This window comes from Planococcus sp. NCCP-2050, from assembly GCF_023708025.1.
GTDB lineage: Bacteria > Bacillota > Bacilli > Bacillales_A > Planococcaceae > Planococcus.
The window spans coordinates 687476-802818 of record NZ_BRCX01000001.1 but is presented as its reverse complement, the minus strand read 5'-3'; the positions used below and the strand labels follow the sequence as shown (position 1 = coordinate 802818).

Annotated in this window: 105 protein-coding genes, 1 tRNA gene and 1 other annotated feature (2 of these 107 running past the window's edge); of the genes, 81 read left to right on the top strand and 25 right to left on the bottom strand. The window is 43.7% G+C overall.

Annotation, left to right across the window (positions count from 1 at the left end; genetic code table 11):
* The 7 genes from ftsE to NFU07_RS04015 all read left to right on the top strand — a co-directional run.
* Positions 1 to 51 carry the end of a cell division ATP-binding protein FtsE gene (gene ftsE, locus NFU07_RS04045; RefSeq protein WP_251475090.1) on the top strand. Its footprint begins 636 nt before the window's first position, so the window shows 51 of its 687 coding nt (coding positions 637–687); the start codon falls outside the window, past its left edge; the stop codon is at positions 49 to 51.
* The gene (ftsX, locus tag NFU07_RS04040) at positions 41 to 925 is read left to right on the top strand and encodes a permease-like cell division protein FtsX (RefSeq protein ID WP_251475089.1); all 885 of its coding nucleotides are present in this window, start codon (positions 41 to 43) and stop codon (positions 923 to 925) included. The genes ftsE and ftsX overlap by 11 nt, the downstream gene beginning before the upstream one ends.
* A 42-nt stretch (positions 926 to 967) precedes the next feature.
* Positions 968 to 2344, top strand: a complete 1377-nt coding sequence (locus tag NFU07_RS04035; RefSeq protein ID WP_251475077.1) for a murein hydrolase activator EnvC family protein — start codon at positions 968 to 970, stop codon at positions 2342 to 2344.
* 128 nt (positions 2345 to 2472) lie between these two features.
* Positions 2473 to 3051: a peroxiredoxin family protein gene (locus tag NFU07_RS04030; protein ID WP_251475074.1), complete on the top strand. Its 579-nt coding sequence runs from the start codon at positions 2473 to 2475 to the stop codon at positions 3049 to 3051.
* A 13-nt stretch (positions 3052 to 3064) separates the two neighbouring features.
* Positions 3065 to 4171: a trans-sulfuration enzyme family protein gene (locus tag NFU07_RS04025; RefSeq protein ID WP_251475072.1), complete on the top strand. Its 1107-nt coding sequence runs from the start codon at positions 3065 to 3067 to the stop codon at positions 4169 to 4171.
* A gap of 195 nt (positions 4172 to 4366) precedes the next feature.
* Positions 4367 to 5410 (top strand): PDZ domain-containing protein, encoded by a 1044-nt coding sequence (locus NFU07_RS04020; protein ID WP_251475070.1) that lies wholly within the window; start codon positions 4367 to 4369, stop codon positions 5408 to 5410.
* Between the two features lie 11 nt (positions 5411 to 5421).
* Entirely contained in the window at positions 5422 to 5679 is a 258-nt protein-coding gene (locus NFU07_RS04015) for a CsbA family protein (RefSeq protein WP_235196782.1), read from the top strand.
* Positions 5680 to 5717: 38 nt separating this feature from the next.
* On the opposite strand, the gene NFU07_RS04010 is transcribed toward NFU07_RS04015, so the two are convergent.
* Both NFU07_RS04010 and NFU07_RS04005 read right to left on the bottom strand, forming a co-directional pair.
* A complete protein-coding gene (locus NFU07_RS04010) occupies positions 5718 to 6026 on the bottom strand; it encodes an AzlD domain-containing protein (RefSeq protein WP_251475067.1) in 309 nt (102 codons plus the stop codon).
* On the bottom strand, positions 6026 to 6718 hold the full coding sequence (locus NFU07_RS04005; RefSeq protein WP_251475065.1) for an AzlC family ABC transporter permease: 693 nt from the start codon (positions 6716 to 6718) through the stop codon (positions 6026 to 6028). Before NFU07_RS04005 ends, NFU07_RS04010 begins: the two co-directional genes overlap by 1 nt.
* Positions 6719 to 6866: 148 nt before the next feature.
* On the opposite strand from NFU07_RS04005, the gene NFU07_RS04000 reads away from it, so the two are divergent.
* From NFU07_RS04000 to NFU07_RS03970, 7 genes are all read left to right on the top strand, one after another.
* Positions 6867 to 7499: a TVP38/TMEM64 family protein gene (locus NFU07_RS04000; RefSeq protein ID WP_251475062.1), complete on the top strand. Its 633-nt coding sequence runs from the start codon at positions 6867 to 6869 to the stop codon at positions 7497 to 7499.
* Between the two features lie 70 nt (positions 7500 to 7569).
* Positions 7570 to 11046 (top strand): helicase-exonuclease AddAB subunit AddB, encoded by a 3477-nt coding sequence (addB, locus tag NFU07_RS03995; protein ID WP_251475060.1) that lies wholly within the window; start codon positions 7570 to 7572, stop codon positions 11044 to 11046.
* On the top strand, positions 11024 to 14629 hold the full coding sequence (addA, locus tag NFU07_RS03990) for a helicase-exonuclease AddAB subunit AddA (RefSeq protein ID WP_251475057.1): 3606 nt from the start codon (positions 11024 to 11026) through the stop codon (positions 14627 to 14629). Before addB ends, addA begins: the two co-directional genes overlap by 23 nt.
* A gap of 10 nt (positions 14630 to 14639) precedes the next feature.
* Positions 14640 to 15818 (top strand): DUF418 domain-containing protein, encoded by a 1179-nt coding sequence (locus tag NFU07_RS03985; RefSeq protein WP_251475055.1) that lies wholly within the window; start codon positions 14640 to 14642, stop codon positions 15816 to 15818.
* Between the two features lie 43 nt (positions 15819 to 15861).
* The gene (locus NFU07_RS03980) at positions 15862 to 16761 is read left to right on the top strand and encodes a fumarylacetoacetate hydrolase family protein (protein ID WP_235196777.1); all 900 of its coding nucleotides are present in this window, start codon (positions 15862 to 15864) and stop codon (positions 16759 to 16761) included.
* Positions 16762 to 16830: 69 nt separating this feature from the next.
* On the top strand, positions 16831 to 17205 hold the full coding sequence (locus NFU07_RS03975; protein WP_251475053.1) for a YisL family protein: 375 nt from the start codon (positions 16831 to 16833) through the stop codon (positions 17203 to 17205).
* A gap of 236 nt (positions 17206 to 17441) precedes the next feature.
* Positions 17442 to 18890 (top strand): alpha-amylase family glycosyl hydrolase, encoded by a 1449-nt coding sequence (locus tag NFU07_RS03970; protein WP_251475052.1) that lies wholly within the window; start codon positions 17442 to 17444, stop codon positions 18888 to 18890.
* 46 nt (positions 18891 to 18936) lie between these two features.
* Here NFU07_RS03970 and NFU07_RS03965 read toward each other — a convergent pair whose 3' ends face one another.
* Genes NFU07_RS03965 through NFU07_RS03955 form a run of 3 tightly spaced genes read right to left on the bottom strand, consistent with a single transcriptional unit; the run spans position 18937 to position 21961 of the window.
* Positions 18937 to 20271 carry a CoA-disulfide reductase gene (locus NFU07_RS03965; protein ID WP_251475048.1) on the bottom strand — a complete coding sequence of 445 codons (1335 nt, stop codon included), beginning with the start codon at positions 20269 to 20271 and terminating at the stop codon, positions 18937 to 18939.
* Positions 20272 to 20282: 11 nt separating this feature from the next.
* Positions 20283 to 21137 (bottom strand): DegV family protein, encoded by an 855-nt coding sequence (locus tag NFU07_RS03960; protein ID WP_251475047.1) that lies wholly within the window; start codon positions 21135 to 21137, stop codon positions 20283 to 20285.
* Between the two features lie 14 nt (positions 21138 to 21151).
* Positions 21152 to 21961 carry a Cof-type HAD-IIB family hydrolase gene (locus NFU07_RS03955; RefSeq protein WP_251475046.1) on the bottom strand — a complete coding sequence of 270 codons (810 nt, stop codon included), beginning with the start codon at positions 21959 to 21961 and terminating at the stop codon, positions 21152 to 21154.
* 180 nt (positions 21962 to 22141) lie between these two features.
* Between NFU07_RS03955 and NFU07_RS03950 the strand changes: the two genes are divergently transcribed.
* The 3 genes from NFU07_RS03950 to NFU07_RS03940 all read left to right on the top strand — a co-directional run bounded on the left by NFU07_RS03950 (position 22142) and on the right by NFU07_RS03940 (position 25544).
* Complete coding sequence (locus NFU07_RS03950) at positions 22142 to 22909, top strand: prolyl oligopeptidase family serine peptidase (protein WP_251475044.1); 768 nt, start codon at positions 22142 to 22144, stop codon at positions 22907 to 22909.
* A 66-nt stretch (positions 22910 to 22975) separates the two neighbouring features.
* Positions 22976 to 23284, top strand: coding sequence for a metal-sulfur cluster assembly factor (locus tag NFU07_RS03945; RefSeq protein ID WP_235196769.1), 309 nt, complete (start codon positions 22976 to 22978; stop codon positions 23282 to 23284).
* 130 nt (positions 23285 to 23414) lie between these two features.
* Positions 23415 to 25544, top strand: coding sequence for an ATP-dependent Clp protease ATP-binding subunit (locus NFU07_RS03940; RefSeq protein WP_251475041.1), 2130 nt, complete (start codon positions 23415 to 23417; stop codon positions 25542 to 25544).
* Positions 25545 to 25585: 41 nt separating this feature from the next.
* On the opposite strand, the gene NFU07_RS03935 is transcribed toward NFU07_RS03940, so the two are convergent.
* Complete coding sequence (locus NFU07_RS03935) at positions 25586 to 25771, bottom strand: YjzD family protein (RefSeq protein WP_235196767.1); 186 nt, start codon at positions 25769 to 25771, stop codon at positions 25586 to 25588.
* A gap of 188 nt (positions 25772 to 25959) precedes the next feature.
* Between NFU07_RS03935 and NFU07_RS03930 the strand changes: the two genes are divergently transcribed.
* The 8 genes from NFU07_RS03930 (at position 25960) to NFU07_RS03895 (ending at position 36100) form a co-directional block, all read left to right on the top strand.
* A complete protein-coding gene (locus NFU07_RS03930; protein ID WP_251475032.1) occupies positions 25960 to 26895 on the top strand; it encodes a beta-ketoacyl-ACP synthase III in 936 nt (311 codons plus the stop codon).
* A gap of 27 nt (positions 26896 to 26922) precedes the next feature.
* Positions 26923 to 28164, top strand: coding sequence for a beta-ketoacyl-ACP synthase II (gene fabF / locus NFU07_RS03925; protein ID WP_251475029.1), 1242 nt, complete (start codon positions 26923 to 26925; stop codon positions 28162 to 28164).
* A gap of 218 nt (positions 28165 to 28382) precedes the next feature.
* A complete protein-coding gene (locus tag NFU07_RS03920) occupies positions 28383 to 29429 on the top strand; it encodes an ABC transporter ATP-binding protein (protein WP_251475020.1) in 1047 nt (348 codons plus the stop codon).
* The gene (locus NFU07_RS03915; protein WP_251475012.1) at positions 29426 to 30436 is read left to right on the top strand and encodes an ABC transporter ATP-binding protein; all 1011 of its coding nucleotides are present in this window, start codon (positions 29426 to 29428) and stop codon (positions 30434 to 30436) included. The genes NFU07_RS03920 and NFU07_RS03915 overlap by 4 nt, the downstream gene beginning before the upstream one ends.
* 27 nt (positions 30437 to 30463) lie before the next feature.
* Positions 30464 to 32206: an oligopeptide ABC transporter substrate-binding protein gene (opp4A, locus tag NFU07_RS03910; RefSeq protein ID WP_251475009.1), complete on the top strand. Its 1743-nt coding sequence runs from the start codon at positions 30464 to 30466 to the stop codon at positions 32204 to 32206.
* A 149-nt stretch (positions 32207 to 32355) separates the two neighbouring features.
* Positions 32356 to 33321: an oligopeptide ABC transporter permease gene (opp4B, locus tag NFU07_RS03905; RefSeq protein WP_251475006.1), complete on the top strand. Its 966-nt coding sequence runs from the start codon at positions 32356 to 32358 to the stop codon at positions 33319 to 33321.
* 12 nt (positions 33322 to 33333) lie between these two features.
* Positions 33334 to 34251 carry an oligopeptide ABC transporter permease gene (opp4C, locus tag NFU07_RS03900; RefSeq protein WP_251475003.1) on the top strand — a complete coding sequence of 306 codons (918 nt, stop codon included), beginning with the start codon at positions 33334 to 33336 and terminating at the stop codon, positions 34249 to 34251.
* 187 nt (positions 34252 to 34438) lie between these two features.
* A complete protein-coding gene (locus NFU07_RS03895) occupies positions 34439 to 36100 on the top strand; it encodes a peptide ABC transporter substrate-binding protein (RefSeq protein WP_251477089.1) in 1662 nt (553 codons plus the stop codon).
* Positions 36101 to 36299: 199 nt separating this feature from the next.
* Here the strand turns inward: NFU07_RS03895 and trpS are convergent, their stop codons facing one another.
* Positions 36300 to 37292 carry a tryptophan--tRNA ligase gene (gene trpS / locus NFU07_RS03890; RefSeq protein ID WP_251475000.1) on the bottom strand — a complete coding sequence of 331 codons (993 nt, stop codon included), beginning with the start codon at positions 37290 to 37292 and terminating at the stop codon, positions 36300 to 36302.
* Between the two features lie 46 nt (positions 37293 to 37338).
* Positions 37339 to 37551: a binding site (T-box leader), on the bottom strand.
* Between the two features lie 44 nt (positions 37552 to 37595).
* Positions 37596 to 37937, bottom strand: coding sequence for a DUF3899 domain-containing protein (locus NFU07_RS03885; RefSeq protein WP_251474997.1), 342 nt, complete (start codon positions 37935 to 37937; stop codon positions 37596 to 37598).
* A gap of 242 nt (positions 37938 to 38179) precedes the next feature.
* Between NFU07_RS03885 and NFU07_RS03880 the strand changes: the two genes are divergently transcribed.
* The 10 genes from NFU07_RS03880 to pepF all read left to right on the top strand — a co-directional run bounded on the left by NFU07_RS03880 (position 38180) and on the right by pepF (position 50112).
* On the top strand, positions 38180 to 39892 hold the full coding sequence (locus tag NFU07_RS03880; protein ID WP_251474994.1) for a peptide ABC transporter substrate-binding protein: 1713 nt from the start codon (positions 38180 to 38182) through the stop codon (positions 39890 to 39892).
* 190 nt (positions 39893 to 40082) lie between these two features.
* On the top strand, positions 40083 to 41018 hold the full coding sequence (gene opp3b, locus NFU07_RS03875; protein ID WP_251474990.1) for an oligopeptide ABC transporter permease: 936 nt from the start codon (positions 40083 to 40085) through the stop codon (positions 41016 to 41018).
* A complete protein-coding gene (gene opp3C / locus NFU07_RS03870) occupies positions 41018 to 42037 on the top strand; it encodes an oligopeptide ABC transporter permease (protein ID WP_251474986.1) in 1020 nt (339 codons plus the stop codon). The genes opp3b and opp3C overlap by 1 nt, the downstream gene beginning before the upstream one ends.
* A gap of 13 nt (positions 42038 to 42050) precedes the next feature.
* Complete coding sequence (locus tag NFU07_RS03865) at positions 42051 to 43106, top strand: ABC transporter ATP-binding protein (protein WP_235196753.1); 1056 nt, start codon at positions 42051 to 42053, stop codon at positions 43104 to 43106.
* A complete protein-coding gene (locus NFU07_RS03860; protein ID WP_251474983.1) occupies positions 43106 to 44044 on the top strand; it encodes an ABC transporter ATP-binding protein in 939 nt (312 codons plus the stop codon). Before NFU07_RS03865 ends, NFU07_RS03860 begins: the two co-directional genes overlap by 1 nt.
* 155 nt (positions 44045 to 44199) lie before the next feature.
* Positions 44200 to 45363 (top strand): putative glycoside hydrolase, encoded by a 1164-nt coding sequence (locus NFU07_RS03855; RefSeq protein WP_397443715.1) that lies wholly within the window; start codon positions 44200 to 44202, stop codon positions 45361 to 45363.
* A gap of 425 nt (positions 45364 to 45788) precedes the next feature.
* Positions 45789 to 46184, top strand: a complete 396-nt coding sequence (spxA, locus tag NFU07_RS03850; protein WP_006829729.1) for a transcriptional regulator SpxA — start codon at positions 45789 to 45791, stop codon at positions 46182 to 46184.
* Between the two features lie 244 nt (positions 46185 to 46428).
* Positions 46429 to 47085 (top strand): adaptor protein MecA, encoded by a 657-nt coding sequence (gene mecA, locus NFU07_RS03845; protein WP_235196750.1) that lies wholly within the window; start codon positions 46429 to 46431, stop codon positions 47083 to 47085.
* A gap of 73 nt (positions 47086 to 47158) precedes the next feature.
* Positions 47159 to 48244, top strand: coding sequence for a competence protein CoiA (locus NFU07_RS03840; protein ID WP_251474980.1), 1086 nt, complete (start codon positions 47159 to 47161; stop codon positions 48242 to 48244).
* Between the two features lie 59 nt (positions 48245 to 48303).
* Positions 48304 to 50112 carry an oligoendopeptidase F gene (gene pepF, locus NFU07_RS03835; protein ID WP_251474977.1) on the top strand — a complete coding sequence of 603 codons (1809 nt, stop codon included), beginning with the start codon at positions 48304 to 48306 and terminating at the stop codon, positions 50110 to 50112.
* 324 nt (positions 50113 to 50436) lie between these two features.
* Here the strand turns inward: pepF and NFU07_RS03830 are convergent, their stop codons facing one another.
* The 3 genes from NFU07_RS03830 to NFU07_RS03820 form a co-directional block, all read right to left on the bottom strand.
* Positions 50437 to 51234, bottom strand: coding sequence for a ClpXP adapter SpxH family protein (locus NFU07_RS03830; RefSeq protein ID WP_251474966.1), 798 nt, complete (start codon positions 51232 to 51234; stop codon positions 50437 to 50439).
* On the bottom strand, positions 51231 to 51629 hold the full coding sequence (locus tag NFU07_RS03825) for a globin domain-containing protein (protein WP_235196746.1): 399 nt from the start codon (positions 51627 to 51629) through the stop codon (positions 51231 to 51233). The genes NFU07_RS03830 and NFU07_RS03825 overlap by 4 nt, the downstream gene beginning before the upstream one ends.
* 109 nt (positions 51630 to 51738) lie before the next feature.
* Positions 51739 to 52320: a CYTH domain-containing protein gene (locus NFU07_RS03820; protein WP_251474963.1), complete on the bottom strand. Its 582-nt coding sequence runs from the start codon at positions 52318 to 52320 to the stop codon at positions 51739 to 51741.
* A 116-nt stretch (positions 52321 to 52436) separates the two neighbouring features.
* Between NFU07_RS03820 and NFU07_RS03815 the strand changes: the two genes are divergently transcribed.
* Genes NFU07_RS03815 through NFU07_RS03800 form a run of 4 tightly spaced genes read left to right on the top strand, consistent with a single transcriptional unit; the run spans position 52437 to position 55219 of the window.
* Positions 52437 to 52829 (top strand): UPF0738 family protein, encoded by a 393-nt coding sequence (locus NFU07_RS03815; protein ID WP_251474940.1) that lies wholly within the window; start codon positions 52437 to 52439, stop codon positions 52827 to 52829.
* A gap of 22 nt (positions 52830 to 52851) precedes the next feature.
* Positions 52852 to 53529 (top strand): GTP diphosphokinase, encoded by a 678-nt coding sequence (yjbM, locus tag NFU07_RS03810; RefSeq protein ID WP_285835933.1) that lies wholly within the window; start codon positions 52852 to 52854, stop codon positions 53527 to 53529.
* Positions 53526 to 54326 (top strand): NAD kinase, encoded by an 801-nt coding sequence (locus NFU07_RS03805; RefSeq protein WP_251474934.1) that lies wholly within the window; start codon positions 53526 to 53528, stop codon positions 54324 to 54326. Before yjbM ends, NFU07_RS03805 begins: the two co-directional genes overlap by 4 nt.
* An 11-nt stretch (positions 54327 to 54337) precedes the next feature.
* Entirely contained in the window at positions 54338 to 55219 is an 882-nt protein-coding gene (locus tag NFU07_RS03800) for an RluA family pseudouridine synthase (RefSeq protein ID WP_251477082.1), read from the top strand.
* Here the strand turns inward: NFU07_RS03800 and prpE are convergent.
* The gene (prpE, locus tag NFU07_RS03795) at positions 55210 to 55947 is read right to left on the bottom strand and encodes a bis(5'-nucleosyl)-tetraphosphatase PrpE (RefSeq protein WP_251474931.1); all 738 of its coding nucleotides are present in this window, start codon (positions 55945 to 55947) and stop codon (positions 55210 to 55212) included. The genes NFU07_RS03800 and prpE overlap by 10 nt on opposite strands.
* A gap of 99 nt (positions 55948 to 56046) precedes the next feature.
* On the opposite strand from prpE, the gene mgtE reads away from it, so the two are divergent.
* Together mgtE and fabI are read left to right on the top strand one after the other, a co-directional pair.
* Entirely contained in the window at positions 56047 to 57414 is a 1368-nt protein-coding gene (gene mgtE, locus NFU07_RS03790) for a magnesium transporter (RefSeq protein ID WP_251474929.1), read from the top strand.
* A gap of 126 nt (positions 57415 to 57540) precedes the next feature.
* Positions 57541 to 58311: an enoyl-ACP reductase FabI gene (gene fabI / locus NFU07_RS03785; RefSeq protein WP_251474917.1), complete on the top strand. Its 771-nt coding sequence runs from the start codon at positions 57541 to 57543 to the stop codon at positions 58309 to 58311.
* A 41-nt stretch (positions 58312 to 58352) separates the two neighbouring features.
* Here fabI and NFU07_RS03780 read toward each other — a convergent pair whose 3' ends face one another.
* The 3 genes from NFU07_RS03780 to NFU07_RS03770 form a co-directional block, all read right to left on the bottom strand.
* Positions 58353 to 58784: a GNAT family N-acetyltransferase gene (locus NFU07_RS03780; RefSeq protein ID WP_251474914.1), complete on the bottom strand. Its 432-nt coding sequence runs from the start codon at positions 58782 to 58784 to the stop codon at positions 58353 to 58355.
* On the bottom strand, positions 58785 to 59303 hold the full coding sequence (locus tag NFU07_RS03775; protein WP_251474911.1) for a YjcG family protein: 519 nt from the start codon (positions 59301 to 59303) through the stop codon (positions 58785 to 58787).
* Between the two features lie 77 nt (positions 59304 to 59380).
* Entirely contained in the window at positions 59381 to 60103 is a 723-nt protein-coding gene (locus NFU07_RS03770; protein WP_251474907.1) for an alpha/beta hydrolase, read from the bottom strand.
* Between the two features lie 98 nt (positions 60104 to 60201).
* Here NFU07_RS03770 and NFU07_RS03765 point away from each other — a divergent pair, with 98 nt between their 5' ends.
* The 4 genes from NFU07_RS03765 to NFU07_RS03750 all read left to right on the top strand — a co-directional run bounded on the left by NFU07_RS03765 (position 60202) and on the right by NFU07_RS03750 (position 64534).
* A complete protein-coding gene (locus NFU07_RS03765) occupies positions 60202 to 60786 on the top strand; it encodes a phosphatidylglycerophosphatase A family protein (protein ID WP_251474892.1) in 585 nt (194 codons plus the stop codon).
* Between the two features lie 126 nt (positions 60787 to 60912).
* A complete protein-coding gene (locus NFU07_RS03760; protein WP_251474889.1) occupies positions 60913 to 61902 on the top strand; it encodes a TAXI family TRAP transporter solute-binding subunit in 990 nt (329 codons plus the stop codon).
* Positions 61903 to 61986: 84 nt separating this feature from the next.
* Positions 61987 to 62511 carry a DUF1850 domain-containing protein gene (locus tag NFU07_RS03755; RefSeq protein WP_251474886.1) on the top strand — a complete coding sequence of 175 codons (525 nt, stop codon included), beginning with the start codon at positions 61987 to 61989 and terminating at the stop codon, positions 62509 to 62511.
* Positions 62501 to 64534 carry a TRAP transporter permease gene (locus NFU07_RS03750; protein ID WP_251474883.1) on the top strand — a complete coding sequence of 678 codons (2034 nt, stop codon included), beginning with the start codon at positions 62501 to 62503 and terminating at the stop codon, positions 64532 to 64534. The genes NFU07_RS03755 and NFU07_RS03750 overlap by 11 nt, the downstream gene beginning before the upstream one ends.
* A gap of 126 nt (positions 64535 to 64660) precedes the next feature.
* Here the strand turns inward: NFU07_RS03750 and NFU07_RS03745 are convergent.
* The 3 genes from NFU07_RS03745 to NFU07_RS03735 form a co-directional block, all read right to left on the bottom strand.
* Positions 64661 to 64733: transfer RNA gene (locus NFU07_RS03745), tRNA-Val, on the bottom strand.
* 53 nt (positions 64734 to 64786) lie between these two features.
* Positions 64787 to 65308: a 2'-5' RNA ligase family protein gene (locus tag NFU07_RS03740; RefSeq protein ID WP_251474879.1), complete on the bottom strand. Its 522-nt coding sequence runs from the start codon at positions 65306 to 65308 to the stop codon at positions 64787 to 64789.
* A gap of 15 nt (positions 65309 to 65323) precedes the next feature.
* Entirely contained in the window at positions 65324 to 66046 is a 723-nt protein-coding gene (locus NFU07_RS03735) for a thermonuclease family protein (RefSeq protein ID WP_251474877.1), read from the bottom strand.
* 95 nt (positions 66047 to 66141) lie between these two features.
* On the opposite strand from NFU07_RS03735, the gene NFU07_RS03730 reads away from it, so the two are divergent.
* Positions 66142 to 66978: a DNA-3-methyladenine glycosylase family protein gene (locus tag NFU07_RS03730; protein ID WP_251474874.1), complete on the top strand. Its 837-nt coding sequence runs from the start codon at positions 66142 to 66144 to the stop codon at positions 66976 to 66978.
* Between the two features lie 91 nt (positions 66979 to 67069).
* On the opposite strand, the gene NFU07_RS03725 is transcribed toward NFU07_RS03730, so the two are convergent.
* A complete protein-coding gene (locus NFU07_RS03725; RefSeq protein WP_251474860.1) occupies positions 67070 to 67216 on the bottom strand; it encodes a hypothetical protein in 147 nt (48 codons plus the stop codon).
* Positions 67217 to 67337: 121 nt separating this feature from the next.
* Here NFU07_RS03725 and NFU07_RS03720 point away from each other — a divergent pair, with 121 nt between their 5' ends.
* The 6 genes from NFU07_RS03720 (at position 67338) to NFU07_RS03695 (ending at position 73234) form a co-directional block, all read left to right on the top strand.
* Entirely contained in the window at positions 67338 to 68264 is a 927-nt protein-coding gene (locus NFU07_RS03720) for a Gfo/Idh/MocA family protein (protein WP_251474858.1), read from the top strand.
* A 65-nt stretch (positions 68265 to 68329) separates the two neighbouring features.
* A complete protein-coding gene (locus NFU07_RS03715; protein WP_251474857.1) occupies positions 68330 to 69718 on the top strand; it encodes an aldehyde dehydrogenase in 1389 nt (462 codons plus the stop codon).
* 62 nt (positions 69719 to 69780) lie between these two features.
* The gene (locus NFU07_RS03710; RefSeq protein ID WP_251474855.1) at positions 69781 to 70473 is read left to right on the top strand and encodes a response regulator transcription factor; all 693 of its coding nucleotides are present in this window, start codon (positions 69781 to 69783) and stop codon (positions 70471 to 70473) included.
* Positions 70463 to 71836, top strand: coding sequence for a sensor histidine kinase (locus tag NFU07_RS03705; protein WP_251474853.1), 1374 nt, complete (start codon positions 70463 to 70465; stop codon positions 71834 to 71836). Before NFU07_RS03710 ends, NFU07_RS03705 begins: the two co-directional genes overlap by 11 nt.
* Entirely contained in the window at positions 71833 to 72522 is a 690-nt protein-coding gene (locus NFU07_RS03700) for a PepSY domain-containing protein (RefSeq protein WP_251474851.1), read from the top strand. Before NFU07_RS03705 ends, NFU07_RS03700 begins: the two co-directional genes overlap by 4 nt.
* A gap of 103 nt (positions 72523 to 72625) precedes the next feature.
* Entirely contained in the window at positions 72626 to 73234 is a 609-nt protein-coding gene (locus tag NFU07_RS03695) for a PepSY domain-containing protein (RefSeq protein ID WP_251474839.1), read from the top strand.
* A 28-nt stretch (positions 73235 to 73262) separates the two neighbouring features.
* Here the strand turns inward: NFU07_RS03695 and NFU07_RS03690 are convergent, their stop codons facing one another.
* Positions 73263 to 74834: an ATP-binding protein gene (locus tag NFU07_RS03690; RefSeq protein WP_251474836.1), complete on the bottom strand. Its 1572-nt coding sequence runs from the start codon at positions 74832 to 74834 to the stop codon at positions 73263 to 73265.
* A gap of 100 nt (positions 74835 to 74934) precedes the next feature.
* On the opposite strand from NFU07_RS03690, the gene NFU07_RS03685 reads away from it, so the two are divergent.
* The 10 genes from NFU07_RS03685 to NFU07_RS03640 all read left to right on the top strand — a co-directional run bounded on the left by NFU07_RS03685 (position 74935) and on the right by NFU07_RS03640 (position 88826).
* Positions 74935 to 75990: a M42 family metallopeptidase gene (locus NFU07_RS03685; protein ID WP_235196720.1), complete on the top strand. Its 1056-nt coding sequence runs from the start codon at positions 74935 to 74937 to the stop codon at positions 75988 to 75990.
* A gap of 10 nt (positions 75991 to 76000) precedes the next feature.
* Entirely contained in the window at positions 76001 to 77461 is a 1461-nt protein-coding gene (locus tag NFU07_RS03680; protein ID WP_251474832.1) for a UDP-N-acetylmuramoyl-L-alanyl-D-glutamate--2,6-diaminopimelate ligase, read from the top strand.
* Between the two features lie 109 nt (positions 77462 to 77570).
* Positions 77571 to 79139: a peptide chain release factor 3 gene (locus tag NFU07_RS03675; RefSeq protein WP_251474829.1), complete on the top strand. Its 1569-nt coding sequence runs from the start codon at positions 77571 to 77573 to the stop codon at positions 79137 to 79139.
* A gap of 119 nt (positions 79140 to 79258) precedes the next feature.
* Positions 79259 to 82324, top strand: a complete 3066-nt coding sequence (locus tag NFU07_RS03670; protein WP_235196717.1) for an efflux RND transporter permease subunit — start codon at positions 79259 to 79261, stop codon at positions 82322 to 82324.
* A 105-nt stretch (positions 82325 to 82429) separates the two neighbouring features.
* Entirely contained in the window at positions 82430 to 83509 is a 1080-nt protein-coding gene (locus tag NFU07_RS03665; protein ID WP_251474826.1) for an SDR family oxidoreductase, read from the top strand.
* 219 nt (positions 83510 to 83728) lie between these two features.
* Complete coding sequence (locus NFU07_RS03660) at positions 83729 to 84511, top strand: TerC family protein (protein WP_235196715.1); 783 nt, start codon at positions 83729 to 83731, stop codon at positions 84509 to 84511.
* 173 nt (positions 84512 to 84684) lie between these two features.
* On the top strand, positions 84685 to 85434 hold the full coding sequence (gene sigI, locus NFU07_RS03655; protein ID WP_251474823.1) for an RNA polymerase sigma-I factor: 750 nt from the start codon (positions 84685 to 84687) through the stop codon (positions 85432 to 85434).
* Positions 85434 to 86798 (top strand): anti-sigma-I factor RsgI family protein, encoded by a 1365-nt coding sequence (locus NFU07_RS03650; RefSeq protein WP_251474820.1) that lies wholly within the window; start codon positions 85434 to 85436, stop codon positions 86796 to 86798. The genes sigI and NFU07_RS03650 overlap by 1 nt, the downstream gene beginning before the upstream one ends.
* A 118-nt stretch (positions 86799 to 86916) precedes the next feature.
* Positions 86917 to 88266 carry a TrkH family potassium uptake protein gene (locus tag NFU07_RS03645; protein WP_251474817.1) on the top strand — a complete coding sequence of 450 codons (1350 nt, stop codon included), beginning with the start codon at positions 86917 to 86919 and terminating at the stop codon, positions 88264 to 88266.
* Positions 88267 to 88382: 116 nt separating this feature from the next.
* Positions 88383 to 88826: a MarR family winged helix-turn-helix transcriptional regulator gene (locus tag NFU07_RS03640; protein ID WP_235196712.1), complete on the top strand. Its 444-nt coding sequence runs from the start codon at positions 88383 to 88385 to the stop codon at positions 88824 to 88826.
* Positions 88827 to 88913: 87 nt separating this feature from the next.
* Here the strand turns inward: NFU07_RS03640 and NFU07_RS03635 are convergent, their stop codons facing one another.
* Both NFU07_RS03635 and NFU07_RS03630 read right to left on the bottom strand, forming a co-directional pair.
* Positions 88914 to 89633: a hypothetical protein gene (locus tag NFU07_RS03635; RefSeq protein ID WP_251474813.1), complete on the bottom strand. Its 720-nt coding sequence runs from the start codon at positions 89631 to 89633 to the stop codon at positions 88914 to 88916.
* 54 nt (positions 89634 to 89687) lie between these two features.
* A complete protein-coding gene (locus NFU07_RS03630) occupies positions 89688 to 90302 on the bottom strand; it encodes a CPBP family intramembrane glutamic endopeptidase (protein WP_251474810.1) in 615 nt (204 codons plus the stop codon).
* Positions 90303 to 90514: 212 nt separating this feature from the next.
* On the opposite strand from NFU07_RS03630, the gene NFU07_RS03625 reads away from it, so the two are divergent.
* The 5 genes from NFU07_RS03625 (at position 90515) to NFU07_RS03605 (ending at position 95134) form a co-directional block, all read left to right on the top strand.
* Positions 90515 to 90703 (top strand): hypothetical protein, encoded by a 189-nt coding sequence (locus NFU07_RS03625; RefSeq protein ID WP_251474806.1) that lies wholly within the window; start codon positions 90515 to 90517, stop codon positions 90701 to 90703.
* A 27-nt stretch (positions 90704 to 90730) separates the two neighbouring features.
* Positions 90731 to 91666 carry an AAA family ATPase gene (locus NFU07_RS03620; protein ID WP_251474804.1) on the top strand — a complete coding sequence of 312 codons (936 nt, stop codon included), beginning with the start codon at positions 90731 to 90733 and terminating at the stop codon, positions 91664 to 91666.
* A gap of 2 nt (positions 91667 to 91668) precedes the next feature.
* Positions 91669 to 92823 carry a DUF58 domain-containing protein gene (locus tag NFU07_RS03615; RefSeq protein ID WP_251474801.1) on the top strand — a complete coding sequence of 385 codons (1155 nt, stop codon included), beginning with the start codon at positions 91669 to 91671 and terminating at the stop codon, positions 92821 to 92823.
* The gene (locus NFU07_RS03610; RefSeq protein WP_251474798.1) at positions 92820 to 94043 is read left to right on the top strand and encodes a DUF4129 domain-containing protein; all 1224 of its coding nucleotides are present in this window, start codon (positions 92820 to 92822) and stop codon (positions 94041 to 94043) included. The genes NFU07_RS03615 and NFU07_RS03610 overlap by 4 nt, the downstream gene beginning before the upstream one ends.
* A 218-nt stretch (positions 94044 to 94261) precedes the next feature.
* The gene (locus tag NFU07_RS03605) at positions 94262 to 95134 is read left to right on the top strand and encodes an NAD(P)-dependent oxidoreductase (protein ID WP_285835932.1); all 873 of its coding nucleotides are present in this window, start codon (positions 94262 to 94264) and stop codon (positions 95132 to 95134) included.
* 52 nt (positions 95135 to 95186) lie between these two features.
* Here the strand turns inward: NFU07_RS03605 and NFU07_RS03600 are convergent, their stop codons facing one another.
* Entirely contained in the window at positions 95187 to 95648 is a 462-nt protein-coding gene (locus NFU07_RS03600; protein WP_235196703.1) for a YkyB family protein, read from the bottom strand.
* A gap of 154 nt (positions 95649 to 95802) precedes the next feature.
* Here NFU07_RS03600 and fadH point away from each other — a divergent pair, with 154 nt between their 5' ends.
* The 14 genes from fadH to NFU07_RS03530 all read left to right on the top strand — a co-directional run bounded on the left by fadH (position 95803) and on the right by NFU07_RS03530 (position 113330).
* Positions 95803 to 96570 (top strand): 2,4-dienoyl-CoA reductase, encoded by a 768-nt coding sequence (fadH, locus tag NFU07_RS03595; RefSeq protein ID WP_235196702.1) that lies wholly within the window; start codon positions 95803 to 95805, stop codon positions 96568 to 96570.
* Positions 96571 to 96673: 103 nt separating this feature from the next.
* On the top strand, positions 96674 to 97117 hold the full coding sequence (cbpB, locus tag NFU07_RS03590; protein ID WP_052651020.1) for a cyclic-di-AMP-binding protein CbpB: 444 nt from the start codon (positions 96674 to 96676) through the stop codon (positions 97115 to 97117).
* A gap of 66 nt (positions 97118 to 97183) precedes the next feature.
* Entirely contained in the window at positions 97184 to 98662 is a 1479-nt protein-coding gene (locus NFU07_RS03585) for an MDR family MFS transporter (RefSeq protein ID WP_251474793.1), read from the top strand.
* Positions 98652 to 99527 carry a transcriptional regulator CcpC gene (locus tag NFU07_RS03580; protein ID WP_251474789.1) on the top strand — a complete coding sequence of 292 codons (876 nt, stop codon included), beginning with the start codon at positions 98652 to 98654 and terminating at the stop codon, positions 99525 to 99527. The genes NFU07_RS03585 and NFU07_RS03580 overlap by 11 nt, the downstream gene beginning before the upstream one ends.
* Positions 99528 to 99591: 64 nt before the next feature.
* A complete protein-coding gene (gene dapD, locus NFU07_RS03575; RefSeq protein WP_251474787.1) occupies positions 99592 to 100305 on the top strand; it encodes a 2,3,4,5-tetrahydropyridine-2,6-dicarboxylate N-acetyltransferase in 714 nt (237 codons plus the stop codon).
* A gap of 13 nt (positions 100306 to 100318) precedes the next feature.
* Positions 100319 to 101434: an N-acetyldiaminopimelate deacetylase gene (locus tag NFU07_RS03570; RefSeq protein WP_251474784.1), complete on the top strand. Its 1116-nt coding sequence runs from the start codon at positions 100319 to 100321 to the stop codon at positions 101432 to 101434.
* A 99-nt stretch (positions 101435 to 101533) separates the two neighbouring features.
* Positions 101534 to 103888 (top strand): hypothetical protein, encoded by a 2355-nt coding sequence (locus tag NFU07_RS03565; RefSeq protein ID WP_251474781.1) that lies wholly within the window; start codon positions 101534 to 101536, stop codon positions 103886 to 103888.
* The gene (locus NFU07_RS03560) at positions 103885 to 104820 is read left to right on the top strand and encodes an ABC transporter ATP-binding protein (RefSeq protein ID WP_251474779.1); all 936 of its coding nucleotides are present in this window, start codon (positions 103885 to 103887) and stop codon (positions 104818 to 104820) included. The genes NFU07_RS03565 and NFU07_RS03560 overlap by 4 nt, the downstream gene beginning before the upstream one ends.
* Entirely contained in the window at positions 104817 to 105659 is an 843-nt protein-coding gene (locus NFU07_RS03555) for an ABC transporter permease (RefSeq protein ID WP_251474776.1), read from the top strand. The genes NFU07_RS03560 and NFU07_RS03555 overlap by 4 nt, the downstream gene beginning before the upstream one ends.
* A gap of 12 nt (positions 105660 to 105671) precedes the next feature.
* Positions 105672 to 107153, top strand: a complete 1482-nt coding sequence (locus tag NFU07_RS03550; RefSeq protein ID WP_251474774.1) for a hypothetical protein — start codon at positions 105672 to 105674, stop codon at positions 107151 to 107153.
* An 18-nt stretch (positions 107154 to 107171) separates the two neighbouring features.
* Positions 107172 to 108164, top strand: coding sequence for an AAA family ATPase (locus NFU07_RS03545; RefSeq protein ID WP_251474771.1), 993 nt, complete (start codon positions 107172 to 107174; stop codon positions 108162 to 108164).
* A complete protein-coding gene (locus NFU07_RS03540) occupies positions 108161 to 109021 on the top strand; it encodes a DUF58 domain-containing protein (RefSeq protein WP_251474768.1) in 861 nt (286 codons plus the stop codon). Before NFU07_RS03545 ends, NFU07_RS03540 begins: the two co-directional genes overlap by 4 nt.
* 12 nt (positions 109022 to 109033) lie before the next feature.
* On the top strand, positions 109034 to 110767 hold the full coding sequence (locus NFU07_RS03535; RefSeq protein WP_251474764.1) for a vWA domain-containing protein: 1734 nt from the start codon (positions 109034 to 109036) through the stop codon (positions 110765 to 110767).
* Positions 110748 to 113330 (top strand): VWA domain-containing protein, encoded by a 2583-nt coding sequence (locus NFU07_RS03530; protein WP_251474760.1) that lies wholly within the window; start codon positions 110748 to 110750, stop codon positions 113328 to 113330. The genes NFU07_RS03535 and NFU07_RS03530 overlap by 20 nt, the downstream gene beginning before the upstream one ends.
* Before the next feature lie 535 nt (positions 113331 to 113865).
* On the opposite strand, the gene NFU07_RS03525 is transcribed toward NFU07_RS03530, so the two are convergent.
* A complete protein-coding gene (locus NFU07_RS03525) occupies positions 113866 to 115056 on the bottom strand; it encodes an MFS transporter (RefSeq protein WP_251474757.1) in 1191 nt (396 codons plus the stop codon).
* Between the two features lie 108 nt (positions 115057 to 115164).
* Positions 115165 to 115343, bottom strand: the 3' portion of a protein-coding gene (locus tag NFU07_RS03520) for an ABC transporter substrate-binding protein (RefSeq protein WP_251474754.1). 898 nt of this gene lie beyond the right edge of the window; the window shows 179 of its 1077 coding nt (coding positions 899–1077); its start codon lies beyond the right edge, outside the window — the gene reads right to left on this strand; it ends in the stop codon at positions 115165 to 115167.

The following is a 115343-nucleotide window of genomic DNA, read 5'->3' as shown; positions in this document are numbered from 1 at the left end:
GGATTGATCGTCAGAGACGTAGCCGGAGGTGATTACGGCTATGAAGGCTAGAACATTAGGACGCCATTTTCGTGAAAGCTTAAAAAGCCTTGGTCGGAATGGCTGGATGACCTTTGCATCAGTAAGTGCTGTAACAGTTACGTTACTGCTTGTCGGTGTTTTTGTTTTGATCATGATGAACTTGAACAAAATAGCGGATGATGTAGAAAACGACGTAGAAATGAAAGTATTTATCGCATTAGAGACCGGTCAAGAAGATATTGATCGGCTAGAAAATGAAATCAGTGTTTTGCCAGGGGTTGAATCGGTAGAATTCTCTCCTAAAGAAGAAGAATTGACAGACCTCATCCTTAACTTTGGAGATGATTTTAGCCTTTACGAACAAAACAATCCTCTATTTGATGTTTTTTATGTGAAGTCAATTGATCCACAGCAGACTGAAAAAGTCGCAGGTGAAATTTCTAAGATTGAACTAATCGAAAAAGTGGAATTTGGAGCAGGTAAGATTGAGAAACTATTCAATGTCTTGAATACTGGCCGCAATGTTGGTCTAGTATTAATTCTTGCATTGTTGTTCACAGCAATGTTCTTGATCTCCAATACAATCCGAATCACGATCGTTGCAAGACGCCATGAAATCGAAATTATGAAATTAGTGGGTGCGACTAACTGGTTTGTACGAATCCCATTCATTTTAGAAGGTATGTGGCTAGGGTTATTAGGATCGATTATTCCGATTGGCCTGGTTGCTGCGTTGTACTATAACGTTACTGTTTATGCAGAACCAAGATTGAAAAACGAAATATTCCAGCTATTGGAATTCTCTCCATTCATCTATCAAGTGAGCGCATTAATCTTATTGATGGGCATATTTATAGGAATCTGGGGAAGCTTTATGTCAATACGTAAATTCTTGCGTGTTTAAGACAGAGAGAAAAGAACGTAAATCCGAAAGGGGAACACGAACTTGAAGTCGAAGTCGAAATGGATGTTGACTGGGTTATCTTCTATACTTGCTGTATCGCTAATCATGCCTACAGCCAGTGCAGATAAACTAAGTGAATTAGAACAAAAACAGCAAGAAGCACAACAAAAACAAAGCGAATTGAATTCAGGGATCAACAAAAAGTCTGAAGCGATCTCAGTGAATCAATCCGAATTAGAAAAAATTATGGCGCAGATTCAAGAATTGAATGGAAAAATTCAAGAAACTGAAGCGAAGATTGCAAGCGTCGAAGGCGAAATCAATGTTACTAAAGAAGAAATCGAAGAATTAAAAGCTTCTATTGAAGAACTTGAGCGCAAAATTGCAGAAAGAACCGAGTTGCTGCAAGAACGTGCACGTGCGATTCAATTAAGCGGAGGATCAGTAGATTACATAGATGTACTGCTAGGTGCTAACAGCTTTATCGATTTCATTGACCGTTTTTCTGCCGTGAATACATTGATCGACGCTGACCGCAAAATCATGCGGGAACAAGCGGAAGACAAACAACTTCTAGCTGAACAGAAAGCGGAAGTTGAAACAAAACTTGCTCAACAAGAAGAGCGCCGAGCTGAACTGGTTTCTTTGAAATCATCTTTGGATGAACAAAAGGCGAAGCAAAAAGGATTAGTTAAAAAGCTTGAAGCTGAACAAAAACGTTTGGCTAACGAGAAAGCGAAACTAGAAAAGCAGCGCGAAGAAACTATTGATGTCAGCGCAGATTTGGAAAAGCAAATTGCAGCTGAACAAGCACGACTTGCTGAATTAGCGCGCAAAGCTGAAGAAGAGCGCCAACGCAAACTAGCTGCTGAACGAGCAGCACAAGAAAAAGCAGCTGCTGAAGCTAGAGCGGCGGCAGCACGCAAAGCGGCTGCGAGTGCGAAGTCATCTAATGCGGCTGCACCAGCAGCGCCTGCATATTCGCCGCCAGCAGCACAGCCCGCAAGAAGTTCAGGGTTCATCAATCCGACTTCGGGCCGTTATACATCTAAGTTTGGCTGGAGAGATATCGGTTCAGGACCTGAGTTCCACCAAGGCGTAGATATTGCAAATAGTGTTGGAACGAATATTAAGGCTTCTGCTAATGGATTTGTTTCATATGCCGGTTCAATGGGCGGGTATGGGAATGTAATTATCATTACCCATTCTCTGAATGGACAAACCCACGCTACTGTTTATGCACACTTGAGTTCAATTGGCGTATCAGTCGGCCAATCTGTTTCACAAGGTCAGAGCATCGGTGCAATGGGTAATACAGGCCGTTCATTCGGATCGCATCTGCATTTTGAAATCCATGTAGGTCCATGGAATGGCGCACGCACGAATGCAGTCAATCCTGCAAATTACATCTCACTTTAATACCAAAGCCGGCATCGTCAACTGATGCCGGCTTTTTACTATGCCCGAATAATTTAAATTATAGAGACAGAAGTGGAATAACGGGGTCAATTTATCGTATGATGAAAGATGAATGAGGTGACTTGTAAATGTCTAAAAAAATGATTGGATTACTGCTCATTGCTTGCATGATTGGAATTGCAGTTGCAGGAATCGTAAAATCGAATCTTGAAAATAAAGATGAATTTGATAATTTGGCTCTAGGCAGCGATGTCGATTTTCTTCCGACGGATGAAGGATTGGCCAAAGGAGAATTGTCTCCGGATTTTGAACTTACAACTTTAGAAGGCGAAAAAGTAAAACTTTCTGATTATCAAGGGAAAAAAGTTATCTTGAATTTTTGGGCAACTTGGTGCCCTCCGTGCAGAGCGGAAATGCCGCACATGCAAAACTATTTTGAAGAGCATGCAGCTGGCAATAATGTCGAAATTTTAGCAGTGAATTTAACGACTGAAGATCGAGGTATTGATAAAGTCCAAAATTTTGTGAAGGAATATGAACTCACATTTCCGATCCCGATGGATAAGAAAGGGGATATAGGCACGCTATATCAAGCGGTGACCATCCCTACTTCATACATGATTGACACGGAAGGAAGAGTCCAAAATAAAATCGTAGGGCCGATGAATGAAACAATGATGAAAGAAATGATCGCCAATATGGATTAGAGGGGATGCTAAAATGCGCTCAATTGAAACAAAAGCCGTTCACACTTCGACAATGAAAGAACGTTCCATTCAACCAAAAGTGATGCCCGTGTATCAAACTTCCGCTTTCTCTTTTTCTTCATTGGAAGAGTTGGAAGGCTATTATGAAGGAAACGATACGTATCTATATTCCCGCACAGCAAATCCAAACACAGATGCTTTAGGGCAATCTGTTGCAGAAATGGAAGGCGCTCCAAAAGGAATAGCAGCTTCTTCTGGAATGTCTGCCATACTCGCAGGAATGCTTGCCGTAGTAAAGACGGGTGAACATATACTGGCTGCAGAAGATGTCTACGGAGGAACTTTTCATCTTTTAAGAGAAGAATTGGTGCGGATGGGAATCCAAGTGCATTTCGCCGATTTTACAAAAACCGATGAAATGGAACAGGTCCTGATTGATTTTCCGGAAGTTAAATTGATTTTCAGCGAGTCGATTACCAACCCATTCCTGCGTGTAGAAAATCTTCAAGCGTTGGAGCAATTGAAACAGCGCTACGGGGTGAAAGTGATGATTGACAATACTTTTGCAACGCCTTATACGATCACTCCGTACGGCCAAGGGGCAAACCTTATTGCGCATAGTGCAACGAAATATATAGGCGGGCATAGTGATGTCACGGCAGGTGTCCTTGTAGGGGACGCAGATTTAATCGATGAAGCAGAAAAACGAGTGGTTAATTTAGGATTGAACTTGAGCCCTTTTGAAGCTTGGCTGACTCTTCGGGGCCTCAAAACGCTCGCGGTGCGAATGAAAGCACAAACGGAAAATGCCCAAGCCATTGCAGAATTCCTGCAAGGAAAAGCGAGAGTTTGGTATCCCGGGAAAGGCGCAATCGTCACGTTCGAGTTGAAGGAAGATATGGATATCTCTAAATTTTTTTCTTCTTTAGGGTGGATTAAAATTGTTCCTACACTGGCTGGAGTGGAAACGACTGTTTCTTACCCAGATGGCACCTCACACAGAGCTTTAACGGAGGAAGAAAAACAGAAGATCGGTATTACTCCGCAAGTCGTTCGCCTGTCCGCAGGAATTGAAGGGAAAGAAGATCTTTTAAAGCAATTAGAGGAAGCTTTCCGTTAACCGAAAAAATCTACAGAAACATCGTGTTCTTTGGTACAATGGAAAGAAACGACAGTGCACGTGATAGGATGGTGTGAAGAAGTGATAATGGATGCGTTACTGGACATAGGAAGATTTTTTATCAACCCTGCTTTTTACATAGCACTGTTGACAGCAGTTCTGTTAGGATATTTCCGTGTCAAAAGAGAACGGAAGATGTTTCGGACACGCATCGTTTGGGGATGGACTGAATTTTCAGGGCTGTTAAAAGATGGTGCGGTCTTTATCTTAATTTATTCCTTGGTTTTTTGTGCGCTTGGATTGGTCGTTCCGCTCGAATGGCTAGTAGCACTTAGCCTCGTCAGCATCCTAATGATGGTTACAGGGTTTTTCTACCTCGGTTCATTTGTTTATATAGCATTAGCGGCTGTTGTTTTTGGCTGGCTGTTTAAACGCAATGGCTGGACCATCGATTTTGGGATTTTTGAATATGGAGGCTATTACCTCGATTGGGGCTGGCTGGTGCCTGTGGGATTGATCGCTGGGGCATTTGTTATAGCCGAAGGGATTCTTATCTCGAAAAAAGGGGCAAGTTCGGCTTCTCCTCGCCGCGAGAATACCTCGCGCGGGTTGATGGCAGCTGTCTATGACGTTAAACGCTTATGGCTGATCCCGGTGCTGGTTGTTGTGCCAGGCAGCTTACTGGATGCTTATGCACCTTATTGGCCGCAGTTTACAATCGGGCAAAGCTCTTTTTCGTTTATGTTAGTCCCTTTTATTTTAGCGTTCCAGAACCGCTCAAGAAGAACGATGCCGATTTATCTATTGCCGAAAATCGGGGGACTTACTTGGAAATTAGGAATCGCCATCATCGTACTGGCACTCGGTTCATTTTTATGGGAACCGATGGCATTCGTGGCATTGGTGGCAGGTGCAGCAGGACGTTTGGCAATTACGCTATTCTTTGAAATCAAAGAGCGCCAAGGAAACCATGCAGTGACGCCGCAGCCGATGGGGGTCATGATAGTGGATGTCCTGCCGGATTCTCCAGCGGATAAAATGGGTCTGTTAAAAGGAGAAGTCATCCGAAAAGTAAATGGCTTGTCCGTTTCAAATGAAACCGAACTCTATGAAGCGATCCAAGTGAATGCGGCACATTGCCGGTTGGAAGTTTTAGACCATAACCGGGAAGTCCGATTGCGCCAGCATGTCATTTTCCGTCACGATCACCACCGTTTAGGATTAATTGTGGTCAACTAAGGAGAATTCAAATGGACTCAATGATAACAAAATTTTTCTTATCGTTATTGGTGCCTGGTTTGCTCGTTGTGTTATTTACCCGTGTGACCTTCAATCATATTGTCGCATTGATTTTGACAGTGGCGCTTATTGCAGCTGCTGTCTACGCGGGATACACCCATACTTGGCTCTTATTTGTCGTAAATGCCGCCTCCCTAACCATCGGGTTTTGGTATGCTTCAACGATGTACCAACGCAGAAAAAACGCCGAAACTCATGAAGATGAGTAACGGCGTTTTTTTATAGGCAAGAAAGGACCAAATTGTTATTAAAGGAACCAAACGCTGTAAACGGCGAGTACGGCAATAGAACCTAACACCACCGTCATGACATTTGCTCCTGTAAAAGCAATTCCAAAAGCAGCAGCGGCTCCAATAATGCCGAACCATACATTTTCTTGAACAAAAAAGATGGCCGGGAAGATGAGTGCACCTAATACCGCATAGGGAATATTGCGCAATACGTTTTGGATGGCCGGCGGCAATTCGCGCCCTTCCAAAAAAGTCAAAGGGATTGCGCGTGGAAGGTAAGTCACAATCGCCATACCGATAATCATCCACCAATACCAAGCGCCCATTATGTCCGCCTGCCTTTCGAAGAAATGATTTCAATAAAAATAGCTGATGCCAGCGTTGACACAAGAATCGCCCACCCGGTTGTCAGCCAACCGGTGAAATAAAAGAAAGAATTAATCAAAGCTGCGATTAACGCTAAGCTGACTACTTTCCGGTTCCCGCGCATGGAAGGGACCAATAGCCCGACAAACATGGCATATAAAGCGATGGACATGGCCGCTTGCAGGAATTGGGGAAGATTGGCTCCGATCAAATGTCCAACTGCAGTAAAGACGACCCAGCTGCCATAAGCGATCACTATGACGCCAATTCCGAAAGAAGTCCGCAGCTTGCCGCCTTGTTGTGTCGCAAGCACCGAGAAAGATTCATCGGTTACCCCAAAAGCGTAGAGGGCTTTTATCCATTTTTTCTCAGGCTGCATCTTTTCGTTGAGCGAAGCCGTCATAAGAAAGTGGCGAATGTTGACAACGAACGTGTTCAAGACAATGAGAAGCGGAGAAACCCCCGCTGCAATTAAAGAAAGAGATATGTATTGGGCTGCACCTGCATAGACGAAAATACTCATTGCAGTAGCTTCAAGCAATGATAAGCCCGTGGTCTTAGCCAGCAATCCAAATGTCAGAGCAATTGGGAAGTAACCAACTGCAATACTTGTTCCTGCTTTGATCCCGGAAACAAATCCACGATCATCCATTCAAATCGCTCCCTGCACAAAGTATTTCTCTTTTCCAAATGAAGAGAAAGAGTGTAAAGTAAATAATATACGAATATAAGCATAGCATAAAATTATTTGAAAATAGAAACGGTTTTTGAAAATTAAAGCAATTAAAAGGATTGAGTTCATGGCTGATTTTTTTACGATGGAAAATATTATTGAATTGACCCAATCTTATCGGGCTTTTGGTCCGCTAATCGGATTTTTGCTTCCTTTCTTTGAAGCCTTTCTTCCATTTCTTCCTTTGTTTGTTTTTGTCTTCGCAAATGCGACAGCTTACGGATTATGGATTGGATTTTTAATCTCTTGGGGCGGGGCAGTAGCAGGGTCTTATGTGGTTTTTCTAATTATCCGGAAATATGGCCGTGCGCGCTTCATGAATTTCATGACAAAACATGAGCGTGTACAGCGGCTGATTCATTGGGTTGAACGGAATGGCTTTGGCCCGCTTTTTTTATTACTCTGTTTTCCTTTTACACCATCCGCGCTAGTAAATTTAGTGGCAGGGCTTTCTAATATCAGCCGCCATTATTATTTGCTGACGTTAATGGCCGGAAAATTCGTGATGGTCTTTATGATTTCTTATGTTGGCTATGATATCCGCGCATTATTCACTCAACCGATACGGACAGCTGTCGTTATAGTAGTGATTATTTTGCTCTACGTTATCGGAAAAGTGCTGGAGAAAAGATTGAACAAGCGTGTGGAAGCAGACTTCCGGCAAGCCAAAAAAGACCGGGAAAACAGCGAAGTGGAATAGCAGTCAGGAATGGCAAAAATGGCCAAGTTCTTATATAATTAGAACAAACGTTCTTATTGGGGGTTAAATAATGGCATTACGAATTGTTTACGGACGAGCGGGTTCCGGAAAAACACGATACATCCAAGAAGAAATAGCCGATGAATTAAAACGGCAAGCTGACGGCGATCCGATTTTCTTCATTGTTCCGGATCAAATGTCATTTTCTACCGAGTATAGGCTTTCATCAGCATACGGCATGCAAGGCATGATCCGTGCACAAGCCGTGACTTTTAAACGCCTAGCTTGGCGAGTGCTCCAGGAAGTAGGGGGCATCAGCAGAAGAGAAGTGGATACATTCGGCTATCGCATGCTGATCCGCAGTTTATTGGAAGAACATAAAGAAGAGTTTCAGTTATTCCGGAGAGCTGCCGGAAAAAGAGGCTTTACCGATCAGATTGAACAGTTGGTGAAAGAATTCTCGAGATACTGCGTGGATTGCGGCGAATTGACTGGAATCCGCAATACATTGGCTGAAGCGGGGGCTCCGCGCACCTTGCTTGATAAAGCTTCTGATTTAGAACTGATCCTTTCAGAAATTGAAAGCCGGCTTGGTACGGTTTTTGTAGATTCTGAAGGGCATTTAGCTATGCTTTCAGAACGCATTAAGCATTCGGAAATGATTAAAACTTCAACCATCTATATCGATGGTTTTGTTAATTTTACAGCACGTGAATACGAAATACTGACAGAACTCATGAAATACGCTAAGAATATGACCATTGCACTTCCAATGGATGACCATTCAAATCCAGAGGACGAACAGGATCTCTTTTATCAGTCGGCGAATACTGCACGCCGGTTGACCGAATTGGCAAAAGCTGAAGCGGTAGATATCGATATGCCCGTTTATATGACAGAACAGCGGCGATATAATAACCGTGAATTGGCGCATTTGGAAAAGCATTTCGATGATTTTCCTTTGCGCACAACCGTCTCTGAAGGGAACATCGAATTGATCGAAGCTTCGAATCGACGTGCTGAAATGCATGCCGTCGCACGCAAAATCCGTGATCAGGTTCGGAACGGGCTGCGCTACCAGGACATTGCTTTGCTGTACCGGCAGCCGGAAGTCTATGATGAATTGATCAATACGGTCTTTCCTCAATATGAGATCCCTTATTTTATCAGCAGAAAAAAGTCCATGCTGCATCATCCGCTCATCGAATTCAATCGGTCGATTCTAGAAGCGGTACTTTCGAATTTCTCCTACGAACCGGTATTTAGAGCAGTAAAGACCGATTTGTTCTTTCCGGAAGGCAGTGTCTCTAAATGGCGAGAACGAAGCGACATTCTTGAAAACTTCGTCATTGCCAATGGCATATATGGAGAGCGCTGGTTTGAAGAGAAGCGCTGGTTCTATAAAAAATATCGCGGACTTGAATTTCACACAGGTATTCAAACGGATGAGGAATTAGCTGCTCAAATGGAACTGCATGCAGTCCGGGATTTGATAAGGGAACCGTTGCTTCAGTTGAAAGACGATTTGGAACGGTGCCGTACGGGCAGAGACATTGCTGAAACTTTATATGTCTTTATCGAGCAAATGCATGTCTATGAAAAACTGCAAGCCCTGAAAAACAGAGAAGAGACGGAACACCGCTTGCTGTCGGCAACTGAACATGAACAGGCGTGGACACAATGGACCACTGTTTTAGACCAGTTCGTCTTAATGTTCGGCGATAAAGAAGTCGAATTAGGGGCCGCATTGAAAATTTTAGATGAAGGATTTGAAACATTGGAATTCTCGCGCATTCCTCCTTCATTAGACCAAGTGACCGTGTCCAAGATGGATTTAGCCCGTCTAATGGATATTAAATCAGTCTTTGTGATTGGTGCCAATGATGGCATCTTGCCTCAGCGCGTCGAACAAGAAGGGCTGCTTACCGATACAGAGCGGGAATGGTTTGCCCAAATCGGCTTTGAATTGGCTCCGACTTCGAAAATGCGGCTAATGGATGAAACGTATATGGCTTATCGGACATTCACATCTTCTTCCGATTATTTGACGGTATCCTATCCAATTGCCGACGAAGAAGGGAAGGCGCTCTTGCCTTCACTTTATATTCAGAAGCTCCGCGATATGCTTTCTATCGAATTGACTCCGGCCGTCATCGATCCGGAAGAATTGAAAGAAGTGTCCCATCTCTCTTATATTTCTCACCCACGGGCGACGTTGTCTTATTTGACTTCCCAACTGCGGAACGGCGAAATATCGCCTGAATGGCGGGCCGTCCTCCATTATTATCAGCAGGATCCTTTGTGGGCATCGGTTATTGAACGGATTTTGGAACCCTTGAAGCCGAATATTGCTGAACAATTAAGAGAAGATATCGCTGAACCTTTATATGGCACGCCAATTGCATCGAGTGTTTCGAGAGTCGAGACGTATTATGGCTGTGCTTTTGCGCATTATGTAACGTACGGGCTCCGTTTAGAAGAACGCAGCCAGTATAAATTAGCGGCGCCGGCAATGGGCGATCTTTTCCATGCAGCGATCAAATGGATTTCTGATGAAGTAAACCGCTTGAATGTCTCGTGGTCTTCACTGACAGAAAAACAATGCCGGGAAATGGCTAAAAATGCACTAGATCAACTTTCACCTTATTTTGTCAATCATATATTAATCAGTTCCCATAGATATCGCTACATTCAGCACAAATTGGAAGGGATTATCCGCCAAACGGCATTTATGTTGAGCCGCCATGCAAAAGTCACAGGCTTTTCACCGGTAGCGCTTGAAGTCGGCTTTGGCCCGAAAGAGCAAATTCCTCCACTCGCTATCGACTTGAAACTCGGACGGAAAATGAATGTCCGTGGACGCATTGACCGGATTGACTCAACAGATATTAACGGTAAACCTTATATCCGCGTTGTCGATTACAAATCTTCTAAGCAAGGATTGGATTTAGGGGATGTTTACTACGGATTGTCGCTTCAAACGTTCACTTACTTAGATGTAGCTCTGACCCATTCAGAGCGCTGGCTCGGTGCGGAAGCTGAACCGGCGGGCGTGCTTTATTTCCATATGCACAACCCGATGTTGAAGTTGACGAAATTGATGACAGCAGAAGAATTGGAAGAAGAATTGGCGCGGTCCTTTAAAATGAACGGGTTGGTAGTGGAGGACCCGGAAGTGATCCATGCGATGGACAATGAAATAGATGGGTTCTCCAATATTATTCCGGTGCGCATGAATACGAAAGGCGTCATTTCAAAATCCCAATCAAAAACTGTTTTGAAAGAGGACATGAATTTAATCCGGAAGTTTGTCCGCAATAAGCACCAAGCAGCGGGTAATGGCATCCTTGATGGAGATACACAAATTACCCCTTATAAAGTAAAAGAAGATACCCCTTGCCAATTTTGTTCCTACCGGTCGATTTGCCAATTCGATCCGACCGATCCGGAACAGAATTTCCGGAAATTACCGGCTTTATCACCTGATAAGGCTGTTGAATTGATTCGAAAGGAGACGATTGCAGATGATACCGATCAAACCGAGTGATGCGACTTGGACAGATGAACAATGGCAGGCCATCTGGGCAAAAGGGCAGGATATGCTGGTTTCAGCAGCGGCTGGATCCGGTAAAACAGCTGTCTTGATCAATCGGATGATTGAGCGGGTCTTATCAGAAGAAAATCCGGTCTCCGTTGATGAATTGCTGGTCGTGACTTTTACAAACGCGTCTGCTGCAGAAATGCGCCACCGGATGTCGGCAGCTTTGGAAAAAGCGGTTGCTGAAAATCCGGAATCGAAGCATTTGCGGAAACAATTGCGTTTGATCAATAAAGCACAGATCTCCACGCTGCATTCATTTTGCCTTCAAGTGGTGAAGCAATATGCGTACCTATTGGAAATCGATCCCGGATTCCGTATTGCCAATGAGACCGAAGCGGCTTTGCTGCGCGATGATGTATTGGAAGCGGTGCTTGAACGGGCTTATGAAGGCGACCAGGAAGATGCTGTTTACCGGTTGGCTGACAGCTTCACTTCTGACAGAAGCGACCAGGCGATGGAAGTGCTGCTAAGCAAATTATACGATTACTCGCGTGTGCATCCGTCCCCTGAGCAATGGCTTGATAAGGTCCCAGAATTATACGATGTGCCAAGTGGATCTACTATCGACGAACTGCCGTTTATCGATGACTTGAAAATGACCATCCATCATGCCTTAGAAGAAGCGCTTCAGTTGATCCACGAAGGAAAGCAGCTGACGCTTGAACAGGATGGCCCCCATTTGCTTGCAGAGACATTTGATATGGACGGTGAGCTTGTCAGACAGGCCATTTTTGCGTTGGAGGAATCTTGGGAGAGCCTCTACCATTTCAGCAAAAAATTCACTTGGGGAAAAGCGGCTACCATCCGCAAAGATAGCTGCGACCCCGCCCTTGCAGAGGAAGCGAAAAAGCGCCGGAATGACGTAAAGAAAATCGTCAATGGCGTTTTCGATTCCTATTTCACGCGCACCCCGAACCGCTTGCTCGATGAAATGCGGGAAATGGCACCTTTGATGCGGACATTAGTCGATTTGACGAAACAATTCGCAGCGCAGTATAAGGCGTTGAAAATTGAACGTGCCATCGTTGATTTTTCCGATTTGGAGCATTATGCGCTTCAAATCCTGATAGAAGACGGCAAACCTTCACCCATTGCAGAAGATTACCGCAAGCGGTTTGCAGAAGTTTTGGTGGATGAATACCAAGATACCAATATGCTGCAGGAAACCATTCTTTCATTGGTCAAATCAGGCAGTGAAAAAGATGGCAACTTGTTCATGGTGGGAGATGTAAAACAGTCCATCTACCGTTTCCGGCTGGCTGAACCGATGCTGTTTCTTGGCAAGTATAACCGTTTTGCGAAAGAAGGCGGCGAGAATGGCATGCGAATCGATTTGAATGCCAATTTCCGCAGCCGCAAGGAAGTGCTTGATGGTACGAATTATATCTTTTCACAAATCATGGGTGAACGCGTGGGTGAAATCAATTATGACGAAGCAGCTGCGCTAAAACATCAGGCACCTTATCCCGAACAGGAAGTTCCTGTAGAACTGACGCTGATCCATGAACCGGAAACGGAAGAAGAGCCGGAAGATGAGCTGTTGAAATCACAATGGGAAGCCCGTTATATTGCGGGCAAAATCCGGGAGTTGATGGAAAAAGAAACTCAGATTTACGATCCATGGAAAAAGACGCAGCGGACATTGGAATACAGCGATATTGTCGTGCTCATGCGTTCGATGACTTGGTCTGGAGATTTTGTGGACGAATTCAAGATGGCAGGCATCCCTTTATATGCGGAACTGTCCGGCGGCTATTTTGATGCGTTGGAAGTGATGATCATGCTGAATACGCTGAGGGTCATCGATAACCCGTATCAAGATGTACCTGTCGTTTCAGTTCTGCGTTCGCCGTTTATCGGCCTTAAGGAAAATGAACTTGCTGCCATCCGTCTAGCAGCTCCGCAAGCATCTTTCTATGAAGCGTTGAAAGTTTTTATCCGCGGAGGATCCGGCATTCATCCAGCAACTGCAGAAAAATTAAGAAGATTCATGTACCAATTGGAAGATTGGCGCAATCTGGCGCGGCGCGGGTCACTCGCCGAATTGATTTGGCAAGTGTATCTCGATACGAACTATTACGAAATGGTTGGCGCCATGACGAACGGCAAACAGCGGCAAGCGAATTTGCGGGCACTGCATGACCGGGCGCTTGAATATGAAAAAACATCTTTCCGTGGCTTATTCCGCTTCCTGCGTTTTATCGACCGGATGCGGGAAAGAGGCGACGATCTCGGCACTGCAAAGTCATTAAGTGAAAAAGAGAACGTCGTACGCCTTATGACCGTCCATAAGTCGAAAGGTCTGGAGTTTCCCGTTGTGTTTTTTGCAGGGACCGGCCGCCAATTTAATGAAATGGATTTCCATAAATCCTATTTATTTGACCAGGACTATGGGTTGGCGGTTAAAGCCGTAAACCCGGATACGCGTATTGAATATACTTCGCTGCCGTTTCTGGCTGTAAAGGAAATGAAGCAGCTTCAGATGAAAGCGGAAGAAATGCGCGTATTGTATGTAGCCATGACGCGGGCAAAAGAACGCCTTTACTTAACCGCTTCTGTTAAAGATATTGAGAAGACGATCGAAAAATGGAAAGTATCCTCTTCTGATTTAAAACTGCCTGACTTTATGCGTTCCCGGGCAAAGGGTTATCTCGATTGGATCGGACCGGCACTTTCCCGGCACCCGGATATCACAGAAGAGATTGGCAGTTCAGGAAGTAAGCTGCCCCATCATTCGCGTTTTCAGCTAAACATAATCGAGTCACAATCGCTCGTGCCTGCAATATTGGATTTGGACGAACTCCTGCAGATTACTGCAGATGAGAAAGATTATACGGAAGTGATCAAAGCGCGTTTTGATTATCGTTATCCCTATATGCACGCTGTAGAAAAACGTTCAAAACAATCGGTTTCCGAAATGAAGCGGCTGCAGATGCTTCAACGATCCGATGAACCGGAATCGTTCATCCAGTCAAATGCCCCTGCTCAAAAAACAATTATGCACCGGCCGGATTTCATGCAAGATAAACGGCTATCCGCTACAGATATTGGAACAGCAGTACATGCGGTTATGCAGCATATCTCATTTGAAGAGAAGATGGGGTCTGCTGAAATCAGATCGTTTATTAACACTTTGGTAGGCAGAGAAATTTTATCTCCTGACGAGGCAAAAGCGATTAGGGTCAAAGATGTTGAAGCATTTTATGTAAGTGAGATCGCCGAACGCCTTTCTAACGCTTTGAATATCAAAAGAGAAGTTCCTTTCACATATGCCAAAAAAGACGAAGAAGGCGATTCCCAAATTGTCCAAGGGATTATCGATTGCTTGTTTGAAGAAGAGGATGGATGGGTTTTGCTCGATTACAAAACAGATAGGGTAAGCCAAATTTCAGATGTACCGAAAGAAATGTCGGCACGTTATGAGATTCAATTATCGGTCTATCAAGAAGCAGTTGAAGCGATATTGAAGATTCCGATTAAAGAACGCCTGCTGTACTTGTTTTCATCAGGCGAAGAAGTGAAAATTTAGGAGGATTTAGGTGAAAGTACAACCTGTTGCATCAACTGAACGAATTGCAGCGCTAGATTTAATGCGTGGGTTTTCTCTCCTTGGAATCCTGCTGATTAATATGCTGGCGTTCCATTCGCCATTTTCGTATATCGATCCTTATAGCTGGTTCGATGGAGCTTGGGATGATGAAGTTTTCGTTTTTTTGGATATCTTCGTCCAAGCTAGTTTTTATCCGTTATTTTCTATCCTTTTCGGGTATGGTTTAACTATGCAGTTTATGAAAGCCGAGGAGCGGCGCCAGCCATTTGCACCTTTTGCGGTCAAACGACTGGCGATTTTGCTGATAATCGGCATCATTCACGCATTTTTAATTTGGTATGGTGATATTTTAATCACCTATGCCATTACTGGATTTTTGTTGATTGGCATGATGCGGATTCCTGCATCTTGGCTATTTGGCATAGGGGCTGTGATTTATGCAGTTCCCCAATTTTTCTTTTTAGCTCTTATGTTTGTGGCAGTTGCGATCGATCCGAACTTTTATACAGGCATGCAGGAAGTCCAAAATTCTTTAGCTGCCTATCCGACCGGAACTTTCGCAGAAATTTTCAGCCAACGGTTTGATGATTGGATGTACAGCAATAATCCTGTTTTTTATCTGGAATTGATTGTCCGTATATTGCCATTCTTCATGGTTGGTGCAGCGGCAGCCAAATGGCGATTAATCGAACGTGCTAAAAGTTTAACGAAGTTTTGGTGGATTCTCGGAATCAGCACGCTCATGGTCGGCTTGTTGTTGAAAGCCACGCCATATTTCATTGAAAATAATTATGCCTATAGTTATTTGCAGGATACGTTTGGCGGACCGATCGTAGCTGTCGGATACGCCTCCATGATTGTACTACTAGCGCAAAATGCAAGTGCCAGAAAACTGCTCAATCCGTTAGCTAAGGTAGGGCGGATGTCGATGACGACTTATTTAATGCAGTCGATCATTGCCACGTTGATTTTCTACTCATACGGCTTAGGTTTGTATGGCCAAGTGGATTTATTGACCGGCACATGGATTGCGCTTGGAATTTTTGCTATTCAGCTTATTTTTGCAGAAGTTTGGTTTTCCAAGTTTAAGCAAGGCCCGATTGAATTCTTATGGCGCAAAGCGAGCTATGGAAGAAATTTCGAAAAAAGCAACAATTCAAAAGAATGAATGTGTATAATGAATGGAATCAAAGAAAAGGAGTGTTTGACGAATGAAGCTGTTATCTTTTCGATATCAAGAAGAAGAACGTTTTGGACCAAAAGTGAAAAAAGAGGAAGCTGTTTGGGATGTGTTAGCGATTCAACAGGAATTAGAAGTTTTGCCTTCGTTTCCTGCTACACTGATTGAAGGAATTCCCCAAGGGATGGAATTCGTAGAACAAATGCGTAAATTGAGCGAAGCAGCTAAAGCATCTGAAAACCCAGATCAATTTAAACTCTCTTTTTCGGATATCGAATGGTTAGCTCCAATATCAAAAACACCGAAAAATGTCATTTGCGTAGGAAAAAACTATGCAGAGCATATCAAAGAAATGGGCGGCGATGGCCCAGTCGATTTAGTAGTCTTTACAAAAGCGCCGCATACGATTGTTGCTGATGAACAGACCGTTTCTGTCCATTCGGATTTGACGGATGCTTACGATTACGAAGGTGAATTAGCGGTTGTCATCGGCAAATCAGGAAAATCCATTCCGAAGCAGATGGCATACGACTATGTCTTCGGCTATACGATAGCAAATGATTTAACTGCACGTGACTTGCAGGAAAAACATCAACAATTCTTCTTGGGCAAAAGCTTGGAAGGGTCTTGCCCGATGGGTCCCTACCTTGTCACAAAAGATGAAATTCCGCAATCCCAAAATTTATCGATTGTCACAAAAGTGAATGATGAAGTTCGTCAAAATGGCAACACTGGAGATATGATCCGCCGTGTGGATGATCTTGTTTCAGAGATTTCCAAATACGTGCCGCTTGAAGCAGGAGACGTGATTTTAACAGGCACGCCTTCAGGTGTAGGAAAAGGATATAATCCACCTAAGTTTCTTAAAGCAGGAGATACCATCAAAGTCTCAATCGAGTCAATTGGTACGCTCGTCACACATTTGTCATAACAGAAGGCATGTCTTTTAGCACCTTAACTATGCTAAACTGTTAAGGACACTATTAAATGAGGTGAGCTTTTGGACTTTTTAACTGAAACTACACATGTACACATTACAACATGGGTTATTGGAATCGTACTGGTTCTAGTAGCTGCATTCATGAACCGCGACAGCAAGGGCCGCAAAATTGTCCACATGATCTTGCGTTTGTTCTATATCCTGATCATCATTACAGGATTGGCCTTGTTTATCGAATGGTCATCATCTGATGCAATGCAATATGGCTTGAAATTCTTATTCGGTTTATTGACGATTGGCATGATGGAAATGGTATTGGTCCGTTCGAAAAAACAAAAACCGGTTACATTATTCTGGGTTTTGTTTGCGGTCTTCCTTTTCGTAACCATGTTCTTCGGATTTAAACTGCCAGTCGGCATCAATTTCTTAGCTTAAGGTTTAAGTGAATGCCGAATTGAACTGCACTTCCATTGTTAGTTGCAACTGACGATGGATGTGCAGTTTTTCTATGGGCTGATTTAAGCTATAATCTTTAGTCCATTCACAGTTTAGACGAAAGTGGGAAGGCGTCTCGGCGTTTTCGGGAATTATCCATAGCGGCAAGGCCAAGGGTTTGATAAAATTAATCGGGTGGACTGGAATAGAGTAGCCTCATTAAGGGAGGATTTAGATTGAAAGCAAAATGGTTAACAGGCATCTTGAGCGGAGTGTTGGCAGTTGGATTGATCCAACCCGCAGCTTTTGCAGAAGAAGAACAGACGATTGAAGATGAAATTATATATGACGTGTTGATTGACCGCTTTTTCAATAAGCAAATCGAAAACGATTTTGAAGTGGATGCGCAAAATCCAGCAGCCTTCAATGGCGGTGATTTTGGCGGCGTAATCGAACAGCTGCAGCATGTGAAAGACATGGGCTTTACGCTTTTATCAATCGGCTCGGTTTTTGCAACAGATACTTATGATGGCAAAAAAGTACTTGATTACCGGCAATTGGAGCGGCATTTTGGAACGGAAGAAGAGTTGAAGGAAGTCGTTGAAAAGACGCATGAATTCGATTTGAAATTGATGGTGGATGTGCCGACTCAGCAAGTCAGCAGCAACCATATTTGGGCAGCTGAAAATCCTCAGTGGTTTTCTGAAAATGAAGATGGGACACTGGCTTTGGATACATCTAACCCTGAAGTGCAAGATGAATTGATTGCCGCAATGAGTGAATTCATCGATACATATCAAGTGGATGGACTGCGTTTATCCGATGCAGATCAATTGGATCCCCAGTTTATCGAGAAGTTTTCCGAAGCGATAAAGGAAATCCGCGACGTATATTTGATTAACGATGTAGAAATGGAAGCTACTCCAGGATTCGATGCGATGTTGTTGCCAGGCGCTGAAGAGACATTGCGCACTAGCTATAAAAACTTTGGGGCAGACAGCACAGGTTTAGGGGAATTGGTTGAATCGAGTGAAGGTCAGCTCATCCAGATTGATTCGTTGCTAGGTTCGCGTTTTGTATCGGATGTAGTAGCTGAAAGAGGGTTCCCGCCGACTCGGATGCGGGTTATTTTCTCTCAATTATTGACCATGCCCGGCATTCCGGTCGTCCAATACGGATCGGAAACGGCGATGAATGGCGTAACGCCTCAAGAATCGCATCAGATTTTGGATTTGTCCGTAGATGAGGAATTAATCGAGCACATTTCCGATTTGAACTCGCTGCGCAATTCTTCCGAAGCGCTTCGCACAGGGGATACGGAAATCATTTTAGAAGAACCGAATTGGCTAGTCTACAAACGGTCTAATGATGAAGAAACATGGATTGTAGCGATCAATAACTCTGCTGAAACGAAAGCTATCAATCTTCCTGCGGACGTGATCGGCAGTGATAAAGAACTTCGTGGATTATTCGAAAGCGATATTATCCGCCAGGAAGCTAACGGAGAATACCGAATCACATTAGATCGTGAAATAGGAGAAACTTTCCACGTAATTGACGAAACTGGATTCAATAAAGCTTATCTTGCAGCTTTAGCTGTGCTTTATCTCGTGTTTATGGCATTCTTATGGGTTGTCTGGAGAAAAGGCAAACAGCGAAAAGCGAACAGAAACGCAGCTAAATAATGAGTGTAAAAAAGGAACCAACGCCGATCGAGGCATTGGTTCCTTTTTATTTTCTTATCGCTTTATAGCCCACCATATTAATCGGGTCTTTCGGTGACGAGTAGGGAGGTGCATAGCACAATTCGAGTGCTTGCAGATCTTCAATAGTAAGGCCAGCGAACATCGCTGTTGCTAGGACATCGATTCGTTTATCAACGCCTTTGCTGCCGATGCACTGGGCGCCTAATATCTTTCTTGTTTCTGGACTGTAATGAACTTTCAAGGTGATTTCGCTATGGTCCGGATAATAGCCGGCGTTTGAATTGCCTTTATGGAGCACAGTTTCATAAAGCACACCTTTTTCGAATAGGGAACGTTCATTTAAGCCGGTCATCGCAACGTCTAGCGTGAAGACTTTAACAACCGATGTGCCAAGCAAGCCGGTCTTTGGAATGGGATTTCCTGTTAGATGCTTGGCAGCTATGAAGGCTTGACGGTGTGCGGGCGATGCAAGCGGTACCCGTTTTGCGCCGCCAGTCACGAAATCGGTGTTTTCTGAAGCATCTCCCAGCGCATAAATGGATGAGTCAGCAGTCTGCATGAATTCATTTGTGATGATTCCGCCAGTTTCTCCAATCGGGAGGCCGGCTTTTTCAGCCAGTTCTGTATTCGGTTTTATCCCGACGCTCATGATAATAAAATCAGCCTGCAGTTTATGTCCTGTGGATAAATGAAGTTCCTTCTTATCTGTTTTGGTGATCACACTGTCTGTATATACAATCACGCCGTTGTTTTTCAACTCTGTTAACACTCGTTCAGAGAATTCAGGATCCAATATCGACATCACATGTGAGGATTTATGTACCATTTGGACTTTCAGTCCAAGGTTCTTTAAATTCTCCGCCATTTCAATCCCGATAAACCCGGCTCCTGAAACTACACAACTTGAAGGCTGCGCTTGTTCAATATAAGAAATGATCCCTTCCATATCGCCGAAGCTTCTAAGAACAAAATAATCCGTAGAGCCAAGGCCATCTATGGCAGGGACAATAGCGGAACCGCCGGGGGAGAGGACGAGAAAATCGTAAGCCTCTTGAAAAGTTTCTCCGGTTTTAAGGTTTTTCACCAAAACGAATTTTTCCGTCCGGTTAATTTCCATCACTTCATGCTCTAAATGCACGTCGATATTTCGTTTTTCTTTAAACTGCTGCGGGTCAGCCATCAGCAAGGATTGAGTCTCCTCAATAACGCCGCCGATTGCATAAGGAGTTCCGCAAGCGGCATAAGACATCGTTGAATCGCGGTCGAATACCGTGATTTTAGCATCCTGATCGTAAAAACGGATTTGGCCGGCAACCGTAGCTCCACCGCCGACGGCTCCGACAATCACAATTTTCTTCATGGCTGCCACCATTAAGCTTTCCATTCGTTAAAGAAGAAGACACCGAGAGTGCCAGGGCCGGTATGGGCGCCAATTACAGAGCCAATCATATCAATTTCAATCGCTTTTGGATGAAAGTGTTCTTCAAGTTCGTTCTTTAATAACAATGCAAATTCTAAATCATCGCCGTGGCAAATCGCAATGGTCTGTTCACTCAACCCGTTGCCGCGCTCTTCGATTAGCTCCACCATTCGTTTGAGTACTTTTTTGCGTCCGCGCAATTTTTCAATTGGCACCAGTTTGCCGTCTTCCACGTGTAGCAACGGTTTAATGTTCAATAAGCCCCCGACAAATGCGCTGCCTTTTGAAATTCTTCCGCCTTTTGCCATGTAATCCAAGTCTTCTACCGTAAACAGGCTTTCAAGATGTTTGGCCAAGTGGCGAACCTTCTCGATGATGGCTTCAAGGGGTTCACCTGCTCTCCGCATCTTAACCGCTTCTTTGACAAGAAGCCCGTAACCGGAGGAAGCCGCTTTTGAATCCAAAATCGTTAATTTCAACTCTGGGTAATCTTCACGGACCTGTTCTGCTACCATAACAGCAGTATTATGCGTCCCGGATAGTTCAGAAGAAAAAGCGATGTAGAACCCTTCTTCTCCGTCTTTGGCTAATTGTTCAAAAGCATTCAGCATTTCGTCCGGCGATACTTGGGAAGTTTTTGGATGGATGTCTGCCCGGATGGCATCAAACACTTTCTTCGAGTGAACGGTCCGAATATCTTCAAACTCTTCATCTCCGATATGGACCCGCAATGGAAATAAAACCACATTTTCATCTTGGAAAAAAGATTTAGGTAAATCTGATGCACTGTCAGCGAATAATCGCATAAAAATCCTCCTTTTTATTTTAAATTTAATCGGTCAATCAATAATTCAGCGATTCCATCTTCATTATTCGTCAAGGTGATTTCGTTGGCAATATTTTTCAACGGGTCGATTGCATTGCCCATCGCAACACCGACGCCGGCAAAATCGATCATTTCAAGATCATTGTCCTCGTCTCCGAACGCAATGATATTTTCACGCGGAATGCCAAGCGACTTGGAAACCCGATCGAGTCCGACCGCTTTGCTTAAACCGCTTTTGACAATTTCGATCACATGCCAAGGAGCTCCCCATCTGCGGTGGTCGATTACTTCGGCATGAACCGAAGATAGGTGGTCATGGATCAATTGCACTTTTTCAACCGGTGCATGGATCAACATCGAAGTAGGATCTACTTTTAAGAAGTTTCTCAAGTCACCAGTCGTGATAGCCGGATCTCCGAAACTGAAGATATTCATCAGTTTTTCATCATGATGGTGTACATACACATCGTCTAATACTTCTGCGACGATATTATAAAAATCGAACTGGTGCATCGATTCGACCACTTCATGTACCACGTCCAAAGAAATTGGGGTATGGTGAGTGCCCCAAGATGAGTCGACTGGATGGTGGACAAAAGCGCCATTGAAATTGACGATTGGCGTGCTCAACCTAAGTTCTTTATAATAGACTTCGCTTGAACGAAAAGGGCGGCCTGTGGCGATCATTACTTGATGGCCCTGCTCTTGAGCCTTAGTTAAAGTGGATTTTGTTTTATCGGAAATGACTTTCTGATCGGTCAATAAGGTGCCATCTAAATCTAAGACTATTAAATGTTGCTTCATTAATAACCGTCTCCTTTCTCTCTCTATGTATAGTTTAGCGATAAATGAAGCGGTTCGTCAAAAAAACTTCAATCGGAATGCGGCATTTCGAAAAATTTCTTTTGGCTTTGGCAGATTGTTTGCTGGAGAAGAAGAACATTGGTACGATTGGATAGAAAAAGAAAAAAGGATGTGGGTTAGGTGAAAGTAGTACACGAAATTTGGGAAGGCATCCCGCTCCTGAACGTTGCAGCTGAAAACCGGTTTACAGATGCATTGCCGACGGTTGTTTTCTTTCACGGCCATATGAGTGCAAAAGAGCATAATCTGCATTACGCTTATCAATTGGCAAACCAGGGAATGCGTGTCATTTTGCCGGATGCCCATTTGCATGGCGACCGGGACGAAGGTTTGGATGAAATCCAAATGAGCTTGCGTTTTTGGGAAATTGTTCTTACTTCAATAGAAGAATTAGCTACGATACATACAGTTATTCACCAAAAGAAATTAGCTGAAGGCGAGATTGGCATCGGCGGAACTTCGATGGGCGGCATCACAACTTTAGGTGCTTTGACTGTTTATCCATGGATCAAAGCGGCTTCGGTCATGATGGGGGCTGCCAATTACGTCCAATTGGCAAAGGCACAAATGGCCCAATTTGAATCGAAAGGATTTAAATTGCCGATTACGGATGACGAACGGAAGAAAATGCTGGATACACTGGCCCGTTTCGACGGAACAAAAAACCGAGCCGTCTTCAAACAGCGCCCCTTGTTTTTCTGGCACGGGGAACAAGATACGACAGTTCCTTTTGAACCGACTTTCAATTTCTATCATGCGTTAAAGGAAGATTACGCCGAAGTGCCGGAACGGATCCATTTTATGCGGGAAAAAGAGTCTGGGCATGCGGTCAGTCGGCCTGGTATGCTTGCAGCTACTGCTTGGTTGGTTGAGCACGTGGCTAAATAAGCGGTTAAATTTCTTTTTCCAGGAAAATTTGTTAAGATGAAAAGAGCAGAATAGGGAGGGATTATGATGGATCAAGATATGAGAGACAGCATGATGGGTGCCTTAGAGCAAGTAGTGGACCCGGAACTTGGAGTCGATATCGTCAACTTAGGGCTTGTTTACGACCTTGACCTTTCAGAAGATGGGTTTGCAGTCGTAACGATGACTTTGACATCGATGGGATGCCCAATGGGGCCGCAAATCGTAGATATGGTTAAACGTGCGTTATACGAACTTCCAGAAATAGAAGAAGTAGACGTGAAAATCGTTTGGCAGCCAGCATGGAGCAAAGACCATATGTCTCGCTATGCGAAAATGGCGCTTGGCGTTAGATAATGAGAACATCAAACACCGTAAAATCATTTGATTTTACGGTGTTTTTTTGTGGTTATTATTTGCCAAACAAGATGCGATTACCTATAATTAAATTAGTCAAAGAAGGTCAAACTTAATGAGGAGTGATTTTATGGTTCAATTTACGAATGAAGAACAAAAATCCCCATTGGAACAATATGGTCGAAATATGGTGGAACAAGCGAAGAATGGAAAAGTAGATCCGGTCATCGGACGAGATCAGGAAATTCGCAATGTGATCCGGATCTTATCTCGCAAAACGAAAAATAATCCAGTACTAATTGGGGAACCGGGCGTCGGGAAAACGGCGATTGTCGAAGGATTGGCGCAGCGGATTGTCCGAAATGACGTACCTGAAGGGTTAAAAGACCGCATCATTTACGAACTGGACATGAGTTCGCTGATTGCCGGTGCCAAATACCGGGGCGAGTTTGAAGAGCGCCTGAAAAGTGTGCTTAAGCAGGTAAAAGACAGCGATGGAAAGATTATTTTATTCATCGATGAAATCCATACCATTGTCGGAGCTGGGAAAACAGAAGGCGCAATGGATGCAGGGAATATGCTTAAACCAATGTTAGCAAGAGGAGAACTGTATTGCATCGGGGCAACGACACTTGATGAGTACCGGATGAACATTGAAAAAGACCCAGCTTTGGAGCGGCGTTTCCAACAAGTCCTTGTACGTGAACCTTCTGTAGAAGATACCGTATCAATTTTAAGAGGATTGAAAGAGCGGTTTGAACTGCATCATGCAGTCCGGATCCATGACCGTGCGATTGTTGCAGCCTCAGCAATGTCTGACCGCTATATTACAGAACGTTTCTTGCCTGATAAAGCGATCGATTTGATCGACGAGGCGTGTGCGATGATTCGCACAGAAATTGATTCGATGCCGCAGGAACTGGATGAAGTCACTCGCCGTTTAATGCAATTGGAAATTGAAGAACAAGCTCTAATGAAAGAAAAAGATACAGCGAGCCAAAACCGATTGGCCACTTTAAGAAAAGAAATAGCGGACTTGAAATCTTCTACAGCAGATATGAAGAACCAATGGAAAGCTGAAAAAGAATCGTTGAAAAAAATTCAGGAAAAGCGTGAAAAACTGGATCAGTATCGGCGGCAACTGGAAGAGGCAGAAAACAAATACGATTTAAATGCAGCTGCTGTTCTTCGTCATGGCAAAATTCCAGAGCTTGAAAAGGAATTGGCTGTTCTTGAAAAAGAATTGCACGAGGGCGGTGCAGATCGTCTATTGCGTGAAGAAGTAACCGAAGATGAAATTGCCGGAATCGTCGCTAGATGGACGGGTATTCCGGTTACTAAATTAGTCGAAGGTGAACGCGAAAAACTATTAAGGCTGGATGAAACTTTAAAAGAACGGGTCATTGGGCAAGATCGGGCTGTTGAGCTTGTGACAGAAGCGGTTTGGCGCGCTCGTGCCGGCATTAAAGACGAACAAAAGCCGATTGGTTCCTTCATTTTCCTAGGTCCGACTGGGGTTGGGAAAACAGAACTTGCAAAAGCTTTAGCGGCAAACCTTTTCGATTCGGAAGACCATTTTATCCGCATCGACATGTCTGAGTATATGGAGAAACATAGCGTTTCCCGTTTAGTTGGGGCTCCTCCAGGCTATATCGGCTATGAAGAGGGCGGCCAACTGACAGAAGCGGTGCGCAGAAACCCATATTCTGTTGTGCTATTGGATGAAATAGAAAAAGCGCATCCGGACGTAGCCAATATTTTGCTGCAAATTCTGGATGATGGACGCATTACAGATAGCCAGGGCCGGTTGATCAATTTCTCGAATACCGTCGTAATCATGACCTCAAATATCGGCTCAGCTTATATCGGTGGAACCGATAATGAACATGAGCTTGAAGACATTGTCATGGTTGAATTGCGGAAGCATTTCAAACCGGAATTGTTGAACCGCATTGACGATATTGTCATTTTCCATGCACTGGACAACTCGCATTTCTATGGAATTGCGAAAAAGATGTTGGGAGAACTTGGCCAGCGGATGAAAGGCCAGCAATTGGATTTGGCGGTCGATGACTCCGTCATTGACTATATTATTGAAGCGGGAACCGACCCGGTATTCGGAGCACGTCCGCTGAAACGCTTTATCCAACGGGAAATCGAAACCAAGATTGCCCGGGAATTGATCAAAGGGGAAATCGATGCAAATGCAACACTGCATTTGGCGATGGAAGATGGAAAATTGAAGATCAAAATTAATTAAAAAAATCGCCATCCGGAGTGTTCCGGATGGCGATTTTTTTATTAATGCTTTTCTGCTGCTGGCTCGTCTGGGATGATTGCAGAAATTGCAAAAATCAAGACAGAGACGATTAGAGAAATGTAAACGCCCAACATGAAATCGAAATGTACGTTTTGAACAGCGCTTACTACATAGTTCAATAAAGAAATTAATAAGAACGACCAAAAGAATGTTCCAATATACTGCATCTAATTTCACCTCTACATAAAATATCTAGCTTAATCATATCATACCGTTCCCCATACACAAAGAAAGTTTCGAAGAATCAAAGATATTTTGTCGGAAGTATGTCAGTTAGTTGAAAAAATGAAGGACATGACGTATCATTATCACCAGGTACTAATAATTGATGTTAAATTGAAATGAGGGACCCATAATGAATGCAGGAATCATCGGCATAGGCAGATGTTTGCCGGAAGATAAATTAACGAACTTCGATTTGGAAAAACGGATGGATACTTCTGATGAGTGGATCCGGACAATGACCGGGATTGAAGAACGCCGAATTGCAAGGGATGAACAAGACACGTCGGATATGGCATTAGAGGCAGCGAAGAAAGCGATTAAAGACGCTGACATCGACCCAGCTGACATCGGATTGATTTTGGTTGCGACAGTCACACCGGATCAGCCTTTTCCATCGATGGCTTGCGTTATCCAACAGGAAATCGGGGCAGTTCATGCTGCAGCGATGGATGTGTCTGCTGCCTGTGCAGGTTTCATGTATGGCGTCGTCACGGCTAAACAATTTATCGATTCTGATGTTTATAAATATGTCCTCGTCGTAGGCGTGGAAAAATTATCGAAAATTACTAACTGGGAAGACCGTAATACAGCGGTATTGTTCGGTGATGGAGCCGGAGCGGCAGTTGTCGGCAAAGTATCCGAAGGGCGCGGCATCCTCTCCTTTGAACTTGGAGCGGACGGCAGCGGCGGTTCGAACCTTTATCAAGAAGGAAAGCATTTGGTGATGAACGGAAGAGAAGTATTTAAGTTTGCTGTTCGCCAAATGGGTGAATCTGCGATCAATGTCATTGAAAAAGCAGGATTAACGAAAGAGGAAGTCGATTTCCTGATTCCTCACCAAGCGAATATACGCATTATGGAAGCTTCGCGGGCTCGTTTGGAGTTGCCAATCGAAAAAATGTCGAAAACAATCCATAAATATGGCAATACATCTGCAGCATCGATTCCGATTTCTCTTGTAGAAGATGTGGAAGAAGGCCGGATCAAAGAGGATGACGTCGTCGTTATGGTCGGGTTTGGCGGCGGATTGACTTGGGGCGCAATAGCAATGAGATGGGGCAAATAAAGGGATATGCGAAAGGAAGAAATGAGAATGGCTAATCGTCGAGTAGTAATTACAGGTATTGGAGCAGTGACTCCTTTAGGAAATGATATCGAAACCACATGGGAAGCGGTAAAGTCAGGGAAATCCGGTGTAGGGCCGCTTACTCGTTTAGATGCAGATAAATATCCAGCTAAAGTAGCTGCAGAAGTTAAAGACTTTTCTATTGAAGATTACATTGAGCGCAAAGAAGCCCGTAAAATGGATCGCTTTACACATTATGCGTTAGCTTCTTCTATCATGGCAATGAAAGATGCAGGACTTGAGCTTGATGAAAAGACTGCACTTCGCACAGGTGTTTGGATTGGTTCTGGGATCGGTGGCATGGAAACGATTGAAAATCAGATGGATGTTTTAAATGACCGCGGCGTACGCCGGATCAGTCCATTTTTTGTACCGATGATCATTCCGGATATGGCATCTGGCCAAGTTTCTATCCACTTTGGTGCGAAAGCGATCAACTCTTGTTCGGTGACTGCTTGTGCATCCGGAACAAACTCAATCGGTGACGCATTTAAAGTTATCCAGCGTGGAGATGCAGACGTTATGATTTCAGGTGGAGCGGAAGCGCCGATCACCCGTTTATCGGTAGCTGGTTTTACAGCTAACACGGCTCTTACGACAAATACGGATACGGCGACAGCCTCTCGTCCATTTGATAAAAACCGGGATGGCTTTGTTATTGCTGAAGGTGCCGGGATTGTAATCCTGGAAGAATATGAGCATGCAAAAGCACGCGGGGCAAAAATCTATGCGGAACTGGTGGGCTACGGTTCAACTGGAGATGCCCACCATATTACGGCTCCGGCTCCAGGTGGCGAAGGTGCTGCAAGAGCAATGGCTCAAGCACTAGAAGACGGCGGTATTGATAAAACTGAGATCGGCTATATCAATGCACATGGTACAAGCACACAGTACAATGATTTATATGAAACGATGGCAGTTAAAACGGTTTTCGGTGAGCACGCTTATAACTTAGGAATGAGTTCTACTAAATCTATGACTGGCCACTTATTAGGGGCAGCAGGCGGAATTGAAGCGATTTTCACAGCCTTGGCTTTGAAAGAGGGAATCATGCCCCCAACAATGAATTACGAAACACCAGATGAAGAATGTGATTTGGATTATGTGCCGAATGAAGCCCGTAAAGCAGATTTTGCATATGCAATGAGCAACTCACTTGGATTCGGTGGGCATAATGCATCGTTAGTATTTAAAAAACTAGCAGAATAATGATTTTTGCAATTAAAACCATCAGCTGTTTTCAGCTGGTGGTTTTTTTATTTTTCTCTTCACAAAAAATTGGAAGAAAAATCACATAAAATACCATATTTATATAAATTGTTAAATAATTTGTAAAATTATAAAAAATAAGTTGCCTTCGTAATGTTTTTGTAATAAACTTTATCTAAGTTAAATTGACAGAAAAAAAAGAATTTTGAGGTGTTCACATGACTGGGAATTACACAACGAAAAAAATGACACCCCTTTTGCAAGTAAGGAATCTACAAACGGGCTTTAAAATCGATGGCAAGTTTTATAACGCTGTAGAAGGTGTATCGTTCGATGTCGACAGAAAACAAATTGTCGGGATTGTTGGAGAGTCTGGGTGTGGAAAGAGCGTTATGTCATTGTCCATTATGCAGCTTTTGCCTCCAGGAATTGGCAAGATCCGAGGCGGGGAAATTGATTTTGAAGGATTGAACATTTCAGAACTGAACGATAAGAAGATGAATAAAATACGCGGCAAAGATATATCGATGATTTTCCAGGAACCGATGACTTCACTTAATCCTGTCTTCACAATCGGTTACCAGATAGAAGAAGTAATTTTGAACCATGAAAATATTTCTAAAAAGGAAGCAAGGCTCCGTTCTATCGCTTTGTTAAAAAGTGTCGGAATTCCAAGAGCGGATAAAATCGTCAGCGAATACCCCCATCAATTATCTGGAGGGATGAGGCAACGGGTCATGATTGCAATGGCCATTGCTTGCCAACCGAAACTTCTCATAGCAGATGAGCCGACTACCGCTTTGGATGTTACTGTTCAAGCCCAAATCCTGGAACTATTGAAGGGCATTCAAGAAACCAATGATATGTCCATCATCCTCATCACCCATGATCTTGGTGTAGTGGCAGAAATATGCGACGAAGTGATAGTCATGTACGCTGGGAAAATTGTTGAAAGATCGACAGTAGATGATTTGTTCAATAATCCAAAGCATCCGTATACCGATCTTTTGATGAAAGCTATTCCAAAAATGGATGAAGATGTGGAGAAATTAGCAACGATTGATGGACTAGTTCCTTCTATTATAAATATGCCGGAAATCGGCTGCCGTTTTGCTAACCGTTGCCCGAAGGCAATGCCGGAATGTCTAACCGTCACTCCTCAATTAGGCGAAGTGGAATTGCAGCACGAAGCAGCATGCCTCCTTTACGATGAAAGTTGGCCGGCAGGAGAAGAACGCCAAAGAGAAGGAGTTACCGTTCTATGACAACTAGAGATTTTATCCAGGAAAGAATCGATAGCCTAGAGAATCGTGAAGTCTTACTAGAAGTGCAAAATTTAAAAACCTATTATCCGGTAACAGGCGGATTTTTCAAGCGGGTCGTCGGCAACGTAAAAGCAGTTGACGATGTGTCATTCAGCATCCGAAAAGGTGAGACCTTGGGGCTGGTAGGAGAATCTGGCTGCGGCAAGTCGACAACAGGCCGGACCATCCTTCGATTACTGAAACCGACTGATGGGAAAATCCTTTTTGAAGGAAAAGACATCACAAAAGTGACAGGATCAAAATTGCAAAAAGCACGACGGGATTTTCAGATGGTTTTCCAAGACCCTTATGCATCGTTAAATCCGATGCAAATGGTTGGAGATATAATTGCAGAACCAATTCTCAATTATGAGAAGCGCGATAAAAAAGAGTTGGAGCAAGAAATCAAAGCGTTATTGACGAGAGTTGGACTGCCGGAAGAGGCTTATTATAAATACGCCCATGAATTTTCCGGCGGCCAACGGCAACGCATAGGGATAGCACGTGCCCTGGCGTTGAATCCCAAACTGATTGTCGCAGACGAACCGGTGTCCGCACTGGACGTGTCTGTTCAATCGCAAGTATTGAATCTGCTAAAGGAATTGCAGATCGAGTTCGATTTGACTTATTTGTTTATTGCGCATGATTTGAGCGTCGTAAAGCATATGAGCGATCGAATCGGAGTGATGTATTTGGGCAATCTCGTTGAGCTTGCTTCAAATAGAGATTTATACAGAGAACCTTTGCACCCGTACACACAAGCTTTGATTTCTGCGATTCCAGAACCGAATACGGCGATCAAGAAAGAAAGGATTGTGCTGGAAGGAGATGTGCCAAGTCCGCAAAATCCGCCGACAGGCTGCCCGTTCCATACGCGCTGTCCGATGGCAATGGAAGCGTGTTCGAAAGAAAAGCCTCCATTAAAAGAAGTGCGGCCCGGACATTTTGCTGCGTGTCTTCTGTATTAAATCAAAAAAATTTTTGGGGGGAAAAGTATGAAGAAGAACAAATCCTTACTTTGGCTTTTCGCTATGATTCTTGTCGTTTCCGCGTTCCTAGCGGCTTGCGGTGGAGATGACGGCGATTCTGGCAGTGGAGATTCGAAAAAAGAAGATGGCACAACTGAAGATAAGGCAGCCGACGGAGAACCGCAAAAAGGCGGCACGTTAGTTTATGGAATCGATGCTCCACCTGAAGGGTTATACAATCCAGCATTTTATAATATTGCTACTGATGCCGAAGTAATTGATTTATTCGATGAATCATTAATCAATTATAACGAAAATCTTGAGCCAGAGCCGAACGTGGCTTCTTGGACGACAGAAGACAATAAAGTTTTCAACTTCAAATTCGAAGAAGGCGTTAAATGGCACAACGGCGAAGAATTGACAGTCAATGACTGGGTATTTGCGTTTGAAACAATTGCAAGCCCGGACTATGATGGCCCTCGCTACACAAACGTTCAGACAATTGAAGGAGCAGAAGCTTTCCGCAACGGAGAAGCTGATACGATCTCAGGTGTGGAAGTTGTCGGCGATTATGAAATCAACATCACTTTTGATGAAGCACGTGTAAATAACTTGACGAACCTTTGGTCTTATCCGCTGCCAGAATCGGTACTAGGCGATGTGCCTGTAGCTGAAATGTCAGCATCTGAATGGGTGCGTTCTACTCCGATCGGAATCGGGCCATTCAAAGTGGACAAAATTGTTCCTGGCGAATCGGTTGAGTTTTCTCGTTTCGATGAATACTGGAATGGCGAAGTTAACTTGGACAAAATCGTTTTGCGCGTAATTGACAACTCTTCAGTAGTTGGGGCATTGCAAAACGGCGATGTGGACATGATTTCCTTGCAGCCAGTTTCTGGCCCTGAAGTAGAGCCATTGGAAAACGTGGATATCGTGACTTATCCCGGCCTTTCTTACTATTATGTAGGATTCAAGCTTGGTAAATTCGATAATGCGACACAAACTATCACAGAAGAACTTCCGAAATACCAAAGCAAAGAGCTTCGCCAAGCGATGATGTATGCAATTAACCGCCAGGAATGGGTGGATGCATTCTTCTTCGGTTATGCAAATGTCGTAAACAAACCGGTTCCAACTTCACATTGGAACGCAGCAGACGATGCTGAAGCAGATTTGAATACGTATGAGTACGACCCGGAAAAAGCGAAAGAAATGTTAGATGCGGCTGGATACGTTGATACAAACGATGACGGATTCCGTGAAGATCCGAACGGCGACGAGTTCGTTGTGAAATTCTCTCACTATGCAACTGGAAACCCGACATTTGAGTCTCGTGCACAAGCAATCACTCAGTATTGGGAAGAAGTCGGCATCAAATCGGAACTTGAAATGGTCGAAGTAAACCTTTACTACGAAATGATTGAAAAAGATGATCCTTCAATCGAAACTTTCTTCGGTGGATGGGGAACTGGATCAGATCCAGATCCATCAGGCCTATGGAAAGCAGATCAATTGTGGAACTACCCGCGCTACAACAATCCTGAAGCAGATCAATTGCTTGATGATGCTTTGAATATTGACATCGTTGGAACGGATCAGCAAAAACGTGCGGACCTTTATATCGAGTGGCAGAAGATCGTCAACGAAGAAGTTCCAATGCTATACATTGCTGAGCTAGAAGAAATTAAAGCATTAAACAAACGTGTTGGCGGAACTGAGTATGACGTTTCTGGTCAAAACAGTCCGGCAGAATGGTTTGTAACAGAATAATAGAAGATTTTTATTCAACGGTGGGCGCAGTTATCGCCCATCGTTGAATCATTATTAGCTCTTATGCACGGTAAGGTGTGTTTGAACACAAACATTTCTTACCGTGCCCGGGAGCACAGCTGAGAATATTACAGACAAGGAGAGTATACATGCTGAAATATACGATTAGAAGGTTGCTTGGAATGATTCCTATGCTCATCCTTATATCCATTGTGGTATTTACATTAGCAAAGCTTATGCCAGGAGATTCCTTGAGCGGCGAAATTGATCCGCTCAATACAAATCCTGAATACATAGCGGAGATGAGAGAAAAGTTAGGGTATAACGAACCGCTGCCGGTCCAATATTTTGATTGGATAACCGGTTTCCTGCAAGGTGACTTCGGAAAGTCGACGCGCTTTAAAGTGCCAGTGGCAGATATTATTATGGAGAAAATCCCTAATACGCTGTTCCTTGGAGTTATGTCCTTGCTCATAACTTATATTCTTGCATTTTTAATGGGGATGTATTCAGGCCGCAAACCGTATACGCTAGGAGATAATGCCATAGCAGGGGTTAACTATATTATGCTGGCAATTCCTTCATTTGTAGCAGCTGTATTCGCTATTTACTTTTTCTCTTTCCATTTGAATTGGTTTCCATTTGGAGGGTCTGTCGATATCCTGGTCGAAGAAGGTACGTTGGACTATTGGTTCAGCAAATTACATCACGTGCTCCTTCCAGCAATCGTTTTAGGTGCCATGAGCACCGCTTCTTATACGCAGTTTTTGCGAAATGACATTATTGAAAATTCGCGGAAAGATTTTGTACGCACAGCGCGTGCAAAAGGGACGCCGCTCAAGAAAATTTACAATGTCCATATTTTAAGGAATTCTATTATTCCATTAGTTACCTTTTTAGGGTTTGATTTTGCGGCGCTGATCGGCGGCGCGATCATTACTGAAACGATTTTCACGTATCCTGGAATTGGCCAACTTTTCTTGGAGTCCGTTACAAGCAGGGATTATCCAACCTTAATGGCACTTACAATGCTCTTGTCATTCTTGACATTGGCAGGGAATTTAATCGCAGATATCTTATACGGAATCGTGGATCCACGAATCCGTCTGGACTAAGGAGGAGCAATTATGGCATCATCTACTACTATTGAACAGCAAAAGAAGCCGGAAAGAAGCTTGTCTCCCTGGCAAATTGCCAGAAAGAAATTTTTACGGAATAAATTAGCGATGATCAGCAGCGTTTTTATCATCCTCGTCACCATCATGTCTTTATCTGCACCATTTGTAGCGAATTTTTTATCTCCGCTTCCAGATGTAACCAAAGTGAATATCGGATCGATGAACATTCAACCGAATGGCGAGCATTTGCTTGGAACCGATAAAAGCGGGAGAGACGTATTGACGAGATTGTTTTACGGGGGACGGATTTCTTTATTAGTCGGTTTTAGTGCGACTTTAATTGTCATCTCATTAGGAACGCTCGTCGGTTCGATTGCAGGTTTCTTCGGAGGCTTGGTGGATAATATTCTGATGCGTTTTACGGATTTCGTTTTGAACTTTCCATTTTTAGTTTTTGTTATCGTATTAAATACGATTTTATATGGAATCGTAGATGGCCTATGGGTACTGATTTTAGTGATTGGCGTTTTGAGTTGGGGCGGAGTGGCACGACTCGTGCGAAGCAAAGTTCTGGCTGAAAAAGAAAATGAATACATTTTGGCGGCATTATCCATCGGCTGTTCCCCGTGGAAAGTCATCCGGAAGCATCTGCTGCCGAATGTTATGTCGACGATCATTGTACAAGCAACACTGATTTTTGCCAGTATGATTGTTGCGGAAGCGGCATTAAGCTATTTGGGATTCGGCGTTCCACAAGCTACTCCAAGTTGGGGCAATATGCTGTCTTCAGCAAATGAACCGGACGTATTGCAAGGCAAACCATGGATTTGGATGCCGCCTGCTCTTCTGATCACGTTGACGATTCTGTCGATCAATTTCATCGGTGAAGGATTGAAGGATGCCCTTAATCCAAAATCACTTCGTTAAAAGCAAGAGCTGCGTAGTATGCGGCTCTTTTTTTATGGAATAAAACGCATTTTGATAAATTATTATTATTTATCAAAAGAAAGTGCAAATTCGTTTGTGAGGAGTTATAATTAAAAAAATTGAACTTTTCAAAAAATAAGGAGGCATTACCGTGTTCACCAAGAAGAGACTCATCTTACTCGTTCTCATGCTGGCGATAAGTGGATTTTTAGCAGCTTGTGGAGGCAATGGAGGAAGTGAAGAAAGCAGCCAGAATAACGAAGGCGGTGCTGGTGGAGGATCGGGAGAACCTGATAGCGAGCAAGTGTTGAATTTGATTGAAAGTGCTGAAATTCCGACAATGGACTCTGCATTAGCCGAAGATGCAGTAGCGTTCAATATCATGAATAACGTCAATGAAGGCTTATTTCGGTTGAATCAGGAAAATATGGCTGAACCGGCTTTGGCCGAAAGTGAGCCTGAAATCAGTGAAGATGGATTGACGTATACGTTCACCTTACGTGAGGCTAATTGGTCTAACGGCACACCGATTACTGCGAATGACTTTGTGTTTGCGTGGCAACGAGCAATCGATCCTGCAACGGGTTCACCGTATGGACCCTATATGATGGCAGGGACCATCAAAAATGCTGAAGCGATCGCAGCGGGTGAAATGGATAAAACAGAACTGGGAGTAGAAGCGACAGATGATAAAACTTTAGTCGTTACCCTTGAGCGGCCAGTTCCTTATTTTATGTCATTAATGGCATTTGGAACCTTTTATCCGCAAAATGAAGCTTTCGTAACGGAACAAGGAGAGGCGTATGCATCCAACTCGGATAATTTACTATACAATGGACCGTTTATGCTAACAAACTGGGACGGTACTGGTTTAACATGGTCAATGGAAAAGAATCCGGAATATTGGGATGCAGATACGGTCCAGCTTCAGACAATCAATGTAGATGTAATTAAAGAACCAAGTACGGCCGTCAATCTTTACACCTCTGGTGAAAAGGACCGGGCAGGATTATCAGGGGAGTTTGCAATGCAGTATGCGGAAGACCCGGAAGTAGTAACTGAACTCGAACCGAGTATTTTCTACTTGAAATTTAATCAGGAACGAAACGGGGAAGCGACGCCGCTAGCCAACGAAAACATCCGAAGAGCCATTTCCATGGCATTCAATAAGCAGGATTTAGTGGATGTCGTATTAGCAAACGGATCCTTGCCTGCAAACTATCTTGTCCCGACAGAATTTACATTTAATGAAAATAATGAAGATTTCCGTGACATCAACGGTGATATGAATGAATTTAATGCAGAAGAGGCAAAGCAATACTGGGAAACAGGATTGCAAGAACTTGGAGTCAGCGAAATTACGCTGGATTATTTAGGAGACGACACAGAAACATCTAAAAAATTGAACGAGTATATGAAAGCCCAGCTTGAAGAAAACCTGGAAGGCTTGACGATTGAAATCAATACGGTCCCGTTCAGTGTCCGCTTGGAACGGGATGAAGCACAGGATTATGATATTCAAAATTCCGGCTGGGGTCCGGATTATCAAGACCCGATGACGTTCATCGACTTGTTCATAACAGATTCGCCTCAAAACAAAATGTCTTACTCGAATCCCGAGTTCGATGAGCTGGTCAACGCAGCAAAAGGTGATCTGGCTCAAGACCTTGAAGGGCGCTGGGAAGCGATGGCGCAGGCAGAACAAATTTTAATAGAAGAAGATGCTGCAATCGCTCCAATCTATCAACGCGGCCGGATGTCCTTGCAAAAACCATATGTCAACGACATCATCTCACATCCATTTGGAGGGGATTACAGCTACAAATGGGCATACATCTCTGGGAAATAAGAAAAGCGTAAGCGGCCATGTAGATTCGCTGGGCATAAGACGAGCAGGCGAAGCGGCGTATTTCCAGCCGCACAGCCTGATTGGCTTATGTCCCAAGAATCTGGCCGCTGGAGTCTGGACAATAAGAAAAGCGTAAGCGGCCATGTAGATTCGCCGGGCATAAATAAAAGAGGCTGCAAAATTGCAGCCTCTTTCTAATTTATCTGCGCTTGCGGCCTAAGCCCATCGCATTTTCCATTTTCTTTAATGTCTTATTGGCCAAGAAATTCGCTTTTTCGGCACCTTTATCCAAAATGAGGTCAAGTTCTTCAGAGTCCAATAATTCTTTGTAGCGTTCTTGGATAGGAGCCAGATGAGTGGTTACAGCTGCTGCAACAGAAGCTTTAAAGTCGCCGTAGTTTACGCCTTCGTATTTAGCGACTAGCGAATCGATGCTGGTATCCGTAAGGGCGGCTTCGATCGTCAAAAGGTTTGAAATCCCTGGTTTGTTGATAGGGTCGTATTTGACAATCCCTTCTGAATCAGTGACAGCCGATTTGATTTTCTTTTCAATTGTCTTTAAATCGTCCAATAAAGTGACGATTGACTTTTTATTGACGTCGGATTTGCTCATTTTTTTAGAAGGATCTTGCAGTGACATGATCCGGGCGCCGTTTTTCGGAACGCGGATTTCTGGGATGGTCAACACATCATTGTATTTTTTGTTGAAGCGTTCCGCTAAGTCGCGCGTTAATTCAATATGCTGTTTCTGGTCATCGCCCACAGGAACAACATCTGTTTGGTATAGCAGAATATCCGCAGCCATAAGCGGGGGGTATGTCAATAATCCTGCAGAAACAGAAGCGGTCTTCGCTGATTTATCTTTATATTGAGTCATGCGCTCCAATTCGCCGATGGTAGAGACGCATTGCATCATCCATCCAGCTTGGGCATGCGCTGGAACTTCTGATTGGATGAACAGGGTTACCTTATCAGGATCGATCCCGACAGCCAAATATAGCGCTGCAAGTGCCTTGATGTTCTTTCTCAGTTCTAAGCGGTCTTGCGGCATCGTGATGGCATGTTGGTCAACGATGCAAAAAATACAATCGAATTCATCCTGTAAATCTGTAAATTGTTTAAACGCGCCGATGTAGTTTCCTAACGTTACTGTACCGGTAGGCTGGACGCCTGAAAAGATTTTCTTCTTCATTGCTTTTCCTCCTCATAATAAAAAAACACAGCACACATCCCTGTAAAAAAGGGACGAATGATGTGTTTTTCCGCGGTACCACCCTAGTTGCCGTATTTGGCCACTCTTCTTCATAACGTGAAGATCACGGAAACGGCTACTGTTAGTTCACCGTTTCAGCTCAAAAGTCCATTCAATACAGTTCTCCGCCTGTTTCCACCAACCACAGGCTCTCTATATAGAAGAAACTGCATTTACTCTTCTTTTTCATCGCTCAATGTATATTTTCTAAGTATAATACAAAAAACTTTTATTGTGCAATGGTTAAAGTTCATAGATTAACAGCGAAATTGCCATAAAAAATAGGGTTACTCCGCCAAGGATCAGCAAAGGCGCACTAGATAAGGAGAAGATTTCAGAAGGGGCACGCATTTCATCATCATCTAATGTGGACTTGACTTTAAAGAACTTCCGCATGCTCAGTGTGAAGATATCAAATATTCCAGTCCTGATAACAAACACCCATAAACCGATAAAAACCAGGACCCCACCAAAAATAAACGAATTATTTATATAAGAAAGCAGGGAGAAAGGCTCGCTTCGAATTAGCATGGTCAGTAAAATTAGCCCTTGTACAATAATGACACTTATCACCAATTTTTTCATTTTCGCACCTCAATTCTTATTAATTGTAGAAGAAGTTGAAAAAAAAATCAAAAAAATAATGAAAAAAATTCCACCTTAAAAATGCTGATAACTTCAATAATCACGGCTTTTTCTGTAATGTTGTTGAAATACAATTGTTACAAAAGTGTAAATACTTTTAAAAAAAGTACTGTACAAGAAAAAAAGATTATGTATAATAAACAGTGTACCAATTTTTCAGAAAATTTAAGGGGGTCACCTAAGTGAAGAACAGCAAGTTATTTTGGCTACTAAGCCTTGTTTTAGTTCTTAGCGCTTTCCTAGCTGCATGTGGCGGCGGGGACGACGATAATGCTGAAACACCAGAGACAGGCGGCGACGATAACGCAGCCGAAGAAGAAAAAGCAGCTGGAGAACCAGACGCTGAACAAGTATTAAACTTGATGGAAAGTGCAGAAATCCCAACAATGGATTCTTCATTGGCTGAAGATGCTGTTGCTTTCAACATCATGAACAACGTTAACGAAGGTTTGTTCCGTTTAAACCAAGAAAACGTTGCTGAACCTGCTCTTGCAGAAGCTGAGCCAGAAGTCAGCGAAGATGGATTAACTTACACTTTCAAATTACGTGATGCTAAATGGTCTAACGGCGAAGCAGTAACTGCTAACGATTTCGTATTCGCTTGGCAGCGTGCGATCGACCCTGCGACTGGATCACCTTACGGTCCATACATGATGGCTGGTACGATTAAAAACGCTGAAGCAATTGCTGCAGGCGAAATGGACAAAGCTGAATTGGGAGTTAAAGCTGTTGACGAGAAAACTCTAGAAGTTACTCTTGAGCGCCCTACCCCATACTTCATGTCACTAATGGCTTTCGGAACTTTCTACCCATTGAACGAAGCTTTCGTTACTGAAAAAGGCGATGCTTATGCTTCTAACTCAGATAACTTGCTTTACAACGGTCCATTCATGTTAACAAACTGGGATGGCACTGGCTTGACTTGGTCTATGGAGAAAAACCCTGAGTACTGGGATGCAGAAACAGTTAAACTTGAAACAATCAACGTAGACGTTGTTAAAGAAACTAGCACTGCAATCAACCTTTATACTTCAGGCGAAAAAGACCGTACAGGTCTATCTGGTGAATTCGCAATGCAATATGCTGAAGATCCAGAAGTTGTAAGAGAATTAGAACCAACAATTTTCTACTTGAAATTTAACCAAGAGCGCAACGGAGAACAAACTCCACTTGCTAACTTGAATATCCGTAAAGCGATCTCTATGGCTTTCAACAAACAAGATCTAGTTGACGTAGTATTAGCAAACGGTTCATTGCCAGCTAACTACTTGGTACCAACTGAATTCACATTCGATGAAAACAACGCGGACTTCCGTGAAGTTAACGGCGACATGAACGAATTCAATGCAGAAGAAGCTAAGAAATTGTGGGCAACTGGAATGGAAGAGCTTGGCTTGACTGAAGTAACACTAGAAATGCTTGGTGGAGATTCAGAACTTGCTAAAAAAATGGACGAGTACATGAAATCTCAGCTTGAAGAAAACCTTGAAGGTTTAACTCTTGAGCTTAAAGCAGTTCCTTTCGGAGTTCGCTTAGAGCTTGATGAAGCACAAGACTATGATATCCAAAACTCTGGTTGGGGCCCTGACTATCAGGATCCAATGACATTCATTGACCTATTCGTAACAGGATCTGCTCAAAACAAAATGTCTTACTCTAACGAAGAATTTGATACTTTAGTTGACCAAGCGAAAGGCGAATTGGCTCAAGATCTTGCTGGTCGCTGGGAAGCTATGGCTAAAGCAGAACAAATCTTGATCGAAGAAGATGCAGCTATCGCGCCGATCTACCAACGCGGTCTAATGTCTCTTCAAAAACCTTACGTGCATGACATTATCTCTCACCCATTCGGCGGAGATTACAGCTACAAATGGGCTTACATTTCAGGTAAATAAGTTAATTACCCGGCCTCTGTGAAAAACAAATAGAAAGAGAGTATATCGCTGGTATTTGGACGATATACTCTCTTTTCTAATGCAGGCGAATTCACCGAAAATTGACCATTTTCTGCTAACTATCGAAAGGATCAAGCCTATCGTCTACGCACATAGCTTGTGAAATAGAATTATTTTTTGGAGGTGCAACATGGCACGATACATCAGCAAACGATTGATCTATATGGTGATCACAATGGCATTGATTGCGACATTCACATTTTTCTTAATGAAGATTTTACCAGGTTCCCCTATCGCTTCCGCAGATAAATTATCTCCAGAACAAAGGGCAGTAGTAGAAGCACGGTACGGTTTAGATGAACCTCTGCCAGTTCAATATTTTGACTATATGTTTGGTTTATTAAAAGGGGATTTAGGTATTTCAATTAACCAATTTAAAGGTGCCGACGTTACGGACTTAATTATTAGCCGTATGGGGCCGTCCGCACAAATTGGTTTCCAAGGCATGGTGCTTGGAACGATTATCGGAATTCTGCTTGGTATGATTGCTGCGCTGCGGCAAAACACGTGGGTTGATTACTCCAGTACACTTGTGGCGATTATCGGGATATCCATTCCATCATTTGTATTCGCATCCTTGCTGCAATATTGGTTCGGCTTAAAATTGGAATGGTTCCCTGTAGCCTTATGGAAAGACGGCTTCATGTCGAGCGTCTTGCCATCTATCGCATTAGCGATGTTCCCGCTTGCTACAGCGGCACGTTTTATCCGTACAGAAATGATCGAAGTATTAGGTTCTGACTACATCACATTAGCAAAAGCTAAGGGTGCAAGCGGTTCAGAAATCGCATTTAAACATGCTATCCGAAACGCGTTGATTCCTTTGATTACAGTCTTAGGACCAATGACGGTTTCGATTTTGACAGGTTCACTTGTAGTTGAACAGATTTTTGCTATCCCAGGAATTGGCGAGCAGTTCGTTAAATCCATTATGGTGAATGACTTCTCAATCATTATGGGCACAACGATTTTCTTCTCAGTCTTCCTAATCGTCGTTATCTTAATCGTAGATATTTTGTACGGCGTTATTGATCCGCGGATCCGTCTTTCAGGAGGTAAAAGCTAATGACACAAAATCTAGAAAAGCTGCCAAAAGGTTCTTTTGAACGCATCACGGTAGACACAAAACAGGCAGAACGCATCACTAAGCCAAGTGTCAGCTTTTGGCAAGACGCTTGGATGCGCTTAAAGAAAAATAAAGGGGCAATCGTCAGTATCATCCTTTTTGGACTGATTGTCATCATGTCATTCTTAGGGCCGATCATTAGCCCGTATGAGCCGAATGCACAAACGATTACACACGCTAACTTGCCTCCGAAAATTCCAGTTATTGAAAACTTAGGGATTTTAGATGGGACAGGTACACTAGGCGGCAAAGAAGTTGACTTATATGAGATGAAGAATGTAGAAGTCAATTATTGGTTCGGAACAGATGGTTTGGGGCGTGACATGTTCTCCCGTCTTTGGAAAGGTACGCAAGTATCCCTATTCATCGCATTCGTTGCTGCTGCAATTGATATGTTAATTGGGGTTATCTACGGTGGGATTTCCGGTTACTTCGGCGGTCGTGTAGATGATATCATGCAACGTATCGTTGAAATTTTAACGGGTATTCCAAACTTAGTTGTGGTTATCCTATTTATCTTGATCATGGATCCTGGTATTCTTGCGATTATTATCGCTTTGACCATAACCGGTTGGACAGGAATGTCCCGGGTTGTCCGTGGGCAAGTATTAAAATATAAATCTCAGGAATTCGTTTTAGCTTCCCGTACATTAGGGGCAAGCGATTCCCGCATTATCTGGAAACACCTAATGCCGAACGTGCTAGGCATTATCATCATCAACACAATGTTCACAATTCCAGGCGCGATTTTCTTCGAAGCTTTCTTGAGCTTCATCGGTCTGGGTCTGCAAGCACCAGATGCATCATTAGGAACATTAATCAATGATGGCTATAAATTGCTTCAATACCAGCCGCATATTCTTGCATTCCCGGCTATCTTATTAAGTCTAATCATGATTTGCTTCAACTTGATCGGCGATGGTCTTCGTGATGCGCTTGATCCGAAGATGAAAGATTAAGGAGGAAAGTTAAATGGAGAAGATTTTACAAGTAAAAGACCTCGAGCTTTCCTTTAACACATTTGGTGGGGAAGTCAAAGCTATCCGAGGCGTTAACTTTGATCTATATAAAGGCGAAACTTTGGCGATTGTAGGAGAATCCGGTTCTGGTAAATCGGTTACAACTAAATCGATCATGCGTTTACTACCTGAAAACTCAGCAGAATTCAAAAATGGTGAAATCCTATTCGGCGGACGTGATTTGACGAAATTGAGCGATAAAGAGATGCAAAAAATCCGTGGTAAGGACATTTCAATGATCTTCCAGGATCCAATGACTTCTTTAAACCCAACGATGCCGATTGGCCGCCAGATTACAGAACCATTATTGAAACACCAAAAGATTGGCAAAGAAGAAGCGAAAAAAGTAGCAATCGATTTGCTGCGCCTTGTTGGGATGCCGAAGCCTGAATTACGGATGAAACAATATCCGCACCAATTTTCAGGTGGTCAGCGCCAACGTATCGTAATTGCCATCGCATTAGCTTGTAATCCGCAAATCTTGATTGCGGATGAGCCGACAACTGCGCTTGACGTTACAATTCAAGCCCAGATCCTTGAGCTGATGAAAGATTTACAGAAAAAAATCGACACATCTATCATTTTCATTACCCATGATCTAGGGGTAGTTGCAAATGTTGCTGACCGGGTAGCAGTTATGTACGGCGGCAAGATTGTGGAAATTGGTACTGTAGATGAAATTTTCTACAACCCACAGCATCCGTATACATGGGGGCTATTAAGTTCTATGCCTTCTTTAGATACGGATGAAGCGAAATTATATGCCATTCCAGGAACTCCTCCGGACCTTCTAGATCCGCCAAAAGGAGATGCGTTTGCGCTTCGCAGCGAATATGCATTGCAGATTGATATGGAGCAAAATCCTCCATTCTTCAAAGTCAGCGATACGCATTCTGCTGCAACTTGGTTGTTGCATCCGGATGCTCCACAAGTGGAACCTCCTGCAACTGTTATCGAGCGCATGAAGAAATTCCCGGGAAGCCGATATTATGAGGGGGGCGCAATTTAATGGCAGAAAAATTACTGGAAATCAAAGATTTAAGACAGCATTTCAATGTTGGCAAACCAAATGAAGTAAAAGCGGTAGACGGTATTAGCTTTGATATTTACCGAGGTGAGACACTTGGATTGGTAGGGGAATCCGGTTGTGGGAAATCCACGACTGGCCGCTCTATCATTCGTCTGTATGATGCGACTTCTGGTGATGTATTTTATGAAGGCGAAAATGTACATGGCAAAAAATCCAAAAAAGACTTGAAAAAATTCAATCGCAAAATGCAGATGATTTTCCAAGATCCATATGCTTCTTTGAATCCTCGAATGAAAGTAATGGACATTATTGCAGAAGGCATTGATATTCACGGACTCGCCAAAAATGCAGCAGACCGCAAGAAGATGGTTTTTGACTTGTTAGAAACAGTTGGTTTGAATAAAGAGCACGCGAACCGTTACCCGCATGAATTCTCAGGTGGACAGCGCCAGCGTTTAGGAATTGCCCGTGCCTTAGCTGTAGAACCGGATTTTATCATCGCAGATGAGCCGATTTCTGCACTAGACGTTTCAATCCAAGCGCAGGTTGTAAACTTGCTGAAAGAATTGCAAGAAGAAAAAGGCTTGACTTATCTGTTTATCGCCCATGATTTATCGATGGTTAAATATATTTCAGACCGTATCGGCGTAATGTATTTCGGTAAACTGGTTGAGTTAGCGCCAGCAGAAGATTTATACAACAATCCGATGCACCCGTACACACAGTCCCTGTTATCGGCTATCCCGCTTCCAGATCCAAATTATGAACGCAATCGGGTCCGTAAATCTTACGATCCTTCAACTCATAATTATACGGAGAAAGATGACGTGAAGATGAGAGAAATTACTCCTGGGCATTTTGTACAATGTTCAGAAAGCGAATTCCAATCATTAAAAGCATCTGTAGCCGTAAAATAATAAAAATCTAACGATGATTCCATACTTTGGAATCATCGTTTTTTTCTTTCAATTTATTGAAATAATGATAAAATTAAACTAGAACATGGAGAGGGTGCATGGCAACAATGAAATGGACAAAATTGACAATTATTAGCGCTCTGATGCTAAGCACAATGGCATCCACCACGGTTATGGCGGCTGAAGACAAAGAACAAGCGCCTGATTTTACAACGCGTACATATCATTCACTTGAAGTGAATACAGACATTTTAGCTACATCACAATTGTTTAAATATGATTCCGGACTGACTTTTGAATATCCAGATGCAGTGAGAGGCATTTTTGTCACTGGCCACTCTGCTGGGGGCGAGCGTTTTGAGAAATTGGTCAATTTAATTGATACAACAGACTTGAACGCTATGGTTATCGATTTTAAAGAGGACATGGGTTTTTTAACCTATAAACCGGAAGAAGGCTCACCGCTCGCAAACCTGGGCATCGGCCAGCCGTTTATGAAAGATCCAAGGGCAGTTCTGGAAAGAATGGAAGAAAAACAGATATACCCAATCGCGAGAGTAGTAGTTTTTAAAGACTCGGAATTGGCCAATGCAAAACCTGAGCTTTCTTTTGTTGAGGGCAACGAGGTTTGGAAAAACGGACGAGGCGAATCGTTTGTAAATCCATTCTTAAAAGAAGTGTGGGATTATAATGTCCAAATTGCAATTGAAGCTGCAAAACTTGGCTTTAAAGAAATCCAATTTGATTATGTGAGATTTCCTGAAGGATTTGAAAAACGGGCAGATACTCTCCAATATTCGATGGGAGAATACGAAAACTCGGACTTAGATCCTGTCCAAAGAAGAGTGGAAGCAGTCACGGATTTCGTGGCGTATGCAAGGGAACAGCTTAAACCGTATGATGTTGAAGTGTCCGTAGACATCTTTGGCTATTCGGCTACGCTGCCAGAAGCGCCTGGAATTGGACAAAACTTCTCGAAGATCTCTGAGAATGTGGATGTCATTTCATCTATGATCTATCCGAGCCATTGGACTTCTTATTTCGGAATTGCCAAACCGGATTTAGAGCCATATAAATTAGTTGCTGAATATGCGAAAGTGGAAAACAAAAAATTGGGCGAATTGAAAGATCCACCTGTATCCCGTCCTTGGCTTCAGGATTTTACAGCTTCCTATTTAGGAGCAGGGAATTACTTGAACTATGGAAAAGCGGAAGTGGAAGCACAGATCAAAGCATTGCATGATAATGGGATTGAAGAATATCTTCTATGGAATGCCGGCAATAGTTATTCGACCGGCGTCGATTATACACCAGAATAAAGAGGCAGAAAGAAAAAGCCGAAGGAGGAAAAGCAATAATTTCTCCTTCGGCTTTTTTAATTGGATAAAAAACTTCGGCACTTATTTCTCACTTAGACGAAACTATTTAAAAGGTGAAACGTACTATAAAGAGAAGAGTTTATTTTCAAGATAACTGATGTAATTGAGAATAAATATTTTTAGGAATAGGGTTTAAAGGTTTTTAAATCCGGGTAAATTTAATAATATGTAAGAGAGAATGAAGCCGTGAAATTATAACGATAATGTGACAAACCCTTAAAGATAAATAGTTTTTTTGTCTAAGGTATGTTCAACTGAAAGTTAATATTGTATAATGAATGTAGAGCTTCTATATTATAGTGATTCTAATTTAATAAATTTCTAAAATGATTTAACTTGAATCCGAAAGGAAGTGTTCCACTATGATGGTAACTCTATTTACTTCTCCAAGCTGTACGTCTTGCCGGAAAGCAAAAGCGTGGCTAGAAGAACATGAAATTCCATATACTGAACGCAATATATTTTCTGAACCGTTAACAATCAGCGAGATCAAAGAGATCTTGCGTATGACAGAAGACGGAACAGATGAAATAATTTCGACTCGTTCGAAAATTTTCCAGAAATTAAATGTTGATGTAGAGAGTCTGCCTCTTCAACGCTTATATGAGTTAATCCAAGAGCATCCTGGATTATTGCGCCGGCCGATTATTATGGACGAAAAGCGCCTGCAGGTTGGCTATAATGAAGACGAAATTCGCCGTTTCCTTCCGCGCAAAGTTCGTGCTTACCAATTGCTCGAAGCGCAGCGTATGGTGAACTAAAAAAGCTACGAAAGCTGTCCAGTCTTTATGAACTTTCATAAGGAAATCATGGACAGCTTTTCTTTATCTAAAATAGTTGCATAATTTGGTGAAATAATCTAGACTCGTATGTACTTAAGAGTTACTAAATGATTCAGGCAGAAACTTTTTCTTCTCTTAAGAAACACGATATACTAGTATTAGTAACATAAGCACGGCATATAAGGACGATCCTCTTAGTCCATTTCGAAAGGAGAGGTGTAAAATGGAAATAGAAAGAATCAATGACAATACAGTTAAATTTTACATTTCCTATCTCGACGTTGAAGAACGGGGTTTCAGCCGTGATGAAATATGGTTTAACAGAGATAAAAGTGAAGAACTTTTTTGGGAAATGATGGACGAAGTGAATGAAGAGGCTGATTTTGTAATGGAAGGGCCTTTGTGGATTCAAGTCCAAGCTATGGATAAAGGACTTGAAGTAACAGTTACTCGCGCACAATTGACGAAAGACGGGCAGAAGATTGACATGCCTGATGATATAGAAGAACGACGTAAAATGTTTTCAAGTGATGATGCCAATACAGCTGATTTTGATGAATTTGAACCGGTCTTCGATGAGCCGGATCTGAAGAAACTTGAATTTACTTATGCGTTTACTGAAGTTGATGAGTTATTGCCAATTGCCCGGCGCTTGATGTATGTGCCGATTGAATCTGCATTGTATCATTTCGAAAACAAGTATTATCTTCATGTGAGCTTTGATGATCTGCTTCATTCAGAAGACGATGTCAAAGACAATACCAGTATCATATCCGAGTACTTGCAAAGTTCACCTCTAACCATCCACCGTTTAGAGGAATATGGCAAAGAGATCTTTAAACAAGATGCTTTGTCGAATGTACTATATTATTTCGGATAAAAATCCCCTTAATCGGGGATTTTTTTTATTGCTTATATTCGGGAATATTCTTACAATTGAGCGGGAGGTGTTTTTGATATTAATCGCATTATTAGCGGATCAATCCGTCATCAATCTTGCTCATGTTAAACAAAAGGAGAGTCTGCTCGCTCTTCGGGAAAAAGAACAGTTCTTTTGTTCCCAGTGTTTTACGCCGGTCGTTTTAAAGGTCGGTGACATTAAAATCCCCCATTTCGCCCATAAAATGCTTTCGGGTTGTGACTATTCCAATGAACCTGAATCCTCTTTGCACCTTCATGGCAAGCTGTTACTTCATCAATTCTTCCAAAAACGCCATTTCCAAAGCGAGCTGGAGAAATTCCTGCCCGCTATTCGCCAACGTGCAGATTTGCTCGTAGAAGGACAGACAGCGATCGAATTTCAATGCAGTGCTATTCCTCCGAATAAAGTAATTCAGCGGACAGCAGGCTATCTGCAGCACGAAATTGATCCAATCTGGATCGGCGGCTTAAAAAATCCCCCAAATGAATCAATCCAAGAAATCCGGTTGAAAGCATACGAAACTGAATTGTTTCAGCGAAAAGATAAAAATCCATATTTGTTGGCTTTTTATCCCGACGATAATCGATTTTACTATTATTCGAATTTATTTTACGTTAGCGGCAGCCGGAGGATTGGAAAGGTGAAATCTTTGGAAGCGTCACGTCAATCGTTTCCTTTTGCTGTGCCTAAGCGTTTGAGCCAGGAGGAATTCAGCCGCGTTTATGTACTTTTCTTGAAAGCACGCCAGCAATTTATCCAAAGCCAGCTATTTGCGAAGAACAGGATGCGCAATCCTTTTTGGCGTGCTTGCTATACGCTCCAGTTAGATAGGGACAGGTTGCCGTACTCAATCGGCCTCCCGTTTATTGGTGCGGACATTTTCCGGCAGCATGCCGTGTTATGGCAACTACTGGCCCTTGAAGCATTCAAGCTACAAGTGCCGATGCCGAAGTTAATCGAAAGCGGAAAAGTTTTATTGGCAGATCCGCGATATTTCGGTGAAGCAGTAAAATTGTTGGAGCAATATATCGAAATTTCTATTATTTTGACCGGACAGTCAGATAACTTTACAAGAACGCTCGAGCTTTTATATGATAACTATTGCAATAGCGTATGAAAATTGAGAAAATAAGCTATAGTTCGACTCCCGAAAGAGCGGGAAAAGGAGGAAATAGAATGGCTGAAAAATTACTGCTTAGAGATGAAGTACCTGTTGAACTTACATGGAAATTGGAAGATATATTTGAAACCAATGAAGCGTGGGAGCAAGAATTCAAAGAAGTTGCTGAACTCGCTGAGAAATCTGGGTCTTATCAAGGGAAATTGAAAGATGGGGCAAATGCTTTATACGAAGTGCTGGTATACAAAGATGAATTGATCCAGCGCCTGCAGCGTTTATATACGTTTTCGCATATGCGTTATGACCAGGACACGACGAATTCAACTTATCAGGCAATGGACAGCCGCATCAAAGCGTTTTATGCAAAAGTGGCGACAGGCTTGTCGTTCTTGACTCCTGAAATTTTGGAACTTGAAGAATCAACTTTAAATGCATTTATTGAAGAGCATGAGGGGTTGAAATTGTACAAACATGCCCTAGAAGAATTGAATAATATGCGTCCGCACGTATTGCCTGCGGAACAAGAGGCTTTGCTTGCGCAAATGTCCGAAGTGGCGAATTCTTCGTCTGAAACATTCGGAATGCTGAACAATGCAGATTTGGAATTTCCAGAAATAGAAAATGAAAAAGGGGAAAAAGTGCAGATTACTCACGGGAATTATTCCAATTTCCTAGAAGGCACTGACCGTCGAGTACGTGAAGATGCATTTAAAGCGGTATATGCGACTTATGGCAAATTCCGCAACACCTTTGCTTCGACTTTATCCGGAAATATCAAACGCGATAATGTAAATGCACGCATCCGCAAATATGAATCTGCGCGCCAGTCTGCTTTATCCGACGACCATATTCCAGAAAGTGTTTATGATAATTTGGTAGAGACGGTCAACAAGAACCTACACCTTCTGCACCGCTATGTGAAATTGCGGAAAGAAGTCCTAGGTCTCGACGAAGTGCATATGTGGGATATGTACACGCCGCTGGTCAAAGAAGTGAAAATGGAAATCCCATATGAAAAAGCCACAGAAATCATGCTTAAAGGCCTTGAAGCGCTAGGTGAGGAATATACCGGTATTGTGGAGCACGGCATTAACAACCGCTGGGTAGACGTCAAAGAGAACAAAGGGAAGCGTAGCGGCGCATATTCTTCAGGCGCTTACGGCACAAACCCATATATCTTGATGAACTGGCAAAATAACGTCAATAATCTTTACACATTGGCGCATGAGTTTGGACACAGCGTCCATAGTTACTATACGCGTTCGAACCAACCGTATGTCTACGGGGATTATTCCATTTTCGTAGCCGAAGTTGCTTCGACGACGAACGAAGCTTTATTGAATGAATACATGGTACGGACGACTGAAGATGACCAGGAAAGAATGTATTTATTGAACTACTGGTTGGATGGTTTCCGCGGCACTGTGTTCCGCCAAACAATGTTCGCAGAATTTGAGCATTTGATCCATAAGATGAACCAGGACGGGGAGGCTTTGACGGCTGACCGGTTAACGGAAGTCTACTATGAGCTTAACAAGAAATATTTCGGGGAAGATGCGGCAATCGACGAAGAAATCGGTTTGGAATGGACGCGAATTCCGCATTTCTACTATAATTATTATGTGTTCCAGTACGCTACAGGGTTCAGTGCAGCTACAGCCCTCAGCAAAGGGATTTTGGAAGAGGGGCAGCCGGCAGTCGATCGCTACATCAATGAATTCCTAAAAGCAGGAAGCTCGGATTATCCGATCGAAGTGCTGAAAAAAGCAGGCGTCGACATGACATCGCCAGAACCAGTGGAAGAAGCATGTAAAGTTTTCGAGCAAAAACTCGACGAGCTGGAAAAACTATTATTGAATAAGTAAAAATCAAGAAGCCGGGAAACCAACCGGCTTCTTTTATTTTTATATATTAATATAATAAAAAAGAATGAAGATTAACTTATCTTTACAGCAATATGACAAATTTGTGAAATCCTTTGTGAAATATTGCATTAACTATTATTCCGTGATAAAGTAAGGTTGTGAAATAAATCACATACAAACATACACCCCTTTGTTTGAGCGTGAACATTTCTCCCATCCCCTTTGTGTAATACCGAAAGGCGCTTTCCGGACGTGGAAAGCGCCTTTCACTTTGCCAAAAATTCCAGATGAATAGAAAAAATAGCCTTTCGCATATGCGAAAGGCTATTTTAATGTCCACAAAGTTTGTCCTGGTAAATTAATGCGTTCAAGTTTTTGCTGAAGCAATTGCTTTTTCAATTCACGTTCTGCATTTTGCTCAGATATATTATAAATAGAAGCAATTTCACCCGTTGCCATCGTGGAGTATTTGATAAATAATTCATCCAAAGAAGGCGGAGACTGACGATTTAAGTTTTCTTCTCCTGACATTTCTTGAAGAATCGTTTGATAAACATCATATGAATAAAGTCCAGATACTTTTACTCCTTCGTCTTCAATGCATTCATTGAAGAAAACGATGCTAGGCACTTCATCGATTTCCATTTCCCGCGTAATTTGCAAATCGCATTGGAACGCTTTGGCCGTATTGACAGAGTGGAAATCCTGCTTGAATTCCTCTAAATCCAATTCGGATTCGCTCGCAATTGTAAGCAAAACATCATAAGAAGAAACATCTTTTGTCTTCAACAAGAGATGCTCCTGAAGTTTATGCAAGAAGCGATTGCCTGCACGCCTTCCTTGGAGTTCTGCAGCCTTTACAGCTACGGAAGCAAGGACGGGATGGGAAAGGTTCTCGGTATCGATATTCGGTGCTTCTGCAGCTTTGTTTAGATTAAACAATTTGGTGCTTAAAACGAACCGCATGGAAAAGTAATGGCCGTATTCAATTTGAAGTTTACGGACGATCGATTGAAGCGCCCAGCATTGCGGATTTAAGGGATCGAGAAAAATGTAAAGTTCCATTGGCTTCGCCGGCTTTGGGATATCCGGGCTTTCCTGAGTCAGATCTAATTGGTTCACACTAACTCCTCCTCGCTATCTTGCTCATTCACCATGTGGTGAGCAGTCAAAACAAGACGTTGGTAAAAGACTTCGCGGAATTTACCTGTCAATTCCACTTCATCCATCGCTTCGCTCATGCATTCAAGCCAAGCCTGTGCCCGCTCTGGAGTAATGGGAAACGGATGATGGCGTGCCTTTAACCGCGGATGGCCGTGCTCTTCAGAATATATATTGGGTCCACCTAAATATTGGGTCATAAATTGTTTTTGTTTTCTAGCTGTTTCAGTAAGATCCTTAGGAAAAATAGGCTGCAGCTTTGGATGCTTTGCCACTCGCGAATAGAACGCGTCAATTAACTGTGACAAGCGTTCCGCACCAATTTCTTCGTACGGAATAATCGGTTTTCCAGTCATTATTGAGTCTCCTTTGCTTTAGCTGTAGATTCATTCTATCAACGCAACGGAAATTTCTCAAACAAATCGATTGAAAGTGGAAAAGATAGGAAATAAGGATGGATTAAATTCATGTAAAAGGTTTTATGGATTTCATAAAACGCGCAATTTTCTTATCGGCAGGACGCACAGGGATTTTCTGTGTAGTCAGGAAATCCAAAAACTGTTTGCGGCCGACTTCAGCATTTTGGACTTCGAATTCCAATTCGTAGTCTTCAGCTTGGCCATACTCCGAGTGGTCGATAACCAATAAGCCGTCTTTATAAGGAAACTCTACGCGATGGGTCGTTAAAGTCCCGAATCGTTCAAGGTCTTTTTCATTTACGCCCAATTCTTTTAAGGCTGCTTTCACTTCCAGCGCTTCAAAAGAATGGCCGTCTAGCATCTTTTCGGCTTGCATGGGTGTTAGAGAATCCGTAATTTCATAATTCCCCTCAGGAGCGGGAGTTTTCAATGTGCATTCATAATCCTCATTTTTCACGCGAATCCGCAATGCGCAGCGTTTCGCTTTTAAGCTGAAATCTTTCGTATCGAAATAATGGTTCGTCTGTGTTTTAATTTCATCAGCCTTTACTTCAAAAGCCTCCAATAAACGATTGTATTCATTTTGTTCCAGCATGTTTTTGTATTCGATTTCAAGTTCTTTTGTCATTCCGGCTTCACCTCATCATTCTTATTTATTATGGGATAATTTTTGCCAAACTGCAACGGACACGAGAGCTGTGTTAAAATATGACTATAGATTAAAACTGGAAAGGATGCATCCCTTTGCGTAAATTAGTAGAAGTATCAGAGGGTCTTTTCGAAGGCCAAAACATTCAATTTAAAGTGAATGCGGCAGAACCTGCAGAAGCGGTTGAAGCTGCCGGGAAAATGCTGACAGATACAGAAGCCTGTGCTTTTGTGTATGTAGTCGATACCGGCACCGAATATATTTATATCCATTTCAAAGACCATATATGGCCGCTTTTAGCGGAAGCGCTTAAGCAGACGGATGTTGTTCCTCTGCTCGTTTGGGGTAAACAAATAATGCCTCTAGATGCATTCCATGAAGAACTGGGCATGCTGCTTGAAAACATCGAAGGCAATGATAATTATGCGGAGGATTTCCGCATTGCAGTCGAAGCTGTTTTCCATGAGGCACTTGCTTCACAAGCATAAAGAGGAGTAAGGAGGATTGGGTATGGGCCAATGGGATCGTTTTTTAGCACCGTATAAACAAGCGGTTGATGAATTGAAGATTAAATTTAAAGGGATGCGCCAGCAATTTGAAACGGATAATACGAATTCGCCAATTGAGTTTGTTACCGGCCGTGTAAAGCCATTGGCGAGCATATACGATAAAACACTTGAAAAAGGGATCGCTTTTGAACCGTCGGAGGAATTGGCGCATCAAATGCAGGATATTGCCGGACTTCGCATGATGTGCCAATTTGTCGGAGATATACAGACCGTAGTCACGCTTTTGCGCCAACGGAATGACTTGCGGATCGTTGAAGAGAAAGACTACATCTCCCATGAAAAACAAAGCGGCTACCGCTCATATCATGTAATTGTGGAGTACCCAGTCCAAACGATCAATGGCGAAAAGCTGATTCTTGCTGAAATTCAAATCCGGACGCTCGCGATGAATTTTTGGGCATCGATTGAGCATTCGTTGAATTATAAATACAAAGGCGTTTTTCCGGAAGAAATCAAAAACAGGCTTCAGCGCGCTGCAGAAGCCGCATTCCAACTGGATGAAGAAATGTCACAAATCCGGGATGAAATCCAGGAAGCCCAAGCTTACTTCACCGAATTCAAAGAATCCGCAGGTACACATTTTCCTACAGGAAGAGAAGGGGGACAATCTAAGCGATGAAATATTTTATTATATCGAGAACCGATGAACTTTCAAATGAATTGATGGCTACAGCACGGGAGTATTTGCAGGACTTTGGATTGGAATGGAGCGAAGAGGCGCCAGATGTCGTGCTATCTATTGGGGGAGATGGAACCTTCCTGCACGCTTTTCACAAATACCGTGATCAGTTGGACACGGTGGCTTTTGTCGGAATACATACCGGCCATTTAGGGTTCTATGCGGATTGGAAACCGATCGAAATTGAGAAACTAGTATTGTCGATTGCGAAAAAAGAATACGAAGTGATCGAGTATCCTTTGCTCGAAGTCAGCATCCACTATTTACACAAAGCCGAACCTTCTGTGTATTTGGCGCTGAATGAATCGACGGTTAAATCTCCTGACGTCACTTTAGTGATGGATGTCTTTTTGAATGAAGGGCATTTCGAACGCTTCAGAGGCGATGGGTTATGCATGTCTACGCCTTCAGGCAGTACGGCTTACAATAAGGCCTTGGGCGGAGCCATTATCCATCCGTCGCTGCACGCTATGCAGCTGACAGAAATGGCATCCATCAATAACCGGGTTTTCCGTACAGTCGGCTCTCCTTTAGTTCTGCCAGCTCACCACAGATGCGCACTTCGTCCGGTGAAAGCGCCGGACTTCATGGTGACAGTCGATCACCTGCAATTGCTCCATAAAGATGTGAAGTCGATCGAATACCGGGTAGCTGAGGAAAATGTCCGGTTTGCACGCTTCCGCGCGTTCCCGTTTTGGAGACGCGTACACGATTCATTTATCGATAGCGAGGTTTAAAAGTGGAACAAATGACAGCATTTCAATTAACTTATAACGTAAAATCCTCCATGCTACTGCGCGATGCGTTGAGTGGGTGGGGGATTTCCAAGCGGACATTGGCATCAGTGAAATACGGCGGTGGAAGGATACTGGTCAATGGTCGTGAAGTAACGGTCCGGCATGTCGTTGAAAAAGACGATGCCGTGACCGTTATTTTTCCTAAAGAGGAACTAGGTGGAGGGCTGCAGGCAGAACGCGGCCCTTTGAACATCATTTATGAAGACGAGGCTTTATTGATTGTAGACAAACCGCCGCTTCAAAACACGATACCTTCAAGAGAACATCCTTCAGGCAGCCTTGCCAATATCGTTGCGAAACATTTTGAAGACCACGGCGTGCCTGCGACGCTCCATATCGCCACTCGGCTTGACCGCGATACTTCAGGGCTCGTGTGCATCGCGAAAAATCGCCATATCCATCATATGCTGTCGATGCAGCAAAAAGAAAAAGTCATGAAACGGCAATACGATGCACTGGCACACGGATTTTTTACAGAAGAAAAGTTCACGATTACTGAGCCGATCGGCCGGAAAAACACCAGCATCATTGAACGGGAAGTCCGTGAAGATGGCCAGTTTGCAGAAACTGAAGTGGAAGTGATTCAGCAATTTGACGGATATGCCCGGGTGCAGCTGCGATTGAATACGGGCAGAACCCATCAAATTCGCGTGCATTTAGCTCATATCGGCCATCCTTTAGTTGGCGATGATTTATATGGTGGTACCCGAGACATCATCTCCCGCCAAGCATTGCATTGCAGCAAGCTGCTATTGCTGCACCCGGTAACCGAAGAGCAATTGGTTTTTTCTTCGCCATTAAACGAAGATATGAAGCAATTGATTCACGTATAACGGTGAAATTTTTCAGGTTGGAAGGGCTGCTGAGAAGGGACGGAAACCAATTCTTTCTCAGGGAACCGAAAAGCGGTTAGCGCACCGCCAAAAACACAGCCCGTATCGATATTGGCCGTGCGGTTGATTAGATAAGGCTCTTCTGTGGGTGTGTGCCCGTAGACAATCCATTTCACCCCTTGATAATTTTTAGCCCAATCTCTCCGGACAGGCCGGCCGTCTGCATGGAATTTGCCGGTAGTATCTCCGTAAAGAACAAAAGCTGCAATGCCTTTGCTTATTTTTGCTCCGATCATTTCTTCTTTGATGCCGGCGTGGGCAACGACAAGGTCTGGGCTCAGCTGTTGATAGAGCGGCAGCTTTTCGTAGAACTGCAGGTAGCGGGACCGGAACTCCGACTGCTCCTTTTTCGACAGCCGCTGCCACTCGGCAAGGGTGTTCTCAAGTCCATGGCTAATCTGGACTTTGTTGCCTTTAAAAAAACGATAAAGTTTGTTGCAATGGTTTCCGGGGGAATAGTATAGGATGTCTGCATCTTGCATCTTAAATAAGAGGCGCAGCACATCAAGAGAGGCAGGGCCGCGGTCCATTGCATCTCCTACAAACACAAGGCGGCGGTTGTCTGAATGCCGGTAAAGGCCATCTTCTTCCTGATAGCCAAGCTTGTTCAGCAAATCGAGAAGTTCCTGGTAGCATCCATGAATATCGCCGATAATATCAAATCCCATAAAAAAACACCTCTTTAATCTTGATTATCTTTATACATAGTGTAACGTATACCATGGTAAAATTGTGTGTTGAGACTAGGGAAGGAGGGAGTATGCCAGATGGAAGAAATGAACCAGAATGATCGTGAAATGGACAATGAAATGCTTTTGGATCTTCTGAAGCAGGGAGACGTTGAAGGCTTCAGGGAAGACTTCTTAACGCATCATCCATATGACCAGGCTACATTTTACGAAAAGGCAGATCAAGATATCCGCCATTTGATGTATCAGTATCTCTCTCCGAAGGAAATGGCGGATATTTTTGAAGCCATTGAAATTGATGATGATGAATACGAAGATCTTTTCAAGGAAATGAATGTCAATTATGCTTCTGATTTACTTTCGTATATGTATACGGATGATGCAGTTGATATTTTAAACTTGCTGAACAAAGAACAAGTGGCCACGTATTTAACGATTATGGAAAAAGAGTCAGCCCGGCAGATCAAGGATTTGCTTCACTACGAAGAATATACTGCAGGTTCCATCATGACAACGGAATTCGTTTCGATTCCGAAAAATTCCACAGTCCGTTCCGCGATGAACATTTTGCGGAATGCAGCGCCCGATGCTGAAACCATTTACTATGTTTTTGTAGTCGATGAAGACAAGCGCTTGTCTGGGATTGTCACACTGCGCGATCTGATCGTTTCAGATGAAGATACGTTGATCAGTGCAATAATGAATGAACGGGTAGTCAGTGTTTCGGTCAGCGAAGACCAGGAAGAAGTTGCCCGCATGATCAAGGACTATGACTTCTTGGCAATGCCGGTAGTCGATTTTCAGCAGCATTTGCTCGGCATCATCACCGTCGATGATATCATCGATGTTTTAGACGAAGAAGCATCAGATGATTACTCCAAACTGGCCGCAGTTTCCGATATGGATACGTTTGATAAAGGTCCATTTACCGCAGCTAAAAAACGGCTGCCTTGGCTGATTTTGCTGACATTCCTCGGGATGCTGACTGCCAATTTAATGGGAATGTTTGAAGCGACGCTTGATAAAGTGGCACTTCTTGCAGTATTTATCCCTTTAATTGCCGGGATGGCGGGAAACAGCGGAACTCAAGCTTTGGCGGTTGCCGTCCGCGGGATTGCGACAGGCGATATCGAAGAAGAAAGCAAAATGCGTTTATTATTCCGAGAAGCAGGCACCGGTTTGATTACGGGAATCGTTTGCGGAGCGGTAGTCGTAGGTTTGGTCTATTTTTGGAAAGGTGAACTGCTGATTGGCGCTTTGGTCGGAGCAGCGGTATTCGGTTCGATATTTGTAGCCACATTAGCAGGCTCTTTTATCCCATTGTTAATCCACCGTTTAAAAATTGATCCAGCTGTAGCTTCAGGCCCTTTTATCACCACTTTAAATGACATTATCTCCATCTTAATCTATTTAGGATTGGCAACTACATTTTTGGGACAACTATAGAAAAGTGCGAATTGCACTTTTCTTTTTTATGAGGTAATATTAGTACCAGGTATTAATATAAAGTTTCAAAAGCTTATTTGCAAAACGCCATTGAAAATAAGAAATAGAATTGCAGGAGGAATTGGGATGTCGATATCATTAGAAGGCAAGACATACGTAATTATGGGAGTAGCCAATAAACGAAGCATCGCATGGGGGATTGCACGTTCACTGGATCAATCAGGTGCCCGCCTAATTTTTACTTACGCAGGAGAGCGGTTTGAAAAATCGGTTCGCGACCTTGTCGCTACACTTGATGGGAACCACGAACTTATTTTGCCGTGTGACGTAACCAATGATGAAAGCGTTGAAGATTGTTTTTCTACTATTAAAGATCAAGTCGGCGCGATCGATGGGTTGGCGCATTGCATCGCTTTCGCTAAAACGGAAGAGCTTGCAGGAAATTTCTCCGATACGTCAAGAGACGGTTTCTTATTAGCCCAAAATATCAGTTCGTACTCATTGACGATTATTGCGCGCCATGCGAAACCGCTTATGTCAGAGGGCGGCAGCATTATCGCACTAACATATATCGGCGGAGAACGCGTTATGCCGAACTACAATGTCATGGGCGTGGCAAAAGCTTCTCTTGAAATGTCTGTCCGATATTTAGCAGCTGATCTTGGACGCCAGGGAATTCGGGTCAATGCCATTTCTTCAGGGCCGATTCGTACGCTGTCTTCAAAAGGCGTAAGCGATTTTAACAGCATCCTTCATGAAATCGAAGAAAAAGCACCGCTTCATCGCAACACGACGCCAGAAGAAGTCGGCGATACAGCTGTCTTCCTTTTCAGCAATATGTCTCGGGGCATCACGGGTGAAACGATTCACGTAGATAGCGGCTACCATATCCTATAAGTGAAAAAAACAGGCCATCGCATAAAAGCGATGGCCTGTTTTTACATAACGTTTTTTTCCATGGCACGATGGGGAATCCCAGCGTCCAGAAATTCGGGTGAAGTTACGGTGTAGTTCAATTTTTCATAAAATGGAATGGCGTATGACTGGGCATTGAGCTTTAAAGTCAGAAGACCGGCTTTGCGCGCGTATTCCTCCATTTCATTCATCATTAACACACCGACATGCAAACCACGGTATTCCGGAAGAACGCAAACGCGTTCAATCTTTCCGACGCCCATATCGGTTTCCCGGATACGTCCTGCTGCAATGGGCTGTTCCAATTCATAGCCGATAAAATGGACTGCTGTATCATCATACTCGTCCAACTCCAAATGTACGGGTACACCTTGTTCTTCCACAAATACTTTTCTTCTGATATCAAAAGCGTGTTCTTTCTCTAAAGGGGTTTCGGCGATTTTAGCTTTCTGCAATTATTGCTCATCTCCTGTTAAACGGAATGTGTCATAAACCGTCCACGATCCATCTTCCAATTGGTAAAGAAGGTGGATCCGGTCGATGACTTCTTCATGGTTGATGCCGACCATTTTCAATTGGCCAAAGATATCCGCATGCTCGGAATCGGACATTTTTTGTGCGATCGTGATGTGCGGCACAAAAGAAAAGCGGGGTGCCCCACCAAAAAATTCGGAATGAAGGTCTTCATGCAGCGCTGTAATTTCGGGATTGTCTTCAATTCTGAAATAAAGCGTATTAGTCAACGGTGCAAAACTGCTGACCCGCGTCGCATGGATGTTAAACGGCTTATGACGTTTTGCAATTTTCGTAAGTTCTTCTGAAATATCTTTAATCTCAGCATCATCCGCTTCAAAAGCATCTTTAAGCGTCATATGCGGAGTAATTAGCTCATAATGCGGGTCGTACCGCATGCGGTATGAGTTTGCTAAATCTTGAAGTTTTTTGGATGGAAAAGCCACAATTCCGTATTTCATAAAAAGACCTCCTCATTAGTGATTCTTATTTCTTAATTTATTATACCAAAAGAAACTTGAAAATTGTGAATGGCCGGTCAAACACCGAAATTTTGTATAAGAGCCCGTTTTAAATCAGGCTGCCAGTGTTTCCATGTGTGGTCTCCATCGAATTCTTCATAGAAAACGGAAAACCCTTTATCTTTTAGTAATTTGTTCAAAGTCCGGTTAGGTTCTAGGAAGTCAGCTGTGCCGCCATTGCTTAGTTTCACAGCTGTCTCGCCTGTTCCAATCACATGGTAGACTGTGAAAGGATGAGCGGATTTAAAGTTTGAGACTTTCTCTAACAACTCATCACCGACTTTTGGCGATTGGAGAATGACGCGGCCAAAGATATTCGGATAGGTTAAAGCGGCACTCAATGAAACCGTTGCTGCAAGCGAATCGCCGATCAAAGCTCTTCCCATTCCCACTTGGTAGGTCGGGTACTTTTCGTCAAGGAACGGCACGAGTTCATGGGCTAAGAACCGAAGGTAAGCTCCATGCTGTTCTCCAGTAGGTTCATATTTTATGCTGCGTTCCTTTACACTCTTGTAGGGAATGCCCACAAAAATTATATTTTCGATTTCCTTATTCTCCAATAATTCATCCGCTACCCGCGGGGCACGACCTAATTGGAAATAGTCTTTGCCGTCTGATGCGATTACCAACGTATATTTATATAAAGGCGAGTAATTATGGGGAAGGTAAACCAATAATTGCATGTCTTCTTGCAGCGCTTCACTGTAAATCGTTAAATCTTCCACTGTGCCTCTGTTCATAGATGAGCCTCCTATACTATTCTGTACGAAAATTGTAACATATTCATGGTACAAGGTATAATTAGTAAGAACGCTAAATTGGAAAGGGGATTTTTAGTATGGATGGTGGGAAATTCCGAGTACATTCAGAAGAAGTGACAAAAGCGACTCATGAAGCTCTGGCTCGACGCGGAGTAGAAGTTGAAGAGATTGCAAAAATCGTATTGGAAATGCAATTGCCTTATAACGAGGGTTTGACGATTGCACATTGCTTGGAATCAGTTGAAAGCGTTTTGCGAAAACGAGAAATGCAACATGCGCTGCTTGTTGGCATCGAACTCGATGAACTCGCGGAACAAGGAAAGCTTTCTGCTCCCCTGCAGCAAATTGTCGATGCGGATGAAGGGCTCTTTGGAGTCGATGAAATGATTGGTTTAGGTGCTGTTTTAACTTATGGCAGCATTGCTGTCACTACTTTTGGGCATCTTGATAAAAACAAAGTTGGCATCATTCGCAAACTGGATACGAAAGTCGGAGAAAATGTACACACATTCCTCGATGATTTGGTCGCGAGCATCGCCGCTTGCGCTTCAGCCCGTATCGCACACCGAACTCGGGATTTGGAAGAGCAAGGCAAAACATTTGAAGATCTCAGTCCGGAAGATACAGCGCCGGAAACACATGTAGACGGAGCGGAAATTTAATGTAAATTGACTGAACTCTTCCCTTAGTTTCTCTATTCTTAAAAATCAGTTTGACTCCTAGATACAAAGTCATGTTATGATAGAATTGGAAATATAGAAACATTCAAACAAAGGGGAGGTCATTTTATGTTGAAAAAGAAATTTGGTCTATTTGCAGCTGTAGCACTTGCAGGATCTGTGTTCCTTGCAGGCTGTGGAGATGACACGGCTAGCGACAGTGGAGACGGCGGCGGTTCAGGCGGTTCAGCAGATCCGGAATTCCTTAGCATCTTAACGGGTGGGACGACCGGAACGTATTATCCGCTTGGCGGAGCAATGGCTACTATCGTTGAAAATGAAACAGGGATTGATACAACAGCTGAATCTTCCCAAGCATCTGCTGCCAATATGACAGCGCTTGCGGATGGAGATGCGCAAATCGCATTTGTCCAAACCGATACAGCTTTCTATGCAGCTGAAGGATCAAATATGTTCGAAGGAGAAGTCATCGATACAGTTTCAGCGATCGGTGCACTTTATCCGGAAACGATCCAATTGGTAACAACTGCAAATTCCGGCATTACTTCTTTTGATGATTTAGCAGGAAAGAGCATTTCTGTAGGAGCGCCTGGTTCAGGTACGTACATCAATGCAGAGCAATTGCTTGAAATCCACGGCATGACGATGGAAGACATCGAAGCACAGAACCTTGACTTCGGCGAATCACAAGAAAGCCTGCAAGCTGGCCAAATCGATGCGGCATTTATTACTGCCGGGACACCGACAGGAGCAGTTGAAAGCTTAAGCGCAACTTCGGATGTAGTCATTGTGCCAGTGGCAGAAGATAAAGCTACAGAATTAATTGAGAAATACCCTTACTATGCAACGGATACAGTGCCATCCGGTACTTATGGTTTGACTGAAGATGTACCGACAGTTTCGGTGCTTGCAATGCTAGTCGTTCAAAATGATCTTTCCGAAGATCTCGTATACGATATCACAAAAGCAATTTATGAAAACACGGATCAGATTCAGCATGCTAAAGCAGAATTCATCAAAACTGAAACGGCGCTTGATGGAATCGGAATCGATATCCACCCTGGGGCACAAAAATACTTTGATGAAGCAAACCAATAAGCGATCCAAAATAATAGGCGATAAAGCGAAAGCTTTATCGTCGTTATTTTTGTAGAGATTCATGTTTAGAAGAGGAGAACTAAGATGCCTAAAAAGACAAATCAGTGGATTCTTCTTTCGGTGCTAGCCCTCATTCTTATCCTCGCTGTGATCATTTTTATTCCAATAGAAAAGAAAATTGTTTTTATCGATAATCGTGAAGGCACATTGGCAGCTTTTATCAAAACGGAAAATGATGCCTTTCAAATCAACTATACGCACTCCATCCACCTTTCTGAAGTGTTGGAAAGCTATAAAATTATGCCGGACAACAGAATCCGGATGGTGGAATTGGAATATGAAGATTTTAATATCGGCATGCCTTCCAATGCAGGAGAAGGAGAGACCTTTGTCGAAAAAGATGGAAAATATCTAATCACGAATATGGAGAGGGAAGTTGACGATTTTCGGCTGTTTGTCGGTGACGTTGACGCTCATCTGTTTTTCTTGGCAGATGGGCATCAATACAATTTAAAGAAGACGCTGGAGCGGGGGAAATCCTATACCATCAAAGTCCAGCGCGTTTCATTATTTGAGCAACTAGAAGGAGTGAGTCTAAATGAGCGATAAACGAACGCCGGAAGAACGGGAAGAAATGAAACTTCCACCAGAAGATGAACATTACATTTCGGAAGAAAAGCAAAAAGAGATTTTGCAAAAATACGATCCGGAGTCCAATACCCGTGATTTAGCAGGAATCATGAAACATGTTGTATTCTTTGGCCTATTAGCATTTTCCATTTTCCAGCTTTACACCGCCATTTTCGGCCAATATACAGCTTATATCCAGCGTTCCATCCACTTAGGATTTGCCCTGTCGCTTATATTCCTGCTATTTCCGGCAGTAAAGCGTAAAGGCATAAAACATAAAGTCGCCATTTACGATTATGTTCTGGCATTACTCGCGATCGGTGTCGGTTTATATTGGCCAATCATGTATGATGATTTAGTTTTCCGGCTAGGACGTGTAACAGAATTGGATCTTATTGTGGGAATTCTGGCGATTTTGCTGACGCTTGAAGCAACTCGCCGCGCAGTAGGCTTGCCAATCACGATCATTTCTTCGGCTTTCTTGGCCTATGCCTTTTTCGGACCTTATTTCCCGGGCTTTTTAAAGCATAGAGGGCAGGATTTAGATTCTGTCATCCAGTTGATGTTCTATACGACTGATGGAATACTCGGGACACCAATCAGTGTTTCCGCTACCTTTATCTTTGTCTTCCTATTATTTGGGGCTTTCCTCGTGAAAACAGGAGTAGGGCAATATTTCAATGACCTCGCTGTTTCACTTGCCGGACATTTGACTGGCGGCCCTGCAAAAGTGGCGATTTTCTCCAGTGCCCTGCAAGGGACGATATCGGGAAGTTCTGTAGCGAACGTTGTAACTTCGGGGTCTTATACGATTCCGATGATGAAAAAATTAGGGTATAAGAAAGAATTTGCAGGAGGCGTTGAAGCGGCTGCTTCGACAGGCGGGCAATTGATGCCGCCGATCATGGGGGCTGCTGCCTTCTTGATGGTTGAATTTATCGGTGGAGTTACGTATTGGGAGATTGCAAAAGCAGCTGCCATTCCGGCACTTCTTTACTTTACCGGTGTTTGGATCATGACCCACTTTGAAGCAAAGCGAATCGGCTTAAAGGGATTAACAAAAGAAGAAATGCCGAATCGCAAAGAAGTCTTGAAGAAAATTTATTTACTTTTGCCGATTGTGGCAATTATCGTGTTCTTATTGATAGGAATCCCGACCATGCACGCGGCTCTTTACGGTATCGTCTTGACAATTTTTGTAAGCGCTTTTGATAAAGAAACTCGTCTAGGGTTTAAAGACATGGTCCATGCGCTTGTGGATGGTGCGAGAACTGCGCTAGCAGTAGCAGCGGCAACTGCAGCTGCTGGTATTATTGTTGGAGTGGTCGTAAAGACTGGCCTTGGCTTAAGCTTAGCGAATGGACTTGTTTCTGCTTCAGGCGGAAATATCCTCTTAACGCTCTTCTTTACAATGCTTGCAGCCATTGTGCTCGGGATGGGTTCGCCGACTACGGCAAACTACGTTATTACGTCGACCATTGCGGCACCGGCGATCATTACTTTGCTGATGATCGGTGAACCGGCAGGAGCGGCAGTGCCATTGGTTATCGCATTGTCAGCCCATCTATTCGTCTTTTATTTCGGAATCATCGCCGATATCACTCCGCCAGTTGCACTTGCAGCCTTTGCAGCTTCTGGGATCTCCGGAGGCGAGCCGATCAAGACCGGGTTTATAGCTGCGAAACTCGCGGCCGCTGCGTTCATTATTCCGTATATGTTTGTATTGAACCCAGCACTGTTGATGATCGATACTACGGTCCCTCAATTAATTATCGTCTTAATCACGGCGATTGCAGGGATGTTAGCGATCGGAGCCGGATTGATCGGGTTCTGGTACCGGAAATTGTACTGGTTTGAAAGAATTCTGGCAGTAGCTACCGGGCTTGCATTGATTTATCCGGAGGGCTATTCAGATGCAATCGGAGCGGTTGTCTTCATCATCCTATTCGTTATCCAATGGCTTGGGCGTGAAAAGAAAGAAGTAAGAACTTCTGAAGCATAAAAGAAAAGACGGCTGGAAGCATTCGCTTTCAGCCGTCTTTTTGGTATGGAAAAAGCCACCACATAAATGTGACGGCTTTTTATAGCAGGCTCTGTTCCTAAAGCCTGCTGCGGGTTTGGCACCCAATGATTCCTACTGGGCTCGAACCAGCGACCTCTACCCTGTCAAGGTAGCGCTCTCCCAGCTGAGCTAAGGAATCTCAATTTCCAGGACAAATATAATTATATCGCGCCCCGGATAAAAGTCAATACTTTATTCGTTTAGAAAGATGCACCATTCGGTTTGGGCTTTTTCCTGCCGAATGGACCAGCATTCGAGTGCAATGCCCTTCCCTTGAAAAGGCGTAAACTCTAAGCTGAGCCGGGCAAATAAGGGTCCCCAAAAAGGCGGGGCGATATTATTGATGACAGTCGCATGCGGCACCCAGTGATCCGGCAAATAGTAATGGTTTTGGCCGGAGAATTCGCGAGTGGACAGGTTTACTGCCCGGTGCAATTCAGCCAAGCTTTTTGTGAAAACCGGAGCCAGGAAGAAACTGCCTTGCTGTTTGAAAAAGCCAAGCGAGTCGAAGGAAAGCGGCAGCTGCTGAAAAGATCCTGCCCACGATTCAATCGCTTTTTTCAGTTCCAGCGGATGCGCTTGTGTATAGGTTTGCAGTGTAATATGCGGCGGGAAAATCTGGTTTGGGTTGATGCTTACCGTTTTGGCTTGATTTTGCAGATTTTCAATGACGCCGGATGATTGGTAATCGAACCTTAAAACAATAGCTTGCATAAATATCCTCCTAAGTCAGCTCCCGGTGCTTCTAAAACCGGCATCTTGTGCTTCTTGTTCTGTGCAGAACCATTCTTCGGGATTGGTCTGTTCGTAAGAGCTTTGGCCGGGCATATGATAGATCTTGCTGCCGCTGCGGCTTATATTCCCTTTTATTGTGCATTTTTTTTCGTAGGATTGGCTAGAAGACGGTGCAGTCGATCCGTAAGCCGCTGCGTTAAATCCGCGGTCAGTTGCATAATTTTCGTATTTCCAAATGCCGATCTCTTTATCTTTAGCTTGTTCTTCGACTTCCTTGAACTCTTCGACGTAGCGGGTGTTCGGCGGATAGATATAAGCGACACGCGCCAATCCGGATGCAAGCATCTGTTCCTGGACACTTTCTCCGTCCACATAAATATACGCGAGGAGCCGGTCGTAGTCATCGTAGCGCCCGCCTTCATCAAATTCAATCGAAACTTCTCCAGAATCGATGATGCGTTTGTTTTCGGCAGTGGCTTCTGCACCGAGCGGCTGTTTGCCGATTGTCGGATGATTGGTCTCCGGTGTATCGATCAGCAAATAGCGCACCGTCTGAGTTTCCCCTTCAAAGTCAATTTTAATCGTATCGCCGTCGATAACAGAAACGACATCCACGGGGATACGGTCTGAAGAAGAGCTGCTTTCTTCTTCAGAGTCGGGAAAAGTGCAAGCGCCCAGTAGAAGCGACAATAAGATTATTCCGATTAATTTTTTCATCTAAATCCCTGCTTCCATTTTTTCATTATATTTTGAATCGATTCGGCTTGCAATCGAAAGCACGTTCGGCTACGTTTAAAAAAAGGAGGGGTTCTATGGAAATCACTTTGCCATTCACTTACGATTTTGATCGGACGCTAGAGCGTTTATCACTGGACCCGCTTCACGCGATCGACCTTTCAGAAAAAGCGGTCAGGCTGCCGATGCCTGAAGGGAATATTGTGAAAGTAAGAGCGACAGGTTCAACCTATCAACCCAGCTTTGAAATTACAGGGGCGAAACCGGATCAACTCGAAGAAATCAAACACATTTTTCATTTTGACCGTTCACTGGAACCTGTATACGAGCATTACCAGAAGACGAATCTCGCCCATCTTTTTCACGAACATCAAGGGACGCCGTTAGTGCGTGAATTTTCCTTATATGGTTCTTTAATGAAAAGCATCATCCATCAGCAATTGAACCTTTCTTTTGCCCACACATTGACAAGCCGGTTTGTCCAGAATTTCGGAGAAGAAAAGGAAGGTGTCTGGTTTTATCCAAACGCTGAGAAAATAGCGAAGCTTGAACCCGCAGACTTAAGAGAGCTGCAGTTTAGTACAAGAAAAGCGGAATATGTCATCGGCTTATCTAAAGCGATTGCAGCTGGCACTTTGCGGCTTGATGAAATGGAAAACCGGACGGATGAAGAGATCACTTCTGAACTGATCGCCTATAGAGGCATTGGCCTTTGGACGGCGCAAAGTTTTCTCATGTTCGGTTTAGGGCGCCCTAATCTATTCCCTTTGGCGGATATCGGACTTCAAAATGCCTTGAAAATCGAATGGCAACGAAGCGAAAAGCCGAAAAAAGAAGAAATTATGGCGCATTTGCCGGATTGGGAACCTTATCTATCGTACGCCGCTTTGTATTTATGGCGAAGCATCGAATAAAAAAATGCAGAATAAAACGCCTTTTCCATTAGTAATCGAAAAGGCGTTTCTATGTACGGATGCGGCAAAGTACGATAATTGATGCTGCCAATTAAGCGTGGTTCTCCATGTCGATTGAGGACGTTGGGTCGAAGTACAAAAAGGACTCCTGTTCAAGATCCGCCAACTTATCTTTGTTCAATCCCACTTCAAGTTCTCCAGAAAAAATAGGTTCCCACCAGTTTGCTTGTTTTTCCATGATCAATTCCTCCTTCGAATTTTCTGTCTTTATTGTTTGACTATTCTATACCCCAAAAGGTTACACTATTAAACAGATAGTCAAAAATTAAGCCAAAGGGCCTTTGGAAAAGAGGGGTTAGATGATAATAATCGGCATTGTGGGAGCTGGAATCGTAGGCGAACGAATCATCAAGCAAATGCTGCAGGAGACAGGCATTGAAATTCGCGGACTTTACGATGAACAGCCAGACAGATTGGCTGCTTTGGAAAAAGAATACAAGATTCCTGTCTACGAGTCTTTGGAAGCGCTGCTGCATGCGGACATCGATTGGCTGTATATCGGGACACCGCCGGCATTCCACGCAGAAATTGCCATAAAGGCAGCGCGCACCGGCGTAAATATTTTATGCGAAAAGCCGTTGGCGCATAACGCGGCAGCTGGAGAAGAGATGGCGCTTGCAGCCAATCAGAACCGGATTCATACAGCGATGCAATTTCCGCTCATGTATTCACCGTCCGTCCACGAAATGGTCAAACGAATCCGCAATAAGAGCATCGGCAAAATTGTCCGCATTGAATTGCAGACCTTCTTTCCGGATTGGCCGCGTCCGTGGCAGCAAAATCCTTGGATTGCTTCAAGAAGCCAAGGCGGATTTGTGCGGGAAGTGTTCCCGCATTATTTGCAATTGATCAACCGGATATTCGGCGGCCTGACAATCCAGTCCCACCAAATTACGTATCCGGAACAGCAAGAACTATGTGAGACGGGTATTATCGCGCATGGCCATTCCGCTGGAGCAATCCCGCTATTGCTTACAGGCATCAGCGGCACGGGGCAAAAAGAATTGCTGGAATTCAAAGTGTACGGAGAAAAAGGCGTATTAACACTCCAAAATTGGTCGGAGCTTTATCTTTCAGAAAAGTACGAGGAACGAAAGCGCCTCGCTGATTTCCCATTAGTACCGAGCTTGTTTGATTCGATGCGGGAGCAGTCGACTTTTCTTGTTCCATTTGAAGAAGGGCTGACAATTCAGCGGCATATCGACCAGCTTCTTGGATCCAAGTGATTTAGGGCTCAATGTAAAGGGTAAAGAGTTTAAGGTGAGACTTTTGAGACGAAGGGGAGAATGGAATGAATTTTACGGCACATGACGTGGAACAGATGATTGAATCTCAACGCGCTTATTATTATACAGGAGCTACAAAACCGGCGGAATTCCGCAAAGCCCAATTGGCCCAATTGAAACAATCGATCAAAAAATACGAACCTGAAGTGCTGGAAGCTTTAAGAAAAGACTTAGGGAAAAGTGAATTTGAAGCCTATTCAACAGAAGTAGGATTTGTCCTAGACAGCATCACCAATATGACGAAAAATTTGGATGAATGGATGGAGCCCGAACCGGTAAAAACACCGATCTACCTGCAGCCGGCCAAAAGTTTTGTAATGCGTGAGCCTTACGGATCGGTCTTGATCATCGGGCCGTTCAATTATCCGTTCCAATTGATCATGGAGCCTTTGATTGGTGCAATGATCGGCGGAAACTGTGCAATCGTCAAGCCATCAGAGACGACGCCGAATGTTGCCGCCATCATCAAAACGATTATCGAAGATGTCTTTCCGCCTTATTATATCCGAGTGGTAGAAGGTGAAAGAGAAGAAGTGACGGCCTTGATCCACGCGAGTTTCGATTACATTTTCTTTACCGGTAGCGTCAATGTCGGGAAAGTCATTATGAAAGCCGCTTCAGAACGGTTAACTCCTATTACGTTGGAACTCGGCGGAAAAAGTCCGGCTATCGTAGACCAGACAGCCAATTTGGATTTGGCTGCCAAACGCATTGCTTGGGGCAAGCTGATGAATACGGGGCAAACTTGTGTAGCGCCTGATTATATTTGTGTACATGAATCCGTTAAAGAAGAGTTTATGAAAAAATTAAAAAAGACCATCCGGAATTTCTACGGCAAAGACGCACAAACAAGCCCCGATTACGGTCGGATTGTCAGCGCGCAGCATTTTGACCGCCTCTCTGCGATCATTGACCAAGAGCAAGGGCAAATTGTCTACGGCGGCCAAAGAGACCGCGACGACCTTTATATGGAGCCGGTTATTCTCGACAACATCCACTGGGATAGCCCTTCTATGGAAGATGAGATATTCGGGCCGATTTTGCCGGTCATCACGTACAATGATCTTCCGGCATTGCTTCGCCAAATCCGTAAATTGCCAAAGCCTTTATCGGCTTATCTTTTCTCGGAAAGTGAACGCGCAATCGAGTTTTTCCTTGATGAACTCCCGTTTGGCGGAGGCTGCATTAATGATACGGTTTCCCATGTCGGCAGTTCGTATCTTCCATTTGGAGGCATTGGAACATCCGGGGTAAATTCCTATCACGGCAAACATAGTTTCGAAACATTCACACATGCCAAATCGATTTTGAAAAAGTCGACGAAACTTTCGACGAATGTGCTTTATCCGCCGTATAAGCAAAAAGTGAAATTTGTGAAAACCTTAATGAAATAAGCGGCCATTTGGTCGCTTTTTTCATTTTAATCCTGCTATGATGGAGCAAAGAGGTGAGATGGATGGACGAACGGATATTGATCGTCGAAGATGAAAAAAGCATTGCTCGCGTTCTAGAACTCGAGCTTACATATGAAGGATATAAAACCGGTGTGGCACTGACTGGAGCTGAAGGGCTGATCCAATTCAGGGAACAGGAATGGGATTTAGTTTTGCTGGATTTGATGCTTCCGGAAATCCATGGATTGGATGTGCTAAAGCGGATCCGTTCCGCTGGAAGTGAAATCCCGGTCATTTTGCTGACAGCAAAAGACGATGTGAAAGACAAAGTTGCGGGATTGGATCTGGGGGCAAATGATTATGTAACAAAGCCTTTTGAAATTGAGGAATTGCTTGCCAGAATCCGTGCCTGTTTAAGGCTTTCGACGGGCAAGAAAAACACGGATCTCCATGTATTCCATGATCTCGAGTTAAATACCGCGACAAGAGAAGTAACAAGAAATGCGCGGACGATTGAATTGACGCCGCGCGAATTCGACCTACTATTGTATTTGATGCAAAATCCTCAGCAAGTGCTTAGCCGGGAGCAAGTATTGAATGCAGTTTGGGGTTATGATTATTTCGGTGATACCAATGTCATTGATGTCTACATCCGCTACCTTCGAAAGAAAATAGACGCAGGCGAAGAGACGACTTATATCCAGACTGTGCGGGGAGTCGGGTATGTCCTGAAGGAGCATGTGAATGAAGCTTAAAACAAAAATCAATATTTGGTCGACGCTGATGATGCTGCTCATCTTGATCGTGTTGATGACCATCATTTATTTCTCGTTCAGCCGACTCGCTTATTCGACTGAAGTCAGCCAGCTTCAAGCGGATGTCGATGCGTTGGTGTCGACATTTAATACAAGCGATACAGCTGACCCGAGTGACATTTTAAGGGGGTATGTTCCGCCAAATGGCTTGATTCAAGCGAAAAGAGAAGGGGGCGAGCTGATTCCAGCTATCCAGGACCCGGATATCACAAATGAATTTCCTGAAGAGTTGCCGGAAAGTTCGGGAACGGTAAAAGTGGAAGGGGATTTGTTTGCCTATGTCACTGCACCGATCATTTGGACGGACGGAGAAATTGCGGAATTGGTTGTGGCGCAGTCTTTAGAAGAAGTGGTCAATAATGCGCGTACCTTGGGGCTCGTCCTCATTACGGTAAGTCTGCTCGCGATGATTCCGATTTTCGTCTCCAGTGTTGTATTGGGGAAAGTGGTGACGAAACCTATCACGGATCTGACAACGACGATGACGCGGATCCAAAAGAGCGGACAGTTTGAAAAATTGCCTATCACCGAGTCATCGAAAGATGAAATCGGGCAGATGGGCAGCACCTTCAATAGCATGATGGAACTGCTCGAGGAAAACTATACGAAACAGGAAGAATTCGTATCCAATGCCTCCCATGAATTAAAAACGCCATTAACGGTGATTGGCAGTTATGCGAAATTATTGCAGCGCCAAGGAATGGACGATCCCAAGCTTGCAGAAGAAGGACTTTTAGCCATCCGGACTGAGACGGACCGGATGAAGGCACTGATTGAACAATTGCTTCACATTGCAAGGCGAAGCGAAACTCAATTGGAGATGGAAACTGTCGATCTGGTTGATTTGGCCAAGCAGACAGCTACTGCGATGTCAACTTCCTATAATCGCGACTTTCAGCTAGTCTCGTCTGAAAACCAAGTAATGGTGACTACCGATCTCGCCAAAATCAAACAATTGATGTACATTCTTTTGGACAATGCAAGAAAATACAGTTCGGATCGGATTGAATTAATCGTCAAAAATGGGGGGATTCCGATGCTGCAAATCCGTGATTATGGAATCGGAATTCCGAAAGAATCGATTCCCTATGTATTTGATCGGTTTTACCGAGTGGATAAAGCGAGAAGCCGGGAAACGGGCGGTTTTGGTTTAGGCTTGTCGCTTGCCAAACAACTTGCAGATAGCATGGGCGTGAGATTGGAAATTGAGAGTGTTGAAGATCTTGGTACGACGATTTCCATCATTTTCTCATCCGATTTTAATGTTGGGGCAGTACAATCTAAGCAGGAGGGATGGTCATGAGTAAAAAACTGATGATGGCCGGTGCTACCATTCTGCTTGGATTGCTTGTCTTCGGTTTTGTGCTGGTTTTTGGCTCTGATGATAATCCGGTCACTGAAACGGAAGCAAGTGCTTCTGTAATTGAGTTGTACGGTGGAGAAGTCGAGCGTACAGAACGTACAAAAGACGGATACACCATTATTTTCAACCGAGATAATGGAAAGTATTCTGCGCAAGTTGATCAATCGACGGGCCGCATTGAATCGTTGGCTTTGCTGGAAAAAGCTGCGGCGACGCCCGTTATAACCGAAAAAGAAGCGAGCGAATCGGCTTTAAAGGAAGTGGACGGGGAAATTGTGCAATCGAGTTTCTCTAAAACACAAAATCAATACGAAGTGGTGGTCGAAAATGAGCAAGAAAAAGCCGTAATTCTTGTTGATGCGAATGGCGGAGCAGTCGTTGACGTTCAAATAGAACCGATTCAACAAAATGAAGCGGAGCCGGCTAACCGGGTAATCACTGAAGCTGAAGCAATTGCAATCGCTAAAAAAACCTTGGACGGGGAAGTTCAGGAGCTGGAGTTCACGGAGACGGAAGACGGCGGATTTTATTTGATTGAAATCGAAAATGACCATACCGATCAAGAAGCGACCATTCGGGTTCATGCCGTCCGAGGCGAGACTTTAACGGTTGAATGGGAAGATTAACGTAATTTCATGATGTTCTCATCAAATTCTCATTTTGCTCTCACAGTCTTCTCAGAAGCGGGGGCTATAGTAAAGATAGAACAAATGAGGAGGAGAAAAGAACATGAAAAAATTTATCTACATTCCCGTAACAGTTGGCGTCTTGGCATTTGGAGGAGTTGTCTTGGCGAACACGCAAAATTCGGAGACGCCAGCAGTGAACTCAACGACAAATCAGGCGGAAAATGGAACTGGTAACAGCGCACAAGAGAATTTCTTATCTTTTGATGAAGTGTCTTCAAAAGCTTTAGGGATTGCAAACGGTACGATTACGGATATTGAATTGGATCAAAATGCGAGAACACCCCATTATGAAGTGGACGTTTGGTATGACGGCTATGACTACGATTTGAAATTTGACGCGGTAACCGGAGAAGTGATGGAACAGAAAAAAGAAAGAGAAGACCGGGACGACGATGATTTTGAAGATAACGGAGTTGCAGCCCCAGCGGATGAAAATTTGATCAGTTCAGACGAAGCCATTAAAGCGGCACAAGCAGTGGCAAAAGGAACTGTCGAAAAAGTCGAGTTGGACCATGAAGATGGCGTAGCTTATTATGAAGTCGAAATTGAAGATGGCAGAACTGATCATGAAATTTACGTCAATGCAACAGACGGCAGCATTTTAGAACATGAAACAGACAACGACGACGATGACGACGATAGAGATTAAAAAAAAAGGAGCCCTGTCGGCTCCTTTTTTATTTTATAGGCAAGACGATAGTTGCTAAAGTGCCGCAGCCCGGCTCGCTTTCAATCGTCAGCGTGCCGCCATGTTCTTGGATGATTTTTTGAGAAACAATTAACCCGAGGCCAGTCCCTGTTTCTTTCGTAGTATAGAAAGGTTCAAAGATCTGACCCAGTTCTTCTTTGGAGATGCCTTTGCCGTGATCTTGCAATAAGATGGCAACCGAATTCTCATCCCGCAGCTCAACAATCAACGAAATCTCTCCAGGATCCTGGCTTGCTTCAATCGCATTTTTCATCAAGTTGATGAGGACTTGCTTGATGCGGTGTTCTTCGCCTTCAATGATGAAATCATCCAGTTCCCAGCAATAATCAAAAAGAATGCCATGTAAATTAAGCTCGGGTCCGAATAAGGCGATCGTGTCGTCTAAAATTTTTCGTAAACTAATCTTTTTAAAAGAAGAGGCTTGCGGTTTTGCCAACACTAAAAACTCACTGATGATTAAATTGATGCGATCCAGTTCAGAACGGATTAACTTCGTATATTCTTTATAGGGATAATCTGCGTCGCTTTGCATCATTTGGACAAAGCCGGAAATGACGGTCATTGGATTCCGGATTTCATGGGCGACGCCTGCCGCAATTTCACCAGCAAGCTTTAATTTTTCAGATTGGACGATTAATTTTTCCGCTTCTTTTTGATAAGAGATGTCACGCGAAATAACGGATGTCGCCACTACATTGCCGCTTTGGTCAATAATGGGTGACAACGTGATTTGAGCGTGAAAGCGGGTGCCGTCTTTTTTGATATCTTCCGTTTCAAGCAGGGAGTAACTTCCGCCTTCTTGGACATGGCGTGTACGGATTTCGGCGTCTATGGCATTTTCGAGTGGATATAATCTAAGCGGTTCCCCGATGCATTCTTCGGAAGTCCAACCATATAATTTTTCAAAAGCCGGATTGATGGCGATGATCCTATTGTCCGAATCGTAGACCGCAATGGCGTCTTTCGCAGTTTCAAAGAATAACTGGAGATAGCCTTCTTTTGAAATCAAGGCTTGTTCCATCGTTTTGTTCTTTTGCTCCAGCTGAGACCAAATCCGGCTGAAATAAATCGAGTGGATGGTAGTCAAGATAAGGACGCTTGCGACAAAAGTGAACAGGGATACGTGAATATAAGCGATGGATGCCCGTCCTGCCAATTCATCGAAAACAAATGCTAAAAGCAGAATCTCAGCAAACGTAATAAGTCCGAGAATGATATTTGGAAAAGTATCGTAATACAAAGCAGAAGCAATGACTGGAATAACAAAAAAGATAATAGTGACAGCTGACAGTGATTCGAAATTCAACATGAAGACGTAGAAATTCATGCATGCAAGTATCAGGATTTGGATGAGCCGAACGTTCAATTTGAGGGTATGCAGCATCCATAATATGCCGAAAGTCAGCAGACCAAAAATTGGCGATGCAAATCCGGTTTCTGGAGTGAACAGCCATCTGCCGAAAAGATGCAGGACGGCGGCACAGCCGTATAAATAAATAAAGAGCTGATTTCTCTTAATATTGGATGATAAAGGTTCCATGCTACACCTCAGTCTATGGGATTAGTCTCAATATTACTATATAATCCCCTGTCAGAACATGGTTGATTTTGATATGATTAATAGACAGGAGGCGTTTATTATGGCATATGAATGGAATAAACAGGAAACGCTCAGTGTTTTAAAGGAACTAGTTGAAATTCCAAGTCCATCGGGCTACACGATGGAAGTGATGAAATCGGTGAAAAAAAGATTTGATCTATGGAATATTGAATACACCGCGACGAATAAAGGCAGCATTATCGCAACAGTGCGAGGAAAAGACGACACCCGCCACCGGTTATTGACAGCCCATGTCGATACGCTAGGAGCTATGGTCAAAGACATTAAACCAAGTGGCCGATTGAAGCTTTCATTAGTCGGTGGATTCCGGTTCAACGCAATCGAAGGGGAGAACTGCCTTATCCATAAAGCGGATGGTTCCGTTGTTTCAGGCACCATTTTGATGCATCAAACGACGGTGCATGTATACAAAGATGCGGGAACCGCAGACCGCGATGAAAACAATATGGAAGTCCGGTTGGATGAGAAAGCATTTTCTGCAGAAGATGTCCGGAATCTGGGCATTGAAGTCGGCGATTTTGTTTCTTTCCACCCGCGCTACACCGAAACAGCATCCGGTTTCGTTAAATCGCGCCATTTGGATGATAAGGCAAGTACGGCATTATTGCTTCAATTAGTGAAGCACTTAAAAGATACGGAAGAGCAATTGCCGTATACAACCCATTTTTACATATCGAATAATGAAGAAATCGGCTATGGCGGCAACTCCAATATCACACCTGAAACAGTCGAATATATTGCAGTAGACATGGGAGCGATCGGAGACGGGCAGGCTTCAGATGAATATACGGTATCTATTTGTGCCAAAGATTCGAGCGGCCCCTACCATTACGGTTTAACACGCCATTTAATCGCTTTGGCCAAAGACAATCACATTGATTATAAAGTTGATATATACCCGTATTATGGATCGGATGCTTCTGCAGCAATCGGTGCCGGCCATGATATTAAGCACGCTTTATTCGGTCCGGGAATAGAAGCTTCCCATTCTTATGAACGGACCCATATTGATTCGTTGAAAGCGGCAGCAGCCTTGCTGCATGCATACGTATTTTCACCGATGGTTACAGAGTAGGAGGAAGATCATGAAAACACAAGAATTGCTCACAAGCATGCCTTATACAAAAATCATCGGCACGCTACCGGAAACGATTGAACATTTAGCAATGGATTCCCGGGAAGTGAGAAACGGTTCATTATTTGTCTGCATTAAAGGCTATACGGTAGACGGCCATGATTTTGCTGCGCAAGCAGCTGCACAAGGTGCAGTTCTTTTTGTAGCTGAAAAGCCAATAGATGTCAAAGGGGCTTCTGTCATAATTGTAGAAGATACGGACCGGGCGCTGGGATTGCTATCTGCAAAATTCTACGGCTATCCGTCCAAATCCCTTCAAATGATTGGCGTTACCGGCACAAACGGGAAAACAAGTGTAGCTGGAATGATTCATGCCATGTTGATGGAACTGAATGAAAGTTCTGCCTTAACCGGGACAATCGGCTTTAATTTGAATGGCGAACTTCACCAATCAGCAAATACGACAAGCGATGCATTGACCACACAAGCAATGATATCCCAGGCAAAAGAAGCAGGGTGTTCCCATATGACGATGGAAGTATCTTCTCATGGGTTGGTGCTAGGGAGACTTGCGGGAGTGGAATTCAATACAGCCATTTTCACGAACCTGACACACGACCATTTGGATTTCCACGGCACGATGCAAGAATACGGCCATGCGAAAGGCTTGCTTTTCTCTCAGCTGGGACAAAATTTGCAAGAGAAAAAGCAGGCGGTATTGAACGCCGACGATCCATGGTCGGAAAAATATGCAGAGATGACGGCTCATCCGGTGTATACATATGGCATCGAGCAGCCAGCCCAGTTCAAAGCAAGTGAGATCGAAATGGACCATCAAGGGACGCGTTTTACATTGACAAGCCCTCAAGGCGAATTTAATGTATCGATGAAATTGCTCGGCCATTTCAATGTTTCAAATGCACTTGCGGCCATCACGGCATTAGCTGCTGAAAATTATCCGATGGAAGAAATCATTGCAGCATTATCCCGAATCCAACCGGTCGAAGGACGGATGCAAAAAGTAGAACTGGATGCACCGATTTCCATCTTCATCGATTATGCCCATACACCGGATGCGATTGAAAAAGCGATTGATGCGGTAAAAGATTTTAAAACGAATCGGGTTATTTTCCTTGTAGGAACCGGCGGAAACCGCGATAAGACGAAGCGGCCAATCATGGCAGAAAAAGCTTCTGCTGCTGAGTATGTTGTCCTCACAACCGACGATCCTCGATTTGAGGAAGATGACAGCATTTTAAACGATTTAAAAGCGGGGATGAAACATGGGGGATTCGCTTGCATAGGCGACCGTGCAGAAGCGGTTAAACACGCAATTGCCGAAGCAGAACCAGGCGATATCATTATTTTGGCAGGCAAAGGCCATGAAGATTACCAAATTATCGGATCGACGAAGTATCCGCACAGCGACAAAGAAATTGCAGTAAAAGAAGCCCTAAAGAAATTTAGTTAAAAAGAAGCCACACTTGGCTTCTTTTTTTCTGGAGTGGCGGTGAAATTTCCTTGTCTTTTTCCCGTCGCTTCTCTAATATGAATAGAGTAGAATTAAAGGAGCGTATATGATGTCAGACCAATTAAAAAATGAAATATTAAATAGAAGAACTTTTGCAATCATCTCTCACCCGGATGCCGGGAAAACGACGTTAACGGAGAAATTGCTCTTATTCGGCGGCGCAATTCGCGATGCCGGAACAGTAAAAGGGAAGAAGTCAGGGAAATTTGCGACTTCTGACTGGATGGAAATCGAGAAGCAGCGCGGAATTTCCGTAACATCTTCTGTGATGCAATTCGATTATGATGGACATCGTGTCAATATCCTGGATACCCCTGGACACCAAGATTTCAGTGAAGACACTTACCGTACGCTGATGGCTGTGGATAGCGCGGTCATGATTATTGATGTAGCAAAAGGTATCGAAGCACAGACAGTGAAATTATTCAAAGTCTGCAAAATGCGCGGGATTCCGATCTTCACTTTTATCAATAAAATGGACCGCCAAGGAAAAGAACCGCTTGAACTCATGGAAGAATTGGAAGAAGTCCTTGGTATCCAGTCGTATGCGATGAACTGGCCAATCGGCATGGGGAAAGAATTTCTTGGAATTTACGATCGCTTCAACAAGCGGATTGAGCCATTCCGTTCACAAGGCAACCGCTTTTTAGCGTTGGATGAAAATGGCCAATTAGCTGAAGAACATGAGATGACGAAAACGTCTTATTACACTCAAGCGATGGAAGATATTGAATTGCTGGAAGAAGCCGGCAACGAATTCTCCATCGACCGCGTGAAAAAAGGCGAATTGACGCCAGTCTTTTTCGGTTCCGCTTTAGGGAATTTTGGAGTGGAAACCTTCTTGGAAACGTATCTTCAGTTTGCTCCGCCGCCGCAAGCGCGCGAAACGCAAGAGAAAGAAGAAATCAGCCCAGTAGAAAATCCATTCTCTGGTTTTGTCTTTAAAATTCAAGCGAATATGAATCCGGCCCACCGGGACCGCATTGCTTTTGTGCGCATCGTTTCAGGAAAGTTCGAAAGAGGGATGAATGTCACACTTGCAAGAACCGGAAAATCGTTTAAATTATCGCAGACTACCCAGTTCTTGGCGGATGACCGCGAAACCGTAACAGAAGCTGTGGCGGGAGACATTATCGGTTTGCATGATGTCGGCAACTACCAAATCGGCGATACAATTACGAGCGGCAAAAAGTTTGAATTCGAAAGCTTGCCGCAGTTCACGCCAGAGTTGTTCATGAAAGTAACAGCGAAAAACGTTATGAAACAAAAGCATTTCCACAAAGGGATTTTGCAATTGGTTCAAGAAGGCGCCATCCAGTATTACAAAACCCTCCATCTCGAAGAAGTCATTCTCGGAGCTGTTGGGCAACTGCAATTTGAAGTGTTCGAACACCGCATGAAAAATGAATACAATGTGGATGTCCGTATGGAGCCCGTCGGCAATAAAATTGCCCGTTGGATCGAAAACGAAGCAGATGTAAAAGAATCGATGTCTAGCAGCCGGTCGATGTTAGTGAAAGATCGCCATGACAATTTAGTCTTCTTATTTGAAAATGAATTTGCAACACGTTGGTTCCAGGACAAAAATCCTGAAATCAAACTTTACAGCTTATTATAAAGCCTGCTATTGCAGGCTTTTTTCTTTGTAATATTATCAGAAATGAAACATTTAAATTTGCGGTTCCTAGTGATTTTTCTTATGATAAAAGAATGAGAATGAGAGAGGATTTTGAATAGATGAGATTAAGCGATTTTTCAATTAAGAGACCTGTTTTTACCATTGTCATCATGCTATTGGTCATCATTCTGGGCGCGGTTTCTTTTTTTAAGATTCCCGTTACTTTGATACCGGAATTAAACCCTCCAATCGGAGTGGTAGTTACAAATTATCCTGGGGCCAGCCCCACTGAAGTAAGTGAAAAAGTAACAAGGCCCTTAGAGGCGAATTTATCCACCTTGCCAGGAATTAAGTCGATTCAAAGTTCATCCCAAGAAGGTTCGAACTTTATCTTGCTGGAATTTGACTGGTCCACGGATATGGATGATGTGCAGGCGGATATTACGCAGCGAATCGATTTAACACCGGTTCCGGATGACTCGAACCCGCCAAGGTTCTTGAAGTTTGACCCTGCACAATTCCCAGTTCTTCAATTGTCCTTGCGCGCAACCGAGTCTGGAGAAGACGTACGGATTTTAGCGGAAGAGCTGGAAACGGAATTACTGCAGACTGATGGAGTTGCCAATGTTAATATTTCCGGTTCATTGATTGAAGAAATCAATGTTGCATTAAATCCGGAAACTTTGGAAGAAAAAGGCCTGCAGCAATCGGATATTGTTCAGCTGATCCAAGCGAATAATATTTCCTTGCCTGGGGAAGCGATTGAAACGGAAGATGGGCGGAATTTAACAACACGGATTGTCAGCACCTTAACAAGTGTTGAAGATATCCAGAATCTCGTAATTACAGTCAATCCGTTAGATGGAGAAAACGTGACCATCGGCGATGTGGCGGAAGTAACGCTTGGTGAACGGGAAAGAACTTCAGAAACTCGGGCAAATGAAGAACCTGCGGTCCTGTTATCGGCACTTCAGGAATCCGGCGCGAATACAGCCGACGTTTCGAGTGCATTTCAAGACAGGCTGAACGAACTTCTTGAAGAAGAAAGATTTGCCGGAGTAGAAGCGGATATTTTATTTGACCAAGGTGATTATGTTCAATTAGCGGTCGGCAATATTGGGCAAACTTTAATTTATGGCGGTATTTTCGCCATGCTCGTATTGTTCTTTTTCCTACGCGGCATAAAGAGTCCGATTATTATCGGAGTAGCGATTCCTTATTCCGTAATTGTGACGTTTGTCTTGATGTATTTCTCGGATTTCGCTTTGAATATCATGACGCTTGGCGCCCTGGCTCTAGGCATAGGGATGTTGGTCGATAATGCAATTGTCGTTATCGAGAACATCGAGCGCCATTTGGCAATGGGCAAAACTTCACGGCAAGCTGCTTCTGATGGCGCCAAAGAAGTTTCAACAGCTATCATCGCCTCGACTTTAACGACCATCGCCGTATTTGTACCGGTAATCTTTATTACGGGCTTGATCGGTGAAATCTTCACCGAATTTGCCTTGACGATTTCGTTCAGTCTTTTTGCCAGTTTGGCAGTGGCTTTGACCGTTATCCCTATGCTTGCATCCCGCATGTTAAGCAAGCCAAAAGGGAATATGGAGGCCAGAAAACGGCGTTCGAAGGGATTGAAAAAATTTGAGCGGTCCATTAAATGGGCCTTGGCACATCGGTTAGCTGTCATTTTAGCTGCGCTGGTGCTTTTAGGTGTTGGAACTTTAGGCATCCTGCAAGTGGGCACAGAATTCCTCCCAGCTACTGATGAAGGATTTGTCAGTGTGTCCGTTGAGCTGGAAAATGGTGCTTCTCGTTCAGCTACGGATGAGGTCGTCAATCAAATAGAAGAAGAACTGAAAAAAGAAGAGGATATCGATGTTTATGTCAGTTTGATCGGTACAACTCAACAAGGCCAGTCCCAAGGGACCTCGGCAACGAATACGGCCGAAATTTACGTGAAAATGATTCCTTTGGATGAACGGGATCGGTCGGTGTTCGATTTTGTTGATGAGGTTCAGCCTCGGGTGCTTGATACAATAGGAGAACAAGCCGAAGTCAGTTTTAACTTGCAGACAGCTGCAGGATCGACTCCGAATAGTTTAACTTTCACAGTTACTGATACAGACAAAGCCCGGTTAGATGAAGCCATAAGCCGTCTGAGCGAAGAAATTCGCGAGCTTCCGGATGTCACCGAACTGACCAGCGATCGGGAAGAAACGATCGATGAACTTCAAATGGTGATCAATAAAGAAGCGGCAACAGAATATGGGCTCGCACCTGTCCAGATTGCCCAAACAGTCAATAACACGACACGTGGTGTGCAAGCTTCTCAAATTCTTGCTGAAAATGACGAAGTATATAGCGTATTTGTAAAATTTGATGATGAATACAAAAACAGTGTGGAGAAATTGCGCACACTGAAATTGCGTACACCGGCGGGGCAGTTCATTGAATTGCAGGAACTTGCCGACATTAGCATCGAGCAAGGTCCCGTCAGCATTCAGCGCGTCGACCAAGCTGAAAGTGTTTCGATAACAATGCAGTATAAGTCGGATATCAGCTTAGGTGATATGTCTGATAAAGTGGATAAAGTGATTGAAGAATTAGATCTTGATGAAAATACAGTCATCACTTTTGGCGGTGATCGGGAATTATTTGAAAGTGCTATAAACGATATGCTCTTGGCTGTCATTCTTGCAGTCGTCCTGGTTTATATTGTTATGGCTGCCCAGTTCGAGTCTTTCAAATATCCGCTTGTGATCATGTTTACCGTTCCTTTGATGTTCATTGGAGTAGCCATCGCTCTTTTCGTCACTCAAACTCCAGTCAGCATTACGGCCGTCATCGGATTGCTGGTGCTGGTCGGTATTGTTGTCAATAACGGAATCGTGTTAGTTGATTATATTAACCAGCGAAAAGCCGCAGGACTGGAATCGTATGAGGCGATTATTGTTTCGGTAAAAGACCGTCTGCGTCCAATACTGATGACAGCACTCACGACCATTTTAGGATTGGTCCCTCTTGCTCTTGGTATTGGTGAAGGAACAGAAATCAATCAGCCGATGGCTATTACCGTTATCGGGGGTATGATCAGTTCCACTTTCCTTTCTTTATACATTGTTCCAATTGTATACAGCCTATTCGACCGCAATACAAGAAAGATGAATAAAAAGCAGGGTTAAATCCCTGCTTTTTATTTTTTTGCATTTTTATTTGGAATATTTAGTATAATGAATGAAAATCAACTTCAAATGATGGGCGTGTTTGGGGTGGAAGGAGTTGGGTTCATGAAAGAAGTCGTTTTCACAGGCTTTCCTGGGTTTATTGCAAGCCAATTAATTCGCACGGTCATCAAAAAAGAAAATAGCGTATCCGCAATCGTCTTGGCGGCTGAAATGGAAAAAGCAAGAAGGAAGGCTGATGAAATTCAGCGGCTCACTGATTGTGGACCCATTCGGTTGATGGCAGGGGATATCACCAAAGATGGGCTGGGGTTGAACGATGAAGATACCGCCTATCTGAAAGACAAAGAAGTGGTGTTCTGGCATCTTGCAGCCATTTATGACCTGGCTGTCCCTCGTGAAATCGCTTGGAAAGTGAATGTTGAAGGCACGAGAAATGTAAATCGATTTGTATCTGAGCTGCCTCATCTATTGCGCTATATGTATTTCAGCACGGCTTATGTAGCGGGTGATAGAGAAGGTACATTGTATGAAGATGAATTGATCCGGCCGGAAAATTTCAAGAATTTCTACGAAGAAACGAAATTTGAAGCAGAACTATTAGTTGAAGAATTGAAAGAGACATATCCCGTGACCATTATCCGGCCAGGGATTGTTCGAGGGAATTCTGAGACGGGTGAAACCATTAAGTTTGACGGTCCGTATTTCTTTTTGAACATGATTGACCGGCTCAGAAAATTGCCTTTCATACCTTATATCGGAAGATCAACAGCTTTCATCAATGTCGTTCCGATCGATTATATATTGAAAGCCTCCGTCTATTTAAGTGAACAAGATGAAGCGGAAGGGAAAACCGTCCATTTGACGGATCCAAATCCGCATCCGGTTGAAGAAGTCTACCGGAAAATGGTTCAAGAAAAAACAGGTAAGACACCAAAACTGCGCTTGCCTCATACAGTCGCGGCATTTTCATTGAAAAGTGTTTCTTTGCAGCGATTTTTGGGGGTGGAAGCCGAAACCTTGGATTACTTAACATGGAACGCCCATTTTGATACGACGAATGCGCAACAGCTTCTTGCAGGATCCGAAATCCATTGCGCCGATTTTTTAGAAACAATCCCTACGATGGTCAAGTTTTATGAACTTCATAAATTTAACAAAAAATTTCATGTGAAGATAGGTTAAATATTTACTTCATTCCAAAAGGTGCTATAATAAAATTACAACTCAATACACTTTGGCTTTCAGTCAAGGGGGAGTAGCTGTAGGGAAACCTATTTCATAATCGTCAATACATGGTTAGTAACCATCGGTTATGATAGCGATTTTAATTGCTTAGCGAGACCTTTGCCTTTTATTAGGCAGGGGTCTTTTTTGCTGGCAAAAATTAGGAGGAGAAAGAAGATGGAAGCAGTATTATTAGAGTATGCCTGGGTCCTGTTGGTTTTAGTAGGGCTTGAAGGGCTGCTCGCTGCGGATAACGCAGTGGTAATGGCAGTAATGGTAAAACATTTGCCTAAAGAGCAACAGAAAAAAGCTTTATTTTACGGATTAGTTGGGGCATTTGTTTTCCGTTTTGCAGCCCTATTCATGATCACATTACTTGTGAATATTTGGCAAATCCAAGCCCTAGGAGCAGCTTATCTCCTGTTTATCTCGGTTAAGAGCATTTACGATCAGCGTAAAGGCGACAGTGATCAGATTCTCGATGATAAAGGCGAGAAAGTTGAGAAAAAAGGTTCTGGTTTCTGGATGACGGTTTTAAAAGTCGAACTAGCAGATATCGCATTTGCGATTGACTCTATGCTAGCGGCTGTTGCACTTGCAGTAACCTTGCCTCATTTGGATCTATTCGGCGTCGAAGAAATTGGCGGCATCAACTCCGGTCAATTTACAGTTATGCTATTGGGTGGTTTAATCGGTGTTATCATCATGCGATTTGCAGCCCATAAATTTGTTCAGCTTCTTGAGAAGTATCCGCAACTTGAAACAGGGGCATTTGTCATTGTCGGATGGGTTGGGGTCAAACTTCTTGTTATGACTTTGGCACACGAAAATGTTGGCATTTTGCCGCATGACTTCCCGCATTCAACTCCATGGACACTTACGTTCTGGACAGTTCTAATCGGTATTGTCGTAGTAAGTGCCGTTTTAGGTGTACGTAAAAGCAAGCAAGAGAATGTTTGATAAAAAGCTTCCTACGGGAGGCTTTTTCTTTTGGAAAATTATTCTTTAGATGCGGACATAAAGATGTAAAAATCTCCGAATATATATAGAAAGCAAGTTAACTCTTCCTTTTCATTTCTAAATGCTGCCGTTACAATCAGGAGTAGTGAAGAAATGAAAAGAGGTGAATGGTCATGCTTTTGTCTGCAATAACAGGGTTATTTGGTCGAGATGGTAAACATTCTGCTGAAGAATTAGCGCTGCTCGCCAAAGCTGGGGATGAAGAGGCTTTAAATGAATTGCTTCAATCTTATGCCCCTTTTGTAAAAAAAACTGCAGCACAAGTATGCAAACGATTCATCGATCAGCATGATGACGAATGGAGCATTGCGTTGTCAGCATTTCATGAAGCTGTTAAAGGATACGAAAAAGATAAAAATGCTTCCTTTCTAACGTTTGCCCATTTAATCATTCGCAGAAGAGTGATTGATTTTATTCGAAAAGAAAGTAACCGCTCGGAATTCAGCCATGATTTCCAAGTTCAGATAGATAGTGATGAGACCAATCATTGGATTGAAGCCGATGCAGCTATCAAACATTACGATGTAAAAAAGCAAGCAGAGATCCGCAAAGAAGAAATTCACTTATATGAGCAGATGCTTGCAGAATACAAGCTCAGTTTCCAAGTCTTAGCTAAAGTTTCACCCGCTCATGAAGATGCCAGAAAAACGGCCGTGCAAATTGCACAGATGATAGCAGAAACAGAAGAATACTTTGACTATCTTTGCGAAAAAAAGAAATTGCCGATTAAAGAAATTGAACAGCATGTCAAAGTGTCCCGAAAGACCATTGAACGGAATCGGAAGTATATTATCGCTATTATTGTTTTGATCAAAAGTGATTTACATTATTTAAAAGATTATTTAAAGGAGCGGTTGCTTTAATGCAGATGCAAAAAGGAATTTGTCTGGAATTGAATAAGGACCGCTCCGTCTTCATCTTAAAGGATGGCAGATTTGTAGAGGGCCGCCCAGCAGATGAAGCGGCTGTCGGAGAAGAGGCTTATTTCTTTCCGAAAGTAAAAAAAGCCAAAAGCCGCGTAGGGATGATGTTGGCACCGGCTGTGTTAGCGGCGGCCATCCTCATGCTTGTTTTATCAACAGTACTTCCTTCAAATGAAGCTTATGCCTATGTGCAGATAGAAGTGAATCCGAGCATTGAAATGGGAATTGATGAGAATTTCCGAGTGGTATCATTAAGGGAATTAAATAAAGATGGCCTGGAAGTCATTTCGAAGATAAAGGATTGGGAAAATCTATCGGTAGATGAAGTTCTGGAAAAAGCCATCCTGTTGTCATTACGGGAATCGACAGAAGAAGTGACCATTACAACGGTAGTGACTGGCGATAAAAAAGAAAGTTTGGCTGATCTCGAAGCTGCGGTATTGGCTGTTTCAGCTAAAGTGGCAAAAGAAAAATTAGAAGTCCATTTAAAAGAAGCAAGCCCTGAGCAATGGAGAAAATCTATTAAGGAAAATGTGCCAGTCGGCCAAAAAGTAGAGGACTTTGAAGTTTTTGAGGAATCTTCAAAAACGAAAGAAACTCCGGCGGACAGCAAGCCGCCTTTAAAAGAAAAAAGTAAGCAGAAAGATCCGGTAAAAGCACCGCCTGACTCTTCTGAGCAGAACAAAGAAAATCTTGCACCAGAACAAGAGAAGAAAGCGACAGCACCGGAACGTTCAAATCGAGCAACGCCGCCTGGCCAAGAGAAAAAGCAAACACCGCCTGGCCAAGAGAAAAAGCAAACACCGCCAGGACAGGAAAAGAAAAAGGCAACGCCACCTGGCCAAGAGAAAAAGCAAACACCGCCAGGACAGGAAAAGAAAAAGGCGACGCCGCCTGGCCAAGAGAAAAAGCAAACACCGCCAGGACAGGAAAAGAAAAAGGCGACGCCGCCTGGCCAAGAGAAAAAGCAAACACCGCCAGGACAGGAAAAGAAAAAGGCGACGCCGCCTGTTCAAGAGAAAAAGCAAACACCGCCAGGACAGGAAAAGAAAAAGGCAACGCCACCTGGACAGGAAAAGAAGCAAACACCTCCAGGACAGGAAAAGAAAAAGGTAACGCCGCCTGGACAGGAAAAGAAGCAAACACCGCCAGGACAGGAAAAGAAAAAGGCAACGCCGCCTGGACAGGAAAAGAAGAAGGCAGCGCCGCCTGGCCAAGAGAAAAAGCAAACACCGCCAGGGCAAGACAAGAAAAATCCAAATGGACAAACTGGAAATAATAAAGGGAAAAACGGAAAAGAGTAGAAGTCCTTCTTCTGCTCTTTTCGCTTGTTTTAGGAAAGTAATTTATTTTATCCTTTCTTTTTCCACATTCTTTTCATAGAATAAGGAAAGAAGATAAGGCTGAAGGGAATTAAAAGTTATGAATAAATCGCTGCAAAAAATTAGGTCATTAACGCCTGCGCAGGTAATCGTTTCGTATTATTTCGTAGCGATTGCCTTTTCCTTTTTGCTGCTCAGCTTGCCGAAAGTGCATTTGCCTGGGGTTGAAATAAGCTGGATTGATACATTATTCACAGCTGTGAGTGCAGTAAGTGTGACAGGATTGACGGTCATCAATATTTCAGAAACCTACTCTATTTTCGGCATTGCGATTTTACTGTTCATCCTGCAATTAGGCGGAATCGGAATCATGTCCATCGGGACATTTTTCTGGTTATTGGTCGGCAAGCGCATCGGATTGAGAGAGCGCCAATTGATTATGGTGGACCACAACCAATTCAACATGTCCGGAGCGGTTAAATTGATTCGGGAAATCATTAAAATCCTTTTGCTGATCGAAGCAGCCGGAGCCATTATTTTCACTTTGTACTTTACGCAGTATTACGATGGATTCGACGAAGCCCTGCTGCATGGGATTTTTGCTTCTGTCAGTGCAACGACCAATGGTGGATTTGATATTACAGGCCAGTCGATGGCTCCTTATTTTAATGATTACTTTGTGCAGATCATTAATATGATCCTGATTATCTTAGGGGCAATCGGTTTTCCTGTATTGATCGAACTGAAAGAATTTCTATCCAATAAAAACAAGAAATTCCGTTTTTCGTTATTCACGAAAATCACGACCGTGACGTTCGGAGGATTATTGTTGATAGGAACCGTGGTTTTGCTGGCTTTCGAATCTTTTAAAGCTTTTAAAGATTATTCTTGGCATGAAACGCTTTTTGCTGCGATGTTCCACTCTGTTTCTTCCCGTTCTGGCGGCATGACAACTATGGACATCACTCAATTTAGTGAAGCGACCAATCTGTTTATGAGTGCATTGATGTTTATTGGCGCTTCGCCAAGTTCAGCTGGAGGCGGTATTCGAACAACGACTTTTGCCATTGCGCTTTTGTTCTTGATCAATTTCGCACGGGGAAAAAATACGATACAAATATTCAAAAGAGAAATTCAATTGATTGATGTATTCCGGTCTTACGCCGTAATTATCCTTGCAGGATTCATGGTCTTGGCAGCTACAATGGCATTGATTTTAACAGAGCCAGCTGCTAGCCTAATCGAAATTGTGTTTGAAATCACCTCAGCATTTGGAACTTGCGGAATGTCGCTCGGCATCACCGAAGACTTATCCAGTCCTGGTAAATTGATTATCATGGCATTGATGTTTATCGGACGGGTTGGCTTGATATCGTTCCTGTTCACGATAGGTGGAAAGACTGATCCAACAAAGTTCCATTATCCTAAAGAACGCGTGATCATCGGGTAAAGATTTGCTTGCTTTAAATACAGAAAAAGCCACAAAAAGACTATAAACCGTGCCTTTTTTCGATTTAATGATTATAATTGGTATAATAGATTTTTAATCGGAAATGAGTGAAAAGAATGAATGAAGATATAAAGCAATCGTTGAAGTTATTTATCGTGATGTCGCGCGCACATAAAGCGATTTCCGAACAAACCAATCAATTTTTCCAAGCAAATGGCGTGAATCCGACAGAATTTGCTGTCTTGGAGCTTCTTTACCATAAAGGCAAACAGCCTCTGCAGAAAATTGGCGGTAAAATCCTGCTTGCGAGCGGGTCTATTACGTATGTCATTGATAAGCTGGAGAAAAGGGGCTATATTACGCGCGTCAATTGCCCGTCTGACCGTCGCGTCACTTACGCTGAAATATCCGAAGCCGGTAATGAATTTATGAGCCAGATCTTTCCGGAACATGAAAAACATCTCCATGAGCTCACTAACGCCTTATCGAGTGAAGAAAAAGAGCAGGCCATCGAATTGATGAAGAAACTCGGATTGTCGATCAAGGATTTATCTTATTAAGAACAGCAGAAACAGGCATTGAAGAGTAATTCCCTTTAAATTCAGTAAGCATTAAAAAAGCAGCCTTTATAGGCTGCTTTTTTTCGTTTAGTTTGTTGAGTCGATAGTTTGTCCCATTTTGATAAAGTCAGGAGTCGCATCAATAGCGGTTTTATCGAAAATAGTAAGGCGTACGATTATGTCATCTTTTTCATAAACAACGCCAGTCACTTTTCCTTCAGCGCTAGGAATTTCATAAACGGAGGAGTTGATGTACTCTTCTCCGTCCAGTGCTGCGCCTTCAGTCATTTCCGCTTCGCCGTTTGAGGCTTGTACAGTCTGTTTCATGATATCTTCTGCATAAGCAAAGTCGAGGTCGTCAGGTGAGAAAGTTTCCACACGCATGAATACGGAAGAATCTGAAGTAAGGAAAAGCGAATCTTTTCCAGGCTCTTCAGAAGTCAGCTCATAAGCAGGCAATACCGTGATTTCATATGCTTGTTCAGGGCTTTGTGTTACTGTGCCTTCTGTTTCAGGCGCCTCGGTTACTTCGTCAGCTTCTGTTGCTTCTTCCGTTTCATCAACAGATTCAGAAGGGGCTTCTGTTTCTTCAGGGTTTGCATCTTCTTCTGATTCTTCAACGGCTTCTGAATCCTCAGCAGTTTCCTCTGCTGGCGTTTCTTCCGCTGTTTCATTGTCTACCACTTCTTCAGTAGCCTTGTCCGGAGATGATCCGGTATTTTCATCAGTCGTTTCTTCCGACCCGCATGCAGCCAAGAAACCGCCGATTGCTAGAATAGATGCTGCAAATAATAAATTCTTTTTCATAAAAATTCCTCCCTTTACTCTAGTTGACGCACTGACCTGGCAATATGTTTCATTTTAAACAGCCAATGGCGCTATAAGAAACAATAATACTATCATAACGAGATGTGTGATAATTAGCAAAGGCATGCTGCGCTTCCATTCGTATAAGCCGCCTAGAACCAGGCCAGCTGCCAAGCCTGCTAGGGCACCTAGCCAGAAACCGCTGATGCCGATCGCTAGTGCAAACAGGGCACTCGAAAGGATGATCGTCCATTTCAACGACATGTATTTCTTCAATTCCTTCTGGACGAATCCTCGCCAAAAAATTTCTTCTCCTGGAACGATTAAAAACATGAGCAGCAAATAATGCCAAATAGAGGCCGGGGCATAGGTGTTAAGGAAAGAACGCACTGATTTTTCCACTGTTAACGGGGACCACTGCATCAACTGGAAACCGCCGGCAATCAATGCATAGATCAATCCGCCGAAAACTAAGCCGTAGATCAAAGACTTCCATGTCGGCATTTCATCCAATATTTTCGTATAGAGCATGGCGATAGACATTAAGACCAAGATGGAAAATGTATACATATACCAAAAAATAGCAGTATCACGGAAAGCTAAGTCATATAAGAACAGTGCCACCGGGATAAATAAAATCAATTTATGATCTTTTAAAAAAGTGAACATGAAAAATCCTCCTAAAAATGAAAAGCCGTTCTTAAAAATCCAGATCGGCTTGGCTAAGACTGTGTAAGTTATTTTAATGTTGTATACTGTTAAATAAGACCAATTATTTTTGGGTGGTGTAGCTACCTATATTACACATGAAAGCTTAAGGTATCCAATAATTATTATAACAGACAAAAACAGTCGGTTTGGGGACGAAAGGAGAATATTCTATGACCAATTACGAAGAAATGCTGGAGCAATTGAAAAATGGCGAGTTGGAATCCATCAAGATTGAAAAAGAGGATTTTTTGGAATTCCGGAAAGTATTAATTGAACGGCCGGATTTTAAGCATTTTCGAGGGGGAGCTTATCATCACGGCATCACGATTTATACATATACTGAAGAACCATCAAAATAAGCAGCAATACATACAAGGGGGAGCCTAATGGGGACATTGAGCGAAGTTAAAGGTCATTTGAATGAATTGATTGTCGGAAGGGAAAAAGAAATTGATTTTATGTTGATTGCGTTGATCCAGGAAGGGCATGTGTTATTGGAAAGTGTGCCGGGCTCGGGGAAAACCTGGATGGCAAAAGCGTTCGCTGGATCGTTTACAGGGCAATTCCAACGACTGCAATTTACTCCGGACGTCTTGCCGTCTGATGTGACCGGCATCCGTTTCTTTAATCCGAAAATTCAAGAATTCCAGTTGCGTCCCGGCGCGGTTTTGACCAATCTTTTATTGGCAGATGAAATCAACCGGGCTACTCCGAGAACGCAATCGAGTTTGCTTGAAGCCATGGAAGAAAAGCAAGCGACCATCGATGGGGAGACCTTGCAATTGCCAAAACCCTTTATTGTGATTGCTACCCAAAATCCAGTGGAGTCGCAGCAAGGCACGTTCCCGCTGCCAGCGGCCCAATTGGACCGTTTTCTTTTTCGTCTGGAAATCGGTTATCCGACTCCAGAGGAAGAAATGAAAATCATCCGAAACTTCCGGGACAATGTGTCCCATAAAAAAACGATTCAGGCAGTGGCCTCGATTGAGGATGTTAAGGGCTGGTCACAAGAAGCGAAAAAAGTGAAAATCCATGAAGATGTTGAAAGGTACATCATTGGTTTAGTCCGGGCAACACGGGAACATCCCATGATCGAGCTGGGCTTGAGTTCGCGTGCAGCACTGGCTCTTGTCCATGCGGCACAAGGAAAAGCTTTTATCGATGGCCGGAATTTTGTGACGCCTGACGATGTGAAGTATGTATTGAAGCCGGTCGCTCTGCATAGGCTGCTCCTATCAGCAGAAGGCCTGCTCGTTTTAAAGGCGAGCGATGTGCTCCAGGAAATTTCAGAATCTATTCCTTCGCCTGTTGAGGCGATCTAATTATGATGTGGATCCGACATGACCATCATGCTAAAAACACCAAATGGATATTCGGTTTTTTGCTGGTTTTCTTATTTATGGCATTGGTTTTTCTGCAATTCGCTGCTGCTGCCGTTATCGCCTTTATTGCTGCGATTGTGGGCTTTCAATGGCTATATTTTTCTAAAGTCGGCAATGGGCTGGAGTTTAAAAATGAGAAGCTGCGGAAGCGGGTGCTGAACGGAAGTGAAACTTCCTGGGAGTTGGCTTTCGCGAATAAAGGATTGCCGATTTGGGGAGGCAACTTGAAAATCTGGTTTTCTGATGCGGTTCAATCCAAAAGCGATTTAATGGTGAATTACGGAGAATTAGTAGAAATGGATTTGCCTTTAACGGTGGGACGCAATGAGACGATTGTTTTAAAAGTTCCGTTAATCGCCAAGCAACGCGGCTTAGCGCGGTTGAAAAAGATGGAACTCAGCGTCCCGCATCCGTTTGGCGAAGGAAATGTCGTGCTGGAATACAAACCGATGATTCTGCAGGAGCAGCTCGTCTACCCGAAACTCCGGAAGAATCCGTTCCGTTATGCACCATCCCATCAACGGCCTGGCCAGTTCAATTTAAAGCATTCCCTTTTTGAAGATACGTTCCAGCCAATTGGCACAAGAGATTATGTGCCGACTGACCAATTTAACCAAATCCACTGGAAAGCCAGTGCGAGGATGCAAACTTATCAGACGAGAATCGTTGAACGTGTCGCTAATGAGTCGATCTTGTTTGTGATGAATGTAGCTTCTCATTATGCCACCATTACCAATTTAGAAGAACGCATAGAAGAAGTCGCTTCCTATATAGAACATTGCTATAGGGAAGGCATTCCTTATTCTTTAGCGATTAATATCCGCTCCGCCGGAAAAACACCGTATATTTATTTGGCTTCCGGTGAAGGGCAGATGCAGCGCCAAAAAGCGTTGGATTTTCTTTCATTGATCTCCAAGAACCATTCCACAATGCCATTCCGTTCCATGTTGGCGCATTTGGATGTTCATACGGAGCTTCCCTTCACGACTTATCTCCTGATGGAAGATCCAGCTGATGTGATGGAATTCGCTTCAAGATGGAGTCGAAGAACAGAATTGAAAATGCTAAATGGGACGAAAGGGAGTGAAAGTGCATGATCAGCGCACGCTTTCTTTCTGCCGGCAAATATATGCTTGATGCATTCGCGATTTCACTCATCTTCGTTTTTTTCGCAAATGAAACAGACTTGCCGCTGGCTTTCATTTGGCTCGTTTCAAGTTTTGCTGTTGCTGTTCTTAGCTTTCTCATTTTTGCAAAATGGCCTTATCATGTAGGGGTAGCCTTTGCTCTTTCTGCGCTCACCATGTCAGCGGCAATTTTGCTCGGCGCATCGGTAGGGGTTGCCCTATTATTAATCCTATTAACCATGTACCGGCTCCATGCCCGCTTTTCGGTTCTTGACGACGGATTGAATGCAGACGGAAATTTTCTGCTGATTTTCGTCCTCTTGTTTTGTGCGAGCCTGATTGCGGACTTGTTCAGCCCGTTAGCTGATTCTTCAACGATCATTTTCTCTATTGTAGCTAGTGCCCTTGTTTTCTATGTGTTTTTCCGAATGGCTTACCGCTATTTGGAAGCGAGAACCTACGGGGTAAAATTAGGGCAGGCGATTAGCGCTGCATTAGCGGTAGTTGGAATTTCCGGTGTCCTTTCTTTTCTTGTTTGGTTCCTTGCAGACGAAGTAAGGCAAGGTACGGCATTTGTTTTGGCCGGAATTCTCCGAGTTGTCCTTTGGCCATTTGCGGGAATTATGGAAAAACTGACGGATTATCTATCCGGTTTATCCACCGAATCCGAAATGGAAGCGACTTTAGAAAAGATGGGGCCGGATGAAAGTGAAGAACAGGCACAGGAAATAATCCAGTCCGGCAGTTTTGATTTTCCAACCGAAGTCTTTTTGGGAGCCGGAATTTTAGTGGCTTTAATCGCGTTGATCTTTTGGCTGAAGAAAGTAAAAGTCGAAAAAGGAATCGAAAAGCCGGAAAGTCATGTGTCGGTAGAACGTTTTGCAACCATCCCTGAAAACGTAGAAGCTGAGGCGAAAAGTCCAATTGTGTACGGAGAAATGGATCTTCAGATTGTCAGAGAAGCATTCCGAGCATTTGATAGGGAAGCAGCAGCGGCAGGGAAAGGGCGACAAGATTTTGAAACGGTGAAAGAGTGGACGGCCCGAATGGCATGGCCGGTTTCCGACAATTTCTTTCAGACCTATGATTTCGTCCGCTACGGCGAAGGGTCGATATCCGAAAAAGAAGCATTGCCCTTTATAAATGAAATCCAAAAATTGAAAGAAAATTTTTTGAAAAAAGATGTTTAGAAGAGGTTGGCAGCGGGCATAGTATACTTGAACACAGCAACATTCTCATTTCCCCCTTTTGTGGTCGGCTCGGTAACGGGTCGGCTTCTTTTTTTTGCCTTTTTCCAAACTTGCATCCTAAATTATTAGCTTATGCAAAGTGGTTGAGCTGGAGAATCAATAAATAGGGATGAATGATCAGAAGATTTTTGCTAAACTGATTATACAACTTGAAGGAGATGTTACATATGGAAGTAGGATTTATCGGAACCGGAGTTATGGGGAAAAGTTTGGTTAAGCATTTGCTAGAGGCAGGGCATCAAGTTTCCATCTATACCCGCACCGCTAAAAAGGCGGAAGAGCTGATCGAGAAAGGAGCCGTTTTGGCCGAGTCGCCGAAGCAAGTGGCAGAGCAGTCAAATGTAGTATTTACGATGGTCGGCTACCCAAGTGATGTAGAAGAAGTGTATTTCGGTGAAAATGGTTTGCTGAAGCACGCTAGAAAAGGGAGTACGTTTGTGGATATGACCACTTCCAAACCGAATTTAGCTAAACGCATTTTTGAGGAAGCGAAAGCTAAAGAGATTGATGTCTTAGACGCCCCGGTGTCAGGCGGTGACGTCGGAGCTCAGAAAGCGGTTCTTTCCATTATGGTCGGAGGCGACGAAGCCGTTTTCAGAAAATCGCTCCCGTTGCTGCAATTGTTCGGTGAAAACATCGTCTATCAAGGGCCTGCGGGTTCTGGACAGCACACCAAGATGTGCAATCAGATCAATATCGCAACGAATATGATCGGCGTTTGCGAATCTTTGATTTATGCCAAAAAAGCGGGGCTTGATCCTGAAACTGTTTTGCGGTCGATTTCATCGGGGGCAGCAGGTTCCTGGTCGTTATCCAATTTGGCTCCGAGGATGATCGGCGAAGATTTTGCTCCGGGCTTCTATATCAAACATTTTATAAAAGACATGAAAATCGCTGCAGAAGAAGCAGAGCAAATGGGCTTAAATCTTCCAGGGCTGCGCCTTTCACTAGGCATGTATGAAGAACTTGCCGACCAAGGCTTTGAAGAAAATGGCACACAGGCATTGATCCATTTCTACAGCAAATCGTAAAAACGCTATAAAAAATAAAACACCGAAAGCCTATAAGGCTTCGGTGTTGAAATCAATCAAAATAAGATTTTTTCGGCGTGTAGAATCGATCCATTTGCCGAGGCTGATAAGATTTCGTGAACTGTTTTTTCGGTTCTTCTTTTTTCTTCGGCGTAAGGCCGGTCAATTCGCTTAACATTTCTTTCGCCATCTTAAGGTTCATGCGGCTAGGCGGATTTCGATAAGACTCATCGAGCTGGCCCAAATGTTCGAGATTTTCAAAGTCTTCTTTTTTCGGCAGCATGTGAAAATAATAATTTCCGCATTTTACGAGGACTGAAGATTGCTGTTGACTTTTCCGGGGGTTTTTGCTGAAGTGAAGCCCGATCTTTTGGGCGCGTTCTTGAAGAATCATGATAGAAAGTGCTTCTTTTTTCAATGCATACAGATATTGATTGTCCGGCGCAGTTTTAGCGTGCCTATTCACTGTGAAAATGGCTTGGGCGATATCAGAATCTGTTTTTTTAATGGACATGGGCTCATTCCTTTCTTTGACAATTCTTTTACAGTGCAATTACAGATTCATCATATCAAAAATCGTTACGGGTGTATACCGGTGCAAATAGTGAATTTCCATTATTTAAATAGTAATCATATTGGGGAAAATAATGAAAAAGGGGAAATGCATCATGCTAGCAGGAAAGACGATAATTGTAACAGGCGGTTCAAGTGGAATGGGATTGCATATGGCACAAAAATTTGCAGCTGAAGGTGCCAATGTAGTCATCACGGGGCGCGATATGGAAAAATTGAATGAAGCGGTGAAAACAATTGATGCGCAGCGGGGATCGGTAGAAGCTTTCCAAATGGACGTCCGTGAACCGGAACATGCAAAAGCGATGGTCAAGTTCACGCATGAAACTTTTGGCAGCATTGATGGCCTGGTCAACAACGCTGCAGGGAATTTCATAGTCCATGCAGAGAAACTGACGCCGAATGGCTGGAAATCCGTCATTGATATCGTATTGAATGGTACTTTTTTCTGTTCCCACGCTGTCGGCAATTACTGGATTGAAAATGGCATCAAAGGGAATATCATCAATATGCTGGCCACATATGCTTGGAATGCAGGGGCTGGTGTCGCACATTCAGCTGCAGCTAAAGCTGGGGTCATGTCATTGACCCGGACATTGGCTGTTGAGTGGGGAACGCAGTTCGGCATTCGGGTAAACGGGATCGCTCCTGGTCCGATTGAACGCACAGGCGGAGCTGATAAACTATGGGAATCTGAAAAAGCGGCAAAACGGACATTAGAGTCGATTCCAATTGGCCGCTTGGGCAAACCGGAAGAAGTGGCAGAGCTTGCCGCCTTCATGATGTCGGATAAAGCCTCTTATATGAATGGTGAAATTGTCACTTTGGATGGCGGGCAGTGGTTAAATAAATTTCCATTTTAATACGGAAAGCGAAAGAACAAAATAGAATAGTTCGAATAAAGATGTTATGATGAAATCGAAGTAAGTAGTGTGACTCGTTTAGGATGCAAAAGGAGAAGAGTACATGATTTCATTACCTAGCAGAGATTTTTTAGATACGCCAATTGAAGAATTTATCATTTCATCGGAAAAAGTCGCGCATGTGCAACTTGGAAATAGTGCTGAACATGCATTGCTTGTCTTAACAAAAACCGGATATTCCGCTATTCCCGTATTGGATCCTAAATACCGCTTTTGCGGTTTAATCAATGCCCAGCGGATTACGGATGCTATTTTAGGTTTAGAACACATTGAGTATGAACGTTTGCCTGATATAAAAGTCGACGAGATTATGCAGACAGATTTGCCGCTGATCAACATCACTGAACGTTTTCAACGCGCTTTGGATTTACTGATTGATCAAAACTTTCTATGTGTAGTAGATGCTGAAGGTATGTTTATGGGGATTCTCACGCGCCGAGTCATTTTAAAACAATTAAAAAAGCAGATTTATCAATTAAGAAAATAATGTTGAAGTTATAAGAAGGTCTCATTTTGAGGCCTTTTTTCTGTCAATTGAAAGAAGGGTCAAAAGATGAAAAAAACAAATAGGCCACTGGTGCTTGCTGCGGTCATGCTTGCAATGTTTATCGGAGCAGTGGAAGCGACTATCGTTTCAACCGCTATGCCAAGCATTTCTGCTGATCTCGGCGGATTTGAAAAATACAGTTGGGTGTTTTCTTCTTATTTGCTGATGAGCACCGTGACGGTCCTCCTTTACGGAAAACTATCGGATATATTCGGCAGAAAACCGATTTTTGCAATCGGGGTCCTGCTTTTCTTGTTCGGATCCTTACTCTGCGGCTTAGCGGATTCAATGGAAATGCTTATTTTCTACCGGTTTGTCCAAGGAATTGGGGCTGGAGCCGTTTTACCGATTGCTACGACCATTGTCGGCGATATCTATTCAGCTGAAGAACGGGCAAAAATCCAAGGATATCTGTCGAGTGTCTGGGGGATATCAGCTGTTACGGGACCGGCAATCGGCGGTATTCTCGTGGCCACCATCGGATGGGAGTACGTCTTCTGGGTGAATATCCCTCTTGGAATCTTGGCTTTGCTCGGCGTCCTGCTGTTTTTAGTGGAACCTGCCAAAAAATCGAAGCCTTCGATTGACTATATGGGTGCATTTCTATTAACAGTTTCATTGACGGCTTTCCTCTATTGGTTAGTGGAAGGCGGTGTCGGCTTTCCGTGGGTGTCGGCGCAGTCGGCAGTATTGTGCGGAGGGGCATTGCTCGTCTTTGGCTTATTCATTTTAGTTGAGCGAAAAGCAGTGGATCCGATGATGCCATTTGATATTTGGAGTAATCGTTCCATTTTATATGCGAACCTTGTTTCACTTTTCACAGGCGTTATTTTAATTGCGGTTTCGAGTTATTTGCCTACATATGTAACTGGAGTGATGGAACAATCGGCTACAGTGGCTGGATTCACCTTAACTGCGATGTCTATCGGCTGGCCGATTGCTTCCTTCTTTTCCGGAAGGCTGCTGATTAAATTCGGCTATTTCAAGACTTCGTTGGCAGGCGGTGTCTTTCTCGTGATTGGCACGCTTCTCTTCGTCTTAATGGAACCGGGATTCGGACCATTTTGGGCAGCGATGTCGAGTTTCTTCGTAGGAGTCGGGATGGGGCTGACAAGCACTTCATTTATCGTATCCATTCAAGCAGCGGTTTCTTACGAGCAGCGCGGATCTGCGACAGCTTCCAATGTGTTCATGCGGAATTTGGGAAGCACCATTGGAGTAGCTTTGCTTGGAAGCCTTCTGAATTCTTCCCTATTAAAGTATTTCAATGAACGAGAACTGAATTTGAATTTGAATTCAGTAAACGAATTGCTGACACAAACCGGGAGAGAAACGATAGCGGCTGAAACCTTGGTTTATTTACAAGAAGCTTTGGGCGGTGCGTTGCAGAATGTCTACGGCGTAACGGCATTGTTTGCCGGCATAAGTTTCCTGCTGATTTTCGGTTTGCCAAGAAAGAAAGGGTTGAACGGCGATGTCCAATGAAGAGTTGATCATAAAAATTTTAGCTGAGGAAGGGAATATGCGAAAAGCTGCGGAACGATTATTTCTTTCGCAGCCGGCACTTTCCCAACGGCTTCAGACGATTGAAAAAGACTGGGGCGAACAGTTATTCATCCGCTCCCAGAAAGGATTGACCCCGACCCCTGCGGGCGAATTGGTCATTGAATACGCCAATGAAATGATTCAGCGCAAAGAAGAAGTGTTTGAAGTTCTTCATACATTGACATCGAAAGTCCATGGGACGTTGAAAATCGCCTGTGCCACAATCATTGGACAAAATTGGCTTCCGAAAGTCTTAAAAGATTTCGTGACGCTATATCCGGAAGCGAAAATTCAGCTGATCACCGGCTGGAGTTCTGAAATTGTCCGTGCTTTATACGAAGGGGAAGCCCATATCGGAATTGTTCGCGGACATACGGACTGGAAAGGACCTAAAATCCACTTGTTCAAAGATACGCTGTATTTGGTCGATAAGGAAATTCAAACCTTGGATGAAGTTGTGAAAACCGAGCGCCCTTTCATCCAATTTAAAAGCGACTCGAATTATTACGAAGAAATTCAGCAATGGTGGCAAAAGCATTTCTCATCCAATCCAAAACGCCAAATTACAGTCGATCAAATCGAGACTTGCAAGCAAATGGCGGTCAATGGAATCGGCTATGCAATTTTGCCTTCAATTACGTTAAGCGGTGCGGAAGGGGTTCATATGATGCCACTTTCGAGCAGTGCAGAAGAATTGGAATTGACCCGCGACACATGGCTGATCGGCTACGATGCTGCGTTTCAACTAAGGCAAGTTGAGGCATTTGTCGATATAGTCAAAAAACATGCCGCTTTATTAAGCTAAAGTGATGAATTTAGTCGCTATGTCCGTTATAATTACATCATAACTTATGGAAAGAGGTAGAATAATGGAACAAATGAATGCAGAACAAATTATTTCGTACATACAGAATGCAAAAAAATCCACACCTGTGAAAGTTTACATAAAAGGCCAAGGCGTAGCTGACTTGGATTTTGGAAAAGAAGCTAAAGTGTTCGGTGAAGGCAACAATGCTGTTGTTTTTGGGGAATGGGCTGAAATCCAGAAAGCTCTTGAAGAGCATGCGGCAGTTATTGAAGATTCAGTTGTAGAAAATGACCGCAGAAACTCGGCGATCCCATTATTGGATATGAAAAACATCAATAGCCGCATCGAACCGGGTGCGTTTATCCGTGAGAATGTTGACATCGGCAATAATTGCATCGTCATGATGGGCGCTGTCATCAATATCGGAGCAGTCATCGGAGATGGCACGATGATTGACATGGGCGTTATTCTTGGCGGCCGTGCAACAGTAGGAAAGAATTGCCATATCGGAGCTGGTGCAGTATTAGCCGGCGTTATCGAACCAGCATCTGCAACACCGGTAATTGTGGAAGATAATGTTATGATCGGCGCAAATGCAGTTGTATTAGAGGGCGTGCGCATCGGCAAAGGTGCGGTTGTTGCTGCTGGAGCGATCGTTATTGAAGATGTTCCTGAAAATGCAGTAGTCGGCGGCACACCAGCGCGCGTTTTGAAATTGATGGACGAAAAAACACGTGCGAAAACGGAAATCAAACACGAACTTCGCCAATTGTAATAGGGGACACCAGATGGATTTAGTAAAAATCAGAAGAGAATTGCATCAAATTCCGGAAATCGGATTCCAGGAAGTAAAGACTCAGTCGTATTTGAAGGAAATCATTGCGACTTTTCCACAGGAACGTCTGGAAATTATCCAATGGAAAACGGGCCTTGCTGTTAAAGTCCGTGGATTGAATCCAACAAAGCTCATTGGCTGGCGCACCGATATTGACGGTCTTCCGATACAAGAAGAAACAGGCCTTGACTTTAAATCCACTCATCCTGGATTTATGCATGCCTGCGGCCACGATATCCACATGGCAAATGCGATCGGGCTTCTTGAGAAGCTGATTCAAGACCCGATTGCTGAAGATGCCGTGATTTTATTTCAACCTGCAGAAGAAGGGCCTGGCGGCGCTTTGCCTTTCCGGGAATGGTTAAAAAACGAGCAGCCTTCGTTTTTGCCGGATCAAATCTATGCTCTGCATATTGCTCCTGAATTACCAGTAGGGACTATAGCAACAAAACCCGGCCTTCTATTCGCCAATACATCTGAATTGTTTATAGACTTGCACGGCAAAGGCGGCCATGCGGCGTTTCCTCATTTAACAGAGGATATGGCCGTTGCAGGAGCTGCTTTGCTGATGCAGCTGCAGACGATTGTCAGCCGGAATGTGAACCCGATGGATTCAGCGGTCCTGACAGTCGGGAAATTCACAGCTGGGACAGTTCAAAATATTATAGCTGAAAATGCACGGCTTGAAGGAACCATCCGTACCTTGAATTTGCAATCGATGCTGAAAATAAAACAGCGGATTGAAGCAATGTGCCGGGCTATTGAAGAAGGCTATCAATGCAGAATATCCATTGACTACGGTTCGAGTTATTTGGAAGTGAATAATAATGAAGTATTGGCTGAAGAGCTTTTAAACTTCGCTGAAAATTTTATAGGCATTCAAGCAAAAAGAAGTGAAGCGGCCATGACTGGTGAAGACTTTGGTTATTTTACAGATGAATTGCCAGGCGTCATGTTTTGGACAGGAGTAGATTCAGCGTTTGGGTTGCATCATTCCAGATTAAATCCAAATGAATCGGTGCTGGAAATTTTGCCGAATTTCATCCATCAATTTTTTAAACAACTTTAAAAGTGGCCGGCATGCAGCTGGCCACTTTTTTCTATGTAGATGGAACTAAATCTGTTTAACAGCGTACTACTTAATAGAGAGAATAATAGGGGGGTCCATATGTTCAAGCGATGGCTGGCAATCAGTGCAAGCGCATTCATGTTATTAATTTTTATCCTGCCTCAGACTGCTTTGGCAGCCGCAGAAATTTCCGTTGATGCAGAAGCGGGATTTGCCAATAAGGTGAAGTATGAAAGCGGAGTGCCCATTCAATTTACATTGGTAAACAATGGCGAGGATTTTTCAGGAGATTTAGTTTTAGGCTACAGTGAAACTTACAGCTTAGGAGCAGGAATTTCCGTACCAGTTGAATTGGCAGAAGGAGAAACAAAAACAATCCAAGTTGCAGTGCCGGGATTGTCCGATATGATGTCGATGGGGAATTCTTCTCGCAATATTTTTCTATATGAAGGAGGATGGGAAGAAGGAAAGCAAATAGAAATTAAGGGAGATAAAAATTTATCTCCATCTTTTTTCTCGCCTTCTTCACTGTTCATTGCAACATTAACGGAAAACTCGGATCGGCTTTTGCAATTGAATAAAGTCGCACCGACTGGAAGCGACTCGACACAAGTCTTCCATTTAAATCAATTGAATCAATTTTCGTTGCCGACAGAAGCAATTGCTTGGGGAACCATTGACCATTTGGTGATCGATGAATTTTCGTTCAGTGATCTGCCTGAAGCAAATCGGCAAGCCATCATGCAGTGGATCCAACAAGGCGGAAGCTTAGTCGTCGGTTCAACTGAAAATATTGAAGCGGCGATGGGCGAACTCGCTGGAGAATTGCCATTGGCCATTGGAAAGCAAGTTCAATTGGCGGTTCCTGTACTTGAAAAAGAAGTTCCAGCTTTTGAAGCAGCATTGAACGAAGGAGCCGAAGCCTTGTTGACCCAAGGTTCTGCTGTTTTAGCAGCCCGAAAGCAAATTGGAGCGGGCTCTATCACCCAAACAGCTTTTTCGCTTGGCGACAGCCAAATCAGCTCCCAAGAAGGATTTGCGGAAATGATGAAAGGCCTGTTACCGCTGTCTATCGGCAATCAGCAATATAACCAGGGCCAATCGACTTTGGAATACATGTCCTATGAAGTCGGCAATGTGAATGAGTTGTTTGAAAGCTTTGCCGTTTCAAAATTTTGGACAATCGCAATCGTTTTTTTCTATATTATTTTAATTATTCCGGTGCTCTATATCGTTTTGAAGAAACGGGATAAACGTGAACTTGCATGGGTGATTATTCCGGCAGTGGCAGTGCTTACGTCAATCGGCTTGTTTGCTGTAGGTGCAAAAGACCGAATTGCGAATCCGCAGATCCAGCAGACCGGATTTTTTAAAGTTGATCAGGATGGTGGATTAAACGGGTATTATATGAATACACTCCTATCAAATCGAGGAGGCAATTATCAATTTACAGCTCCTTCTTCAACTTCAATGACGAGTTTGTTGAACTCGCAGTTTTCAGAAGGGTCGCCTCAAGATGCGGCTATTTTGGAACATCAAGCTGCAAGCAACCAACTGACTATGCGGAATATGCGCTATTGGTCAGTAGGGTCGATTTTAGGCCAATCGTATATTGAAAATACAGGGGATTTTGATGTTCAACTGAAAGTGGAAAATAAGCGATTGTCAGGAACGATCAAAAATAATTTCCCGTTTGCGATCGAAGATGTTTCCATTTGGACAGGAACCCGGATCATGTCTTTGGGCAATTTAAGCCCGGGGGAAGAACTGACCGTAAATGAAAAAGTCCAATCCGATATTTTGGCATCTATTTCGCCGATTTCTACGAATTATTCTTATCAACAGATTCAAGATAAAAAGGAATTGGAAACCGCCAGAAAACAAACGATCTTATCCGCTTCGTATAACCAAATGGAAGCAGATAACAGTTCGCCATATGTGATTGCCTATACGAAAGATGCGATTGTTCCAGTCTCGCTTAAAGATCAGCGGGCATCGGTTTCAGCCATGAACTTGGTTGCACAACCTTTCAATCCCGAAACGACTTTGACTGGAGAAATTGATCTGCAAGTAGAAGCCCTGACCTTAAAAGTGGCGGCGGCGAATCAGTCGACTTATTTTGAGAATGTTGCTCCGGATCCTTATCTTTACTATATAGATGGCGGCCAAGTTGAAATGACTTACCAGACGCCGAAAGCTTTGAGCTTGGATAAAACAGAGTGGAGTGCACTGGAGATTTCAAGAGGCGATACAAAGGGAGAAGTGGCAATTCGCAATATTTCTACCGACAAACTTGAAAAAATTGAAGAAAACCGAGCAGCCATTACAGAAAATATAACGGATTACATTTCAAAAGACGGCATAGTCAGCTTTGTTGTCGATGCCAATACCGACAGCAATTCGCCTGAAATCATGCTGCCGAAAATCAAGCTGAAAGGGGTGGTTGCTCCGTGATTGAAATTGTCGGATTAACAAAGAAATATGGTTCTTTCTATGCGCTGCAAGATTTAAATTTAACGATAGAAGAAGGCACAGTCTTTGGCTTTGTAGGAGCCAACGGAGCAGGGAAATCTACCACATTTTCCATCTTGGCGACTTTGCTGCAGCCGACTGCCGGTGATGCCTTCATCAATGGAATGAGTGTTACCAAAAATGCGCATGAAGTGCGGAAACAGATTGGCTATATGCCGGATTTCTTCGGCGTATACGATCAATTGAAGGCTAATGAGTATTTGGACTTTTACGGGGCAAGTTACGGAATAGCACCTAAAGAGCGTGAAGTTCTGATTCCCAAGCTATTGGAGCTCGTCAATTTGTCGCATAAACGATATGATTATGTTGATTTATTGTCCCGCGGGATGAAGCAGCGGCTGTGTTTGGCACGAGCTTTAATCCACGATCCGAAAATTCTTATTCTGGATGAGCCGGCCTCTGGACTTGATCCAAGGGCACGCGTGGAAATGCGGGATATTTTGAAGGAATTGAAATCGATGGGCAAAACCATCCTGATTTCTTCCCACATTTTGCCGGAACTTGCCGAAATGTGCGACAGCATTGGCGTCATTGATTCGGGGAAGTTAATCGCACAAGGTTCTGTGCATGAAATCCAAGCGCATCTTCAAAGTGAAAAAGTATTAAAAGTTAAAATAGCCGGGCCGACACAAGAAGCGATGGCTTTCTTTGAAAACGACCCACTTGTTTCAAAATTGATTGAGAAGCCGGAAAAGCAATCGATTGAATTCTTATATCGGGGAACAGAAGAAGACCAAATCCGTTTGCTGCGGCAAGCTATGGAGCATTCCCTCCCAATAGTATCATTTGCCGAAGAAGAGACAGATTTGGAAGATGTCTTCATGGCCATTACGAAAGGAGTGGAAGTTAAGTGAAAACACTCCTCGCGAATCCCGTACTCATAAAAGAAGTGAAGTTGCGTTTCCGCAGTATGAAGAGCTTTACCGGCATTCTCTTCTATTTGATGGCGATGAGTATATTTGTTTTCGGATTCATCTTTTTAACAACTTCTTTGAGCGGCAGCGGATTTTTCCGTCCGGATGAGAGTTTTCTGTTATTTAGTATGATGACCTATATCCAGCTAGGCTTGATTCTTTTCATCACTCCCGGTTTAACGGCAGGGACAATCAGTACGGAAAGAGAAAAGCAGACCTTGAATATTTTGCTGACGACTGCGCAGACATCTTTCCAGATCATCTTTGGAAAAATGACTTCATCCATCGCATTTCTGCTGTTGATGATCGTATCTAGCCTGCCTATCTACAGTTTGGTATTTTTATACGGCGGAGTCGATCCACTTCAGATTATCGTCATTTTTCTTTTCTATTTCTTGACGTTATTGGCCATTGGAAGCATGGGCGTCATGTATTCAACCTTAATTCGAAAGACGATTGTGTCGATGATCGTCACGTACGGAACGATGATTTTCTTAGCCGTCGTGACAGCGTTTTTCCTGTTGCTGTCCATTCAAATTTCAACGCTTGGAACAACTGCACCTAGCTTTTCGCCATTTTCTTATTTTTGGGCAAGCATCAACCCTGCAATCGTGATGCTTACTTTATTGCAGCCTGGATTTGCACAGGAAATCCAAACGATGACAGTAATTGAACTGCCGCTTTGGGTCGGTTATTTGGTATTTTACAGTTTGCTGACAGCGGGCGCGATTTGGCTGTCTGTTAAACGTTTGCGTGTCAATATGAATAAATACAAATAAGGAGGGATACGCATGAACAACCGGGAATTGGTCCGCTATGTTAAAAAAACAGCCTTGCGATTGAAGCTTGTTCACATGAGCCGGGCTTTACAAATTGCAGTTTTCTTAGGGCTCCTATCTGCGCTTTTGCTTGTGGTCGTCTCCCGGTTGTTCGTCCTTCCTTATTATGAATTTTATGCATATGCTGCCGGTTCCATCTTTTTACTGGGAGGCCTACTTTTTTCCTATAAGAACATGCCGAACATTGGTCAAGCGGTAGAACAATTGGATCGGTTTACTCCCCATAATCTTCTTTTGACATCTTGGAAGATCAAGGAACAAAACAAGTTGACAGAAGCATTGACCAAACAGACGGCGGAAGTCATTCCTTTTAGCTATCAATTGTTTAGAAAAGAACCGCAGAAATGGTTCCTTGGGAAATGGTTGGTGGCTTCATTAATCACGGGGGCGTTGCTGATGCTCCTGCTTTTGTTTCCAAGTACACTTCAGGAACAAGCAAAAGACATTGAAAAGGAACAAGAAGTGATTGAAGAAATAAAAGAAAAAATTGCTGATCTGGAAAAAGAGGCAAAAACAGAAGTCGTTAAAGAGGAATTGCAAGAAGTTCTAAAAAAAGTGGAAGAAAGCGAAACAGCTGAAGAAGCGTTGAAAGAAGTGGTCAAGAAGCAAAAAGAAATGGCTCAGCAACAGCAATTGCCAGCAGAAGGGGAAGTTGCAGAACAGGAAAAAGCAGATCTTGAAAATGCAGCAAAACAGCTTGCTGAACAAGCGGGAGAAACACAGACAGCTTTGAGCAATATGGGGAAACCGGTAAGTTTTCCGCTTCAACAGACTATTGCCGGGGCCGCAAACCCGGAAGCTTCCAAAAGTGACGGGGCAGCATCTGAGGGCGCTGAAGATTCTTCAGAATCTGGAAGTGAATCCGGTGAAGGGAGCAGCGGCACCCCCAATGCTGAATCCGAAAGCGAAGGCGATGGCCAGAATCAGCAACAAAGCCAAGGACAGGGACAAGGACAAGGCCAGGGACAAGGACAAGGACAAGGACAAGGACAAGGACAAGGACAAGGACAAGGACAAGGTCAAGGTCAAGGTCAAGGACAAGGACAAGGACAAGGCCAGGGACAAGGACAAGGACAAGGACAAGGCCAGGGACAAGGACAAGGACAAGGACAAGGTCAAGGCCAGGGACAAGGACAAGGACAAGGACAGGGCAAAGGCTACGGATCGGGTCAAGGAAGCCGGGAACTTTTAACAGTTCCTTCTAGAATAGGTGGAGAAAGTGAGACAACTGTCGATCAAGGAGAACTTGGCGACGGTGAAGCGGCAGAAGAACAGGAAGGGGTTGTCCCGGCTACGAAAGGGACAGTCCGTCCTTATTCTGAAGTAGTGGGCGAATATAGCGATTCTTATTTTATAAGCGCCGATCGTTTGGCATTGCCGCCAGACTTGCAAAAAGTCGTTGAACAGTATTTTTCAACAGTTGAATCTGATTAAGAGAAAGCAGGGGACTATATGGCATATTCACCGGATGATTTTAAGGAAATGAGCAACAAACTGCAAGAGGTCAGAGATGAAATCGGCAAATTTATCGTTGGACAAGAACAAGCGGTGGAATTTTCCTTGTATGCTATTTTAGCGGATGGCCATGCATTGCTTGAAGGTTTGCCAGGGCTCGGCAAGACGATGTTAATCCGTACCATTTCAGATGTGATGGATTTGAGTTTTTCCCGTATCCAATTCACGCCGGATTTAATGCCATCTGATATTACCGGTACCAGCCTGATCGAACGGGATGCTGAAGGCAGACAGCAATTCACTTTCAGAGAAGGCCCGATTTTCCATCAGATGGTTTTAGCCGATGAAATTAACCGGGCTACGCCGAAGACACAAAGTGCCTTGCTTGAAGCGATGGGAGAAAAAACGGTGACGATATTAGGCGATACGAAAAAAATGGCGCGGCCGTTTTTCGTATTAGCGACCCAGAATCCGATCGAAATGGAAGGGACTTATCCGTTGCCGGAAGCACAGATGGACCGGTTCTTATGCAAGATTCTTGTATCTTACCCGAATCGTGAAGAGTTGGCGGAAATTAGCCGAAGAACAACTGGAGCTGAAACGGTTTCCCTCGTTAAGAAAATGGATACAGCTTCTTTAATCGAAGCGCAGCAAATGGTGAAAGAAGTATTGATTGCAGAAGACATTCTTATGGTGGCGGTCGATATCATTCAGCATTCAAATCCGGAATATACCCAATTTGATGAAATCAAACAATTTGTCCAATATGGCAGCGGTCCAAGGGGACTTCAAAGCTTAATCAAACTTGCGAAGGCCCGAGCGCTATCAGAAGGGCGTTTTCATGTCTCGATTGGCGACTTGAAATATGTAGCCCAACCCGTATTAAGGCACCGGATTTTGTTGAATTATGAAGGGGAAGCGGCAGAAAAAACAGTTGACGATCTTATTGGAATGATTTTGGAAACCGCCGGAAGAGGCGTATTGAAATGAGTGGGCTGCAATTGCCCGGCGATTGGATGAAGCGGTTAAGCCGTTATTCCATAGCCACTAAAGCAAAGATCCGAGGACATCATAAAGGATCTCACCGTTCCAGCCGTTTTGGTTCTTCCCTCGATTTTTCGGATTTCCGGGAATATCATCCCGGAGATGATGTTCGTCATATCGATTGGAACGTCTTTGCCCGAACGGAAAAAGTTTATATAAAACGGTATTTGGACGAACAGGAAATGCGGGTCCATGTTTTGCTGGATGATTCAAAATCGATGGAAGAAAAATGGCTCTTCTCGAAGCAATTAGCGTTTTCGTTAGGCGTGATGGTGTTAAGCAAAGATGATCGTTTGAGCATTTCAGCGGGTGGAGCTTCAGCATCGCCTTTTAAGAAAAAAGGAAAGTCAGCCAAAAAGCTTTTTGAACATTTTATGGTGAATCTCCCGGATCCCAAAAGCCGTTCTTTTGCAAAAAATGCGAGTTTTTACAGTGCAAAAGATTCCACGGTTTTATTCGTTATTTCAGACGGCTTGGAAGAACTGGAAGAATGGCAATTATTCTTTAAGCAAGTGCCAAAATACTCGCACGATGTGCGCTTTCTCCATTTGTCTACAGCTGAAGAAAGGTTTCCTAATTTTGAAGGGGACATGCGTCTTATTGATGAAGAAACCGGTACGGATTTAAATGTAACGGTGACGCGCCAGGCGATTGAAGCGTATTTAAAAAAGCGGGAACAGCATAATAAGGCGTTGGAAGCTCTGTGTGCAAAACATGGTGTCCATTATATGCCTATCCATATCGAAGACGGTATCCAGCAAGTTATGATTCATCAATTGGCTCGGAAAAAATGGATTGAATAGAGGGGGAGCGGCATGGGAATAGCAAATTGGATTTGGATTTGGACAGCGATCATGCCGATTGCCGTTATCCTATATTATTTTTTCCGGAAAAAATATCAAAACAAAAATGTTTCATCGGTTCTTTTTTGGCAAGAAATGATGAAAGAAATTCAAGCTTCACCGTACTTAAAAAAATTGCAGCATCATCTTTTGTTTTATCTACAGTTGGCGGCATTGGTCCTATGTGTTTTCGGATTGCTTCAACCGTATATCGAGTCGGAGACGGTCCAAGGCAATGAACTGATTTTTATTGTGGATACTTCTGCTACGATGCTTGCCGGTTCGCCAAGCCGCTTCGATCAACAGAAAACCAAAATGTCGGAACTGGTCGACCAAGCGGGTGGGAAACCTGTGACCATTATCAAGACCGGCCAGACTCCGGAAATCGCCGTTCGAGAAGAACGGGATCAGCAGACACTTTTAAAAAATATCGAACAGCTGGATATCAGCTACGAAGAGGCTAAGATGGACCAGACAATTTTGTTTGCGGAATCGTTAGTGAAAGATGAATCGACCGTGATCCATATCTTTACGGATGCTTTAGCACGTGAAGCGTTAGCGGCTAAAACGGATCAGCCTTTTGTCGTCCATGCAAACGAAGACAATTTGGCTAATGCGTCCATCCGGCAATTTGGCTTGTCCCAATCCGACAATGGCTTGCGGGCGATTGTGCAAGTCGTTAATGAAAGCGAAGAAACGATGAAAGGTACAGTGAGCTTATCGGCTGGAGACGTTTCAAAAGAAGCTGAGTTGGAGCTGCCGGCAGGAGAAGATTTATTGGTGCCGTTTGAAGACCTGCCTATTGAAGATTTATGGACGGCTGAAATAAATGTTGAAGATGACTACTCGGAAGATAACCGGATGCTATCGTTTGTCCAGCAAGAATCTACTGGAGTAGTGATCGATTCGTCGCTTCATTCTTTAGTAGCGAAAGGCTTTGAATCCATCGGCATGGAAGCGGCGACTGCCGACCCATCGCAACTTGCAGGACGGACCGGATCGATGCTTGCAACCAATCAAACTGAATTGATGGAGTCGGATTCCCCGCTTCTTTTAATTGGCAGAAATGATGTTCAGGCAACCGAGGTTTCGGGATTGATTGAAACGGCTGCACATCCCTTATTTACTTATGCCGATTTGGAAAATGTATATGTATCAGCGCTTTATCCGGGATTTGAAGCTTATGAAAACATTGCAGAAATCGACGGAAAGCCGTTTATCCAAATCAGTCCAAAAGGCGATATCGTGGTTCTTTCAGATATCCAATCAACAAATTGGCCATTGGATCCATCATTTCCATTATTCCTGTGGAGTGCCGCGAATGAACTGTCGGGAAGCGAAGCCTTTTTAGGCTACTTTCAGCCAAATGAACATCGATCCGTCCCGCTTGCTTCTGAGGCAGGAGAATGGGAATTATTTAAAGGAGAAGATTATATAAGTTCCTATTTGGAGGGGGAAGGACCATTTATCGCACCTACAGAACCTGGCGTTTATGAAGTAAATGGGGACGGCCGATCCATGAAGATGATTGTCCAGTTGAGTTCCGAAGAAAAAATGTTATTATCTGGCCCATCTTACGCAATCGGCCAATCTGAAGTGGAGGATGAAACAATCCAGTATCCACTGATTCCTTGGGCCATTGCCATTGTATTATTATTGCTGCTAGTTGAATGGGAGGTGTACCGCCGTGGAATTGCGATTAGATGAACCTCTCTTTCTTTGGCTGCTTGTACCGGCACTCATTTACTTTGCGTATAGCGGTTTTAAAAACCTTAAACTGGGCAGCTTTTTCTTCCGCCTTGTTTATATTTTGCGCATTGCGGCCGTTGTTTTATTGATTTTCGCTTTAGCCATGCCGTCAATTTACCGGCCAGCCGATCAACAGCAAATCATTTACCTTATGGACCGCTCCGCTTCAATGGAAGGATCTCAATCGGCAATTGCGGAATCGATTGAGACAGTCATTGCTGATAAGAATGATAGCCAGCATGTCGGTGTCTATACGTTTGCAGAAGATTTTCAGACGCTTTTGCCGGTATCTGCGGAATCACGGGCGCTGCCGCTTGATCAAAGCACGGGGAAGGCGAATCATACCAATATTGCACAAGCATTGGAACTCGCTTCCAACAGCGGCGATACAGATTTAGCGACGCGGCTGGTGCTGATCTCCGATGGCAACGAAACGAAAGCCTCGGCTCTCGATAGTTTGAACCGGCTTCAAAGTGAACGTGTGCAAATTGATGTCTTGCCAATTCAGCAAGACAGTTCTCAAGACGCAGCGATTACAGCGTTTGAAACACCCTCGAAAGCTTTTCTCGGTGAATCTCAAGCATTCTCCTTAACGCTCCAGTCGGACGGCGAACGGGAAGCGGAACTGGTCCTTTCGAAAAATGATGAGGAATTTGATCGGCATCGTATTCAGTTAGTTGATGGAGAGAATTTGTTTTCTTATCGATACCCTGCAAGTGAAGAAGGATTACTGAAATATGAAGCGAGACTGGAAATTGCAGAAGATCGTTTTTTGGAGAATAACGCGTTGGTGAGTGTCACTGAAGTGGAAGGGAAGCCGGAATTATTAGTTGTGAATGGAACTATTCCTAGTCCAATCCCCGGTTTATTGGATGGTGAAAATATACGGACGACGAATATTGGCTCCAACGAACTTCCGACCAGTCTTTCATCGATCCTGCAGTATGATGGCATCATCTTTGACAACGTTTCTGGGACGTCCGTTGGCGGCCAGCAGATGGATGTCATCGAACAGGCAGTCAAGCAATTCGGCGTCGGTTTTATGATGGTTGGCGGCGATCAAAGTTATGGGCTCGGCGGCTATTTTAAATCGCCGATTGAACGGCTTTTGCCAGTTGAAATGGAAGTCAAGGGGAAGCACGAACTTCCTTCTCTTGGGCTTGTCATTGTCATGGACCGTTCTGGAAGCATGGCTGGCATGAAAATGGAGTTGGCAAAGGAAGCGGCAGCACGTTCCGTTGAACTTCTTCGGAAAGATGATACGGTTGGTGTGATCGCTTTTGATGATCAGCCGTGGCAAATTGTTGAAACGGAAAAATTGGCAGACCCTAAGGCTGCAGCTGATAAGATTTTATCTGTTACTCCAGGCGGCGGTACAGAAATCTTTCGTTCATTGACTGAAGCTTACGGGCAATTGGAAGGTTTGGAGCTGCAGCGGAAACACATTATCTTATTGACGGACGGACAATCTCCCCCGAGTGATTACACGAGCTTAATCGAAGGCGGCAAGGAAGACAATATTACCTTATCGACGGTTTCGATCGGCCAAGATGCGGACATCGGATTACTGGAAGATTTGGCTGCCACCGGCAATGGGCGATTTTATGAAGTAGCGGATGCCACAACCATCCCCGCTATTCTTTCTCGGGAAACGATTATGATGTCCCGGACTTATATCGTAGATGAACCGTTTTATCCGATTGTCTATGACAGCCCTTGGAGCGATTTGTTTTCTGATGGCGTGCCGCAAATGAATGCATATATTGCCACAACTGCGAAACCTGCAGCCTCTGTCGCTTTGGAAAGTGAGGAAGGGGACCCGGTGCTCGCATCGTGGAATTATGGCCTCGGCAAAACGATGGCCTATACTTCCGGAAGCAGTGCATGGAGCGGAGATTTTCAGGCTTGGAAAAATTGGCCGGCGTTTTGGAACCGCTCCGTTTCTGAGCTCTTGCCGTCATATGACGAAATCCCCTTTACAGTGGCAAGGAAGCAACAAGGCGTTTACACGATTGAAGATCCCACTCGGCAATCGGCCATTATTGAAGTGGCCGCTATCGATGAAAAAGGAATGGAAATCCCGCTGCAAAGTGAACCGGTGGCTCCAGGCAAAATGGAAGTAACCTTGGATGCGGATCCGGGGCTGGTTTTCTTCAGCATCAGGAATGAAAACGGGGAAGCGTATAAGACGGGGCTGACAATCCCTTATGGAGAAGAATATCGCCTAAGTGAACCCAACACGGCATTGCTCGCTTCTGTAGCTGAGAGGAGCGGAGGAAGAGTTCTGGAATCTTTGGAAGAGTCGCTCCGGGAAATACCATACGAAAGCGGGACCAATCAGCCGATCCAGCATTTCTTGCTGCTGCTTGCGATGCTGCTGTTTTTCGTAGACATCACGATCCGCAGGTTCGGGCTCCGATTGATTCCATCGTTGAAAAAACCAAAAGCGGTGGTTTCATCTTCACAAGAAGCACCTCCGCAAACCATCGAACAATTAATAAAAGCGAAAAAGAGGGGATGACCTCTTTTTCGCTTTTTTGATATGCTTCCGCTTTTCTATTTTCTATGTCCAGACTCCAGCGCCCAGATTCTCGGGGTCATAAGCCACTCTGGCTGTGCGGCTGAAGAAACGCCGCTTCGCCAGATTGTCTTAAGCCCGTCGAATCTACATGGGCGCTTGCGCTTTTCGGTGTCCAGACTCCAGCGCCCAGATTCTCGGAACATAAGCCACTCTGGCTATGCGGCTGAAGAAACGCCGCTTCGCCAGATCGTCTTATGCCTTTCGAATCTACACGGGCGCTTCCGCTTTTCTGTGTCCAGACTCCAGCGGCTAGCTCCTCGGGTCATAAGCCAGCCCAGCTGTGCGGCAAAGAGCGCCACTTCGCTGTTCTGTCTTATGCCTGTCAGAGCTGGACAGCCGCTTGCGCTTTTCGGTGTCCAGACTCCAGCGCCCAGATTCTCGGGGTCATAAGCCACTCTGGCTGTGCGGCTGAAGAAACGCCGCTTCGCCAGATCGTCTTAAGCCCGTCGAATCTACATGGGTGCTTGCGCTTTTCTTAGCTTCTGCTCGTTGCGAGCAACTGCTGCTTTTTCGCTGACCAGTTGCTTGCTATAAAGAAGCAAGTGATCAAAATGGCTGTTCCGAAAATATACGGGAAGCTCATGTCGATATCAAAGAGAATTCCTGCCATAGCTGGGCCGAACATATTCCCTAAACTCATATAAGCATTGTTCATGCCGGCTGCGAACCCTTGCTCGTTGCCAGCAAGTTTGGAAATCAGCGTATTGATGGCCGGTCGCAGCAGAGAGGCAGCTGTAAAGAAGACAGCAGATACTAAAAGGATGGTCCAGAATGTGTTGACAAATAAGATTCCGATCATCGCCCCTGCAGAAATCAGTAAGTTCACGAGGATAACTTTCATTTCTCCGAAGCGCTTGAATAATTTATTGATGACAAAGGTTTGGACGATGACGCCGACAAATCCGCCGATGGTAATCAGGACTGCAATTTCTTTCGGAGTGAATTGATATTTCTTGTCGACGTATAAAGCGATCGTCGATTGGAAATTCGCTAATCCGAAAGCGAAAATCAGCATCACCAAAAGCATGACAAAATAGGGAGTCGTGGTCGAACGTTTTAGTTGCTGCAAGAGGTTTTCAGCTTTAGCTGGAGCCGATGGAATGGTCGGCGCAACGTTTGGCAAGGCGATAAACGAAATTACTGCTGCAATCAAAGCGACAGCTGTAGCCACGTAAAATGGAAATTGCAGGCTGACTTCAGCCAGAAATCCGCCAAAGCCGGGACCGACCATGAAGCCGAGCGACATGGATGCTCCGAGAAGACCCATGCCTTTGCCGCGTTCTTCAAAAGTGGTGATGTCGGCAACGAAAGCCATCATCGGGGGAATCAGGAAAGCTGCCCCAAGGCCACTAAAGAACCGAGCCAAGTATAAAATCCATAAATCTGAAGCTAGACCGAAGACAAGTTGAGAAAGTCCGAAAATGATTAATCCGATAATGATCAGTTTTTTGCGTCCGTATTTATCGGATAACTGTCCGGATAAAGGGGAGAAAAGAAATTGGGCGAGGGCGAAAGTGGCGATTAACGTACCGAGTGCTTGGCCTGCGACACCGAACGTGTCCAGGTATTCCGGCATGATCGGTATGATGAGGCCGATGCCGCTCATTGCGATAAACATATTGAACATCAAAACATACAACGCGAAATTATTTGATTTTGCGGCCATAGCGCATCCTTCTTTCACTGTCTATATTTCGTGTTCCTAAATTTTATCATAAAGGCACTCAATACCATACCCTTTTGCACAAAGAAAAAACAGGCAGCTGGCTGCCTGTTAATTTTCCATATCCATTTTGAATTCCAAAAACAATTCATTGTAGATGCCGAGCATTTCTAGCCCTAAGTTTTCATACACTTCTAAGCGTTCCCGCAGTTCTTCAGGAGGATAAAAGCGTTCGTCTCCAGTCACTTCGGGGTCCATAATTTCAATGGCTGCCTGGTTTGGCGTAGAAT

Bases quoted from the DNA above. Each gene is read 5' to 3' on its own strand.
- NFU07_RS03940 (WP_251475041.1), top strand. From the start codon at position 23,415: ATGGTTCAATTTACGAATGAAGAACAAAAATCCCCATTGGAACAATAT.
- opp3b (WP_251474990.1), top strand. From the start codon at position 40,083: ATGGCACGATACATCAGCAAACGATTGATCTATATGGTGATCACAATG.
- NFU07_RS03670 (WP_235196717.1), top strand. From the start codon at position 79,259: ATGAGATTAAGCGATTTTTCAATTAAGAGACCTGTTTTTACCATTGTC.
- NFU07_RS03720 (WP_251474858.1), top strand. From the start codon at position 67,338: ATGATAATAATCGGCATTGTGGGAGCTGGAATCGTAGGCGAACGAATC.
- NFU07_RS03565 (WP_251474781.1), top strand. From the start codon at position 101,534: ATGTTCAAGCGATGGCTGGCAATCAGTGCAAGCGCATTCATGTTATTA.
- NFU07_RS03700 (WP_251474851.1), top strand. From the start codon at position 71,833: ATGAGTAAAAAACTGATGATGGCCGGTGCTACCATTCTGCTTGGATTG.
- NFU07_RS04010 (WP_251475067.1), bottom strand. From the start codon at position 6,026: ATGGGCGCTTGGTATTGGTGGATGATTATCGGTATGGCGATTGTGACT.
- NFU07_RS03625 (WP_251474806.1), top strand. From the start codon at position 90,515: ATGACCAATTACGAAGAAATGCTGGAGCAATTGAAAAATGGCGAGTTG.
- NFU07_RS03620 (WP_251474804.1), top strand. From the start codon at position 90,731: ATGGGGACATTGAGCGAAGTTAAAGGTCATTTGAATGAATTGATTGTC.
- NFU07_RS03770 (WP_251474907.1), bottom strand. From the start codon at position 60,103: ATGAACAGAGGCACAGTGGAAGATTTAACGATTTACAGTGAAGCGCTG.
- cbpB (WP_052651020.1), top strand. From the start codon at position 96,674: ATGATTTCATTACCTAGCAGAGATTTTTTAGATACGCCAATTGAAGAA.
- NFU07_RS03860 (WP_251474983.1), top strand. From the start codon at position 43,106: ATGGCAGAAAAATTACTGGAAATCAAAGATTTAAGACAGCATTTCAAT.
- NFU07_RS03705 (WP_251474853.1), top strand. From the start codon at position 70,463: ATGAAGCTTAAAACAAAAATCAATATTTGGTCGACGCTGATGATGCTG.
- NFU07_RS03535 (WP_251474764.1), top strand. From the start codon at position 109,034: ATGGGAATAGCAAATTGGATTTGGATTTGGACAGCGATCATGCCGATT.
- NFU07_RS03665 (WP_251474826.1), top strand. From the start codon at position 82,430: ATGAAAGAAGTCGTTTTCACAGGCTTTCCTGGGTTTATTGCAAGCCAA.
- NFU07_RS03895 (WP_251477089.1), top strand. From the start codon at position 34,439: ATGCTGGCGATAAGTGGATTTTTAGCAGCTTGTGGAGGCAATGGAGGA.
- NFU07_RS04005 (WP_251475065.1), bottom strand. From the start codon at position 6,718: ATGGATGATCGTGGATTTGTTTCCGGGATCAAAGCAGGAACAAGTATT.
- NFU07_RS03690 (WP_251474836.1), bottom strand. From the start codon at position 74,834: ATGGAACCTTTATCATCCAATATTAAGAGAAATCAGCTCTTTATTTAT.
- prpE (WP_251474931.1), bottom strand. From the start codon at position 55,947: ATGGGATTTGATATTATCGGCGATATTCATGGATGCTACCAGGAACTT.
- NFU07_RS03960 (WP_251475047.1), bottom strand. From the start codon at position 21,137: ATGCGATTATTCGCTGACAGTGCATCAGATTTACCTAAATCTTTTTTC.
- NFU07_RS03650 (WP_251474820.1), top strand. From the start codon at position 85,434: ATGCAGATGCAAAAAGGAATTTGTCTGGAATTGAATAAGGACCGCTCC.
- ftsX (WP_251475089.1), top strand. From the start codon at position 41: ATGAAGGCTAGAACATTAGGACGCCATTTTCGTGAAAGCTTAAAAAGC.
- NFU07_RS03680 (WP_251474832.1), top strand. From the start codon at position 76,001: ATGAAAACACAAGAATTGCTCACAAGCATGCCTTATACAAAAATCATC.
- NFU07_RS03825 (WP_235196746.1), bottom strand. From the start codon at position 51,629: ATGACTGGAAAACCGATTATTCCGTACGAAGAAATTGGTGCGGAACGC.
- NFU07_RS03550 (WP_251474774.1), top strand. From the start codon at position 105,672: ATGAACAACCGGGAATTGGTCCGCTATGTTAAAAAAACAGCCTTGCGA.
- NFU07_RS03675 (WP_251474829.1), top strand. From the start codon at position 77,571: ATGTCAGACCAATTAAAAAATGAAATATTAAATAGAAGAACTTTTGCA.
- NFU07_RS03740 (WP_251474879.1), bottom strand. From the start codon at position 65,308: ATGCAAGCTATTGTTTTAAGGTTCGATTACCAATCATCCGGCGTCATT.
- NFU07_RS03760 (WP_251474889.1), top strand. From the start codon at position 60,913: ATGTTGAAAAAGAAATTTGGTCTATTTGCAGCTGTAGCACTTGCAGGA.
- NFU07_RS03585 (WP_251474793.1), top strand. From the start codon at position 97,184: ATGAAAAAAACAAATAGGCCACTGGTGCTTGCTGCGGTCATGCTTGCA.
- NFU07_RS03920 (WP_251475020.1), top strand. From the start codon at position 28,383: ATGACTGGGAATTACACAACGAAAAAAATGACACCCCTTTTGCAAGTA.
- NFU07_RS04000 (WP_251475062.1), top strand. From the start codon at position 6,867: ATGGCTGATTTTTTTACGATGGAAAATATTATTGAATTGACCCAATCT.
- NFU07_RS03540 (WP_251474768.1), top strand. From the start codon at position 108,161: ATGAGTGGGCTGCAATTGCCCGGCGATTGGATGAAGCGGTTAAGCCGT.
- NFU07_RS03955 (WP_251475046.1), bottom strand. From the start codon at position 21,961: ATGAAGCAACATTTAATAGTCTTAGATTTAGATGGCACCTTATTGACC.
- dapD (WP_251474787.1), top strand. From the start codon at position 99,592: ATGGAACAAATGAATGCAGAACAAATTATTTCGTACATACAGAATGCA.
- NFU07_RS03775 (WP_251474911.1), bottom strand. From the start codon at position 59,303: ATGAAATACGGAATTGTGGCTTTTCCATCCAAAAAACTTCAAGATTTA.
- NFU07_RS03885 (WP_251474997.1), bottom strand. From the start codon at position 37,937: ATGAAAAAATTGGTGATAAGTGTCATTATTGTACAAGGGCTAATTTTA.
- NFU07_RS03630 (WP_251474810.1), bottom strand. From the start codon at position 90,302: ATGTTCACTTTTTTAAAAGATCATAAATTGATTTTATTTATCCCGGTG.
- NFU07_RS03935 (WP_235196767.1), bottom strand. From the start codon at position 25,771: ATGCAGTATATTGGAACATTCTTTTGGTCGTTCTTATTAATTTCTTTA.
- NFU07_RS03730 (WP_251474874.1), top strand. From the start codon at position 66,142: ATGGAAATCACTTTGCCATTCACTTACGATTTTGATCGGACGCTAGAG.
- NFU07_RS03930 (WP_251475032.1), top strand. From the start codon at position 25,960: ATGAATGCAGGAATCATCGGCATAGGCAGATGTTTGCCGGAAGATAAA.
- NFU07_RS03750 (WP_251474883.1), top strand. From the start codon at position 62,501: ATGAGCGATAAACGAACGCCGGAAGAACGGGAAGAAATGAAACTTCCA.
- NFU07_RS03635 (WP_251474813.1), bottom strand. From the start codon at position 89,633: ATGAAAAAGAATTTATTATTTGCAGCATCTATTCTAGCAATCGGCGGT.
- NFU07_RS03580 (WP_251474789.1), top strand. From the start codon at position 98,652: ATGTCCAATGAAGAGTTGATCATAAAAATTTTAGCTGAGGAAGGGAAT.
- fabF (WP_251475029.1), top strand. From the start codon at position 26,923: ATGGCTAATCGTCGAGTAGTAATTACAGGTATTGGAGCAGTGACTCCT.
- NFU07_RS03945 (WP_235196769.1), top strand. From the start codon at position 22,976: ATGGATCAAGATATGAGAGACAGCATGATGGGTGCCTTAGAGCAAGTA.
- fabI (WP_251474917.1), top strand. From the start codon at position 57,541: ATGTCGATATCATTAGAAGGCAAGACATACGTAATTATGGGAGTAGCC.
- sigI (WP_251474823.1), top strand. From the start codon at position 84,685: ATGCTTTTGTCTGCAATAACAGGGTTATTTGGTCGAGATGGTAAACAT.
- yjbM (WP_285835933.1), top strand. From the start codon at position 52,852: ATGGGCCAATGGGATCGTTTTTTAGCACCGTATAAACAAGCGGTTGAT.
- NFU07_RS03800 (WP_251477082.1), top strand. From the start codon at position 54,338: ATGACAGCATTTCAATTAACTTATAACGTAAAATCCTCCATGCTACTG.
- NFU07_RS03735 (WP_251474877.1), bottom strand. From the start codon at position 66,046: ATGAAAAAATTAATCGGAATAATCTTATTGTCGCTTCTACTGGGCGCT.
- NFU07_RS03600 (WP_235196703.1), bottom strand. From the start codon at position 95,648: ATGTCCATTAAAAAAACAGATTCTGATATCGCCCAAGCCATTTTCACA.
- NFU07_RS03645 (WP_251474817.1), top strand. From the start codon at position 86,917: ATGAATAAATCGCTGCAAAAAATTAGGTCATTAACGCCTGCGCAGGTA.
- NFU07_RS03965 (WP_251475048.1), bottom strand. From the start codon at position 20,271: ATGAAGAAAATTGTGATTGTCGGAGCCGTCGGCGGTGGAGCTACGGTT.
- NFU07_RS04025 (WP_251475072.1), top strand. From the start codon at position 3,065: ATGCGCTCAATTGAAACAAAAGCCGTTCACACTTCGACAATGAAAGAA.
- NFU07_RS03915 (WP_251475012.1), top strand. From the start codon at position 29,426: ATGACAACTAGAGATTTTATCCAGGAAAGAATCGATAGCCTAGAGAAT.
- NFU07_RS04015 (WP_235196782.1), top strand. From the start codon at position 5,422: ATGGACTCAATGATAACAAAATTTTTCTTATCGTTATTGGTGCCTGGT.
- NFU07_RS03695 (WP_251474839.1), top strand. From the start codon at position 72,626: ATGAAAAAATTTATCTACATTCCCGTAACAGTTGGCGTCTTGGCATTT.
- NFU07_RS03605 (WP_285835932.1), top strand. From the start codon at position 94,262: ATGTTACATATGGAAGTAGGATTTATCGGAACCGGAGTTATGGGGAAA.
- fadH (WP_235196702.1), top strand. From the start codon at position 95,803: ATGCTAGCAGGAAAGACGATAATTGTAACAGGCGGTTCAAGTGGAATG.
- NFU07_RS03855 (WP_397443715.1), top strand. From the start codon at position 44,200: ATGGCATCCACCACGGTTATGGCGGCTGAAGACAAAGAACAAGCGCCT.
- NFU07_RS03805 (WP_251474934.1), top strand. From the start codon at position 53,526: ATGAAATATTTTATTATATCGAGAACCGATGAACTTTCAAATGAATTG.
- NFU07_RS03570 (WP_251474784.1), top strand. From the start codon at position 100,319: ATGGATTTAGTAAAAATCAGAAGAGAATTGCATCAAATTCCGGAAATC.
- NFU07_RS04030 (WP_251475074.1), top strand. From the start codon at position 2,473: ATGTCTAAAAAAATGATTGGATTACTGCTCATTGCTTGCATGATTGGA.
- opp4B (WP_251475006.1), top strand. From the start codon at position 32,356: ATGCTGAAATATACGATTAGAAGGTTGCTTGGAATGATTCCTATGCTC.
- trpS (WP_251475000.1), bottom strand. From the start codon at position 37,292: ATGAAGAAGAAAATCTTTTCAGGCGTCCAGCCTACCGGTACAGTAACG.
- opp3C (WP_251474986.1), top strand. From the start codon at position 41,018: ATGACACAAAATCTAGAAAAGCTGCCAAAAGGTTCTTTTGAACGCATC.
- NFU07_RS03725 (WP_251474860.1), bottom strand. From the start codon at position 67,216: ATGGAAAAACAAGCAAACTGGTGGGAACCTATTTTTTCTGGAGAACTT.
- NFU07_RS03865 (WP_235196753.1), top strand. From the start codon at position 42,051: ATGGAGAAGATTTTACAAGTAAAAGACCTCGAGCTTTCCTTTAACACA.
- addA (WP_251475057.1), top strand. From the start codon at position 11,024: ATGATACCGATCAAACCGAGTGATGCGACTTGGACAGATGAACAATGG.
- NFU07_RS03755 (WP_251474886.1), top strand. From the start codon at position 61,987: ATGCCTAAAAAGACAAATCAGTGGATTCTTCTTTCGGTGCTAGCCCTC.
- mecA (WP_235196750.1), top strand. From the start codon at position 46,429: ATGGAAATAGAAAGAATCAATGACAATACAGTTAAATTTTACATTTCC.
- NFU07_RS03615 (WP_251474801.1), top strand. From the start codon at position 91,669: ATGATGTGGATCCGACATGACCATCATGCTAAAAACACCAAATGGATA.
- NFU07_RS03820 (WP_251474963.1), bottom strand. From the start codon at position 52,320: ATGACAAAAGAACTTGAAATCGAATACAAAAACATGCTGGAACAAAAT.
- addB (WP_251475060.1), top strand. From the start codon at position 7,570: ATGGCATTACGAATTGTTTACGGACGAGCGGGTTCCGGAAAAACACGA.
- NFU07_RS03685 (WP_235196720.1), top strand. From the start codon at position 74,935: ATGGCATATGAATGGAATAAACAGGAAACGCTCAGTGTTTTAAAGGAA.
- opp4A (WP_251475009.1), top strand. From the start codon at position 30,464: ATGAAGAAGAACAAATCCTTACTTTGGCTTTTCGCTATGATTCTTGTC.
- opp4C (WP_251475003.1), top strand. From the start codon at position 33,334: ATGGCATCATCTACTACTATTGAACAGCAAAAGAAGCCGGAAAGAAGC.
- NFU07_RS04020 (WP_251475070.1), top strand. From the start codon at position 4,367: ATGTTTCGGACACGCATCGTTTGGGGATGGACTGAATTTTCAGGGCTG.
- NFU07_RS03980 (WP_235196777.1), top strand. From the start codon at position 15,862: ATGAAGCTGTTATCTTTTCGATATCAAGAAGAAGAACGTTTTGGACCA.
- NFU07_RS03660 (WP_235196715.1), top strand. From the start codon at position 83,729: ATGGAAGCAGTATTATTAGAGTATGCCTGGGTCCTGTTGGTTTTAGTA.
- NFU07_RS03765 (WP_251474892.1), top strand. From the start codon at position 60,202: ATGGATGGTGGGAAATTCCGAGTACATTCAGAAGAAGTGACAAAAGCG.
- NFU07_RS03610 (WP_251474798.1), top strand. From the start codon at position 92,820: ATGATCAGCGCACGCTTTCTTTCTGCCGGCAAATATATGCTTGATGCA.
- NFU07_RS03710 (WP_251474855.1), top strand. From the start codon at position 69,781: ATGGACGAACGGATATTGATCGTCGAAGATGAAAAAAGCATTGCTCGC.
- NFU07_RS03715 (WP_251474857.1), top strand. From the start codon at position 68,330: ATGAATTTTACGGCACATGACGTGGAACAGATGATTGAATCTCAACGC.
- spxA (WP_006829729.1), top strand. From the start codon at position 45,789: ATGGTAACTCTATTTACTTCTCCAAGCTGTACGTCTTGCCGGAAAGCA.
- mgtE (WP_251474929.1), top strand. From the start codon at position 56,047: ATGGAAGAAATGAACCAGAATGATCGTGAAATGGACAATGAAATGCTT.
- NFU07_RS03640 (WP_235196712.1), top strand. From the start codon at position 88,383: ATGAATGAAGATATAAAGCAATCGTTGAAGTTATTTATCGTGATGTCG.
- NFU07_RS03545 (WP_251474771.1), top strand. From the start codon at position 107,172: ATGGCATATTCACCGGATGATTTTAAGGAAATGAGCAACAAACTGCAA.
- NFU07_RS03525 (WP_251474757.1), bottom strand. From the start codon at position 115,056: ATGGCCGCAAAATCAAATAATTTCGCGTTGTATGTTTTGATGTTCAAT.
- pepF (WP_251474977.1), top strand. From the start codon at position 48,304: ATGGCTGAAAAATTACTGCTTAGAGATGAAGTACCTGTTGAACTTACA.